Origin of the sequence: Brevibacillus brevis (assembly GCF_022026395.1) — a bacterium.
Classification (GTDB): Bacteria; Bacillota; Bacilli; order Brevibacillales; family Brevibacillaceae; genus Brevibacillus.
The window spans coordinates 3,814,385-3,929,727 of sequence record NZ_CP041767.1; the positions used below are offsets into that span (position 1 = coordinate 3,814,385).

Below are 115,343 nucleotides of genomic sequence, written 5' to 3' on the forward strand. Positions count from 1 at the left end.
CATGCTTTTCAGTATTTCTATCTTCGTCATCTGCTTCATCCTCTGCGATCGTTCTGCTTCAAGCGATCGTTTAGTATCACGGACATATCCATTATAATGCATACGTCTCGCAAGAAGAATACGAAAAGTAGGAAAAGATGGAAGAAGGGCTGTGACTATCATTCGAAAAAGACGCCTCCTGCTACACAGCATCGGGCGTCCAAGATCCAGTCTCTATCCTCTCGACGGAAAAGCTCCACCTTCCACACAAATGATAAACGAGAGTCCGAGATAAGGTTGCATATTATTATGAGGCTGAGTCCCGCCTGTGATTCCAATTGCTTGCTGACTAAGCTGTGTCCCATCACTCGTGTTGGAGTAAGGAATGATACCTCCCCGGCCACCAGTGGATGACCATTTTGACCCTGTTGGCGTATCCCCTGTAGGAGCTGTGCACACATTCGGAACGTGAGTATGAACCGGAATTTGGTTTTGCAGAAGTGTTATATTGGCAGCGCCATCTGTCTGACCTGCCGTACGCGGTGTCAAGCCAGGTCCTGCCCCCTGATTCATCGGGGCTGCGCCTCTTAAATTGGGAAGCGCAAATGTGGTCTTGCCATCTCCGCCATACTTTGAACCCAATATCGAATACAAAACAGGATTGGAAGAGATCGTAAGCAATTGTCCATCACAAAAAGCCCAGTCCCTTGGCGGGAAGCTGCCAGCGAAAATACGAATTTCTCCAATATACGGATCCATATGATAGTGCCTCCTTTAGTTTCTTGACGGGTAAATCCCTTGAATCGCGATGCAAAAATTCCCGACCAAATACGGCTGCATATTGGTATGAGGTGCACTGTTTCCTACCGTTTGCAACGCACTCTCACTCATCGTCGTATCAGGGGTTGTCCCATAGGTTGTAGTGGATGCTTGTGCCCAGTAGTTCCCAGCGCTAATTTTTTCAGAGGCTGCTGCATTCGAGCCGGTTGCCATATGGGTATGGGCGGGTATCTCGCTTGTCGAAAGTACATGACTTTCTTCGCCGGCTGACAGACCGCGCGTAACGATGGGGCGATCCTGTTGATTGTTTACATGAACAGGGACACGCCCTCTTAAATCCGGTAAAGCAAACGTGTTTTTCCCGTCCCCCCCATAAGCAACTCCTAACAAGGAATACAGTGCCTGGTTTGTATTGATAGGCAACAGCGCTCCATTACAAAAAGCCCAACCCTTTGGCGCAAATGGAAAGGGAAAAAATCGAATTTCTCCAAGAAATGGTTCCATGTAAAATCCTCCTGTTCGATTGGAATGTTAATTTTGTTGAGGATAAATCCCATACAGGGCAATGATGAAATTAATAACCGTAGACGGCATCAGGTTACTGTGTGGTTGATTTCCACCTACAGCACTCAAGCTGGACGCGTTCATCAATCCATCAGGTGCATTTGTTGAATATAGCTGCGTATTCTTTGCCCATACAGCATTGGCAGGGCTGTTCTGCGTTCCTGGCTGCGATGATGCATGGACCGTATGTGTATGCGCGGGCAATTGTGGGATGGTTAAGGTGACGGATTCTACACCATTTTTTTCACCTATCACGAAGTTAGTTCCTGTACGCGGATTTTTCCCTTGATGGAGCGGGATACGTCCTCGTAAATCAGGCAACGCAAAAGTCGTTTGTCCATCCCCGCCATATGTGGTTCCAATCAAACTAAATAACGTGTCGTATTCAGAAATAGATAAGATCTGTCCTTCGCATAATGCCCATCCTTGTGGTGCATAATCTCCTCCAAACATCCTGATTTCTCCAAGAAATGGCTCTGCCATGTTGCTTCCTCCTTATGTAATGTGGTTATTCCCTTTGTCAAGCGACCAGCCTGGTCATTTTTGCAAAAGTGGCTGCCATTCCATTTGGATATACAGCCCCGTTGAGTCTGTCACGATGAAATGAAGTCGTTCATATAATCGAAAGGCAGGATTCCCTTGTAAAACATGTAAACGGATCGGTAATGGGACAGCTTCAGCCTCTTTTTGCAGTTCGCCCATAATGCCAGAACCAACACCCTGTCCCCGATAAGCAGGCAGCAAAGAAATATCGACAAGATGCAGTGCATCTCCGCTCGCATCCGTGATCAAACGACCAATAGGCTGCCCGGATCGGAGAATGATTTGATGATTTTGAGCGGGAAACTGCATGTGGTAAGATTTCTGCTGCATGATAAACTGCGACTGTAAAAAAGCAAGCTTGTCCGACTCACTCCAACCCCAAAGAGCTATTTCTTCGGTTCGAGTAGAGCAGTACAATTCCCAAATAAACGCTTCGTCTTGCTCATATTCAAAAGGCCTGGTATGTACCATAATCCTCCTTGTAGCAATCGTTGTACTTTTCTGTCATTTGATCAGTTACCTGCTTGCATTCTTTCAGGCCTGGATACACCGACTTCACTTTCCTCTGTGTATCGCTCTTCCTCCTTCGAACTTTTTCTGATATCCTGCCTGATTTAATAGCAATCATCAATCATGATATCATTAGCCGAATTCCTTCTAACACTAACTAAAGTTAGCTCTTTTATATGAAAAACGCTTCGTCCCCCAAAATGAGAAGAAGCGTTTTTATCGCTTGCAAAAATAAGGAAGACCCCATATTACATCTACGAGGCTAAAGCCTTTCCTTCTGGACATCTCCAAATCTGATTCTCTCGCCTATGCTCCCGGTGATTTGACCTTGATTATCAGTGCGGTAAATGATCCAAATGACAAACTGCTGCTTGCTTCGGTTCGTCGACAGATCCCTTTGATTGACGTCACGCGTTGGACAGAACGATTTACAAGGTCCATCGACCGATTAAAGAAGGAGAACATAGGCTCTCCAGTCATACTCGCCTCAGGGTGGATGGGGGGGAACTGTATCCCTTCTTGCAAGCATACATACCTCTTCCTTGCAAGATGTCCAGATTCATCTTCACGCTCTTTATTCCCTTCAAGACAAAGCGGGTCCAGATTCCACCGACTATATGGATCGTATGAATATTCCTTTTACTGTCACCACACCTACTTTTGCCCTTGTTTCATTTGTAAAAAGCCGGATATGGAACCTGCTCGGCAAGAGCACACGTCAAAAAATACTGTACAATCCAGGCGCAGGATCTCCTCACCATGTTGTCATCCAAATAAACGGGTGCAATCAGCATGGCATGAACGTGAAACGCCAAGTCGAGATTACTGATCCGAAAGGGCAGACTCACCTGACCGCTTTGGGAGCTGCCATTTTTGCGCAACAAATTATTCGACAAAGCGAAAACTCAACGGTTACGCCCGGTATTCTGTTTCCAGAGGATTTTGGCCATTTCGAAATGACTGCCGTCGATATCCTCCAGTTCTATCGATCCGAAGGCGTCCAGATTACGATCCACGACGAAACAAAAAAGAGTAGGACGGTCTGAGTGCCGCCCTACTCTTCATCCTGTATCCCTTTTTATTCAAAAAAAGTACGCGGGGACTTCCGCCATTCGCCCAATACTTTTTCCTGTTCGCTCGTAATAACCCCTTGCTCTGAAGCTACTTCCAAAAGTGCTGTGTAATTCGATATGGTCGAGCAAGGAATGCCAGCTTCCTCAAACAAGGCTTGGGCATCCGGGAATTGGTAGCTGAAAATGGCTACGACTCCCAGTACCTCTCCGCCCTCAGCCTGTACCGCTTGCGCTGCTTTCAAGGAGCTACCTCCTGTGGAAATCAGGTCTTCAATCACGACGACCTTTTGACCAGCCGCCAATGCACCCTCAATCTGGTTTTGGCGACCGTGGCCTTTTGCCTTGTCCCGTACGTAGATCATAGGCAGATCAAGCAGCTCTGCAACCCATGCAGCATGTGGAATACCAGCAGTTGCTGTTCCCGCCACGACTTGCGCATCTGGGTACTGCTCCTTGATCAGATCAGCAAAAGCTCTTGCAACGGCACGGCGCACATGCGGATAAGACATCGTGATCCGGTTGTCGCAGTAGATCGGGGATTTGATCCCGGACGTCCATGTAAAAGGTTGCTCCGGTCGCAGATGAACTGCCCCGATTTCGAGAAGATTCGCTGCAATTTGTTTAGCGGTTGTCATTGTCGTCATTTCACTTATTCCCTCCAGCTGGCTACTTTACGAACGATCTTTTTCCACTGCTGCGACGATACTTTGCCAAACCCCTACCGGATCTTTTGCACCCGTAATGGCGCGTCCGATCACAAGGTAATCACTGCCCAAGCGGAATGCCTGTTCTGGTGTCGTGATACGTGTCTGATCGCCTTGATCTGCTCCCAGTGGACGAATTCCTGGGGTTACGGTTACAAATGCGTCTCCAGCAGCTTTTTTGATCATCGGTACTTCTAACGGAGAAGCAACGACCCCATCCAAACCAGCTTGCTTGGTCATCAGCGCATAGTGCACGACAACATCCTCTACCGCACCTGGAATCGCCAATTCTTGATTCATCGTTTGCAAACCAGTAGATGTCAGCATTGTAACACCGATCAGGAGGGGACGAGCAGCACCTGCCGCTGTCCCTTGCTCCAAGCCTTCTCTCGCTGCCGCCATCATGGCTACGCCGCCTGCCGCATGAACGTTTACCATGTCTGCTCCCAGACGCGCCAGGCTTCTCATTGCGCCTTTAGCTGTATTGGGAATATCATGAACCTTCAAGTCGAGGAACACGTTGAATCCTTTATCCTTTAAAAAGGAAACGATCGCTGGCCCTTCTGCGTAAGCGAGCTCCATCCCCACTTTTACATAGCGGATATGCCCCTGAAGCGGCTCGATGCACTTTTTGACTTCATCCAGTGTGGAAAAGTCGAGCGCAACAATCATGCGTTCGCGAATATCGGTTAGTTGTTGTTGCACGCTGCTCTCCCCTTTTTATACAGTTACTGCTACTTTGGCACCAGCACGCTGGGCAGGCATTGCTTCTGTAGAGAATGTGATCGTCTCCAGTACGTGCAGGAGAGCGGAAGCTGTATCCAGCGAAGTCAAGCATACCGCGCCGTTTTCTACTGCTTCCCGACGAATGCGGAAACCGTCGCGTTGTGGCGTTTTGCCTTTTGTCAGTGTATTGAGTACGATGTTCGCTTCGCCTGTATGGATGACATCCAGCAGGTTTGGCGTGCCTTCGGACAATTTGCTCACGCGTGTGACTTGCAGTCCCGCTTGCTCCAAATAATCGGCAGTGCCTGCGGTTGCCATCAGCTTGAAGCCGAGGTGGCGGAAGCGTTTCACAATGTCTAGGGCTTCTTCCTTGTCTTTATCGGCAACTGTCACGAGCAAGGTGCCTTGTGTCGGGATATTCATCCCCGCTGCGACCAAGCCTTTGTACAACGCTTTTGCCAGTGTGCTCTCGCGTCCCATGACTTCTCCGGTCGATTTCATTTCAGGGTCGAGCGTAATATCAACGCGGCGCAGCTTTGCAAAGGAGAAGACGGGTACTTTGACAGAAACCATCGACTCCTCTGGATGGTAGCCCGGTGTAAAGCCTTGTTCGATGATAGAGTGACCAAGGATCGCTTTCGTCGCGATGTTCGCCATTGGAATCCCCGTTACTTTGGAGAGGAATGGCACCGTACGGGACGAGCGCGGATTGACCTCGATGACGTATGGGCGGTCTTTATAGATGACGAACTGGATGTTGAGCAAGCCTTTGATTTGCAGGGCACGCGCCAGCTTCGTTGTCATGTCGATCAGTTCATCCTTGATCGCTTGGGACAAGGATTGCGGAGGATATACAGCGATGGAGTCACCGGAGTGCACCCCTGCGCGTTCGATATGCTCCATGATGCCTGGAATCAGGACGTTTTCGCCATCGCAGATCGCGTCGACTTCCGCTTCTACCCCGACCATGTAACGGTCTACCAGTACAGGGTGATCAGGATTTACCTTCACCGCTTTTTCCATGTACTCCAACAGTTCGGACTGATTGTAGACGATTTCCATCGCACGTCCGCCAAGTACGTAGGATGGGCGAACCAGGACCGGGAAGCCAAGACCTTCTGCTGCCACTACTGCCTGCTCGACAGAAGTTACCGTTTTGCCTGGTGGTTGGGCGATTTCCAGCTCGCGCAGCAGCGCTTCGAACTTCTCGCGGTTTTCTGCTGCGTCGATGTTTTCCAGACTCGTACCCAAGATTTTGATTCCGCGTGCAGCCAGCTTGTCAGCCAAGTTGATCGCGGTTTGCCCGCCGAATTGTACGATGACACCCTCTGGTTTTTCCACATCGAGAATGTTCATGACGTCTTCGATGTACAGCGGCTCGAAGTATAGGCGATCAGATGTGTTGAAGTCTGTGGAAACAGTCTCCGGGTTGTTGTTGATGATCACTGCCTCATAGCCCGCTTCTCTCAGTGCCCAGACAGCGTGGACAGTCGCATAGTCAAACTCGATTCCTTGACCGATGCGGATTGGTCCGGAGCCCAGTACGACCACGCGCTTCTTGCCAGTCTCAATGCGCTCGTCTTCCACTTCATAAGCGGAGTAGTAGTACGGTGTTTGCGCTTCGAATTCTGCCGCGCACGTATCTACCATTTTATATACAGGTACAAAGCCTTTCTCTTTGCGCATTGCGTGTACCGCTTCTTCTGTCTCACCGCACAGCTCGGCAATTTTGCGGTCCGTGAAGCCCATGCGCTTTGCTTCGTACAACTTCTCACTCGTCAAGCCTTTTGCCAGTTCCGCTTCAAAGGCAATCATTTTATGGAACTTGTGCAGGAAGAACAGATCGATCTTGGTCAGGTTGTGCAGTTCTTCGATCGTCCAGCCACGGCGCAGTGCTTCTGCCAGCAGGAAGAGGCGTTCGTCATCCGCGTGCACCAGTCGTGCTTTCAAATCTTCCTCGCTGATTTCGTCTGCTCCTTTGATCTCGATGTGATAACTGCCGATTTCCAAGGAACGGATGGCTTTCATGATCGATTCTTCAAAAGTCCGACCGATTGCCATCACTTCTCCGGTCGCTTTCATTTGCGTACCGAGCTTGCGGTTGGCAGATTGGAACTTGTCGAACGGCCAGCGTGGAATTTTGCTGACGATGTAGTCCAGCGTTGGCTCGAAGCATGCGTAAGTTTGGCCTGTCACCGGGTTTTTCAGCTCATCCAACGTGTAGCCGATTGCGATTTTGGCTGCCATCTTTGCGATTGGGTAGCCTGTTGCCTTGGAAGCCAGTGCAGAAGAGCGGCTCACACGCGGGTTCACTTCGATCACATAGTACTGGAAGCTGTGCGGGTCGAGTGCGTATTGTACGTTGCAGCCACCCTCGATACCGAGCGCCCGGATGATGTTCAGTGCGGATGTGCGCAGCATTTGATACTCGCGGTCAGCCAGTGTTTGGCTAGGCGCTACTACGATGGAATCACCAGTATGCACGCCGACTGGGTCGATGTTTTCCATGTTGCAGACGACGATGCAGTTGTCGTTGGCATCGCGCATTACTTCGTACTCGATTTCTTTCATGCCGGCGATGCTTTTCTCGATCAAGCATTGCGTAATCGGGGAGTACTTCAATCCGCTTGCGACGATCTCGCGGAGGGTTTCTTCATCTTCACAAATTCCGCCGCCTGTACCACCCAAGGTGTAGGCAGGACGAACGATGATGGGATAACCGATTTCGTTTGCGAAATCGACAGCTTCTTCTACTGTGCTTACGATGACGGATTCAGGTACCGGCTCACCCAGTTCATTCATGAGGGAGCGAAACAGGTCGCGGTCTTCTGCTTGCTTGATCGATTCCAGCTTGGTTCCGAGCAGCTTTACATTTTCTTGCTCGAGAACGCCTGCTTCTGAGAGGGCAACAGCCATGTTCAAGCCTGTTTGACCGCCAAGTGTAGGCAGTAGTCCATCCGGCTTCTCTTGACGAATGACGCGCGCTACGAATTCAGGTGTGATTGGCTCGATATATACTTTGTCCGCCATGTTTGTATCCGTCATGATGGTCGCCGGGTTGGAGTTGATCAGAACTACCTCCATGCCCTCTTCTTTTAACGCTTCGCATGCTTGCGTGCCTGCATAGTCAAATTCTGCTGCCTGCCCGATAACGATAGGTCCAGAGCCGATTACGAGGATTTTTTTCAGATTATCTTGTTTTGGCATGAGTTTTTTCCTCCTTAGCGGTTTCCATCATCGCAAGAAACTGGTCGAACAGGTAGCCGGAATCATACGGTCCTGGAGCTGCTTCTGGATGGTACTGTACTGAGAATGCATTCTTAGCGGCATGACGTACGCCTTCGATGGTGCCATCATTCAGTGCGATATGTGTAACTTCCAGTTCCGTGCTTGCGAGCGAGTCTTCTTTGACTGCATAGCTGTGGTTCTGGGATGTGATATAGGTGCGTCCGGTTGGCAGCTCTTTTACCGGATGGTTGCCGCCACGGTGTCCGAATTTCATTTTCGTCGTGTCAGCGCCAGATGCAAGCGCGAACAGTTGGTGACCGAGGCAAATTCCGAACAGCGGATATTCACCCAAGATTTCGCGAATCATCTCTACGGCTTGTGGTACGTCCTTCGGGTCCCCAGGGCCATTGGACAAAAGTATTCCGTCCGGTTGAATGCGGCGAATCTCTTCTGCTGTCACATTGTAAGGCACAACGACAACGTCGCAGTTGCGCTTGGTCAACTCGCGCAAAATCCCGTGCTTGGCTCCGAAGTCTACCAGTACTACCCGATGACCTGTACCCGGGCAGCTGAAGACGCTTTTCGTAGAAACGCGTGATACTTGGTCTGTCATCAATGTCGTGCCGTTTAAGGCAGCAACCAATTCAGCCAACGGGGCTTCACTGGTTGTAATCATGCCCTTCATCGTGCCGTGGTAACGAATTTTTCTCGTAAGCATCCGGGTGTCGATTCCAGCAATGCCCGGGATGTCGTATGTTTTCAGCAGTTCGTCGAGTGTGTTGGTATTGCGCCAGTTGCTCGGTGCCTCGCAATGCTCGCGAACAACGAAGCCGTGAATGTATGGACGAACAGCTTCAAAGTCGTCCCGATTGATCCCGTAATTTCCGATTAGCGGGTATGTCATGGTGACGATCTGTCCGCAGTAGGATGGGTCGGACAAAACCTCCTGATAGCCAGTCAGCCCTGTATTGAAAACCACTTCCCCGTAGGACTCCTTTGTCGCTCCAAATGCCGTCCCGATAAATTCTGTTCCGTCTTCCAAGATCAATCTTGCACGCATCTATGCTCCTCCTCCATTGTCGTGTAAAAACTTTTGTCTTGTCTGTCAGTCGTTTTTACACGTTTTGATATACGATCTTCCCATCTACCAGTGTCAGGGTCGGCCAGCCTTTGCATGCCCAACCGGCAAATGGTGTGTTGATTCCTTTACTTGCGAATGTGCTTGGGTCAATTGTTTTTTCCGTTTCCAGATCAATCACAGTCAGGTCTGCTGGCGCGCCTACTTCCAGACGTCCGTATGGCAGATTGAATGCTTCTGCTGGCTTCACGGTCAACAGCTCAACCAACTTCTTCAAGGTCAGCTCTCCGCTTTGCACGAGATTTGTGTACAGGAGCGGGAATGCTGTCTCCAGTCCGACGATTCCGAATGGCGCACGGTTTATCCCGTTTGCTTTTTCCTCTTGGGTGTGTGGTGCATGGTCGGTTGCGATCATATCAATGGTGCCGTCTTTTAATCCCGCAATCAGTGCAGCACGATCTTCACGAGAGCGCAGCGGCGGGTTCATTTTCCAATTCGTATCCAGATTGTCCGGGATATCCTCGTCGCACAGCAAGAGGTGATGCGGACTGACTTCACATGTTACATTCACGCCAGCGCGTTTCCCGTCACGTACCAGACGCACCGACTCTTTCGCGCTGATGTGACATACGTGGTAGTGGACACCTGTCTGTTCTGCCAGCAAAATATCGCGGCCAACGTGGATGGACTCTGATTCAGAAGGAATTCCCGGGAGTCCATGTCGAGCTGCAACCACCCCGTCATGCAAAGCTGCTCCCGGGATCAACAGGTCTTCGTCCTCACAGTGAGCGACGATTGCGATCCCGAGCTCTGCTGCTTTTTGCATGGCCTTTTTCATCATCGCAGTTGATTGCACACCCACACCGTCATCTGTCAGCGCGAAGATCCCCGCTTCTTTTAACCCAGCGAAATCCGTCAGCTCTTTTCCCAATTGGCGAACGGTAATCGCACCATATGGGATCACGCGCGCCATACCTGCCTCGCTCGCTTTGTCCAAAATGTAGGTCACGGTCTCGACACTATCAATGGACGGTCGTGTGTTCGGCATGCATGCTACTGTTGTAAATCCGCCTTGTACCGCTGCTTTTGCCCCTGTTTCGATCGTTTCTTTATGTTCAAAGCCTGGCTCGCGCAGATGTACGTGGACATCGATGAGACCCGCGCTAATCATGCCGCCATGACAATCGATCCATTCATGTCCCTCGCGATCGAGTGTTTCCCCCATCGCTGTGATTCTTCCCTTTTCTACCAATATTTCCATCGGGGTGAGTTCCCCCGCCTGATTTAGTACGTTGCCGTTGCCAAGGATGATTCCCATGTCATTTCGCTCCCTTTCAAAAGAGTTTCTAAAACTGCCATTCTTGCTGCGACTCCGTTGGTCACTTGGGTTTGAATCAAGGACGTTTCGCATTCTACCAAATCGGTATGAATCTCAACCCCGCGATTGACGGGTGCCGGATGCATGATGACTGCGCCGGACTTCATCATTTTGGCTCTTTCCAGTGTGAGCCCATGTGCCTTGTGATACTCTTCCTTCGATAGATAGAGGGATTCCGCATGGCGCTCCAGCTGAACGCGCAGCATCATGACCACATCTGCGGTTTGAACGGCTTCTTCCATTTCCACGATTTTGACACCTTGCGGGATATGGGCTGGCATCATGGTAGTAGGACCTGAGAGCAGCAGATTCACACCGAGCTTCGGCAGCGCATGCAGATGAGAACCGAGCACGCGGCTGTGGCGCAGATCTCCAATGATCGCTACCGTGAGACCAGAGAGCTTGCCAAACTTTCTTTTCATGGTCAAAAGATCTAGCAGGCATTGCGTCGGGTGCTCATTCGTTCCATCTCCCGCGTTGATCAGCTTCAGGTCAACGCTTTCTGCCAACTCTTGCAGCAGGCCTTCCTTTTTGGTGCGGATCACGGCTGCTTCCACGCCCATTGCTTCCAAGGTGCGAATCGTGTCATAGACCGTCTCGCCTTTTACGGTAGAGGAGGTTTCCGGAATGAAGTTCAAAACATGTGCGCCCAGTCGCTTTTGAGCTACTTCAAAAGAGAAGCGTGTTCTGGTGCTGGCCTCGAAGAACAGATTCGCGACAAACCGTCCGCGCAGGATATCCGCTTGCTCAGTTGGTCTGGCAGCCCAATGCTCTGCTCGCTCGAGGAGCTGGATGATTTGTTCTTTCGATAAGTCTTTGAGGCCAATCAAATGCGCTACATTTTTCATCATGAATCCCTCCGGTTCTTTATTTTTCAAAAGAAAAAGCTTCTTGGCATCGCTTTGCATCTGGAGGCAAGCGAGACAAGAAGCTGGTTGAGTGCCTTTTTTGGGCAGCCAAAACAGCGTTCTTTGCCTTGCCAGCCTCTCTGGACTGGATTTAAAGGATTGGGAACGTTAGGCTATTTATTTTTGTTCTTCAAGGTGCGCTTCTCCCATCGCAGTCTCTTTTCCTGGAAGGATCAGGTGCAGAATAATTCCCAGGAAGGTAGAGAGTGCGATATTATCGATGGTCAGATCACTCAGGAAAGCGATACCTGTACTTGCAAAACTGATTTTGTATCCGCCGATTCCCGTGACGAGGATGACCGCTGCGAGAATCATGTTGCGCTTGTCTGCAAAATTCACTTTGTGCTCGACGTACATCCGCAAGCCTTGTGCTGCGATGATACCGAACAGGATGATGGAAACACCGCCAAGTACCGGCGTTGGAATCGTCATTAAAATGGCGCTAATCTTACCAGCGAAGGCGAACATGATTGCCAGTACAGCAGCCAGACCGATGACTACTCGGCTGTATACCTTCGTCATTGCAAGGACACCGATGTTTTCTCCATATGTCGTTGCTGGCGGACCTCCGATGATGGCTGCCAGTGAGGTCGCTACCCCGTCTCCGAGCAAGCTGCGGTGCAGACCCGGATTTTTCATCAGATCGCGATCCATGACCTTGCTCGTTACCAGCAAGTGACCCAAATGCTCTGCCAGCGTGACGAAAGCGACTGGCGCGATGACCAGTGCTGCGATCCATGCAGAGCCGTCACCGATCACACTCATGACTTCGGTAAATTTGAAGTGCTCCGCAAACATTTTTTGTGGCGTGATGAACCAGTCTGCTTCTACTACTTTTTGAAAGTTAATCAGTTCAGGGTGACGCAGCAGCGTGTAGACATAACCTGTAACCATACCGATCAAGATGGGGATAAGACCAAGGAATCCGCGCAGCATGACCGCTGCAAGCACTGTTATGACCACAGTTACGAGCGAGATTTCAATCGAAGTCAGCGACATTTGCGATTGACCGTCTACAGTGACTTTCGTTGCCATGTCTACTGCTACGCCAGCCAGGCTCAGACCGATCACGACGATGACAGAAGCGATGACAACAGGTGGCAGTACCCGATCGAGCCATTTGACTCCTGCTTTTTTCACGATACCGGCGACGATGATGTACACAATCCCGGAGAGGAAGCAACCCAAGAGTGCCGTCCCTACTCCATGTGATTGACTCACGACGATAATCGGACCGATGAAAGCGAAGGAAGAACCGAGGTAGTTTGGCAGTTTTCCTTTGGTGATCCACAGGAACAAAAGGGTTCCAATCCCGCTTGCCATGAGCGCCGTTGCTACATCCAGCCCCGTTAAGATTGGCACCAATACAGTCGAGCCGAACATCGCGAACAAGTGTTGGATACTAAGTGGCAGCAATCGCGAAATATGTGGTGTTTCGTCTACATCGATGTAATTTTTCTGGCTCATGCCTGTATGCCCCCTGTTTTGTTTCTTTCATTCAAAAAAGTGTCTTTTATACAAAAAACCTCTTTGTGCGGACACAAAGAGGCTAGCTTCACCATAATCATGGGAAGTATCTTGCCTCTTGCCGACCTCACGGGATCGTTTTTAAAGAGGAATCCTATTCTTTTTACAGTAGCTGTCGGATGGAGACAATATCCATAACGTCCACTTCTGCCAATTGTACATCGACAATTTCCGTTCGGGCAGTAGGGAGGTTTTTTCCGACGAAATCAGGGCGAATTGGCAACTCGCGATGACCACGATCAACCAGAACAGCCAGTTGAATCATCCGTGGGCGACCGTTGTCAATCAGTGCATCCAACGCGGCACGCACGGTTCTTCCCGTGTAGAGAACATCATCTACCAGAATCACGGTCTTGCCTGTGATTTGATCCGGGAGCTTGGAGCCTTGCAAAATGGCATCTTCGGACTTGTGTTGCAAATCGTCACGATAGAACGTAATGTCCAGCTCACCGACTGGGACTTTCACATTTTCAATCATTTCGATTCTTTCCACAAGGCGTTGCGCGAGGTAGATCCCTCTGGTCTTGATGCCCACGATAATGAGATCCTCGACGCCTTTATTTCGCTCGATAATTTCATGCGCGATTCGCGTGAGTGCGCGGCGGATCGCCGCTTCATCCATAATAACGCTTTTGTTGATCATCTCAATATCCCCCTTTTCGACGGGAACAGTGGACCTTACGAAAAAAGGCTCCTTGTCAGGAGACAAGAAGCCCTCGGACAAACTGACCGGACTTTTAAACGTCCCGTCTGTTTGTCATTCCGTGCCCTTGCCAGCCTCACTGGACTGGATTTAAAGGTTCCATTCGTCATGTAGAATTATGTCACGATTCAGGACGGGTGTCAATGCAGCCCGAAAAAGTCTAACTATTCCCAATAGACACTGACCCACGGTGGCAAGTAGTTCGCATAATAACCAATGTCCCCTGTCATATCTTTGATCAGCTCGATTTGTTTGTCCGCATTCTCGCCAATTCCTTGGATAAACAGGGAGCCATGCTCCGCTCGATCCAACCGCAAGAAAAGAAGCTGTTTCCCATCTGGAGACGGCGCTGGATAGTAGTCCGCTGTATTCGCTTCCCCTTTTGTCACCTGCTGCTCCGCTCCATCTGCGGATCGCCGCCAGATGCCTTGTTCCGGTACCATGACCTTCTTTGGGTCGTAGGAATACTCTGTAGCCAAGCCTCTGGTGAAAAGCAGCGTGTACGGAGCTTTCGGAATCCATACCGGGTAAGTGTCAACCACCACTGGACCAGGGCTGACTGTTTTGACCTTTCCTGCTCGATCCATCAGCTTCAACTGCTTGTTAGTTGTGGCGATCCGGTCAGTTCCATCGACAAAAGCGAGCTGTTCGCCATTTGGTGTCCAGGCAAGCCAATCAGGATAAGCCAATCCTGTTCCGATCTCTAATGGCTTTTTGGCAGGCTGTGTCAAATTAAAGCATTGAATCGGTACGCCATCAGCAGACAAGGAGCCTGAGTTATACCTGACAAAGTAGGCCACAGCCTTCCCATCCGGAGATACTTTTAAGCCTGTCGCTGCCCATAGGTATATGCCTTCCCCCACTTTTGGCGGTTCTGCTATCGGATAGGCAGCCAACGGTTTACCTGCAAGTGTGCGCAAGGCCAGTGTCATCGGCTTATTTTTTTCGGCAGGTAGCGAGACAAGCATGTTTTCCCCATCCGGCATCCAGGCAAAATCTGCGAAATCAGCCTTCGTTGTACTTTGCAAAGCTAATTCTCCATGCTCTTGGACGTCTTTTACGATCAGCAATAGTCTCGGTGCTTCATTACTGCCAACATTCACGGTGTACGCGAGCTTGTTCGCTTTCGGAGACCATTTTGGCGTTTCAAAAACCGCTCGCTCGTCTACCTGCACAGCTTTGCTGCCGTCAGCGCTGACGATCCACACATAGCCTGGTGTCGAGTAATTGTCGTTGCCTTTGTATTTCACAAACAGGAGCCACTTGCCGTCTGGCGACCAGCCCACGATCTGTGCATAGCCGTCCTTGGTGATTTGCCTTACCTTTCCTGTCGCATCCCGTCCATCTACCAAAAACAAATGCTGGTTGCTCGTAAATGCAATTTTTGCCGGAACGCTTATTTCCTTGTTCACTCGCTCTGGCCACTGGCTTTGGGCTGCCACCTTTGCTTCACCGTTTGCTGTGACAAGTACAGCCAAAAGGACAAAAAGGCTGATCAGCTTCCCCCATTTTCCGATCACAGGCATTCACTCCTTACACGCTCTATTGAATGATGAAAAAAACGCCAGAAGAAAGTAATAAGCTCTCTACTAGCGTTTTCCAATCCAACTGCCATTATGTAAGTGTCATAGGAAGACTGGCTGCAACAACAAAAAACGATTGCCATACAGATCCTCGAAAACAACCTCAATGCCATACATCACTTCGTTTGGTTCACTCACAAACTTTACACCGCGTTGACGCAGTGTTTCGTATGTGGACCAAAAATCATCCGTCTCCCAAACCCACATTGGATTTTTGCCGACTTGACGAAGCATTTCCTGCGCAACGTCTTCCCGATGCCAATGAGTTGGGTCATGCAGTACAATCTCTATCTCCTGCCCAGGCAGGCTGACGGTGAGCCAACGAGAGCCATCATCCATACGCGAATCCATGCGTTTTTCGAAACCGAGTTTTTCCGTGTAAAACCGCAATGCCTCTTCACAGTCGTGAACGTACAGCGTTACATGCGCTAATCTTTTTAGCACGGCTATTCCTCCTGTTCTCTTTACGCTTGTCGGAGAACTTCGATGACCTCAAGCATTTCCTTCGGCATTGGCGCTTCGAACTCGAGCTGCTCTCCTGTACGTGGATGGATGAAGCCCAATGTTTTCGCATGCAGAGCTTGTCCATCGAGCTCCAATGTATTTTTCGGACCGTATTTCGGGTCACCTGCCAGTGGATAGCCAATGTACTTCATGTGTACGCGAATTTGATGGGTACGTCCTGTTTCGAGTTTCAATTCTACCAACGTGTACTCCTTAAAGCGCTCCAACACGATAAAATGCGTAACAGCTGGCTTGCTGTTTTCAAAAACGACCGCCATTTGCTGGCGATTTTTCGGATCGCGCCCGATTGGTGCTTCAATCGTTCCCATTTCATGCGGGATGACACCGTGAACAATCGCGACATACTTCCGATTGACTGTATGTGCTTTCAATTGTTCAGCCAAACCCATATGTGCCTTATCGTTTTTAGCTACCATCAAAAGGCCGGAAGTATCCTTGTCAATCCGGTGGACAATTCCCGGACGCAAAACGCCATTGATTCCGGACAAATCCTTGCAATGTGCCAAAAGCCCATTGACGAGTGTCCCACTGTAATGACCAGGAGCAGGATGCACGACGAGTCCACGTGGTTTATTCACGACCACGACATCGCTATCCTCATATACAATATCAAGCGACATCTCTTCTGGCTGGATCGCCATTTCTTTTGGCGGCGGAACACGGAGGGTCACTTCGTCCTCTGCCTGTAGCTTGTAGTTGTTTTTGATCGGTTCACCATTTACAGTGACACGACCTTCCTTTACCCAAGCCTGCACCTGTGAACGGGACCAATCTTCATTTTGCAGCGTGATAAATTTGTCGATGCGCTCACTCGTATCCGCTGGGTCTACCGTCCAATCGTAACGTTCAAATAATTGCGTGTCATTCATGTATGTTCTCCACCTATCCGAGCTTTCCCACTATTATTCTCATGACTATCGGTTTTTCTTCCCATCCAGAAAAACATCGAGAAGCAAAATCCCCACACCAATCGTGATGGCCATATCAGCCACGTTAAAGATCGGGAAGTGAATCAACGTAAAATCGAGAAAATCTACGACTTGACCGGACGTCGCACGATCAATGAAATTCCCGACGGCTCCACCCAAGACAAATGACAGCGCCAACGATGCACGAGGTTGTTTTTTTCCCAAGCGAATCAAGGAAATGACAATCCCAATCACAACGACAGTGGTAATGGCAATAAAAAACCAACGTCGATTTTGCAGGATGCCAAACGCCGCTCCCATGTTTCGATGGGAAGTTAGATGAAATACGTCCGCGATCAAAGGAATGGATTCTCCCAGTTCCATATACTTCACGACTAAATACTTTGTAAACTGATCAAGCGCAATAATTACTGCCGCAATGAGATAGTACAACAATGGAATGTCCTCCTTATTCTGCTTCGACCAGCAACTGTACAAACACAATGTCAAATGATCATTTTACCAGAGACAGCCTACGTGAACAAGCGCTTTCCTTTTTTGTACAGTCGATAGCCTTTGCGTACGACTTCCAGCATCCACAATGGAATTTTCCATCCACGATCCTTGATAAACGGCAGATACACCTTGTAATACGCCTTACGTAAATCACGCCATTTCGTGTCTGTATCATTGACATAGTAATCCGATACATCAATCAGATACCCTCGTCCCTGATCCATTAATACGTTTTTCCCATGGACATCATGTGGAAACAAGCCCTTCCTGCGGGCTTCTTCTAGCGCCTCCTCCACGTCTTCAATCACCTGCGGAGGAATCGGGATACCAAAGCGCACACAGTCAAACAGGGGTATGCCGTTCATCCGCGTAATGACCAGGTATCCTTCTCCATAATCATAACAGATGGGGAAGGAACGAGTCTCGCCAAGCTTGCGATAGACTTCGATTTCCTGTTCGGCTCCTGGTCTTCCAGGTGCGTACAGCTTGATCACTACCTTCGGATAGTCCGGATGGGCAAATACGGCAGCATAATTGCCAGTACCGACCAGCTCCCAGGGATATGGCGTGTGGTGTACGACGACTGGATCATCTGGCGACAGACTCTCCACTTGAACTTCCTGTAAAAAAGCTTTCAATATATGCTGATCGATCCGCATCGTTTCTCATCATCTCTCATCAGTTACCGACTTCGAACTACGTTAAAACAAAATTACTACTACGATCATTCAGACACTTCCTATAAGGGGCAAAAAATCCTTTGCACTGGTAGGGCCAGGAGGTCCTGTCCGATTCCAATGAAAGGATTGCATATGGACAAGAATACCTCATTTTTTTGATTTGGTAAATGGGTAGCGAATGTCCACCAATCGTACCTGTTTTTATGTAGTGTATAACGAATGATTCTAACTGATTCATTTGGAAAATAAGGCTCTTGTATGGTGCTGTCGTGGTGGGGAGGAAACAGGAGAAAACGCTCAGATTCTAGGGCCACCCGCTGGGAGATTGACTGCCCGGCTCCATGATAAAAAGCGAAACCCGCGTCCAAAGTCGTCCCTTCAGGAGGTATCTCAGAGGTGGACGCTAAGAGCTTGTTTCTCTTTTTTTCATTGCGCCTCGGTCGGTGTCCCTAAGATCTTCGCTTTTTTCTCCTGTTTCCCCTACGAGCTTCCTGTGTTTACCACACATTTTAAAGCTTTAAAAGAATGAAGAATGTAATCGTTTCGCCAGAGAAGAATATTTCCAGACGTAGCGACTTGTGGAGTCCTACCCAGCGCAGAAGGGATTCGCGGGCAAAAGAAACGCAACGTGCTCGCGCTAGGAAGCGGCTACCATTTTTGCGTTTCCCCGCGAATCCCTTCGGAGCGGACAGTCTCTGCCCTCAGCGGGACGAAGCCTGGAGCCTAGACTGGAAATATTCTTCTCTTCTCCGCAGCCGCATAGAAGGATCTTCAAGTAACTGTCGCGGTGGGGAGGAAACAGGAGAAAACGCTCAGATTCTAGGGCCACCCGCTGGGAGATTGACTGCCCGGCTCCATGATAAAAAGCGAAACCCGCGTCCAAAGTCGTCCCTTCAGGAGGTATCTCAGAGGTGGACGCTAAGAGCTTGTTTCTCTTTTTTTCATTGCGCCTCGGTCGGTGTCCCTAAGATCTTCGCTTTTTTCTCCTGTTTCCTCTACGAGCTTCCTGTGTTTACCACACATTTTAAAGCTTTAAAAGAATGAAGAATGTAATCGTTTCGCCAGAGAAGAATATTTCCAGACGTAGCGACTTGTGGAGTCCTACCCAGCGCAGAAGGGATTCGCGGGCAAAAGAAACGCAACGTGCTCGCGCTACGAAGCGGCTACCACTTTTGCGTTTCCCCGCGAATCCCTTCGGAGCGGACAGTCTCTGCTCTCAGCGGGACGAAGCCTGGAGCCTAGACTGGAAATATTCTTCTCTTCTCCGCAGCCACATAACAGGTTCCTCAGCAAAAAAAGAAGAACCTGACACATCATGCAGGCTCTCCCTTTCATAATTTACACATTAATCTCCAAAAACCATTCGCGAATCGAATCTTGCAGCTTCTGCAAGGCTGCCGCATTCGTTGCTTCACAATAAATACGCACCAACGGCTCTGTGCCAGACGGACGGATCAAGACCCAATGTCCTTCCTCGAGCAACAGCTTGACCCCATCCACTCTTTGAATCTCCAAAACCTGATAAGGACCGATGAGTGCAGGTGGCTTGGCGATCATTTGCTGTACCCATTGATCTTTTTCCGGCAATTTCATATCAAGCCGCGTGTGGAACAGCTCGCCGAACTGCTCGTAGACGTCTCGCAGTATTTGATCGATTCCTTTGTTTTCATACGCGCACATTTCGGCAAGCAACAAATTGATGAGTACGCCGTCCTTCTCCGGGATGTGACCGAGAATACTCGCCCCGCCACTTTCCTCTCCGCCGATAAGCACATCGCCTTTGCGCATTTCCTCACCAATGTACTTGAAACCGACTGGCGTCTCTACCAACTCAAGACCATAATGCGTAGCCATCTGATCCAGCAGATGCGTGGTTGCTACCGTTCTCACAATGCGTCCAGTCAAGCCACGATTTTTTCGCAAATGATAGGTTAGCAGCACGAGTGCTTCATTGGGCGTGATATACTGTCCAAAGCGGTCGACGACTCCGAAGCGATCCGCATCGCCGTCATTGGCAAGACCAAGAGATGCTTGGCGTTCTACGACTTCTTTTTTTAACAAATGTAAATGCTTATCGTTTGGCTCAGGCAAATCTCCGCCAAAAGCTGCATCCGGTACCTCTCGGATACCGACGTTTTTCACCCCCGCCTCTGACAAAAAACCGCTCACATAGCCCATACCGGCACCATGCATGGCATCGACAACAACGGACAAGGAAGAGTTTTTCAAAACATCCATATTTACCATCCGTCTCAGATGCGCCTCGTAATGAGGACGCAGCACAATGACTTGCAGCAGCTTGCGGGTCTTTGCTTCCGCGAGGGAAATCGTACGCACCGATTTGGTCTGGCAGGTTTCGCTGATCCACTCTTCCAATCTTTGCGTGATCGCAGGCGTTGCGGGTCCAGCGTACTCCGGAATGTATTTGATGCCGTTATATTCGGGTGGATTGTGACTGGCCGTGATCATGATTGCGCCACTCGCTGCAAAATGCTTCACTCCAAAGGCTACGGCAGGCGTTGGCGCTGCTTCGTTCACCAAATAGGTACGAATGTCATTGGCGGTCAGGACAGCTGCAACCTCCTGTGCAAAGCGTCTCCCGAGAAACCGCGTGTCGTGTCCAACCAAAACAGGCTGCTCCTGCTGTCCGATTTCTTTGGTATAGCTGGCGATGGCTTGTGCGACAATACGGACATTCTCGACAGTAAAGCCATCTGCGATTATGTCGCGCCAACCGTCCGTACCGAAACGGATCGTTGTCATCTACTCATCTCTCCCCTCGTTACCGCAACTCATTCACCTTCTCCAAATAACGCAAAACAGTGGCAACATAAGTAGCATGCGACCATGTCAGGGGTGCAACGGACACAGGAGCACCTGTATACGGATCGAGCTGTTCGGAGAGCACGCCGCTTTGTAGGGCATGTCGTACGACCCAAGCCAGTCTGCTCTTTGGCTCTTGGAGTTCATCGAGCGATTTTGCCTTGGCAATTTCCCAATCAGCCACCCATAAAGTGCAAATGATCCATGGATTTCCCGGCACCTTCACCGTGTCATGTGATTTTTTGAAATAGTAATCCCCTTGATAGCGGGCAATTCCACCGATCGCCGTGTCTACCCGCAAACTTTTTTTGACAGCTTCCATTGTCCGCTCAACCCTCGGATCATCTACGGAAAACACATCAAGCGCAAACAAGGCGAACAAGCTGCTCTCCACCGTGAAATCTTTTTCGACACTCCCATCTGCTCTTACATAAATCCCGCGCAGAAAACGCCCGCTTTCAGGGTCGTACAGATGTTTTTCCATCGCCCCACGAATGCGCTCTGCCCCTTCTGCGTAGCGTTTGTAGCGCCGATCATCCCCGAACAACTGGGCGAAACGAGCTGCAGCCATTAAGCCTGCAAAAACCGTAGCACTGCTAAACGTAAAAATTCCCCGTCGCTCTTCCCATAAGTCGTAGCTTGGTTTTGGGAGTTGCAGCTCTGAATGGACATACTCCAGCAAAAAGCGAGCTGCCGGACGAACCAGCGTGGGATAGAGAGCCTGGCAATCTTCAATTTGCTTGCCGCTCTTGTATTGCTCCCAGAGGGCATACAGCACGAGCGCCGTCTCATCCTCCTGAATCGGGAGCTGAATTTCTCCGTCAACAATATACGGATGCCAACTGGAGCCGACAGACCCATCTGGATTGTACTTGTGCAGCAAATATCCTTCCTTATTCAAGGCGTCTGCACAAAACCGAAAAAATGGTGCGACGACTCCCGTGTAGCCCGCTTTCGCCATCGCACTCGCAATCAACGCCCCGTCTCTTGGCCACATGTAGCTGTAATGGTCGCGATTGAATTGAAGAATATCCGAGTCATTCGCTGCGAGAATCGCTCCGTTCTGATCGATTTGCGTACGCACGAGTAGCAAGCTGGTCTTGTACAGATTGACAACCTCTGCCGGAAGATCAGCAAAGTCACGCCCTTCCTTATTGACCCAACGCTGCCAATACACCGCTACCCGATTGAGCAAATGTTCCGGATCACTTTCGAGTACATACTGGTTCAATCCTTTGACAGCCTCATACGATTCACCAATGCACATCCAGTAGAAGAGCGCCTTCTCTTCTTGGGGTTGCAGGGTGAGAGAAAAAGAGATTGTACTATCTACGGAGCCTTGCGCAATCGGATTGCCAGACAAAAGACCATCCTCTGCGTCCCTCCAGGTCCCCTCCGCATAGTTGAACCGCTTGATTCCGACGCTATATTGATCGATCCCACCCGTATCCGTTTTTCCATTCGCCATGATGTACACATTGCGCTTGTAGTGATAAATGGTGCGCAGGATGGGATCAAAAACAGCGGTATCCCCTACCTCCGTCTCATTCAAGCTGAAATCGTGATGAAAAAACAGCCTGACCTCCCGCATCTCGCTCGTCAAATTTCGAACGCACACCTTTTTCAAATAAATCGGGTCACGCTGATGCACCCCATCTGCGATTTGCAAGGAGATGCCCAGATGTTCATGATGCGCATGAACATCTGTCACCAAAGACTCCTGTCCGTATCCGAGCTGCCGCGTCCAGCCGTCTTCATCCAGCCAGGAAAAGCGACCTTGTACCCATATCCCCAGCTTGCTAAAGTGTCCCCCGACATGATTCAACTGACCGACATACGGAAAATAGAGATCTCGCATGTGCAGTTTGTCATCAAAATTAATCAGCAGTTTTCCATTCCCGACGACGAGCGGTCTCGGCATGCCTTCACGTCCTTTTCGTTATAGGCTGTCGATCTCTCTCTTTTCGTGAAACTGATATTCGGCAATTCGCCTCGCATAGGAAGAAGCAAGCGTAGCCGCGGTCTCTGCCGTCGCCCCTTGCGAAATCACTTTTACGTGCGAATCCTCTGAATCGGGTAAAATCAGCACCCAGCCATTCGAATCGTACACCTTGATTCCATCGACGAGCTCCAGCAGCTTGCCTTTGTTTTCTTCCATCACTCTGCGCATGACCTTCCCTTTTGCTGCCCATGGGCAAAAGACAGTCTTTTTCTCCATATGGCACGCTGGCAACAACTCCAGCAAAACGCTGAGCGATTTTTCTTCAGAAGCGAGATACGAAAGAATTCGCATGAGACTGTAAACGGCGTCAAACATCGGATGAAAACGTTGTTCACTCGATACCTCCATCATGGACCGCGGAGAGACCTTGGTGCGTACAACCTCCATTTGCAACAGCTGGGCCATATGCTCCAATTCAATCGGGGCACTCACTGGCAGGCCGATACGCCGATGTTGACCACTGCATGCCAGCAGTTGCAGCGCCGTGATCTGTTCATTCGAGAGCTTCTCTCCATGCTCGGTAAACAAGGTAAATTGCTCGCCATTTTTATCGAGACGAACGCCTAAATCTGCTCCCTTTTTTCGAATACCTTCTTGTATGGAGCTGTAATCGGCGGTAACTCCAAGTGCATGCAAGAGTGGCGCAAGAAAAGTAGGAAAAAAACGCTGTTCACTATCGATCAGCAGTCGAAAGCGCTGACGCTGGATGGACGATACGTTCAACTGTTGAACCAAAGCGTGAAGATATGCCTCTTGTACTTGATGCTCGACTTGCAGTGCTCCCAACCGATGCAGGTTGCGAACATAAGTCTCTTGCCAGTAGGCATTCTCAACTTTGCGCTCCATCTCACGGGAAATCGGCAAGCCCGCATGATCGATGAATTGGATGACAATCTCTTTATCATCGACTGGCTCTGCCATATAAACATGAATGCCGCCTTTGCAATCCAGAGAGCGCACGCCGTACCGGATCAAAGGTGAATTGCCAATCCCGAGATCGACTGTATCAATTCCGGAAGAGCACAAACTGGTCATGATGCTATGCTTCAATAGCTGAGCAAATGGGTGTGCGCATGCCGAAAGCGCAATCTTATCCCCCGCTTGTAGTAAGTACGCGTAGGCAGCAGCAAGTCTAGTGACGAATTCGGGCGTGATGTCAACATTGCCAATGCCCTTGATTCCTTGCGTCCCAAACAAATTTTTGGTTTGCTTGGCACCGTAAATGAGCGAGGTGGTGACAGTCGCATTTTCCCCGACTTCCTTATCCGGCCAAATTTTGATTCCGGCCTTTACCACTGACTTCGCCCCAATGAGGCACTGGTCTCCAATAACCGCCCCTTCCCCGAGTTGTACGCAATCTGCAATTCGGGTGTTGCGGCAGAGGGTCGTTCCTGTGATCTCTGCTTTTTTCCCAATGACACTGTTTTCCCAAATAATCGTCCTGGACAGCTTCGTACCGGAAGAAATCACCGTATTTTTTCCCAGAATGGAATAAGCACCGACGGCAACTCCAGCCTGCAAGTGTACATTTTCACCAATATAGACAGGGCCTTCCAACCGGACTGATGAATCGATGCGAACATCATTTTCCAAGAAAATGCGCGGCGCGATTTCCTGTGCTTTTATTTCGAGATGTACGTGTCCATCCAGCAAATCAAACTGGGCTTGCTGATAAACCTCCATAGAGCCAATATCGGACCAATAGCCACTTGCTTCATATCCGTATAAAGGCTTTGCTGCCTGCAAAAAGGACGGGAAAATGTCCTTGCTGAAATCCACTTCCCGCTCTTCTTCTATAGAAGACAAGACCTCCGGCTCGCAGACGTATATCCCCGTATTCACCGTATCGCTAAAAACCTCCGCCCAGCTCGGCTTCTCTAAAAAACGGGTAATGCGTCCGGCCTCATCTGTCATGACAACTCCGAATTCCAGCGGTGTTTCTACGCGCGTCAAAATCAACGTAGCCAGTGCGTTATTTTGCTCATGAAAACGGATGGCTGCCGACAAATCGATGTCTGTCAACGTATCTCCACTGATCACAACAAAACGCTCATCGAGAAAATCGGCGCAGTTCTTCACGCTGCCTGCCGTGCCCAACGGAATTGTTTCTTCAAAATAGACAAGCGAAACACCGTAGCGAGACCCATCACCAAACGTATCTCGGATGACATCAGGCAGATACTGGAGTGTCACTGCTATCTCAGTAATCCCATGCTTTTTCAATAGATCAATCGTGTACTCCATGCAAGGCCGGTTTAAGAGTGGCACCATTGGTTTTGGCGTGTGGCATGTTAACGGACGTAGTCGTGTACCTTTTCCCCCAGCCATGATTACTGCCTTCATCTTTTTTTCTTCCTCCTTCATCGTTGCAATCTATGTTGTCATGCCGATTTCCGCAGGATCGCCAAGCGAACGGTATAGATCGATGGTTTGGCTAGCCAGAAGTGTCCAGTTGTAAAACTGTTTAACATCTTGCATTGCCGTCTGGGCCAGTTTATGCCGCTGATCAGGGTCGCGCAGTAGCCAACGGAGTTGATTCGTCAGCGATTCGGGGTCACCTGTGTACATCATGGCGCCGTTTTCGCCGTGGCGAACGATCTCTCGCAGCCCTCCCGTATCCGCAACCAGAATAGGCGTACCTAAAGCCATCGCTTCTAGTGCAACAATTCCAAAAGGCTCATACAAGCTCGGGAATACCGCCACATCAGCCAAGGCGAACAGCTCATTTCTCCTTCGATCATCTACGAAGCCCAAGAAGCGTACTTGCTCAAAAAGTCCCATCTGATGGACCAACTGCTCCCATTCGTCTTGCATCGGTCCTCTGCCAGCTACAAGCAACCTCGCATGCGGAAACTCATCGCGCAGCCTTGCCATGGACTCCAACAATAGGTGAACACCTTTTTCCCGGACCAAGCGGCCTACAAAAAAGAGAACAGGACCGTCCCCTATCGCCAACTCCTGCCGAAGCTGTTCACGATTTACATCCGGCAGGGGAATGAGATCGACACCGTTGTGAATGACACGTAATTGGGACGATGGCGTTCCGAACAGGCGCATCACTTCCGACTCCATATACTTGCTGCATACGATCATCGAGTCAGAGCTTTGTGTTAGCGTACGTTCACACTCATGAATCCTTTGCTGCAACGGTGTATGAATACCTTGATGCCGACCATGTTCCAGTGCATGAATCGTGCTGACGAGCGGAAGGGAGTACCTCTGTTTCAGTTCGATCGCAGCCCAGCTCACCAGCCAATCGTGTGCGTGGATAAGATCTGGCCGCACCCCGAGTGACCATAGTTGGGAGACAGCATCGACCATCGCCAAATTCAGTTGAAACACCCATGCCAGAAAGTCAGCTTGTTCAGAAGGAATGTACGTAGGCAAACGGTGTACGTGAACCCCTTCCATCGTCTCATCTATGGAGCATGAATCTGTCGCACGTGTCAGCACATGCACCGCTACTCCTTGCTGGACAAGATGCCTGGCGAGATCGTAGACAGCCCGGCCAAGCCCCCCTACCACATGAGGGGGAAATTCCCATGTAAGCATCAAAACAGTTTTTGTCGAAGCCTGATCTTGCGCAGCCGCTACCAATTGACGCGATACGTTCACTCTATGCGTTTGTTTAGGCAAATAGAACGTGATATCCAAGTCAGGAAAGATCGGAAAATCAGCTTCTGCTTGTGTAATAGCCTCTTCATCCAGTTGATGCTCCCGATACATCGCCAAGAGAGCGCGCATGCGAACCAAATGGTCATGAATGCGTTGTACCGCATACCGAGTGACCGTTTGACCGTCTAAAATAAACGCCCAATCACTGCTTTGGGCGAGCATCAATTCGCGTGCGGCCTGCCTGAGGCACCGTAAGGCAAGCTGATCTCCTTTCATTTCAGAATAGGTAGTAATCGCTCCGATCAGTTCCCCCTCTGCCTGATGCAGATGCCTGTATATCCAGCCATTGTTCTCGTTCAGCCAGACTTCTCCGTAGCCATTTCTTCCCCATGTAGACATCGGCAAGTGACCGCGATCCTGTTCTGGATACTCCTCCAAATATTCAGATGGTGTCATTAATTTCACTTTTTTTGAATCACAAACCGTTTTGCGTATGAGAAAATCCAAAAACTGCGGACCCTCGAACCACCAATGGCCAAACAGCTCCGCATCATAAGTGGCGACGACCAGCGGCTTGCGATCCATCCATTGACTGGCTTCCTCTACTTGACGCTCTCGGTGATACAGGAAGTGGCCCGCATGTGACGCTGCTTTTTCGCGCGCCCAGCTTGGCTCATACCAGTCTTTATCCCCTTCTTTTCCGGTAATCCGATAGTATTTCAAACCGGTATGCACGCGAATGCCGTCAGGATGGATGTACGGTTCAATGTAGCTCATCTCCCTGTCAAATCCGATATCCCTGTAGTATTCCCGATAGTCATAGTCCCCCGGATAACCATCGATCGAGCTCCATACCTGGCGGGAAGCCACTTCATCTCGGGCAAAGGCAGCCACATCATGGGGCGTAAACAAGGGAGCCAGCACACCTCTGCGAGGTAAAGGCGTCGCATGCTCTATCGTGTGACTGTCTACAAAGAAATACCGAAGTCCGGCTTCTTTCAGCAAACGATCCAGTCCAGGTGTATACCCGCACTCTGGCAGCCAAATTCCCTTCGGACGTCTTCCCAAAATCCGCTCATGTGTATCAATACCTACCAGAAGCTGTGCCCGAATCGCCTCTTCTGTTTCTACATAGGGCAAAAAGGAGTGTGTGGCAGCGCAAGTGATGAGTTCGAGGCATCCACTGTCCGCGATTTTCCGAAAGGCCTTGATCAGTTGAAAATCCCACTTGCGGCAATAGGCAATGATGGTTCGAAATCGTTCCACATACATTTTGGCGATACGGTTTTCTCGGGGTTGACTTGCGGTTCGTTTGACTTCCTTCCCAGCCAATTCAACGGTCTTCGCTAGATGTGTGCGAAAACGTGTCACGATCAGATCATCATCCAGCATGGAAAGTAATGTCGGAGAAATAGCAAGGGTCATGCGAAAAGCGATGCCGTCTGAGAGGAGTTTGTCGAAAACCATGAGCAAAGGAAGATAGCATTCCAGCATGGCTTCATACACCCAGCGCTCTTCCAGGCGATCGTCCCGATCCCCGTGTCGGACATAAGGCAAATGGGCATGCAACACGAGGGAGAAATAACCTTTGTGCACAAATGACACCTCACTTATTTGATGTTTTGGTATACAACGAATAGGAGGAAAAGTTCTCAAACCAGGAAGGTGTAGCTGGATCGTGGACGGGCTCAACTAGCGGTTCCCCCCAGCTAGCTTTTGAATGGCGTGGAGTAACTACCGTTTCCGAGCGTAATATCGGACAAAACCGATTGTGTTCATATAAACCAAAATCAACAATGTATGTACGTCCTGGCTCTACATCTTTCACATACCAGGAATGAGCCTCTTCATGTACGAACACATCTCGGACGGAATGCGCATTTTTTCCATCAAATAAGCGTTCGGTCACATCATACAGACGCAAGCCCTTCTGGATGTGACGATAATCGGCTTGCAGGTACGATGCGACCATTCTCATGCGCGGCCAAGTGATTTCCCAATAGATGAATAACACCGTCGGTCCTTGTACCATCACTTTGACAATGTCCCGACCATAAAACCCAGGCAATTGCCATTCCAATTCTCTTCTAGCGGGAGATGATGCCTCTGGCTTGGCACGGTCTTTTTGCAGACGATACTTTACTTGACCGATCGTTAAGCCGCACTCTTTGGCAATTTGTGCAATGGACATGGATCGTGAACGCAGTTCGAGAATTTTTTCCAGCATCTTCTAGCACTCCCCTCCGCCAACTTCGCCTATCTGTGATTTCCCAATGTCAATCATAGCCAATGCGGCTAACAAAGACTGTCGAATGCTGGATGCACATCCCTCCTTCTTTTGTCGATCAACAATCATGTTTTCGTCATAGGCAAACAAAAGTCGCTCTCTTTCCATACTTACAAAGCTACTTCACTAGACATTCTTTTCTTTTTGCCAAATAGGAAAAAAGAGCTATATTCCGTCATCTTTTGTTTTATTTGTAAGTATTTTCATGTTGGATACCGATACTATAAAATATTCACTTATACTTCCAAAATGAATGAAAAAGGAGTCAACGAAAGAAATGAATCGTTCATGGATTAGCATGGTAACAGCAGGATCAATTGCAATTTCAACGGTAGCGGCTGGCTTGCCACTAGCAGCTCAAGCCAAAAGCACACCGCAAATCCTATCCCAAGAGCCCATTGATTCGCAGATTGGTCATACACCTGTTCAGGAAAACATGTCGAAAACACAATTACGCCAAGCAGCCAAACAGGAGAAGTACAGCATCTCGCATCTGAATACATTGGACAATTCAGAGCTTGTTGAATTGTTGAAGGAAATCAGTTGGACGCAAATCCCCGAGCTGTTTACTTACAACGACGACACTCAGGAATTTTATGAGGATCGGGAGCGGGTTCAGGCCATCATCGATGCCCTGCAAGAGAGTGGCAAAAACTTCACCAAGGATGATGAGCAGGGCATCCATACCTATGTAGAGGTTTTGCGTTCGGGGTATTACTTGGGGTACTACCATAATGAATTAAAGTATTTGATGGAGCCAAAGTATAAGCAAAAGATTATTCCAGCCCTTCAAGCAATTACTACCAATGAAAATTTCGTCTTAGGTACAAAGACTCAAAATGAAATCATCAGTTCAACGGGAAAATTAATTAGCAACACCACTGTTGATTCAGAGACAATTGGTCTTCTGACAAAAATAATGGAGGACTTTAACGACAATCGGGATAAATGGTCAGATGATCGCGAAGCAAGCGAGGCCTTTTACAGCGTCCTTCAAGGTGTCGGCTACGTTCTGATTTGGGGAGTAGATGATTCAGAAAGAGACGAGTTGAAAGGCAGCATCGACGCATTTCTCGACCCCATTTTTGACATGGCCGAAAATGGGGAAACCTCCGCTGATCACGTATGGTTGACGAACAATGCCCTGTATTACACAGGGAAATTAGGAAGCTACTACAGTGATCCTGACAAAGCCAATGACATATTGACCAAAGCGATGAAAACGTATAAAAAGTGGAGCGAGCCCTACTTCACTGCGGCCCAACAAATCGTGGAAGCATATGGTGAGGATGCCAATGGCAAAAAAATCGACCTCGAGGAAATGAAAAAAGAAGGCAAAAAGCATTATCTTCCGCAGCAATTCACTTTTGATGACGGAGCGGTTGTGTTCAAAACAGGAGATAACCTAACAGAAGAACAGGTTGAGCGCTTGTATTGGGCATCCAAGGAAGTGAAGGCACAATTTCATCGTGTCATAGGCAATGACAAGGAGCTTGAGAGCGGCAATCCGGATGATGTACTGACTATTGTCATCTACAATACGCCTGATGAATATAAAATGAATCGCTTCTTGTACGGATACGACACAGATAATGGTGGTATCTACATCGAGGGTACCGGCACTTTCTTCACCTACGATCGGACAAAAGAACAAAGCATCTACAGTCTGGAAGAGCTGTTCCGTCATGAATTCGTCCACTATTTGCAAGGCAGATATGAAGTGCCGGGCATGTGGGGACAGGGAAAGATTTATGAAAACAGTCGCTTGCCTTGGTATGAAGAAGGTGGAGCCGAGTTTTTCGCAGGTGCTACCCGAACAGAAGGAATCAAGCCTCGCCAGTCAGTTGTAGGCAATATTCGAAATGCAGCGCCTTATCTCGATTACACTGCGGCCGATATGATGCGTGCCAAATACGGAACCCTGGCATTCTACGACTACTCATTCGCGCTTCAGTACCATCTGTTCAAGAATGATTTTGCTCGTCTGGATAAAATCAATGATACGATCCGTTCCAATGATGTATCTGCTTATGATGACTTGATCGAAGAATTCAGCCATGATCGCGCACTTGAACGTGGCTATCAAGAAACGTTAGAAGATTTGATCGACCAGTATGAAGAGTTGGATGTTCCTCTCGTTTCAGATGATTACCTACAAAAAGTAGACGTGACGAACAAAGAAGAGGTTTATCGTCAAATCGCAAAGGTTGCCTCTCTGACCGATGTAAAAACAGATGAAAAAGACTCTGGGGATTTCCGCAGCTTCACGTTGCGCGGGGTCTATACGGGCGGAACTTCTCAAGGAGAATATCAGGATTGGCAAGAAATGAACCGCCTCACCAATGGATTCCTCAAGGAGTTATCGGATCTCTCCTGGAATGGCTATGACACGGTTACGAGCTATTTTACCAATTATCGTACAACAAAAGATGGACGCTTTGCCTATGATGTCGTGTTCCACGGGAAGCTGGCTCAAGAAGATGGCTCCGAAACGGAACAGCCAAATCCAAATCCAAATCCAAACCCAAATCCTGAAGAATCGTCAATTTCATTAGGTAAGCCGATCACGGGTATCATCCATCCACAAAAACCGAGTCAGGAGTTCCGGCTCGATGTGAAATCAGCCCAACAGCTTCAAGTAGAGATGGAAACAAAGAATGGAGATAGTGTGGCGTGGCTTGTATTCCACGAGTCTGATAGAGAGAACTACATCTCCTATCCCACCAAGCGTGAAGGCAACAAGCTGATCGGATCATTCGATGCGAAACCGGGGACTTACTATGTGACTGCTTATACGTATCGTACAGGACAAGAGGACCAACCGTTTCGCTTATTGGTTACGGGGGAAGATCGCCCACAAGAGCAGCTCTATCAAGAAAACGAGAGCAATGATTCTACCGAACAAGCAAATGGTCCATTAAAGATTGGCACGACTGTTTCAGGGGACATGAAAGGAAACGATTGGCAAGATATCTTTGCCTTCCAAGTAGATAAACCAGAAGAAATACGTATTTCTTTAAACCCTCAAGAGGGACAAGGTGTGACTTGGATGCTATTCCATGAAGGAAATCTGGATCAGCCTGTAACGTACCCGCAAGAGCGGGAGGGAAATCTGCAAAGTGCCCATTATCAAGTAAAGCCAGGCCGTTACTTCTTGTATGTGTACAAATATCAAAATGAAGACGTTGTGTATACGGTAGAAACCAAGCAGCGTTAATCAGCAAAACAAAAAACACCCCCAAACGAGCTATCAAAATCGTTTGGGGGTCTTCGTTTCTCTCTTGTTTTTACAGTTATCGGCGCTTGGTGATCCGCCCAGAACCCCCAACCTTCGTTCGTGGGGGCGATTTACTTTTCGGCGGGGAAAAGCTCGAACGTTTGGATGAAAAAGAGTCACTTGAATTCGACGATTGACTGCTGGAAGAACGAATAATCTTGCCTGAACTACCGCTAGAAGATGAATCCGCCTTCTTCTTGAAAAGGTTGCCGTCAGAACCTACCATACCATCCGCGTTCTTCGCATTACCCCGTTTGAAAATACTTCCCGTACCCTCTTTGGTAATTGGCGGCGCTACTTTTTTGTCCTCGATTGTAGGCACGCGATACGTACCGGAAGGCTTGTATATGTCCTTGCTAGAGTAGCCACGATAGCTACCCTTTGTACTTTTCTTAAGTCCGTCGAACAAATCATCCAGTACGCTGGCTACAATATATCCCTGCAAAAACGAAGAATCGTAGTTTTGCCGGACGTACTCTTTGCTGTCGACCTCGATCAACGTATCCGTCGGCTTGGCAGCGTCTTGCTGCAAATGGTAGATCTCGTCCGGATAAATGAGGAACATATGCTGCGAATCTTCTTTGGAGATTTCATCTGGCGAATTCTGCTCCGCCAGCTCCGAGGCTACTTCCGGTACAGTCTTGTTTTCCGCACGGTAGATGCGTGACGACTGTCCATTGTCCTTCGTAGAGACAGATTCAAGCGGATATGTCTCGCCAACTCCAGGGCTGCCACAACCCGCTAGCGTAAGGAGGAACAACGCCGGAATCAGTAGGAGCTTGATTGATTTCATCCATGGATTTGGCATGTACTTGTCCCTCCTCTCTATGTGCCGCGCAATACCTGCACGTCCGCTGGCAGAACACTTTCTCCCTCATAGAGCATGAAACGGCCATCCTGCCACTCGATCCGCAGCAATTGGCGTTGATCCGATTGGAATTGCCAAATGAACTGCTCCCCTGATGTGTGAAACGGCGCTTTTCCCACAGTCTGGATGGCGCCATTATATTGCTCCTCCAAATGGTAGGTGACATCGTCCATCTCGATTGTGGTCGGTACCTCGTCTATTGAATCCAGTCGTCCATCAATGACGCTATACAGATGATAAACGATCTTCTCCCGTTCCTCGATATACAGGTAGCGAATGGTCGTTCCATCCTGCAAGGTAAGCATCGTGGCTTTGCGACTCGCATTGCTCGCCTTCCCGATTACTTGATAGGTAACGAGCGATACATCGACCACATCACCCGGTCCCACCGTCAGGATACTCTTCTCCGGTGCAGGAGGCTCATGCTTGGCAAAAATGTTTTGGATTCGCTTCATCAAACTCATGCTGTACTCCCTTCCCTTTCACGTCTTACAGACATGCAGCCAAAATCAAGGCACCCACGAGATGGAATGAACCAGCCATCATGGCATGAGCCACCTTTCCTTCCTGCGTCCCTTTTTCCAGATCCAGTCCAGCTACTTGCTTTAACAGCCATTCCACGATTCTTTCCAAAAGGAATAAAATAATAAAGGAAACCACAGAAAAGAGCAGTGCTGTCCACAATGAGTTGGAGGTAATGATAGATTGCGATAAGATGTATCCTTGCGCAAACAGCTTCATGACAAAACGCGTCGTGACCGCGATGTTTCCATTTTTGATTTCCGTGATGTCCTTGTATTTCGTAAACAACGAATCGATCCACATTAAAACAAAAAGTAAAATGCCGCCGGCTCCTGTCCAAACCAGCATCCCTAGTATTTCTGTCCACGTCAAAGCGAATCACTCCACTTCCGTCAAGGTGTTTAAGGTCTGAAAAAAAGGGAAACCGCCTGAAGCGGTTTACCCCTCATATTTTTTCAGCAGAGCAGCCAATTCGTCCTCAACGGCTTGATCCTTATTCAGCTTCGCAATTTCATCATCCAAAGAGCTCTGTTTTTTGTAAATCTCGCCGCTCGCTTCTGCTTCTGCTTCCATTTGCAGTGCTTTTTCTTCCATGCGTTTCAAGCCTGACATAGCCGAGTTCGTGTCGAAGCTACCCATCGCTTGGTTGATCGTCTTTTGCGCTTTTGCTGCATTTACGCGAGCAACTAATGTTTCGCGCTTGTTTTTCAGCTCGGTTATCTGTTTTTTCATCTCAGCCAGCTTCTCGCGCAATCCGTCGGCTGCCAACTTGTTTTTCTCGTAGCTTTCCTTGTATTCGTTCATTTTTTGCTCGGCAGCTTTCTTTTCTTCCAGAGCCCGTCGAGCCAGATCAATGTTCTGTGCTTGTGCTGCAATGTGAGCTTGCTCATCACGCTTTTTCACCAAGGCTTCCTGTTCTTCATACAGCACCTTGAATTTCTTTTCCAAAGCAATTTGAGCGGCAACCGCTTTCTCTGCTTCACTCAAGTCTTCTTGCATATCACGCAAATACTGGTCTGTCATTTTGATTGGATCTTCTGCTTTCTCAATCAAAGCATACAAATTAGACATGGTCAAATCACGCAGTCTTTTAAAAATGGACATGGATTATTCCTCCTTAAAGTACGTGCTAGGTAGTTCGGCCTGAATTAGCCGTCCCCGTTATACATGTATTTACGATAGTTACGCAAGTAAGTTTCAACAATTTATTTTTTATTTGGCTCACCTTTACTTTTCGTAGAGCGCAACCTGTATTTCATTTCAAAAACGCATCTAGTGTTCCATCCTGACGCTCAAGCTTCATTCTACCTGTTTTGCCTTTTTCAATGTACTCGTCCGATAGTGCGATGTGTTGCTATATTGACCTACATACCCTTGACTACCACTAATTGTAAATGTTATTTTTAAATAATACCCATTTTATGGGTCACTTTATAAGGAGTGCTTCGCATGAAGTTACCTTTACATGATCGATTCATTCAGCAAGCGATTAAGTATGTAAGTCAAGATCAACGACTTATAGGTCTCCTCGCAGGCGGATCTATGATGTACGGAGAAATGGATGAGTATAGTGATCTGGATTTAATAATCGTCTACAATTATGCTTTTCGAAATGAGATCATGGAACAACGCTTCCTAATTGCCGAAAGACTCGGTCATTTACTTTCTGCATTCACAGGCGAGCATGTCGGGGAACCGAGATTGCTTATTTGTTTATATGGCCCAGCCCCTCTTCATGTCGACCTCAAATTTGTTCAACTGGAAGAGCTCGAATCCCGAGTCGAGAACCCACTGATTCTTTGGGAGAGCGGTTCTGGTATTGCAACGATACTCAGTAAAACAAGTCCCTCTCTCCCTTTCCCTCATCCTCAATGGATCGAAGATCGCTTCTGGGTATGGGTGCATTACTGCGCCACAAAATTAGGGAGAGGCGAATTATTCGAATTAATCGATACGCTAACTTTTATGCGCAATGCAGTATTAGGGCCGTTGGTACTCATTCGCAACGGTCATTCCCCGAGAGGGGTTCGAAAGCTCGAGAAATACGCTCTCAAGGAACTGGAGGAACTAAAAGGAACGATTCCCATCCACAGCTTTGAAAGTTGCTACCACGCGCTAAAAAATACGATCAAGATGTACCAACAACTACGACAAGGTTCTGAAATTGAACCTAGGAAGGACGCAGAACGCGTCTCAATCGAGTTTCTTGACGGTATATTTTCAGGAAAATCCCACTAGTAACTTGTTCAACGAACTGGTTCGAAATATGGATTAACCCCTCCCTAACCTAGTGAAGCTAATAGTAACTAGCCTTGGGAGGGGTTTATTTTTATGAAAATGACTGATCTCTGGCTTCCATTCACCTGTTCAACGACAGCACGGATGTGGAGAAATTTATTGAACTACTCCCGGATCGTCCATCTCAGATGTAGAAGAAAATGGCTATCCATGCTAGCTCAGTTTTTTTACCAGCCGCGGCATCGGATAGCCATTTTTTGTGGGGCTCTTCAAAGGTATGCTCAGATCATAGCGTAGCCGTATCCTTTTCTTTGCGTAAGAAAACCAAAGGTAGAACGATTAGAACGACAGAGATCAGTGTACATAGAATAGGGTAGCCAACATCTTCTGCGAGCTTTCCGAAAAAAGGAACCAGAACCGCCAAGATGATCGTCTTAATCATGGATGAATAAGAAAGTAGCGTACTGCGTGAATTCCCCGAGATTCGCTGATTCGTCATATTGATTAAGACAGGCTCGATGATGGAGTAAAAGAAGCTGATGAGAATCATACAGATGATCCCGGATAGTTCAGGCAACAACGGAAGCATGAAAATACTCAAAGCCATCATGACGGTGAACAAGATAACCGTTGCTGTCTCTCCCAATCGTTTCTCCATGTGATAGGAGACGACTGAACCAAGAATACTTGTGCTTTGTATGAAAATAAATACAATGCCAAGCCATTCGATAGTCATTCCTTTCTCATGTAGGAAAGGTGAAACAAATAAAAACGTAAAGCAAAAAGCGGGAACAGCCAGAATAGCAGAATAGAGCAGTACATTGCGCAAGCTCTTTCTCTTCCATACCTTTCTTGAGGTACTGAAAACGAAGTGGATGAGAGGTTCGTGTTCTTTGTTTGTTCCCACCCCCGATTGTTTCGGTTCTTTGATGAAAGAGGCAACACACCCGGCAACAAAGGAGAGAATCCCACAAATAATAAACGGTAAACCAAGCGAGTAGGTAGCTAACCACCCGCCAATGATTCCGGCAGACGCAGTGGCAATACGCATTATTGCCAATTGATAGCTCACCGCTTTGGAAAATAGATTTTCTTTACCTTTCTCGTGTAGATAATCATAGAGGAGTGCCTGGTCAGCTCCAGAAATAAAGCTCCCTCCCACGCTCCATACGATTTGCAGCAAGCAAAGAATCGGGAACCAGCCTGTGTATGCGTAGAGGATCATGGCAGGAGCCATTAATAAGACTCCTATCACAAGAGAACGGGTGCGACCGAAACGATCTGCAAGGATTCCAGCCGGTACCTCAGCCAAAGCGGCAGCTACCCAACCAAATCCCTCTACCATTCCGATTGTGGCCAGACTTAGGCCTCGTACCTGCTGTAAATACAGCACATAGATGGGAAGCCACAAATGAAATTTCGTAAAAAAGGAATAGATGAAAATCATAAGCATATTGGAATCTAGCAAAGCATGATTTTTCATTCAATCAAGCCTCACCCGACATAATAGTCGTAGACTGAGACGACTTCAAATCCTGTAGATTGATAGAGTGACAAGGCGTTTTGATTATCGACAGCCACTTCTAGGCTAATTCCTCCTATGTGTTCTCTTTGATTCAAGATTTCCACTGTCTGAGAGAGGATTTTTCTACCCAGCCCTTTTCCTTGGAGCCCTTTTTTTACGCAAAATCCTGAGATGAAAAACTCGTTATCCTCTTCGCTTACGGTAATCATCCCGACTGGTTCAGACTCATAATGAGCCAGATACGTTTGGAAGGATGGCTCTGACAAATTGCGTGTAACTAGCGCAGTCATGAGATCAGTTGTATCCTCAAAACCGCTTACGCCAATCTCTACCAGTGTCTGAAAATCATTCGTGGTGGCTGGGAAAAGCTGTAGACAGTTATCTGATTCCACAGCAGTTACGTGCGCTGTAGCGGAGTAATCCAGCTTGTATTCAGAGAATTGATAAGTGGCCGCTACGCCTTCTGCAAAAGAACTGGCTTCCTTGGACTTGCGATTGCTGACGAGTAAAATTTGCGTTACCTCACGCTTTTCACATTCAGCTTTTGCTTGTTCATACAGAGCGCGGAAGATTCCTTTGCGTCGATAGTCTGGATGAACCATTCCGCTGATCTCCACTTCTTTCGGACTGACGATCGCATACATACCGAGGAATCCAACCAGTTGCCCATCTTGGACGTACAGAAAATCATTCGTTTGTTCAGGTTGGCGGTTTTGGAGCATCGATACGTTCAGGTTGACGGATAAATCAAATTCATCGTATGCTTCGCATATTTTTGCCAAATGGACAATCTGTTTCAACCACTCTTCCGAAAGCCCTTTTGCTATTACAAGTCCTGCACCGTTGTTAATTGTACTCATCGTCTCAACCTCCAATTAGTATGTGAGTAGAAAAAAGCCGTGGAGCTTTCAATCCCCACGGCAGTAGATAGCAAAAAAAACGTGGGGATATTCGATCCCCACGGCGTCAAACATAAACAAACTTGGCTACACCAAGCCTTTGACGCGTACATCGTTGCCATACAAAAAAACACGGGTAATCCCCGTGTTTTAGGCACAGCTAAGAGAACCTGCTAGATAAACTAGGAGGATTTCACGTACGCCAGATGGGGAAATGGAATATGATTGCATACTGAAATAGAACTCATGTATGTCATTGTCATGTTCCCCACCTCCATTATTTTTACAAAATCAATAACTACCTTCAACTATACGTGAAGTACCGAAGTCTTACAATTGTTTTTTTCAACGTGTAAGAAAGTTTAAGTCCTTCACCATGTTAAGGCAATCTTGCTTGAACTTTTTGGATCGCACAAACCTTCTGCTAAAACGCGGTCGTCCTCGTTGAAAAGTCCTCGATAAAGTTTTTTACCCTTGCTTTCAAGATCCCTAGTTCCCGCATTCTTCGCCGTTAGCCATTGATCTGCCCACAGACCTGATCAATTGTGTTTCTATTAATGGATATCCAGTCGGTGAAGGCCATCACTCCAAAGAATTATTGCCGGCACCCCCTAATGACTGCTTGCAGTCCACAGCATCGCTAGTGATGCGAGATCTTCTTTTGTCCCAACCAGCCTAAACATGGTTTCCACAGGTAGGGGGTGAACAGTTTTAGCGACGGGATGAGATCTATTTTGAATGAACAAATTGTTGATTTACGTGTCACAAAAAATTACTGTTCGAAAGTAAGTTCGCCCGATTCTACGCTTTTCAAAATCAGTTTTGCTTGAAATGGTGTTCCATCCTGACGTTCAAGCTTCATTTTACCCGTTTTGCCTTTTTCAATGAGTGATTTAATCTGTGTATCCGTCAGCATACGCCCGTAATTCTCTTTCCATATGACGAATTTACAGCCCACGTTGTAATTCGAACAACCGTAACCTTTGCGTCCCATGAAAATGGAGCCTCCACACCCCGGTCGTGGACATTTGGTGATGATACTGGAAGTAGTACTAGCGGTCTTAGCTGCTGTTCGAGTTGCAGTCTTTGTGGCATTCCTGCTACCTGAACTGCCTGTACTTCGCCCGCCAGCTCGTCCTCTTGTTTTCGAAGACCCTTTCTGCGTGGTACTCTCACTCTCAAATAAGGTCTTCTCAGCACGAGATTGCACGCGAACCTTTTCTACGATCATCGTAGCGAATTTCTTCACATTCTCCATAAATTGCCCGTCGGAAGCGGTCCCTCGGGAGATCTCATTTAAGCGGCGCTCCCAATGCCCCGTCATTTCAGGAGAGGTTAATAGTTCGATCCCTGCTCCCCTAATCAATTCGATAACGGTACGGCCTTTTAGCGTAAGTTGAATCCTTTTCCCCTGCATCTCAACGTATCCGACCTTTTTCAGCCGTTCGATAGTTGCGGCACGAGTTGCCGGGGTTCCCAGACCAGATTCTTTCATCGCATCACGCAGTTCTTCGTCCTCGATTTGCTTGCCTGCGCTTTCCATGGCTTTTAGAAGCGTTCCTTCCGTATAATGCTTGGGCGGCTGTGTTTCTTTCTCCTTTGCTATGGCGTCCGAGCATAATACGCTGGCATCAGGTTGAATGATAAAAGGCTCGTTAACTTCAATCTCTTCCTTATCCTCTTCTTCTTTGGCCGCACCTTTTACATTCTTGGGCTTTTCCTTCTGCTGGTCAGCATAAATAATCTTCCAACCGAGACTTTTCCGTTCTTTCACCGATGTTTTGAAAAATTCATTTTCGACATCGGTTACGACTGTATGCATCTTATATTCCGCTGGCGGATAAAACTGTGACAGAAAGCGACGAACGATCAAATCGTATAATTTCTGCTCATCTGGCGTTAACCCTGAAGCCTTGCGATTTGTCGGCAGGATAGCGTGGTGGTCGTCTACTTTTGCTGGATTGCATATAAATTTGTTGCCTTTATGAACCAAACTACGGTTTGCACCCTTTACCAGATCGTCATACCCAGTGCCTTGCAGGGACGACAAGGTGTTGTGCATTTCGGGAATATTTTGCTCCGTCACATAGTTGGAATTCGTCCGCGGATAAGAAATCACCTTGTGTTTTTCATAGAGTGCCTGTGCTACATCCAAGGTTTTCTTGGCGGAAAAACCGTACTTGCCATTGGCCTCACGTTGCAGCAATGTCAGGTCGTACAGCTTGAATGGGTACTCCTTGGTATCCTTTACTTCGTAGGACGCGATCCGCCCTTGTTTTCCTTTCACTTTACGAGCCAACATTTCTGCTTTAGATGGATCGGTTAAGCGATCACCTTGCCAAATCCCCTTGTACGTCCTCTCCCCCTGCGAAAAATGCCCTTCTACTTGAAAAAACGTAACCGATGAGAAAGCTTCAATCTGTTTCTGTCGATCATAAATGAGAGCAAGGACAGGGGTCTGTACTCGTCCGACAGAAAGGAGCACGTTATGTTTGGTCGTAAATGCACGTGAGCCATTCATCCCGATTAGCCAATCGGCTTCACTACGAGCTTTTGCTGCCCTCGTTAAGTTTTCATAGGCTGCGGCATCCTTCATCTCCGCAAATCCTTTCCTGATCGTTTCAGGGGTCAAGTCCGAGATCCACAGTCTTTTAACGGGTTGACGCAATTTTAGATGTCGCTGAATGAGTGAAAAGATATGTTGACCTTCCCGCCCGGCATCGCATGCATTAATCAGCAGATTGCTTCGTTTGGCCAACTGCCCGATTATTTTTAGCTGATCGATTGTTTTCCGATTGGGCACTAATTTAAATGGCTCGGGAATGATAGGAAGATCATTGATATTCCACTTTTTATATTTTTGGTCGTACGCCTCCGGTTCCGCCAGTTCAATTAGGTGCCCGATTGCCCACGTAATAATGTATTTTTCACCTTCTAAATAGGTACGGTGATTTTTCGCTTTAGGATCTATTGCGGCAGCAATATTTCGTCCCATGTCAGGTTTCTCCGCAATAATTAATATCTTCAAATGGTTATCGCTCCTTCTAAAACTCTCTAAGCCTGTCGAGGTTCAGTCTAACGTTTTGGATTCCTCTCTATTTTACTACAAGTTAGCCAAGTATTCTCGCTCTGGCTGCGACAGCCCACTCGATTTTTGCCAACGCCTGGCAATACGCTTCACTCATCTCTGTTGCATCGGCTGTCTCCTCCGTTCGAGTCAACACACGCCATACATCGCCTTTGTTTTTGTACCAATCTAACTCCTTTGGCTGCTCATGGTTGACTGGTCTCCAAACTTGGCGCAGCGTTGGGGAAAATAGCCGCTTTGCCCCTGATCGCAGCTGACAGTTCATTAGTTTTACCTGATAAGGCTTGCCAGGAACTGTCTCATTCACATCGTGAAAAAGATGGGGCCAATAATCTTTTCGCGAACCTGTGTGTGGCTGATCCAATGCCCAAGCGTACGCTGCCTCCTGCCTATTTATTGCCCCAAACAGCAGACTGTACAGCCTTTTTCCCAAGCTGATTCTCTCTGGTAAGGAGGAAAAATGAAACACGCGCTCACCCGCGAGCTGCAAGGAGCTTCCCTGCTCATCAACCCTTTTTTGCTGAGGAAGCAAGATCATATTCAGTTGCAAAAGCTCCTGCAGGGCAAACGGGATTGTGCGGACAACAGAATTTTGATAGGCCGGGTCTTTCATAACCTGCTCTTCCAAGTAGTTTTGTTCATTGATGATCAAACCAATGGCGAGTATATATTTATCCGTTGTCTTCCAAAAATGATTCCAGATCGCCTGCATGAAAGTAGAGACGCCCAGATGAGGCAGTAAATAAAAAAGGTTGGTCTGTCGCCTGACACACTCTTCATACAGTAACAATTGAGGGTATGCATCGTGAAAAATCAGCCAGTTTCCCCGCTCCAAGAACGAAAAATAATCCTGCTGCTCTTTTGCTCGGAGCAAGCGAGGCAATAATTCTCCCCGCAAATCGGTCATACTCCATCCCGCATTACGTGATACGAGATGTGCCAATAGCGCCCAGTGAACTTGTGGATGTTTTTGATAAAACGACAAATAGGCGCGCGTTCTGTCTATGTTGTCGCGGTTGTGGGCGAGTGTCTCCTGTCTAATCCGCTCTACAGTCTTTTGATCTTGTTCTGGCAATAATGCTGTCGCCGTACGGACCTTCCCCAGATTTATGGCAAGCGGCAGACGTGATGCGTATTGGTACCACAACAACCCCATCGATGCTCTTCCCCCTCTCTTCCTCAGACGCCGTATTTTATCGGGAGGTGAATGAGTTGCGTGAAGTCCAGCAAGAAATCAACCGCATTCAAGCCTATTTGTTACAGCGCCAACAAGAGGATGGCACTTGGCGCTTTTGTCTGGAAAGCTCACCGATGACAGATTCTCACATGATCATCCTATTGCGCACACTGGGTATTCATGATGAGCGTTTGATGGAGAAGCTCACTGCTCACATCATATCTCTCCAACACGAGAATGGGGCATGGAAGCTGTATCCTGACGAGCATGATGGCCATCTGTCTACGACCATTGATTCGTATTACGCTCTGCTGTTATCAGGCAAATACACGAAGAACGAACCAAGAATGGCTCTGGCTCGCTCGTTTATTTTGGAAAAGGGTGGGCTGACACAAGCGAACATGCTCACCAAATTTGCTACAGCCTTGACAGGCCAATACCAGTGGCCCTCGCATTTTCTCGTTCCCGTCGAGATTGCTCTCTTGCACTCGAGCTTCCCTGTCAGCTTTTACGATTTTGTCGGGTACGCTCGTGTCCATCTTGCACCCATGATGATTGTGGCTGATCGCAAATATGTAAAAAAGCCTGACAATGCACCAGACTTGTCCGATCTATACGCAGATACGCCTATCTCACGCGGTCTATATCCGCATCGATTCCTGGAGAATTTCCTCAAGGAGGGCCAATCGTTCCTCGCCACCATCCACGATTCCTTGCAGCGGCTCCCCTTTTTACCCGGACAACTGCACAAGCTCGCCCTGCGGCGCCTGGAACAATACATCCTGGCGCGAATCGAGCCAGATGGTACTCTGTACAATTACTCGACCTCTACCTTTTTCATGATATTTGCGCTGCTCGCTCGGGGGTTTTCTCCGAAAGATCCGCTTATTCGAAAGGCGATGCAAGGGCTTACGAACAGTGTCTGCGATTACGAAAACGGCGCACACTTGCAGCTAGCTACATCAGCCGTCTGGGACACGGCGCTCTTGACTACTTCTCTGCAAAAAAGCGGACTCTCTACCACCCATCCCGCGATTCAAAAAGCAAACCGTTACCTTCTCCAGAAACAGCAGCATACGTACGGTGACTGGAAAATCCGCAATCCAAAAGGAAAGCCAGGCGGTTGGGGCTTTTCTGACTACAACACGATGAACCCGGATATTGATGATACGACGGCTGCTCTGCGCTCTCTACGCCTGCTCGCCCGTACGGATATGACAGCCGCTGCTGCTTGGAAACGCGGTCTCGAATGGCTATTATCCATGCAAAACGACGATGGAGGCTGGCCTGCTTTTGAACGAAATACAGATGCTGATTTCATTCGCCACCTGCCGATTGAAGGAGCTGATACCGTCAGTACAGATCCGTCCTCTGCCGATTTGACAGGGAGGACTTTGGAATTCCTCGGAAACGATGCCGGACGAACATTGACTGACCCACATGTAGAAAAAGGAGTCCGCTGGCTTCTCAAACATCAAGAGTCAGACGGCTCCTGGTATGGACGTTGGGGAATTGCTTACCTATACGGCACTTGGGCTGCCATTACCGGGCTAATGGCGGTTGGCTTTTCCCCTACTGATCCCGCCATCCAAAAAGCGGTTGCATGGCTGGTTGCCAACCAAAATCCCGACGGCGGCTGGGGAGAATCTTGCCAGAGTGACCAGAAAAAAACGTACATCCCCCTCGGAGTAAGCACTCCCTCGCAGACAGCATGGGCAATCGATGCACTGATAGCCGTATCATCCAAGCCGACGACAGAGCTGCAACGAGGGATTCACTATTTGCTCACTCACAATCAAGCAAATGACTGGACGACTCGCTACCCGACTGGCGGGGGACGCCCTGGCGGCACATACTTTGCCTATCACAGCTATCGTTGGATTTGGCCGTTGCTGGCTCTCAGCCACTATCAGACCAAATACACAAACACGTAAAAACCACCGCTACCCTCTTCGCAAACCAAGGTCTAACGCCTGGATAGGAACCTGGGGTGAATAAATCACGGCATGTAGCGGCGTATCAAATATAGAGTAGCAGGAAAGGACATCGGTGTCCCCAATCAGCACAATCGACGACTTAGTTACTCCACCAAAACTGAAATCACCGACGTCTATTTTTTTATTCGTCACCTTCATATTCATGGAACTTTTTCTCCTTTTCCTAAAACTCGCGCCCATCCATACATCGTATGCAACTCGCACTGGTTCGGTCGCAAAAACAGGTATGAACACCCAATGGCCTACGACATACAATACAGAGAGGATCTCTCCCAAAAGGATGTGCCGAACATGCCAGCATTCGTTGGAGTCATCAATGTAAACAACGTGGGCGGCGTTTTCAATGTCGGAGACGTCCGTAAAATCGCTCCTACCAGCTATGCCAAGACCTTCGCAGGTGGAGGATCATTCAATTCTGGTACAAATTTGTCATTTAAAATTCCACGTAGCGTCGTCTACGTCAATGAACAATCCGATAATGATATCCCGCTTTTTGTAGAAGAAACGAATGATTACCGGGCAAAGGGACGAGATTTCGCATGAACTTTTTTGTCACGCAGCATATCGTAATCAACTCACTTAAGATCGATGGCATTACCAACTCCTCTGTGTGCCAGATCGGAAGTGCTGGTATCATCAAGCCATTATCCAAGCTTTACAACACAGGGGAATTCACAGAACCAGCACCACCAGCGGGTCCACTTCCTCAAGCTGTTTCTGAGGAGTTCGTTCCACTTGTCCCGTTGGTAGAGCCGTCACGCATTACCCCGCGCATGCCCTAGCGGCGTCGCTAATTACGCTTTATGCTAGCTGAAGAAGGATGGTCGTCATGTACATGGGACACGAAATGATGCAATATATTCAACAGTTACATGACTATATACAATCGCAAAACAAAAAGATCGAAAATATGAGGCAGATGCTTGAACAACTGCAACAAGATGTCAATGACCTCAAAGAAAGGCAGATTCCTTCGGTCATTAGAAATGAATACAAATTCGACTTGCTCAAAGTTGAACGCCTCGAAGGGACTCTCAATATCGGATTAAATCCAAAAGGCAATGATTCTGGAATCGGTGATTTCTCCATTAATCAGTCGATGGACATCCCTGATCCTCCCCAAACCAGCGCTCCTCTTTTTGACCGTGTACAAAATGAGATTTATCAATATTTGGAGGGCGATGCCTACCTCGTTCTCGAAAAAATTGAAACAGAGTGCAATTACCCACTTGACCAAAATTATCGAGCATTTATTTTAGATGACATTAAAAAGCAGATTGACCAACGCATCAAGCATTACTTAAACGAGCTTCCTGCTGATGAACTAGAACCGGAGCATCTCGACATTTTCGTGCAAACAATCGTCCAAAAAGTCAAACGCGATATTGATAAAACATGCGAAACATTTGTAAAAAATTTGCCTCGTGAGGTGAACGAACCATGATGAGGTATCAGGTGATAAACGAAGTCATTTGTGTGAAGCGCGTCTCCATCGAAGCTCTCTCCTCTGCCGCTTCTTTATTTATCGGAGACACCAAGACGGTAAACCTCCGATCGATTTATGAAACACCGCCTGAAAAAATGATTGTAGGTGCCACTATTCCCGTTGATACGGCAATTCCTGCTTCGTAAGGAAGTGGGACACCATGTATCGGAGAACCAGCCATGTCCACAAAGTAGATGTCCTCTCAGTAGATGGCTCATCGGTTCTGCAAATAGGTGATTCCCAGTGCCTAGATGCTGTTTCCAATATTTTGGCGGTCCAGCGTGAAAAGGCCATCTTTTACGAAAACGAATTTATGTTCGAGAATTACTCTGCCTACTCCATTCCTTTAATCGCACCTAGCCTGACTGAACCGATCTGCATCGATACGTTCCATGACTGTCCTTATATTTTTGTTCGAAATGTGAGCGTCCCTTTCATAGCTGCTGCCTCTGTTGTCCACATCGGTTCAAACGAGTCCATTTCATTAGAAACACGTGTGGTAAACATTCGCCACCTGTTCCGCGAAGAACCACATACTGGGGAGAGGAGATAGCCTGTGCCTTCTGTCATTGGAGCTGTCAATATCAATAACAATTCAGGTACTGTTAACTTCGGAGACACCCTCAACATATCGCCAAAAACCGCCGCCAAGACATTCTCCGGTTCAGGAGGCGGCAACACAGGTAACGTCGTAAATACGCTCAATGGTGTCAACGCAACCAATACTTTGGACCCCAATGTCGTCGATCAACCGATGTTTGGGAACATCTAATCCTTGCAGTGTTAATGTTATTTCATTGACACTGTTTTTATTTTGGCTGAAAAACGAAACAAAAAGGAGGCACGAGGCCCCCTGACTACAATATTTCAATATACCCTTCTGTCCCATGCACGCGAATTCGTTGTCCGTCTTTTATCAGTGTTGTTGCATTTTCCACGCCGACAACTGCTGGTAAGCCATATTCACGCGCGATAACTGCTCCATGGGTCATCAGTCCACCAACTTCGGTGACTAGGCCTTTTATGGATACAAACAATGGTGTCCATCCTGGGTCAGTAAAGGCGGTGACTAATATATCTCCATCTTCTAGGTCAGCATCTTCCATGTTTAAGATGACGCGTGCTCGCCCCTCTATGACACCGGTTGAAACAGGTAGACCTACAAGCGCATTGGCTGGCAGATTTTCTCGCTTGTACTCACCAACAATAATTTCACCATCAGACGTAATGACACGTGGGGGAGTCAGTTTTTCAAAAAACTTGTACTCGTCTTTTCGTTTGCTGATGATCTGATCATCCAATTTGTTTGTGCGTACGACCTCATGAAGTTCTTCAAAAGTGAGATAGTATATATCGTCTTTTTCATGAATGACCTTTGTTTGTACGAGTCGTTCGGCTTCTTTCAGTAAAGCCTGCTTATAAACGAAGTAGCGATTCATCATGCTGTATTTTGGATATTCTCGATAGCCGATGAAATTCCGGATGAGGTCGATCATTTGTTTGGTTTCTTTCGCTTTTTGTTCACCATCAGGTAATTGCTTCAATCGCTCTACTAACTCTTGCTCTTTTTCCAAAGCTTCCTGTCGTCCTTGCTCGAATTTCCGCTTGCCAGCATTCGGCTCAAAGTTTTTGATGTTCCCTAGAATCATGGGGACAAGCATGATTGGTTTTTCACTCCAACGGGTTTTCGTTATATCGATTTCTCCGGAACATCGCATCCCGTATTTCGTGAGATACGCATAGATTGCGTCTCGCGTCTCCTGTCCACCTTCAAAGTGAACCAGTTCATTTAAAAAGTTATCATCTTTTACATGCTGTAAAAAATCAATGACTTCTGGATAAGGACGAACGACATCCGCAACATCCATGAGCGCCAGACCCATTTCCGAAGTAATATTATTTGACACAGATTGAGAAAGCGTGTCTGCTACGTTTTTTTCCCCTAACCACATGTTCATGTTTTCATTGATCCATTTTGAAGCATTCATAGCAGCCGTAATCACACCTATGTTTTGTGGATCAAATATAATCTTCTTTAATTGCTGGATGTCTTCTCGAATAAAATCAAATAAATCCGGTCCTGATTTCGTTTGGATGTTATGCTTTACCTCTTCGATCGATCTTTGACTGCGCTTAATCAAATCAGAAACAATTGCCGGATCATTTTCGAATTGTTCTTGAAAACCAAAAGCCGACATGCCTTTATTGCATTTACCGGGATTCTGTTCATTTTTATCATTAGGAGAAGATTGTATAAAACCGCCTCGCTCTAGGACGGTCATCAGTGCGTCTTTGATAAGCGGATCGGATTGTCCCAGGGTATCTAATATGGTTTGTCTGCTGTCAGGTGAAGCCAACATTTTTGTAACATCAACAAATAACCTTCCCCCCGCTTTGCTCATGGGTGCGGGAGTCATTAACAGGAAAAAAGACAGTCCCAATGGTTTCATAGGGTCGGTCATCATTTGTTGATGGCCAACAGATACATAAACGTGATTTTCTTGATCATTCGCTTCAGGGATGGGATATAAAGTCGTGATTGGCCGGCTCTGGACAATATAAAAGGTGTCCTCAACCAAGCACCATTCGATATCTTGTGGGGAATCAAAATAAGCTTCGATCTGTCTTCCAATGCGTGCCAGTTGTAAAATTTGTTCATCTGCAAGTGTTTGCGTCTTTTGCTGATCGGGATCGATCTGCTGCGTCTCTGTTCCGCCTTCTTTTCGTCCATGGATAGCCAAATGTTTGGTTGCTATCCTCTTCTCGACGATTTCTTCTTCCAGCACTTTATAACAATCAGCAGATACCAGGCCAGAGACCAGTGCCTCTCCAAGCCCAAAACTGGCATCGATGGATAGCAACTTCCGGTTGGATGTAATGGGATCAGCGGTAAATAAAATCCCGGAAGCCTGTGGGAAAACCATCCTTTGAACGATAACGGATAAATAAACGTGACTATGGTCAAATCCATTTTGCATACGGTAGATGACCGCTCGATCTGTAAAGAGGGAAGCCCAGCATTTGCTGATGTGCTGCAAGATTGCTTCTTTTCCGATGATATTTAAATAGGTGTCTTGTTGACCTGCAAAAGAGGCATGTGGTAAATCTTCAGCAGTCGCACTTGAACGCACTGCATAAGCATGCTCCTCTCCAAACCGAGAGAGATAGTGAGTAACGGCTTTCACAACATCGGAAGGAATCTCTGCATCCATAATGATTTGTCGAATCTTCCTGCTGATTTCTCCAATTTGTTCTCGGTCTTGTACTTTTAGCATGGTGAGTCGATCCAACAAAGCATGATACACTTCGTTTTGTTCGACGGCCTTTTGATATCCCACTGTCGTCACACAAAACCCTTCTGGCACGTGTATTCCTTGTATTTTTGACAGTTCCCCTAAATGTAATCCTTTTCCGCCAACGAGATAAAGCTGCGTTTTTTCCATTTCCTGAAAACCGAGAACCAAAGAACTCATTTCAATATCTCCCCTATCCATTAAATTGAGAAAAAACATTTGACAAGAGTTCACCAGCATGGTACGATTAAAGTGTAGGATGCAATAACTTTGACTATATTGACAAAATCAGTCGTGATCTGATTATATCATCGCGTCTGTTACTGTGCAATAAAAAGAACCTGGTAGGAAGATCCAGGTTCTTTTTTCATTTTCCACTGCTACCTGCTTTTACAAGCTCGCCTTAAATGTGGTTTTTCGTTCGTTCGCAGCCCTGCCACGCATCAAATAAATTTCTAACACCCCGTCCTGATACTGAGCCCTCATCCCTTTTGAACTGACGGAAACCGGAAGAGCCAGCTTTCGATAAAAGGGGCCGTAGCTTCTCTCCCCTTGTGTACGAAGCCCCTTGTGCTCGCTTTCCTTGATAATCCCCTTAACCTCCAACCAACGTTGGTCGAAGAGGGTAATCTCCAGACTATCGCGATCGAAGCCCGGCAGTTCACAGGAAACAATGACCATTTCCTCTGATTGGAAGATATCCGAGACTGGGGAAAAATGCGAATCGTCTACCTGCACGAAACGCATCGGTTTTTCCTTCGTCTTTTTTTTCCCCTTTTTCACGGGTGGTACAGTTGGCGTGGCTGCGGCAGCCGTCTTTTGTGCTGCTTGCTTATTGAGCGTCGCGATATTCTCCCAAAAATTTGTATCCAGCACCTGTCCCATCTGGCTCAATGCTTTCCATGGATGATCTGGGTCAAAACCGAGCTTGGACAAACTTTCGGATGCTTTTTGCAACTGCTTCATGGTCTCTTGCAGATTTTTCATAACATACGCACTCCCCTTCCCAGCAGAGGCAAGACTGTCTATGTACGATAGAATATGTGCTTTTGCCTGGGGGGTGTGCTCAAGATCATCCAGTTTGCCCGATGTCAGCACTATCTGTCGCCGGTGCAGGCGGGGCCAAAATATCTGGTGGCGGCATATTACTATCCGTCGGCGCAGGATTGGTTTCGCCCCCATTGCCATCTGGTATAGTCGGCGGTGTCACAGGCTCCTGGGTTGGTTCTGGAGCAGGTTTTGATGGTGTCGTTGGTTTTTGTGTTTTTGACTGCTCTTTTGTACTTGTTGTGGGCTTGGGCTTCGGAGCCTGCGTTCTCTTCTCCGCTTTCATTTCGACCTTGGCTACTTCTGCTACCGCTGCATCACTGAGCTGTTCGCTCGGTCCAGTTGCACCCACCTCTGTTTGCAGGGCAGTTCGAACCGCTTGCATGTTCTCCCTCGGCCACAAGGAATAAGGAGAGCTCCAGATCGCCCCATTATCCAAAGTAACCATGTTGCTTGACGAAAAGCTGGCAAAATCGAGTGCCAATCCTTTTATTTGGTCTGTCGACAGATCGGTTTTGATATGTTTGCCAACGGTATCCAGCACAGCTGTCAAACTCGTTAATCCATCCATAGACATGCTCTTTTCTGCTACAGCACGAATCACCTGTTGCTGTCTGCGGTTGCGATCGAAGTCGCTCGAGTTGTAAGAGTCTCCACGCCGGTCGATGCGATGACGGACGAAGCCGAGTGCCTGCTCTCCGTTCAATACTTGTTTCCCTTTTTTCAAATTGCGGTATACCCCTTGCTTGGGCAATTCGTATACGAGATCGCGATCTACGTCAACCGTAATTCCGCCCAGCTTGTCAATAACCGCTGTGAAACCTTCAAAGTCAAGCTGCACATAATGCTCGACCGAGATCCCCAGCATGTGATTCAACGTTTTTTTGAGCATCGTCATGCCATTTTCTGTGACAGGCTTCCCTTTGATTTCCGCATCTTTCCTGATATTTTCCCCTAAGGCAAATACTTCATTGACCTTGTGATAGCCTGGATATCCTGGGATTTGAACGCGGGTGTCACGGGGCAACGACACCATGCTCAGCTTTTGTATAACGGGATTGGCGACTGCGACAATCAGAACATCCGTGTTTAACATACCGATGTTTTTGCGCGTATCCACTCCAACGATGACAAAGGCGATTGATTTCTTTTGTTCATACGGCTTTTCTACTACAGGTTGATCCGGCAGCTTGTAAGGGTCAGCTGTTACGATCTCCAGCGTCTTGTCTACCTGGTTGAGGGCGAAGCCTGCTCCTACGGCCAACAAACAGAGGAATAAGCAACCCGCCAAGAGCAGATACATCCGCTTGCTTCGCTGGCCACGCTTGATCCGTTTACGCGGCTGTTTAGCAGGAGCTTGAGGCTTGTCATTCTTGGCTTGCACGTTCGGTTCACTCCTTTTTACTATCACTGGGTCCATAGTGCTTTGGGCTATTCATTTTTCAATATATTCTGGAAAACATTCGTCTCATTTTACCACAATCTTCCGGTAAATTGTAGAATCATGCCGATCCAACTCGATCGGTTTTCCCTCTGAGTTCTTGCACTTGCGAATCGAAACAGGTAGTCTAAAAATGAGGAAAATCAGATAGATGAATAAGGGAATCGGAGGGACTTGAGAGTGGAACACATACAGGTGCTGATCGCAGGTGGCGGCATCGCAGGGTTGTCCGCAGCAATATGGTGCCAACGATTAGGTCTTTCTTGTCTTCTTATCGAAAAAACGGATAGACTCGGCGGCCAACTGCATCACATTTACAGCGAGATTACCGACTTTCCGCCCCTTGTATATGACCAGGGAGCTGCCCTTGTAAAGGAACTGATCGCACATCCTTTCATCCAGCAGCAAAACATACGATTGAACGAAACCATTCTTTCCATTGATCAGGAAACGAAACAGGTGACCACTTCGAAATCCGTTTATCGTGCCGACTATTTACTCATCGCCACAGGAGTTGGCTGGAATGAAATACCGGCCTTAGCTGATTGTCCGAGCGTCCTGTCGCCTTGGTTTTCTACAACTGCCCAAGCGCATACCATCGCCGGGCAAGATATCGCCGTTATTGGCGGAGGAGATCGCGCATTAGAAAGTGCAGCAAATTTGAGTTCGCATGCCCGACAAGTCTATCTGTTGGTTCGGAGCAATCGTTGGCGTGCTCGTCCCGAATGGCAAAAGAAAATCACAGGCCTCCCCAACATCCAAGTCCTGTGGGAAACACAAGTCAGCGACTATAAGGAAGAAGAGGCACGGACTGTTCTGACACTCACCACTACGCGCGAAAACAACCCGCAGGCAATCATAGTGGATTGGATTCTGCCGCGAATTGGTGTTCATGGAAACACAGATGGTCTCGAAGGGTTGGACACGTTTGGCGATAAGTACTTGCAAACGGACTTGTATCAACGAGTCCACTCTCCATGGATATACGCAGTCGGAGACGTGAGCAACGGGGCTGCTTATGCGAGTTTGTCTCTGGCAGTTGGGCAAGCAATGAAGGCAGTCAAACATATTTCCTTGCAAATTCAAACTAACAGATCAATGAGCCTGTAGAAGGAGCGCTTTGCATGTACGCTTTTTACGACGATTTCGGCTTACCTGTCAAGCTAACCTTTTCCCCAGAAGAGTATCGTAACCACCAAGCAGGTCACGTGCTGATCTTCGCTTTTTATCAAGGAAAGCTGTTATTTACTCGCCATCGTACACGCGGTGTGGAGCTACCAGGGGGAAAGGTAGAAGCAGGAGAAAACAGCCTGTCTGCAGCAGTTCGTGAGGTCTTTGAAGAAACCGGGGCCATACTGGAAGGGATTGAGCGCATCGGACAGTACACCATCGACGACTCGATGCGAAAAGATATTTATATCGCCAAGGTAGCGCATTATACAAGCCAACCAAGCGGCTCAGACGTGCTTGCCACCATTGTGTTTGCGGATATCCCGCGAGATGTAAAAGGCAATCCGGAGTTTAGCCGCATTCTGCAAGATGATGTGTATCCGCTCGCACTCGAACGAGCTTTACGCCATCGCTTCGCTGAGTCCTAGCCATCATAAACAGGCTCGTCCCTGTCGCTCTCCGACATTGTATTCGGTGAGAATAACCGACAGAGACAGCCTGTTTATTGTTTTTCCTTTTCTTTTTTTCCCGACAATACACGCTTGACGAGCTCATTTGGATCAAAACCATACTTTTTAATGGCTCTCTCACGTTGTTCCTCATGTACCGTTTCTGGTTCAATTCCCAGTACCTCTGATATTTGCCGCCATGCTTTCGTTTCGCTATTTTTTGTACCCTGTCCTTGCTGCTCGACCTGCTTGGGCTTCAAGAAAAAGATCGCAACTACAGCGAAAACGAGCGATAACCCTGCAATTGATAAAAACATGACCGTCCGAGAAATTCCCAGCAACCAGGTAAAAATAGGTGGGCCGATCGCAACACCGATAAAACGGACTCCGCTATACAAAGAAGTAATCATGCCCCGCTCTGTTTTCTGTACGGCCCCAACGATCATGGAGTTCAAGCACGGTAAAATCATCCCCGTCCCCACGCTGCCGATGACCAAAATGCCTATTAGAACATAAGCCCCTTGGACAAAGCTGGCCAGAATATAAGACGTAGCCAGCAAAAACATGCCAATAATCACAAACAGACGCATCAGCTTCAGCTTCTTTTTAATGATAATCCCTGTCACATATGCCGCTATACTCATCACGAGCAAAGGAATCGCCAAAAAGAAGCCTTTGATGACACCATCAATCTTGTATTTTTCCTCCAATAAATCAGACAGGTAAAACAGTACACCAAACAACGTGAACAAGCAGATGCTCCCTATAAAAAACGCGGGGACAAGCCATTTTCCATGCTGCTTGAACACTTGCGCGATTGAATGCATGTACTGCTTGACGGGGAGCGGCTTCTTCTCCTGTTTCTTTTCCTTGGTCAGAAATAAAAACATCAGGAGGACGACACCGCAAATAATCGGAAACGCTAGGAAGACCATGTACCAAGAGATGAGAGCAAGCAAGGAGCCAAAAATCGGACTTAATACTTTTCCCATCCCATTTGATGTCTCCAAGAGCCCCAATGCCCTACTCTCCGAGGCGCCATCGAACAAATCCCCTACCAACGCCATCGCGATAGGGGCTGTCCCAGCGGCTCCGATCCCCTGCAACACACGCCCTCCCATGATAGCCATGTAAGGTTGATCCAGCCACAGCGCGGCAAGCCCTGCGAGTAAACCACCCAGACCATACAGGGCAAGCGAGATGATGATGACAATTTTTCTCCCGAATCGATCCGACAAATAGCCGGCAAAAGGGATAACAATACCTGCTGCAATCGAAAAAGCGGTGATCAATAAGCTCGACTGTAAGGAGGTGAGCTTCATTTCCGTTTTCATGGTAGGCAGTACAGGGATCAGCATCGAGTTGCCCAGCACCATAACTAATGGAACCCCGACAAGCCCAATCAGGTTTTTCGCATTTTGTGCCATACGAAACTCCTTATCCTACGCATAAGCGCTTCCGTCCCAGCGCAACGCGTTCATAATCTCCCAGTCAGGTTCAACGCCTATTCCCACGCCAGCAGGAAGAGTCACTTCGCCGTTTCTGGGTCGCAGCGGAAATAATTGTGTAAACGGGTTCTCCATGACGTCCCATTCGACTGGCTCAATGGGATGGCTATCCATCTTGGTCCATGCCAGCAAGCAAGCTTGTGCAAATAACGTATACAATCTTGCCAGCGAGCCATCAAAGGAATGCGGAGACACGCGATAACCAAACTGACGGGCCATTTGCAAATGCGTTCGATAATCGTCAATGCCCCCCGTATGCATCAGGTCAGGCTGTGCAATATCAATGGCTCCCCCCTCATACAAGGGCAAAAACTGTGCGCAACGGATCAAGTTTTCTCCGCCAGCAAGCGGGATGGATAATGATGAACGAAGCTTGATATATTCTTTTGCACGATCCATAGGCATCGGCTCCTCCAGCCAAAGCCAATTGCCATGTCGGGAGAAAAGCCGCTCCCACTTCCTTGCAGTCGCACAGTCGTAGCTCTGATTGGCATCTACTGCTACTAGAATTTCTTCGGGAAGCAAATTCATCAGTTTTTCGATGTGCGTCTGATCCTCAAGAACAGAGCGTCCGCCAATCTTTACCTTCACCATCTTGAAGCCATCGTCGACTTGCTGGCTGACTTGCTTCCATGACTGTTGCATCCAGTCTTCCGTTTCCCGGTAGGATTGGAGGGAGGCATATACCGGGATGCCAGAATGAATCTGGCCTCCCCACAGTTGGCACACAGATAGCCCCGCCACTTTCGCCAAAATTTCCGTAAGTGCCATACTGACACCTGAAGCCGATCGCTGATGCCACTTTCCTATGACATCGACAATCGCTACTCTGTTATCCACCTGCTTACCCAGCAAGTACGGAATAATGCGCTCACAAAAGCCCTTGTGCAGCGTTGGCAGCCAATCGATAATTTCTCCCCAGCCATCTACTCCAGACCGTGTGATAATCCGAATGAGATAACTAGTACGATAACGCTTGTACCCATTCGCATCACCGTAAGCTTGCGATAGACGATGAAGCAGCGGATACGTTTCCACGCGCTCAATTTGCAGGTCTGAAATCTCTACCTGGTCATGAGTAGTCATCTATGCCCTCTCGTTCGGCTTGCTCTCCCTCATAATCGTCATAGGAGAGGAAGTTGCCCTTCCCTTCTCCCTTTCTCATGTACTCCTCATACGTCCCGCTTCTCATAAAATGCACACTGTCCGGTCCGTGATAGCCTTCAATATCGGTGTAACCGATCTCCTCTACGGCTTCAACAAAGCCATCCGGCTCATTGCTCTCGATATACATTTCTTCGTAATCTGTCTTGTCAGGTTCCTGGTACGAAAAAGGAGTGCTGGATGTCCCCCATGCCTCGACAATTTGCCAAGCATCCTCACCGTCGAATCCGTTCTGTCCTTCTTTTTCATCCAAAGACGTTCGTCCGAAGGGTGGCTGCAAAAACTCCTCTTCAATCGGACGCGACTCATTGATTATCGGCGCTGGTGCGTGCTCCTTGCACGTTTGTGCCTGAGGCAATGCTTCCAGTCGCTCCACAGGTATTTGCTCTCCACAGACCGTACAGAGGCCGTAGGTGCCTTCCTCCATACGCAGTAGCGCCTGATCAATCTCTTTTAATGTCTCACGATCGAGACTATCAAGAGCCAAATCTTTTTCCCGTTCAAACATCTCACTGCCGATATCTGCCGGATGATTATCGTACATGGCAAACTCCTGCAAAGAGGTTGTCATCGGTTCTCTCATGCCATAATGGTCCTGTACGCGGTCTTCCAGTTCTTTCTTCTGTTCCAGCAGCTTTTCCCGGAAGCTGGCCACCATCTTTTGGTCCACGCTGTACACCACCTTTGTTTGGTTTCCTCAACAGGTAGTATGTCTTGGTCCCGAAGGAAATATGACCAGCAAAAAACCTGCCACCCCCAAAGGGAATGACAGGTTGATCAACGTGTTTATTCTGTTACATGTGCGTAGTGTTGTTCTACGATATCAGCACAACGTACGCAGAGTGAAGCGTGCGACTCGCGAGTGCCAACATCTGGTTTTACTACGCGGCAACGCTCGCATTTTCCACCGTCTGCGGCAGAGACCACAGCAGCAATTCCTTCGAGTTGTACTGCCTCTGCCGGAGCAGAAGCGCTGTATACATCCACGTGAGCGACGATGAACAGGTCAGCCAGATCGTCCATTGCTGCCAATGTTTTCGCAACTTCTTCCGTTTGTGGGTACAGAGCCAGCTTCGCATCAACAGAGTTACCGAACACCTTGTTACGGCGCGCTTCTTCCATGGCTTTGAGAACCTCGTCTCGGATCGCCAGGAAAGCATCCCATTTGCTCTCTGCTTCTGCTGCAAAGCTGAGATGTTGCTCGTCGCCTTCTGGCATATCCGTCAACTGCACACTCTTCTCTTCCACTCCTGGAATGAACGCCCACACCTCATCAGCTGTATGCGGCAACAGTGGAGCAACCAGCTTCACCAGACTGAGCAAGCAATCGTACATTACTGTCTGTGCAGCGCGGCGCTTCAGACTGTCAGGTGCTTCTACATACAGGCGATCCTTGCAAATGTCCAGATAGAACGCGGACAAATCAATAACGCAGAAGTTGTGAACGGCATGGAATACAGTATGGAACTGATATTCATCATACGCTTTGCGTGCGCGCTTCGCGACTTTTGCCGCTTTCGCCAGAACATAACGGTCCAGCTCACCCAGCTCTTCGTACGCTACGCGGTCTGTTGCTGGATTAAATCCATCCAAATTACCCAACAGGAAGCGGAACGTATTGCGGATTTTGCGGTACACCTCAGCGATCTGATTGAGAATCGCATCGGAAATGCGCACATCAGCCTGATAATCAACAGAAGCTACCCACAGACGCAAGATATCTGCGCCCATCTTGTCAATAACTTGTTGTGGCACGATGACGTTACCAAGGGATTTGGACATTTTGCGTCCTTCCCCATCCAATGCAAAACCGTGGCTCAGGACAGATTTGTAAGGAGCTGTGCCATATACGGCAACCCCCGTCGAGAGAGAAGAGTTGAACCAGCCACGATACTGGTCAGAGCCTTCCAGATACATATCCGCTGGCCAAGCAATCCCTCTTTCGCGCAAAACAGCCTGATGGCTGGAGCCGGAGTCGAACCAAACGTCCATAATATCCGTTTCTTTGCGGAAATCCTTGCAATCGCATTTGGTGCAAGAAAGCCCTTCTGGAACCAGCTCATTCGCTTCACGGGAGAACCATACTTTCGATCCTTCTTTGCGGAACAGATCAGCAACATGGTTGATCGTCGTATCGTTAATGATCGGTTCGTTACACGATTTGCAATAGAAGATTGGGATCGGTACACCCCATACACGCTGACGGGAAATGCACCAGTCTCCACGATCCGCAATCATGTTAGCCAGACGAGTTTCTCCCCAATGAGGAATCCATTTTACATTTTTAATCGCTTCGAGCATTTGCTCACGGAATCCGTCAATAGATGCGAACCATTGCTCTGTCGCGCGATAAATAACCGGTTTTTTCGTACGCCAGTCATGTGGGTAGGAGTGCGTGAAGAAATTGAGCTTCAAGAGTGCTCCATTTTCTTTCAGCTTTTCCGTAATCACTTTGTTGGCATCTTCATAGAACAGACCTTCAAAGCCTGGTGCTTCATTGGTCATTTTACCTTCGTGATCTACCGGGCAAAGGACACCCAAATTGTATTTTTGACCAACGTTAAAGTCATCTTCGCCGTGTCCCGGAGCAGTATGAACGCAACCAGTACCTGCATCCAAGGTGACATGCTCGCCAAGGATGAGCGGAGACTTGCGATCGTAGAACGGATGCTGAGTCTCTACGCCTTCCAGATCTTGACCTTTAAAGCTCGAGAGAATCTCTACGCCTTCCCAGCCAATTTCTTTGCTCGCAGCTTCAATCAGACCGTTGGCTACCAGGAACTTGCGGTCATCCACCTTCACGACGTTGTACTCGAGCTCAGGGTGCAGGCTGATCGCGAGGTTTGCTGGCAATGTCCAAGGAGTCGTTGTCCAGATAACAACGCCTGTTTCTGTGTCCAGCTTGCCTTTTCCATCTGCTACCTGGAAGCTGACGTAAATAGAAGGAGAGCGCTTGTCTTTGTATTCGATTTCTGCATCAGCCAGAGCCGTCTCAGAAGACGGAGACCAGTACACGCAGCGCAGACCTTTGTAAATATAGCCCTTTTTCGCCATTTCGCCGAATACGCGAATTTGGTTGGCTTCATACTCAGGCAGGAGTGTTACATAAGGGTTTTCCCAATCTCCACGAACGCCCAGACGCTTGAATTGGTCACGTTGCTTGTCGATATAGGACCAAGCATACTCTTCACAGCGTTGGCGGAAATCGTTCACTTCGATGCTGCGACGATCCAGCCCTTGTGCATTGATAATCGCTTGCTCAATCGGCAAACCATGTGTATCCCAGCCTGGGATGTACGGCGCGTAAAAGCCTGCCATGGATTTGTAGCGTACGATGAAGTCCTTGAGGATTTTGTTCAGTGCGTGACCGATATGGATGTCTCCATTCGCATATGGAGGGCCATCATGCAAGACAAAAGACGGGCGGTCTTTTGTACGATCCAACACTTGTTGGTAAATATTTTGCTCTTCCCATACCGCTTGCATCTGTGGCTCGCGGCTTGGCAAATTTCCGCGCATGGGGAAATCTGTTTTTGGTAGCGCTAAGGTTTTGCTGTAATCCATGGCCTGATTCACTCCTTAAATAAATAAAAGCCTTCACTCATCCCATAAAGGGACGAGAGAAAGCTCCCGTGGTACCACCCTGATTGAACAAACCCGTACGACAAAAAAGCCTGCATCGGATTCGTTCCACTTCACTCATTCGTAACGGGAATGACGCGCTCACTTACTCACCTGTGCAACCATCAAGGTTCTCGGTTTTCGGATATTGAACTCCCGGGTGATTTTCTGCGAAAGCAACTGGCCGGGTTTTCACCTTTTCCCGACTCTCTAGGCAGTGCTGGCTCACGTACTCTTCCCGTTCATCGTCTATGATTTGTTTAAGTGTGTTCAACTTCTATAAGTGCTTTATTTCGAAAAAGTTGTCTTTCATTATAATACCATCATTGCTCGAACGTCAATGATTTATTCAACTGTTACAGGGGAATCAACTTGTGGCTGTTCAATGCTGTCCCAGTCGCCATTTTCCAGCATTTCCAACTGCGCTTCCAAAAGCGTCCGAAAGCGCATACGGTAAACCGAAGCACGTTTTTTTAATTCTTCGATTTCGATTGCGATTTTGCGCGACTTCGCCAATGCTTCGTTGACGATTCGGTCTGCATTTTTCTCGGCTTCTTTTAAGATGAGCTGCGCTTCCTTGCGGGCATTCGACTTCACGTCCTCCGCTGTCTCCTGCGCCACCAAAATCGACTTGCTCAAATTTTCTTCCAAACTCTTATAGTAATCTACGCGCTCATTCAGAATAGCTACGCGCTCTTCCTGTTCTTTTTTCTCTTTTATCAAGAGCTCAAAATCTTTGATCACCTGATCGAGAAATTCGTTCACTTCGTCAATATTATACCCACGAAAGCCTGTGCTGAATTCCTTATTGTGTATATCTAACGGCGTTAATGGCACATGAATCCCCCACTTTTCCCGATAATTCGTCTTCAATTATTTCGACAGGAATAGCAGTGTTTCCTGCCGTATTTTACATTTTTTTGCGCCTTGGTCCATCTTATGTAACCAGTCCGACAATCATGCGGAGTCTTCCGCTGCGTGTTGGACCTGCTACCTCAAGAATTTTGAACCGACCATATCCTGCAAGTGATACCATATCCCCCATCTGGAGTTGATACGATGGGTCCTCGATTACTTTCCAGTTGATTTTTACTTTTCCCGCTCGAATGGGCACAAGTGCTTTTGCGCGAGACATATTGTGTACTTCTCCGATGACCGCGTCAATTCGCGGTGATGGTACGGTGATCGTTTTTTCAACAAACTTGGGAGCTGGAGGTGTAAAGTCCTCCCATTCTACCCGTTCAAACTGAACAGAAGTCCGGTGAATTTGCGTCACCTGCGCACAGACAAAATCAGCAACTTCTTCTGCTACAATTGCATAGCTACCAGCTGAATCTGTCAGCATATCACCGAATTTCTCCCGCTTCATCCCAACACCCAGCATGGCCCCCATCACATCTCGATGCTCCAGCACATGAAAGCGTTGATCAGCCTTGATTGCCAATAAGGTAATGCGATAGTCATCAGGCTCTACAGGGAGGTACTCCGGATGGATGATAATACGAACTCGCTCGGCACCCTCGTAGCCTCCATAAGGAGAAACCTTCACATCCCTTACTTGTGAGGATAGACTCTGAAAAATCATCAACTGCCTAGGGTCTACAAAATCAGTAAGGCGCATGGCCTGCTTCCGCTCTACTTGCGTCAGCATTTCCAGCGCCCGTTCAACAAAGGGACGTTCTTCTTTTGAAAAATGGTCAAATATGCTCATCGTTTCACTCGCCTAGAACATGATTTGTTGCAAAATGGCGTACAGGCCAGATTGGGCAAAACGCAGTGCAATCAATGCGACAATCGGGGAGATGTCGATGAAGCCGAGCGGTGGGATAAACCGGCGGAATGGCGCCAAATAAGGCTCAACCAGTCTTTCCAGTAACTGACCGATGCCTGTACCCCTCATTTGAGGAACCCATGACATCAAAATGTAAGCAATAATCATGTATTGATATACCGTAAAGGCAAAATTTAAAATCGAAATGACAGCAGTCATTGGCTCACCCTTTTACATTCGTCTTAATTGGCTACTCTTCCAACACACTGGAGATCGTACCCTGAATATCTACATGATCGGGCGTGCACACGAAGATCGTGTCTCCGACCTTTTGGATATCGCCGTTTAATGCGTAGACCGTCCCGCTCAAAAAGTCGATAATTCTCTTGGCTTGGTCTTTTTCCACGCGATGGAGGTTGACCACAACCGGTCTACGATGACGCAGGTTATCGGCGATATCCTGTGCGTCACTGTAATGACGGGGTTCACAGAGAATCAAACGGATTCCCTCCTTTTCCCGTGCTTGAAACGGTACCACGTTGTTAGTTCGGCCGATTGCTGGCTGGCGTTTGTGCGAGGACTCTTGCTCTTCTCTTTCCTCTTCCACTGTTGTTGTCTCTTCGATGTATTCCTCGTTTTCTAACCCCAGAAACCCCATCAATTTATTCATAACACCCATACTCTTCCTCCTCTCTTACTCCGTGGTTTGGTCTGCTTTCCTTTACTCCGGCTTGACCAATACCGATCCTAAACGAATATATGTAGCTCCCTCTTCAATGGCCACTTCAAAATCACTAGACATGCCCATAGACAGCTCTTCCACCTGTGCGTGCGGGAATGCCATCTCGTTAATCCGTTGCTTCCACTCATAGAGGCCACGGAACACCTGTCTGGCTTCCTCTTGATTTTCGACAACAGGCGCCATCGTCATTAATCCAACGATACTTATATGTTTCATATTACTGGTTTCGCGCAAAAAAGCCAATACGTCATTGGGACTAAGCCCAAATTTTGTCTCTTCACCGGATATATTGATCTGTAAAAAGCATTTTACGACATGATCCAGCGCTTCACCGCGTCGATTTAGCTCCTGTGCCAAAGAAAGTCTGTCCAGAGAATGGATGTACGGGAATCTTCCTACGACTTCTTTTGCCTTATTCGTCTGGAGGTGCCCGATAAAATGCCAGATCCCTTTATCGCCGTGTAGCTCGTGCTTCGGCAGGGCATCCTGCACGCGATTTTCCCCGATATTCTCAACGCCTACAGCGAGCAAGTCCCCAATGGCATCTGCGTCGACATACTTGGTCACGGCAATAATTTTTACTTCCTCACGTTTGCGGTTCGCCCGATCGCAAGCAGCCTGAATTCTTGCCTCGATGGATTGCAGTCGTTCTTTTAACAATTCTTGTTCCTTGGTCATAACGAACCCTTCCCTTTCTTCTATAGGTTTTCCTTCCAGCCGATATAAGAAGCCATGCGCCCGGTAGTTCCTTGTATTCCGGCTTCCTTGCGATGAGAGAAAAACAAGTCTGTTCTGCAGCTTGTACACCAATTCGTGGCTAAAATATTCCAAGAAGAAATTCCTGCTTCGAGCAATATCGCTGTGTTCAGTTGACGAAGGTCCAGCATATACCGATCCCCTGTGGTAGAGATCACTGCTTTTTCCCAATTGCCTGCACAAGTGCGTACCTGCGTCATGATTCGCTCATCAACTTCATAGCAACAGCCGCCAATGGATGGACCAATTGCGACGAGAATGTCCTCTGGCTTTGCTTGATAGTGCTTCGTCATTGCCTTCACCATTTCCTCGGCAATACGGCCCACTGTCCCCTTCCAGCCTGCGTGTGCAAGTCCGATTGCACCTGATTGGGGGGCTAAAAAATAGAGGGGAACACAATCCGCGTAAAACGAGGTCAGCATGACTCCTTTTTCAAGAGTAAACAAACCATCTGTTGCAGATATGACGTCCTCCAGACTTTCTTTTCCCGCACCGCCTGCTGTAACCTGGCATACCTGATTACCATGCACTTGATCGGCGCATGTCCACGCCGAAAATGACATCCCGACTTGTTCTGCCAGCTTGCGTCTATTGGCTACCACGTTCGCAGATTCATCACCCACATGCAGCCCCATATTAAAAGACCCGTACGGTTGTTCACTTTCCCCGCCTGAGCGAATAGTAAACCCCGCCACTAATCCAGGAAATTGATGCTCCCACTCTGTTAACGATAAGATTGACTTATCCTCTACCCTGACAAATGGTTCTCTCATGTTGTCACCTTCCTCATATGGCTAATCATACCATAGCCGAAAAGAAAAGAAAGGCTATCCGTGCCTTTCTCCCTTTACTCCGTTAGTATTCATCTCCACCTGAAGTTTTTACTTCAACTTTAAGTGCTTCTTCCATCCGAACAAGCACCACATCTTTCCCGATCTTCACAATATTGCGCCAAGGAATGACGTAATCGTTCCCGGCAGAAAAGAAGCCGAGAAACTTGCCTGGTCCCGGTACGACGATAGCCTCTACGCGCCCGTGACGCAGATCGATCTCCAAATCTGAAATTTGCCCAAGCCGTTTCCCATCAAGAATATTCACCACTTCTTTGGTCTGGAAGTCAGAGATTTTTACCATTCTTCCTCACCTTCTTTTCTCCGTTACTTACAGTATATGAGTCCAAAGAGGAATATGTCCGCTTCTTTGCCAAAAAGTAAGTCGATTGAAAACGAATGCTTCCGCTCGTACAAAAAACCCGAACGGTACAAGACCGCCGGGTCACCTATGTGGTTTCTCATTACGATTGAACGTGCTTTTGCATATGGGCAATTGCCGCTTTTTCTAATCGGGAGACCTGTGCCTGTGAAATACCGATTTCCTCTGCTACTTCCATCTGCGTTTTTCCTTCGTAAAAGCGCATGGATAATATCATTTTTTCTCGGTCACCTAGCCGCTGCATTCCCTCACGAAGCGCAATTTCCTCGACCCACGTGACATCTTTGTTCTTCTCGTCACTAATCTGATCCATGACATAAATCGGATCGCCACCATCCTGATAAATCGGTTCAAACAATGAAACCGGATCCTGGATCGCATCGAGTGCAAACACGACATCTTCTTTGGCTACGTTCAATTCCTGAGAAATCTCGATAATGGTAGGCTCTCGCGAATGTTTGTTGGTCAGATTGTCACGCACCTGCAAGGCCTTGTACGCGATATCTCGCAAAGAACGGGAAACGCGAATCGGATTGTTGTCCCGTAAATAGCGTCGAATTTCTCCGATGATCATTGGTACGGCATACGTGGAAAACTTCACATTTTGCCCGAGATCAAAGTTGTCGATCGCTTTCATCAACCCGATGCAGCCCACTTGAAACAAGTCATCCACGAACTCCCCGCGATTGTTGAACCGTTGGATTACGCTCAGCACCAGTCGCAAGTTGCCGTTGACCAGCTTTTCGCGGGCTGCCAACTCCCCACTTTGCAGGCGCTCAAACAATTCCCGCATCTCTTTGTTTGTCAACACCGGAAGCTTGGAGGTATCTACCCCGCATATCTCTACCTTATTGCGCGTCACGTCTTTCCCTCCTCGAAGCAAGAAAAAAGTCCCTAACCCGGTTGTCTTGAAAGGCCGCGTAACTGACGCGTAGCCGACCAAGAAGGTGGCAAAAACCACCATCTGTTTCGGTTTAGGAACAGTATCCCCCCAAGCTGGGAAAATATGCGTTAGACCATCTTGTTGAATTCTTTTCGCAACCGTTTTATAATTCGCTTTTCCAAACGGGAAATATACGACTGTGAGATACCCAACAAATCCGCAACATCCTTTTGTGTCTTTTCCTCTTCTCCTGCTAAGCCGAAGCGCAGCTCCATGATAATTCTCTCGCGGTCAGACAGTTTATCCAGTGCTTTTTTCAGCAGCTTTCGATCCACTTGGTCCTCGATGTTTTTATAGATCGTGTCATTCTCCGTACCCAAAACATCTGAGAGCAACAGTTCATTGCCGTCCCAGTCAATGTTAAGCGGTTCATCAAAAGATACCTCTGAGCGAATTTTATTATTGCGGCGAAGATACATGAGGATTTCGTTTTCAATACAACGAGAAGCATATGTTGCCAGCTTGATGTTCTTGTCTGGATCAAAGGTATTCACTGCCTTGATCAAGCCGATGGTGCCAATGCTGACCAAGTCCTCAATGTTAATTCCCGTATTCTCAAACTTGCGGGCGATGTAAACGACCAGACGAAGATTGCGTTCAATCAACATACCGCGGACAGCCGGATCACCGGACGGAAGTCGTCCGAGCAGCAGCTCCTCTTCTTCTCTGGTCAACGGTGGAGGCAATGCTTCACTCCCGCCAATATAATAGACTTCTTCGGCGCGTACACCAAGCCAGAGCAAGATTCGGTACCAGGTCAACTGGAGTTGTAGGCGAAGTTTTACATACATGATTAGCCCTCCTGTTTGAGAATAAAGGTTGATTCTTCCGCTTCATAAGTTTCCATCATGGCTGGGTGCACGATGGCCTGATACTTACCGTCAGCGGCCAATGGGATGGGGTTAAGCCCGATCAGCACCCGTTCTGTTTCAAAACGAATCCCATCTTGCACGACCATGACATGGTCTGGTTTGATTGCGAGTAAAAAATCCATCCCTCTTGACACGCTGCGATACGGGATCAAGCGTACCCGCGACTGCCATTCCAGCGGCAGATGGTCCCAAGATCCGTCCAGCTTCTCCCACACTCCACCGTTTTCATCGGCTTGTCGGAGAAGCGACGGCGGAAGCAAATGTGCGAACATGCGATTTTCCATTATCATGACGGGTATGCGTGTAATCGGTTCGTGGAGCTGGTTTCCTGTATCCACAAGTCCACGGCAAATGACTTTTTCCCCAGCTAACGTAACGACGACATCAACGAGAAAGGTTTCGATTCTTCGCGGCTCCTGAATCGCGCGGTAGCTCCTTTTCCCGAGGAAAAAGATCAGGATAAACCCAATCAAAACAATCGCCAAAGTAGGCTTGAACCCAACGCCAAATCCATCATTATGCGTGACAACCAGTCCATTTACAATTTCACTCTGCGGTGCCAAAAAATACTGTAGCCCAAGCACTCCTCCTCCGAACACAAATGCGACAAAGTAAAAAATGATCAAGTTTTGCGCAAAAGACAACAACCTCCTATTCCCAAAAGCAATCCACAGCATGATGACAGAAAAGAGCAGTTTGACCCACCATTGATACATCGGAGAAAACACAGGAAAAAAGAAAAAGACCAGATACGCGGAGCCAAACAGGGAGGCAAGTATCATTCTCCACCACACCATGCGCTCTTTACGAAAATAAGCAGTAAACCAGAGTAACAAGGTATCAATAGCTACATTCAGGAGTAGAATGATATCAAGATACACAACCACTTGCTTTCCCCCTCATCTTCTGACCGACTTGGCAGCAAGCATATGTCCTAGCAAAAATGGTAAATAGTAGGACGACTTCTATCAGTAAAAGCAGTATATATCAATGTGTATGTAAAGTCTGTCAATTCTTGACGGTGTTTTTTTGGTTTTTTTGTCTAACATTTTTCAGCTAATCAACGAAAAAAAGCCTTGTCCCCACTGACGGGAACAAGGCTTTTGACAGTCGTTTTTCACTTTAGTTTTTGTTGCGGCGGCGATTGCGCAGGAATGCTGGAATATCCAGATTATCCAGGTTGCCCATGGAGAAGAAGGATTTGTCTTCCTCTTCTTCCTTCGCTCGGCTGTTATTCGTATTGGAAACTGGTGTCGGACGATTGCCAGGCGTATTGACCGCCTGTTGTTGACGGCGAGGGGCTTCCGGAGCCCGTTGAGCATGCTCAAAGCCTGTGGCAATAACTGTCACGACCAATTCATTCTTTAATTCCTCGTTAATCACAGCACCGAAAATCATATTCACATCTGGGTCCGATGCGGAAGCCACGATGTCTGCTGCTTCGTTTACTTCGTACAAGCTCAGGTTGGTACCGCCTGTAATGTTCATGAGAACACCGCGTGCACCATCAATGGAAGTCTCGAGAAGTGGGCTGGAAATAGCACGGCGAGCAGCTTCAGCCGCACGATTCTCTCCGCTGCTTACACCGATTCCCATGAGAGCGGAACCACGCTCAGTCATGATCGTCTTCACGTCAGCGAAGTCCAGGTTGATCAAGCCAGGTGTTGCAATCAAATCGGAAATACCTTGAACCCCTTGACGAAGAACGTTGTCTACTTCGCGGAATGCTTCGAGCATTGGCGTATTCTTATCAACGATTTCCAAAAGACGATCGTTAGGAATCACGATCAGTGTATCTACTTTTTCTTTCAAAGCAGAAATACCGATTTCACCGTGCTGGGAACGTCTGCGACCTTCAAAGGAGAACGGACGGGTTACTACACCAACTGTAAGAGCACCCATCTCCTTGGCGATCTCTGCAACAACAGGTGCTGCCCCTGTACCCGTACCACCGCCCATACCAGCCGTTACGAATACCATATCAGCTCCACGCAGAGCGTTCTCAATCAAATCACGACTTTCTTCCGCTGCTTTTTTACCGATCTCAGGATTCGCACCTGCTCCCAATCCACGTGTCAGCTTTTCACCAATTTGCAGCTTCATATCGGCATTAGAGAGTTGGAGTGCTTGCGCGTCAGTGTTCAAGGTGATGAACTCTACACCTTTCAACCCTCCTGCGATCATGCGGTTTACTGCGTTACTACCGCCGCCGCCGCAACCAATAACTTTAATTCGTGCAAAGGATTCCATATCCATATCAAATTCCAGCATATTGCTAGTCCTCCCCAATTCAACATAAGAAAACTTCGTGGCTACAGAAGCCTGTCAACTAAACACAATGGAACGAATCGAAACCCGTCTTCGTCATTGTAGTTAAGCTCGATAAAGCGAACTCCATTAAATAAATTCGCTAAACCAGTTTTTTACTTTTTCCATCAAACCGCCGCCTTCTGCTTTTGGCTTAGACGAAACAGTTTGCTTCTGAGTGCCCTTGAATGAGGGGGTGACGCGAATGCTGCGGCGCTCCATCAACTGCAAGGCATATTGAATCAAACCTACCCCGGTGGTGTAGGCAGGATCTCGCACTCCGATGTAATCAGGAATCGCAATTCGAACAGGTGCGTCCAATTCTTCTTTTGCCAATTCCAACATGCCCGGCATAGCTACGGTACCACCCGTAAGAACATAGCCACCTGCAATTTCGTCGCGATAGCCCAATTTGTATACAGCATCCTCGACTAATTGGAATATTTCCGCAGCGCGCGGCTCGATAATATTGGCCAAATCCACTTGCGTAAATTGTTTTTCGACTTCACTGCCAATCCGGTTCACCTTGAACTTCACATCTTCGGATGCTTCGTCAATAAGGGCACAGCCGTTTTTGGTTTTCACACGATCTGCCACATCTGTATGCGTTCGCAGTCCGAGTGAAATATCGCTCGTAATGTGGTCGCCACCGATGCCGATCACGGTGGTCGCTGCCAGTTTCCCCTGCTCGAATACACCGATCGTGGTAGAACCCGCACCGATGTCGACAAGAACGACACCCATATTTTTGTCATCTTTGGATAGAGCAACAGTGCTAGCCGCAAGCGGTTGCAAGAATATTCCAGCTACACGCAGATTGGTTCGTTGAGCACAGCGAACGATGTTATGTACGACCGTTTTCAACCCGGTCACAATGGTCCCTTCCATTTCCAGTCGGACACCAATCATCCCACGCGGGTCCTTAATACTCCCTTGTCCATCAACGATGTACTCCTTTGGGACTACCTCGATGATTTCACGGTCTGGAGGAATAGCCACGACCTTCGCTGCCTGAATTACGCGTTGAATATCTTCTTCTCGTATCTCACGGTCTTCGCTGGATACAGCGACAACCCCTTGGGTTTCATGCAGATCGATATGGTTTCCAGTGATCCCTACATACACTTCTTCGATTGAAACGCCAACCATGCGCTCTGCATGATCAACCGCTTCCCGGATGGCATGCACGGTTTGGTCGATGTCTACAATCACGCCCTTCTTGATGCCTTCTGAGTGTGATTGTCCGACGCCGATGATGTTGATGGAACCATTGTTGATCTCGCCAATCATGACGCGTACTTTGGATGTTCCAATGTCTAGGCTGACTATGAATTCATTGCTTACCAAACCTGTGACACCTCCCCTGCTACGTCTTTTTTCTTGCTAAAGTGAGAACACCTGCATAAATTATTCCACACAGGACTACCATTCCCTTTTTTTCTTATTGATTTTTTGTAAAAAAATGACCATCTTCCCATTTTTCTTCGCGCTATTCTTGCTGATTGATCCATTTGGATAGAACAATTCTCCTAATGACAGCGAGATTGTTGAACAACCGGACCCCGAAAGCCACGATCGCAGCCAAATACAGATCAATCCCCAAGAACCCTCCAATGAAGGCCAAGCCTGCTGCAAAAAGTGTGTTGAAAAAGAATCCAGACATGAAAATACGAACGTTAAAAGTACGCTCTAAAAACGAACGAATCCCCCCAAAGATCGTATCCAATCCAGCCAAGAGGGCTATTGATAGATAGCTGCTATACTCCTGGGGCACACGCCAATCCAGCAGGAAGCCGACAACAAGACCGACAATCAGTCCGATAAGCGGGAGCCACATGGTTACGAATCTCCTTTTTGTTTCACAGGTTTCATAAATTGAATGACACGTGTTTCGTTATTCGCTGAAATCATCAGCTTGTCCCGTTTTTCTGCCAGCACCTTTTTATTCGCCAGCTGGAAGTTCTCCTCTACACCCTCCAGCTTCAATGCGGACAACAATACTTCAGGCTCCCCCAATGCTTTTATCTCATACGGAGCCCTGATCGTCCTGGTATCGATTTGGATGACGTCTCCCACATTGCGGATTGCAGTGGTAGCAATCAGTCGATGGCCATTAATGGAAACAGCTTGTGCTCCGTTTGCAAACAGGATATTTACCAACCAGCGCAAATCTTCATCGTCAATCGTATAGTCTCCTACAACAGGCACAGGCATATGTTCATCCAAAACTGGTTCTTCAGGCGTAGGGGCATCGACAACATCAATAACAATGCCTTCTCCCTCCATCCCTACCATACCAGCCATCCGGCGAGTCCGTGCCAACTCCTCTTTCATAACGGAGATACTTTCATCTTCACTGAGGGAGGTTTCGTATTGGTAGTACAGCTGATTATACTTTGAAATGTCTGCAAGCAGGTTTTTGTGTTTCTCCAGTTCTTTTTGCAACGTGGTCCGAAGTTCCGCGATGCTGCGAGACTCTTTATGCACAGGATGAAGACTGCTTCGTAATTGCACAGTCAACATCACACCTATGATAGCACTAATGATGGCAAGAATAAATGTGATTTTACGGCTTTTTTGTAACATAGGTAAACGCATCCTTTTATTTAGGAGTGTTTCGTTTTCGCGTCACCAACAAAGGCAGGCAGTTCAACCTTCTCTTTTTTGGCTACGCTTATTTGGACAAAGTCTTGCAAGGAGTGCAAAACACCTCCCGGCAAGTTCAAAGCACTGTCTAGTGTGTCGGGATTCCCTATCGCTGTTACTACGAATGGAGCGGCCGACTTGATGCCGTTTACGATGATCGTAGGTCCAATGCAACGAATTTCGGAATTGCTCACCACACGCTGCCCATTAATGCTGATGGCCTCTGCTCCTGCTGCACGCAGTTCATTGACGACCAGACGTACATCCTGCTCATGCACGATGTAGTTCGCGATGTCTGCGCTGTTCGCTGCATTCTGGCTATCCTGCATCGTTATGACGATACCCGGTCCTTCGACAGCGACTACCCCTGCCAACATCCGCGCTGCATCCAGTTGACTGAGTGTATCAGCAGCCTCCGATTTGCGCTCCGCCATCGCCTCTTCCACTTTTCCCACCTGACGCTGCAAATCGAGCAGTTGACTTTCCAGATGCCGATTTTGCTCCTTCTCAGCCAAAATCCGATCATTCAATTGCGTTTCCTGTTGGAACAGCTGATCATTCATCCGTTCTTTGCGCGTAAGCTTGTTCGTTTCGAAGGAAGTGGCCACTAGAAAGCCGGTAGAAAACGTCACGATGGTTAAATACAAATGAAATTTGCGACGACGACTCATTGTCTACTTTCCCCTTTTTCATTTACTGCTGTGGCTGTTCTTGCCCTTCCTGTATCGGAATAGCCCCTTGAGCCCCGTAAGGAATAAACCACGGCTGCTCAAACAAGGAGAGCACCCCTTTTGTATCTGGCGGCAATTCTTTCACGATTGCCGGGTACCAGTTCATCATCTTGTCCAGCTTGTAGATGACGCTTCTTACTTCATTCCCATCGCGCATGTACAGTGTTACGCGTTGTTTGTCGTAAACCGTTGGCGTCAGTGTAATATCCGAAATCTCCGCGAGTACATCTGGTGATAATTTCGATAACGACTTGGCAAGATGGGGAAGGAGCTCAGGTGAGGCCCAGGAGCTAATCAATGGCCTGTCCACTACACGCTTGGCGAAATTAACCTGTTTGAGCACATAGCCATTGTCCAGTAAGGCATAGCGGCTTCCGTCCTGCCCACTCCAAAAAGCGACGCGCTTTTGTTCGGTGATATGTAGCGTGATCAATCCGGGAAAAGAGCGGCTCACCGTCACATCTTTAATGGCCTCTAATGGTTTCAAGTTATTTCGTACACTGTTCTCCCATACGTTTAGAAACTGCATGTCCTTCACTAAGCCGGATTGAGCAACGATTTGCTCCGTCGTATAAATATCATTGCCAGTCACTCGAATCTCTTGCACCTTACTGTAAGGAGAACGGATAAAAACGATGATGAGAATGGTAAGAAAAAACAATACCAGCAAAAAGACCAGCTTGCGGTTGCCCCTTCTTCTGGGGCGTTGTTGCTTGACTTGCGGAATGCGTTCCTCATATACCGCCATGGCCGTACCCTTCCTCTTGTTTTTTAGGCTCATTGCCCAGAGCAAAGTAAATTACTGGATGTCTTTCGAATAAATGTCATTGAACAAAACAGGGAAAGCGGCATAACATTATGCCGCCCACTCTCCCTCGGTTACATCGATACTCGTGATATATCGGCTCCTAATTGACGCAACTGCTCTTCCAGCCGATCGTATCCACGATCGATATGATGGATCTGGTTCACCGTGGTAATACCTTCTGCAGCAAGCCCTGCGAGGACTAAGGCAGCACCTGCTCGAAGATCAGTAGCTTCGACATTCGTAGCGGTCAATTTGTTGACACCCCGAATAATTGCGGAGCCAAGATCTACGTATATAGAGGCGCCCATTCGCGCCAATTCATTCACATGTTTGAATCTTCCTTCAAAAATGGTCTCTTTGATGACACTTGTTCCCCTTGCCTGTGACAGAAACACCATCAGCTGCGCCTGCAAATCAGTCGGAAACCCAGGATACGGCGAGGTAATGATCCGGTCGTAGGCACGTGGACGGGACGTGCTTTTGATTTCCATTATATCATGGCGGGTCTTGATTTCAACACCGCAGCTACGGGCGACCTCAATCAATGCCATCAATTGCTCAGGCAATGTATTGGTCAATTCGATATGTCCCTGTGAAATACCGACAGCCAACAGATAGGTTCCTGTCACAATCCTGTCCGGTATGATCCGGTAACTGACGGAACGCAAACGAGGTACACCACTGATCTCAATCGTATCGGTGCCTGCCCCTCTAATTCGCGCTCCCATTGCATTCAGGAAATTCTGGAGGTCGATGATTTCCGGTTCTCGTGCTGCATTACAAATTCGAGTTGTGCCTTTTGCCAGCACAGCCGCCATCATGATATTTTCCGTCGCGCCCACACTGGGAAAGGAAAGAAAGATATTGGACCCACGCAATTGTTTGGCCCGAAATGTAATGTAGCCTTCCGATTCTTCGATTTTGGCTCCCAGCGCAGTCAATCCAGCCAAATGCAAGTCAATCCTGCGCTCTCCAATGTCACATCCACCTGGTCTGGAAATCGTGACCTCACCCAGCCGTGCGAGGAGTGGTCCCGCCAAAAAAATCGAAGATCGCATTTGGCTCATTAAATCATCCGGCACCTGCGGGACACAGACAGACGTTGTATCCAGATCGACACATCCGTCCTCATGCTTCGTATTCGCCCCAAGCAACGTCAAGATTTCGAGCATGACTTTAATGTCTTTTAGATGGGGGACGTCATAGATATAGAATTGCCCTTCCGCGAGCACTGCAGCGGCAAGAATGGGAAGAGCAGCGTTCTTAGCACCTTGGATCCGAAGCGAACCGGACAGAGGTCTTCCGCCTTCGATCGCAAAAGTCTCCAAACTTTCACCTCCGTGTTACCCCTCGCCCACCACCAGGACTTCCGGATGCAGGTCTATCCCATTTTTCTCGAGAATGGTGCTCCGAACATGATTAATCAAGGTGAGGACGTCGGCAGCCGTTGCTCCTCCGCAATTCACGATGAAGTTGGAGTGTTTTTCTGAAACCTGAGCTCCTCCGATCTGATAGCCCTTCAGCCCAGCTGCTTCAATCAGGCGACCTGCGTGGTCATTCGGCGGATTTCGGAACACACTGCCAGCACACGGCATCTGCAGCGGCTGCGTATTGCGCCGTCGTTCCTTATTGGCAGCGAGTGTGGCGGCAATCTCCTTGCGGTCGCCCGTCCTCAATTGAAAACGGGCCTCTAGCACGATCCCTTTTTGCTTTTGCAAAAGAGAAGTCCGATAGCTAAAGCTCAGTTCTTCGTTACTCAACACTTTACTTTCGCCGTTTTCGAAAAGGATCTCGGCATCAATAAGAATACGTGAAAGATCAGATCCGTGTGCCCCCGCATTCATATAGACGGCGCCGCCTACCGTACCAGGAATCCCTCCTGCAAACTCCATACCTGTTAATCCCATCTTGCCTGTCTCCACCGCCAGGCGGATCATGGAATATCCGGCACCCACACACACCTCTTCGCCCCTGAACTCACAGTGGCTCAAGCCCTCGGCCACCTTAAGCACGGCTCCACGTATCCCTCTGTCCCTCACCAGAAGGTTTGAACCGCGCCCGATTACACTCCAAGGAATTTCATGACGATGGATGATCTGCAAGGCTTTTTGCAAGGATGCTTTATCCTTGGGTTGGATTAACAAATCAGCAGGACCCCCGATCCGCCACGTTGTATGATTAGCAAGGGGTTCATCGGTCCACACTTTGTCAATTCCTGCTTGCATGAGTTCATCTGCGATTTTTTTCATTTGTGAACCTCCTGATACGTTTGCTAGGTCGGACCTAGTCTTCTCACGTGTTTGCTCCATACTATGCGTTCGCCCAGATCGGCGTGACAATCGCCTATCTGATCATTTTTTTCGTGTAATCGCCTCTAATTGACGGACAATCTCCGTAGCTGCTTGCGGCATCCCCAAGGAAAGAGAACTATTTTTCATCTCTTCCCATTTTGCTGGATTGGCAAGAATATTTTCCAAGGAAAGTAGCAAGCTCTCTCCGGTAAGTTCCCGCTCTACGATAACATGAGCTGCCCCTGCCCGCTCCAATCCCCTTGCATTTTTCTCTTGATGATTGTTCGTGACATACGGGGACGGAATCAAGATCGAAGGCACACCTAGTGCCGTAATTTCTGCCAAGGTAGATGCCCCTGCGCGACCAACCAATACATAGGTCGCTGCCAAAACATCCGGCATATTATGGACGAACGGAAGCACAGAAATGTTACTTGGAAGTGTTGCCAATTCTCTAAGCTGTGCCGAAATTGTTTCATAATGAACGTCGCCCGTCACATATACAAAATGAGAATCGGCATATTTGCCCAACTGCGTAACAACCGAAAGCACCGCCTCATTGATTGCGCGGGCTCCCCTGCTGCCACCAAAGATCAGCACGATTTTTTTGCTATTGTCCACACCCAAAAAGCTACGCCCCGCCTCTGCATTACCATGCATGACTTCCGTTGCACGCGGATTTCCGGTCAGTACCGTTTTAGACGGGGGAAAATGGGCAAGCGATTCTTTGAACGAAACAGCCACCCGTGTAGCTGAGCGAGAAAGAAACTTGTTGGTCAAGCCTGGCACTACGTTTTGCTCATGGATCAGCGTTGGAATCCCCAAGCGAGAAGCTGCATATACGACTGGGCCACACACGTAGCCACCTGTACCAATTACGACATCCGGTTTGAATTCGCGCAGCATTTTCTTGGCATCACCAACAGCCCGGACGAATTTCCACAAGGTCTTCAGGTTGTCCAACGAAAGCTTGCGTTTCAATCCGCTAATTTCTACGGATTGGAAAGGAATATTTGATCTCGGAACCAAACCTGCTTCCAAGCCTTTTTTACTGCCAATATACAAAAAGGCAGCCTGCGGATTTTGGCGGGAAACTTCCCTCGCCACCGCAAGCGCCGGATAAATATGTCCACCTGTGCCACCGCCTGTTAAGACGACACGCATACGTTCACACCCTTTTTTAGAAGGAGTAGCAATGAGCTGATGTACATTCCTATTGCGTACTCCTGTTGAGGTTTCTGTTATCGAGAAAAACGAGAGATGTTCAACAAGACACCTACACCTGTGAGCATCAGTGTCAATGATGAACCGCCGTAGCTTAAGAATGGCAACGTGATTCCTGTCACCGGAAACATCCCTGTTACAACACCAATATTGATGACAACCTGGATGGCAATCATTCCAATGATTCCTAGCGCAAGCAGGCTTCCGAACAAATCCGGAGCCGTAATCGCCGTCCGCATTCCCCTCCACAACAAGAGGAGGAAAAGCAGGAGAATGAGCGTGCCTCCGATAAAGCCCAGCTCCTCCGCGACAATCGAGAAAATAAAATCATTGTAAGGCTCCGGCAAGTACAGATGCTTCTGTCTGCTTTGTCCAAGACCAAGACCCAACAAACCACCGGGACCTATTGCGTAAAGGGATTGGATGATTTGATAGCCGGTATTGAGCGGGTCAGACCACGGATCGAGGAAGGACGTAATCCTTTTGATTCGATAAGGAGCTGACAAAACCAATCCGATGAAGCCAACCACTCCGATCATTCCCAATCCGACAAAATGACTGACCCGCGCACCTGACGCAAAAATCATGACAACCGCTGTTCCCATCAAAACCGTCCCGGTGCCCAGGTCCGGTTGCAACATGATCAATCCAAAGCACAGAACCGGGATTCCCAAGGCAGGCATAAGACCTTTTCGGAACAAGACAATTTGCTTCTGATTATCTGAGAGCCACTTCGCGAGAAATGCAACAACGCCCAGTTTCGCAAATTCTCCTGGTTGAATTCCAAAAGCGCCAAATCCAAGCCAGCTTTTCGAGCCATTTACCTCGATCCCGATGATCAAAACAAGAATCAACAGACCGATGCTCGCCAAATATCCTGCCTTGGCCCATTGCTTCCACACCCAGTAATCAATATTCATCGTAATGTACATGGATGTAATCCCTAACAGAGCGAAGATCAGTTGCCGCTTGGCAAAGAAATACGGATCGGAAAACGGCGGCTTTTGCGCCACGATCGCGCTGGCGCTGTACACCATCACGATGCCAATTCCCAATAAAAAAAGTGTTGCAAAAATAATTACGAAGTCGGGGGCAGAGCGTACCTTGCTCATTGTGCCAGGTCATCCTTTCTCATGCCGTCCCGCTTTTGTCATATTCGTGATGGTACCAGTGGGACGTTATGCTAGGCTTGTTTTAAGTCTATGCACGCCGTCCTTAAACATGCTCCCCCTTGTCTCAAACGAAGGAAACATGTCCCAACTCGCACAAGCTGGGCTCAGTAAGACCACATCACCTGATTCAGCTAACCGGGAAGCAGCAAGAACGGCTTTTTCCACAGTATCGACATGGATACGCTCATTAATCCCTGCTTCCTGAGCACGTTCCAGTAAAATCGGAGCCGTTTGCCCAAGGGCGATGACTGCTTTTACCCGACCTTGGATCACAGGCAGCAGCTCCCGAAAATCAACGCCACGATCCAGCCCACCGCAAATCCATACGACCGGCTCCTTGCATGCTTGCAAGGCGCGTGATGCAGCTTCCGGGTTGGTCGCTTTTGAATCGTTGAAGTATTTGACACCGCGAATCGAATCTACGAACTCCATCCGGTGCTCTACCCCCGGGAAGGTAGTAAGAACTTTTATAATCGATTGCTTGTCCGCACCTGCGAGCTTCGCAACAAGAATCGCTGCCAGTGCGTTGTCCAGATGAGGAACGGTAATATCCGCTATTGCAACAATTGGCTCTGTATTCCCATTCCCATCCGCAAACAGGATCAAACCATCCTTGACAAAAGCTCCCTTTGGCACCTCTTGACTCTTGCTAAAGTAGTAAATGGCTGCAGGGAGGTCTTTGCATTTTTCTACAATCTCTGGTTGGTCATATGGCAAAATAGCTGCGTCATCTGCCGTTTGGTTGGCAAACATTTTCAGTTTGGCTACCAAATACTCTTCCATGGTGTGATGGTAATCCAGATGAGCAGGATACAGATTGAGTAAAACACCGATATGTGGGCGAAATTCCCTTGTCCCCATCAGTTGGAAGCTACTCAATTCGGCAACGAGCCATTCGTCGGGACCAGCTTCCTCTGCCAGACCGCACAACACGGTACCGATGTTGCCTCCTACCTTCGCATCCAGACCCGCTTCTTTGAGAATCAGTCCGACGAGCGTCGTAGTCGTCGTCTTGCCATTGGAGCCTGTTATGCCGATAATCGGTGCCTTGGCAATCTGGAAGGCTAGCTCCACCTCCGTCACAACAGGAATGCCTAGTGACTGAGCCTGTTTGACGGGTGCTGCTTCATACGGAATCCCCGGGTTTTTGACCACTAGGGATACACCTTCATGAATCAGATCATCAGGGTGATAACCGCAAATGACCGGGATTCCCAACGCTTCCAGCTCTTCTATCCCCACGGCTTCTTCACGTGGCTTTTTATCATTTACGACGACATGAGCACCAAAGCGGTGTAGCAGTTTAGCCACTGCGACACCGCTCTTTGCCATACCAATAACGACGACATGTTTATTATGAAAACGCATCATCTGATTGTCACCACCTCAAGGTATACACCCAATCCAGCAAAGAACATACCGACGAGCCAGAACGTGACAACCACGCGCCACTCTGACCAGCCTGTTAATTCAAAATGATGATGCAGGGGACTCATTCGGAAAATACGCTTTCCACGCGTCTTAAAGGAGACTACCTGCATAATGACAGAGAGTGTCTCAACAACGAATACCCCACCGATAATAGCCAAGAGCAATTCCGTCTTGGTCATGATTGCAATTCCCGCGAGCGCTCCACCAAGTCCAAGTGAACCGGTATCACCCATGAACACGCGTGCCGGATGTGCATTAAAGACGAGGAAGCCAAGTAGCGCACCTACAACAGCTGCACTAAAAATAGCAGTGTCATAATCTTGGCCAAACCATGCGATGATCGCATAAGCACCAAAAGCAATGGCTCCCGTCCCTGCCAATAGTCCATCTACCCCATCTGTGATGTTAACAGCATTCGTTGTACCTACCAAGAGGAACAACAGGAACGGGAAGTAGAAATAGCCAAGCTCCAGCTTCCACGGTGTACCTGGCAGATGAATGGACGTGTCATGCCCCATCATGAGCAGCAAAATATAAGCGCCGATTGCCAAGACAATCTGACCAGCAAACTTCTGTTTGGCGGTCAACCCGAGGTTACGTTTTTTCTTGATTTTGATGAAATCATCCAGAAACCCGATTAAACCGTATCCGAGAGTCACCAATAACAGGAAGTAAATTTCCATTTTCGCATTGGCAAACTTCAACACGGTAAATATGAGTGCCAAAAGAATGATGGTGCCTCCCATAGTGGGAGTTCCAGCCTTCTTATAATGGGATTGCGGTCCTTCCTCACGAATTGCCTGCCCAAATTTCAGGCGGCGAAGGAAGGGAATAAACAATGGGCCAATGAGTACGGCGATGAGAAACGCAGCGACGATCGTGACGATTAGGACGTTGTCAACGAACATGCCCGAGCCTCCTTTCTTTCGATGCAGTGTGTGGCATCTGTTTTATTCTTGGTTGTACCGGGCAATCGCTTCGCGCGCTACTTCACGGTCATCGAAGGGCAACACCTGGTCTTTAATAATTTGATACGTTTCGTGTCCTTTTCCGGCGATCAAGATCACATCGTCCGGCTTTGCGAGCGAAACAGCATGGGCAATGGCTTCGCGTCGGTCTGTTAGTGCCGTATAACGATCAGGTGCCACTTCCGACAAGCCTGCCAGCATGTCATCGAGAATCGCCTGCGGCTCCTCCGAGCGTGGATTATCTGATGTTAAGACGGTCAGATCAGCATATTTCGTTGCAATTTGCGCCATGATTGGGCGTTTGGATCGATCCCTGTCGCCTCCGCAGCCAACAATGCAAAATACGTTGCCACGGGCAAATTCCTTGACAGTCATCAATGCATTTTCCAAGCTGTCTGGCGTGTGTGAGTAGTCGACGAGCACCGCAAACGGCTGACCAGCATCTACTGCTTCAAATCGCCCATTTACCCCTGCTACCGCTTCCAGGCTCGCTTTAATCTCTTCTAGTGGAATACCTTCTGCGAGTGTAACCGCGATGGCTGCCAAAGCGTTATACACATTGAACTTTCCCATCAGCTTCAAGTTCAGACGCGCACTGCCAGCAAAGCTTTCGACTGTAAAAGAAGTTCCTTTACTGGTGATTTCGATTTGTTTTGCCCTTACATCTGCAGGTTGATCAATGCCGTATGTAATGACTCGCGCCGGTGTAACGGTAGCATATAATTCGGACGCCTCATCATCCGCATTCAGTACAGCGGTCTTTAGACGGTCTGTGTCATAGCTGTTGCCGAGCTGGGAAAACAACAATGATTTGGCGTAGCGATAGTTTTCCATTGTTTTATGGTAGTCGAGGTGATCCTGGGTCAGGTTGGTGAAAACCGCTGTATGGATTTCGCAACCGCGGACTCTTCCCAGCTCCAGTGCATGAGAGGACACCTCAATAATCGCATAGTCTGTGTTTACATCGCACATGCGGCGAAAGCTTCTTTGCAAATCTATGGCATCTGGAGTCGTATTTTTGACTTCCTCCGTTACGTCTCCAATTCTCATATGGATCGTTCCGATTAAGCCTGTTTGCTTGCTTTGATCGCGCAAAATTTTGTCGATCAGATGCGTAGTGGTCGTCTTGCCATTTGTCCCCGTTACGCCAATGACTTTTACTTCTTTCGTAGGAGATCCGAAAATACGATCAGCCAGCATAGCCATTGCCCGCCGGGTATCCGGTACTTTGACAATAGTCGCTGGCACGTCCAGATCTTGTTCGGATAACACGGCGACGGCACCATTCTTCACCGCCTGGGCCGCGAACGTATGTCCATCCACGGTATATCCAGTCAGACAGACAAACAAGTAGCCGGGCTTTACCTGGCGCGAGTCTGCTGTCAAACCCGTAATCTCCATGCTGTCATCCCCCGAAACCGTTACTGGCAACAAAGGCATGAGCAGATCCCGTAGAAACATGAAACAGGCACCCCATTCTCCAACTAGTATAGACAGAAATTTGAACATTTGTACTAGGCTACACCGATCATTTAGGCGCAGTCTGGACGAACAAAGGCAGAGCGAACGTAGACAAGCCTACTCCCCTCCGCCTTCGAAATCTCATTTTATAGCTAATTGGTCGATTTGTCACCAAGGTATATGCGAATTTTTCCGCCCTCATCAATTTTTACTCCGGGTGCAGGGGACTGCTGAATGACATACTGACCTTTCCCTGAAACGACTAGCGGCAGAGTATCATACGTTGTCACTACGTCTCTCATGGATTGTCCGACCATGTTTGGCACTTCGATTGGCGCCCTTTCTCCAAGTGCTTTGTTAATTTCCTTGGGGATGCCATCTTTACGTTTCGGTACATTCAAATGCTGAACGGAGGATTCCATGATGCTTTTTACACTCGGAGCGGCAATCAATCCCCCAAACGCCAGTGCTTTCGGATTGTCTACGGCGAAATATACGACGAGCTGTGGATCATCAGCCGGCGCAAAGCCGATAAACGACACGATGTATTCCCCATCGACGTAACGGCCATTTTTTACTTTTTGCGCTGTCCCCGTCTTTCCTCCTACCCGATACCCTTCAATAAATGCCTTGTTACCCGTTCCTTGCGCGACCACACTTTCCAGTGCATGCCGAACTTTGGCGGAGGTCTCCTCTGTAATCACCTGTCGCACTTCTGTCGGCAAAGTCCTCGCTACGACATCGTGTGTCACACTATCCCGCCATTCCTTGGCGACAAACGGTTTCATAAGTTTGCCCCCATTGATGGCAGCTGAGACCGCAGCCATTTGTTGAATTGGCGTTACCGATACCCCTTGACCGAAAGAAGTCGTCCCCAGCTCTACGGGTCCTACTTTATTCAAATTGAATAACAGCCCGTTTTCTTCGCCAATCAAATCGATCCCTGTCTTTTGTCCGAAGCCAAATTTTTTGATGTAGTCAAATAGTCGTTCTTTTTGCAGTCGCTGGCCCATCGTCACGAAGCCAGGGTTACAAGAATTCTCTACCACTTCCAGCATCGTTTCCTGTCCATGCCCCTGGCGTTTCCAGCAACGCAATCGCTTCCCTGCCACATTTATGAATCCCGGATCGTAAAAGCCCTCGTTCAGATTGATGACCCCTTCGTTTAAAGCAGCTGCCAGTGTCACAATCTTGAATGTGGAACCGGGCTCGTATGTTTTCCAGATAGGGAGATTTCTATTGTACACCTCGGAAGGATAGTCCCTGTACGCATCCGGTTGAAAAGTCGGGCGACTTCCCATCCCCAATATTTCCCCTGTCTTTGGATTCATGGCGATCGCCAGAACATCATCGGGCTGATAAGCGACCACCGCTTGATCCAGCTCGCGTTCGATAAACGATTGGATGGTACTGTCGAGGGTTAAATACATGTCCATCCCATTCACGGGTGCTACGTAGTCTTCAGTTCCACCTGGCAGTACGCGCCCTTTGGCATCTGAAGGAAATGAGATATGTCCCTCGGTCCCCATCAAGAAGGGATCATAAATTTTTTCTAGCCCTGTCAGCCCTTGATTGTCAATGCCTGTGAAACCAAGAATATGGGCTGCCATATTTCCGTTCGGGTAAAAACGCTTCGTATCCCCTGCCAAGTATATCCCTGGCAGATTCAGTTCTTGTATTTTTCTCGCCTTTTCAACTGACAGTTTTCTTCCACCAGGAATCTGGTTGTTGCTCATTTCTTTTTTCGTAATGGCACGAAATACATCTTCTTCTTTTTGCTCCAAAATGACGGCGAGCTGTCTCGCTGTTTCTTTAGGGTCTTTGATTTGTGCCCCTACCGATACCAGTGTGGGGACGGTCATATTCGTCACGAGCTCGTTGCCGCTTCTGTCCAGAATGCGACCGCGATTGGGTTGAAATTTAATTTCCCGCTTGAGCAGTTCATCTGACATTTGTGAGAGTTTCGGTCCTTCTATCAATTGAACATAACCCAATCGGGTGACAAGCGCTGAATACAAAACAACGCCTACAATCAAGATGATAAAAATACGACGGCGTACAGTAGCATTGGATACCCGCAAAGCGAGTCCCCCCTCAAATAGGTTGTCTCTTCTTAACCTTATTCGCAGGGGGGACTAGTTAGAACTATGGAGTTGTCAGCGTTTGCGTCGATTGGTCTTCTGGTTTGTCAGGAGGAGGTGCCTGTCCAGATGCTGGCGGCTGTGCTGCCCCACCTTGCCCGGTTTGCTGACCGGAAGATGGTGGAGCCGGATTGTTTCCTCCTGTTGAGTTTGTAGCAGGATTCGACCCCGAATTGTTTGGTGTGGTTGTAACGGGCACTGTGCTGCCCTCCTGACCAGGAGGAGGGGGTGTCGGTACAGGTGGTTCCGACACGGATTGCAGCGTCACCTGTAGCAGCTCTGTACCCTGGAGAACCGTTCCCGGAGGAATGCTTTGTTGGGTGACGAAACCAGTTCCAGTTGATTTCATTTCGAGATTGATCAAAGAGCTGAACTCCATGACATCCCGCAATGATTTTCCTTTGAAATCAGGCATCTTCGTTCCTTTTACCCTGTCCGTTACTAGGATGATCTGTTCACCAGGAATGACCTGATCATAGGCTTCCGGATATTGTTTGACGATTTTCGTACCTGTTCCGGCTACCGTGACGGTCAAATTGTCCTGCTTCGCCCGCAATTGTGCGGCTGTCGTGGACATCCCTTCAAACTTAGGCAATGTCTTCGGTGCAGCAGGTGAGGATGCCAGTGCTGCCTGCGCTTCTTTTTTCGGCGTCGCCTTTTCACTCTGTTTATTCTTGACTAAGGACAGATCAGGCTGCTGCTGCAAATATTGCAGGCTGCGTTCCATAATGGATGTAAACATCGGAGCTAGCATCATTTGTCCCCACAATGCATACCATGCATCTGTTTGCGGATCGTCAATGACGACATAAACCAACAGCTTCGGATTGTCTTTTGGCGCAAAACCAATGAAAGAACCAACGTAACGGCCATCCATAATTTTCCCTGTGTTAGGATTATATTTTTGTGCCGTTCCCGTCTTTCCTGCGACTTGATACCCTGGGATTTGATATAGTGTACCAGTCCCGGGCTTCTCTGAGACAACCTTACCCAAAATGTCGCGTGTCTGTTTTGCAGTCGCTTCACTTACAACCCTGTCCACAACCTCACGTTGCGTGCGATTGACGACTGCTCCCGTGTGAGGATCGCGCATTTCTTTTACTATATGAGGTTTTAGAAGCTCTCCTCCATTCGCGATTGCCCCTACAGCAGCAACCTGTTGGATCGCCGTAACCGTCGCTGCTTGACCATACGTTGTTGCAGCCCAGTCGCGTGGTGACCGAGGTTTTTCCAGGTTGATCAAGTTTCCTTCTTTTTCGTAAGGAAGCTCTATTCCGGTTTTTTGACCCATCCCGAATTTTTTGAAGTATTTCTTCAGACCCTCCAGTTTCAACCGTTCATAACCCAACTTAGCGAACAACACGTTACTGGATCGCTGAACCCCTTCCAAAAAGCTGATGGTTCCCCAACCGGCACCATTGTTGTGGTCACGGATCGGAATCTGCCCCTTGATGGTGTAAGCGCCTGATTGATAGGTTTCATTCTGATTAAACATTTTTTCTTCGATTGCTGCCGCCAGCGTAATAATCTTAAAAGTTGAGCCCGGCTCAAACATCGTGGTGACTGCATGGTTGTTGTAGTTCTCAATCCCGTTGTAGTACGTATTCGGATTAAACTGCGAACGGTTGCCCATCGCCAATACCTCGCCCGTTTGCGGGTCGGCTACAACGACCGTCATGCCCTGCGGCTTGTACTGCTGTTCCACCTTGTCAAGGGCTTGTTCTACATAATCCTGTATCTGGCGATCAATGGTGAGATATACATCTAAGCCGTCTATTGCCGGAATGTAATCTCCTTCTCCGTCTGGCAGTTGATAGCCTGCACGATCCTTTTGGTAGGCAATATGTCCCTTTTTGCCAGCCAATTGTTCGTTCAATTGCAGTTCGATCCCCATTTTCGGTTCATCATACAAATCAAGATAACCGATCACGTGGGAAGCGAAGGCGTTATTCGGATAAACCCGGCGAGTCGTTTCAGTCAAATAGATTCCTGGGAGCTGATTCTTTTTGACCTTCTCACCACTTGGCAGTGTCGGATATTGCAAACTTAGAATGCGGTTCCTTTGCTCTTCACTGATCTTTTTCCCGTAGCGTCCCAATTCCACCACTTTGTTCGGCTTGGTCAAATTCTTCACCAATTCTTGAACAGGCGCATTCAAAATAGGAGCCAGCATATTCGCTGTGTAGTAGGGGTCTTTCACCACATCTTCGTCTCTCGCATCAAGTGGCTTCAGCCTTGCATTTACTGTGTATGCCTTACCATCATATGCCAAGATCTCTCCGTTTCGATCATAGATTGCTCCACGCTTCGGCTTCAAAACACTCTCTCTGTCCCACTGCTTTTGAGCCGTTTCCATAATTCTGGCAGCCTCTGCCGTTTGGATCCAATAAATCCGAAAGCTCAACGTCGAAAAGGTCAAGATCAGGCATAAAGCTACCACGAGAATTCGCCAATTTACTTTTCTCTTCCATTCCATCTCCATTCAACTCCGTCACATCAAAGATCGCCCGCCTCCCAAGTAAGGCTGATGGGGGAGACGAACGCAACCTAGCCGAGTCAGGAGCAGACTCTGGCCCAGCTAAGAAAAAATGTTACCGCACATAAGGAGCAGTAACATTTAAGGTTTTTTGTGTTGTGTTTGTGGCAGAGAACTCGCCTGTACTTCTGGTTTGCCGATCGTATGTACAGCTGCCGGATTGTATACCATCCCCTGCTTCTCTGCTTCTTTTTGCAGGCGATCCCGGTTGGTCATTTGTTCAATTTGCAATTTCAGCGTTGCATTTTTTTCTGCCGTTACACGGTTTTCATGTTTGGTGCTCTGGATATCGTAATTCAACTGGGAAATTTGCGAGTAGCGGACACCCACTAGACCCATGCCGACGACGGTTAACGAGATAAATAAGAGATACAGCAATTTTTCTCCGGTCGGAATCGTTGGCTTGATTCGAACCGTGCGTTTTGTTGTTTTCGTTACAGAGCGGGATTTTTGTTCCAACTCCATAGCTAAATTTCCTCGGTAGTAATAACTCATCGCTTCTCCCTCCCCTTTCTCGTCGATCCCGGTCTACAGCTTCTCCGCTACCCGTAGTTTAGCTGATCGTGCACGATTGTTTGCTTCCAATTCAACTTCTGATGGCAAAATCGGCTTCTTTGTAATGACTTTTACTACCGCTTTATTTCCGCATGTACAAATCGGAAAAGCTGGCGGGCACGTGCACCCTTTGGAAAAGTCTTGATAAATTTGCTTGCAGATTCTGTCCTCTAAAGAATGAAACGTGATGACACTGACCCGACCTTCTGGATTCAAAACCTCAATTGCATCGACGACGGCTTCTTTGAATGCATCCAGTTCATCATTGACTGCGATCCGAATTGCCTGAAAGGTACGCTTCGCCGGATGGGGTCCGGTACGGCGCGCAGCGGCAGGAATTCCTTCCTTGATCAACTCAACGAGTTCCCCTGTTGTTTGGATCGGCTGCTTCTTCCGTTGTTGAACGATTTGCCGGGCAATTCTCCGGGAAAATTTCTCTTCTCCATACAGCCAAATGATCTTGGCAATCTCTTCTTCGTCCCACTCATTGATAATGTCATAGGCGGACAATGGCGCTTGCTGGTCCATTCTCATATCCAAGGGTGCATCGGCATTGTAACTGAAGCCGCGCTCTCCCTCATCCAATTGCGGAGAGGATACCCCGAGGTCAAATAACACCCCGTCTACACCCTCCAAGCCTAAATCTTTCACAATGTCTTTGATATGGCGGAAGTTGCTCTTTACCAGCGTGACTCTGTCCATATAGGTAGCGAGTCTTTCGCGGGCATTATCCAGTGCCCAGTCGTCCTGATCGATGGCAATAAGTCGACCGCCCTCCGTCAACTTCGAAGCAATCAAACTGCTGTGCCCAGCTCCGCCGAGTGTACAGTCTACATAAATGCCTCCAGGACGAATGTTTAGCCCTTCGACAGCCTCATCCATCAAAACGGTTACGTGATGAAACGACAATGTCGTCACTCCTGTTCTTCTCGCTGCTACAAATTAAAATCAACCAGTTTTTCGGCAATTTCTCCAAAAGAGCCTTCTGACTGGGCAAAATAATCTTCCCAGCGTTCCTTGCTCCATACCTCTACACGGTTTGACACCCCGATGATCACACATTCTTTTTGCATGCCTGCATGCTCACGTAAATTGGGTGGTATGTTTACCCTTCCCTGCTTGTCCCACTCGCATTCGGTGGCACCTGAAAAGAAAAATCGTGTAAATGCGCGAGCATCTGCTTTTGTAAAGGGGAGAGACTTGAGTCTTTCCTCTAGTTGTTTCCACTCATCTTGCGGATAAGCAAACAAACATTGGTCCAGCCCGCGGGTAATAACAAAGGAAGTGCCTAGCCCTTCACGGAATTTGGCTGGGATCGTCAGGCGGCCTTTTTCGTCGATGCTGTGCTGATATTCCCCCATGAACACGCCCTGGTCCCCCACTTTCCTGTCGGTTGGCTCCACTTTCCCCCACTTTTCCCCACCTAGTACCTATTTGTTATTATAAAAAAAAATCCTGCGTTTGTAAGCAGGATTTTTTCGCATATTTTTTTGCCGGGAAAAGACGGGATTCGAGGAACTATTCGACCCAGCTTTCCAGGTAGGATTTTTGCTCATCTGTCAATTTGTCGATTCCGATGTTCAGAGCTTCCAACTTGTACTGAGCAACCATTTGATCCAACTCGAATGGTACGTTCAGCACTTTTTTGCCAATGTTTTTGTACTGTTCATTGACATAAGCCAAGGATACCGCTTGCAGAGCAAAGGTCATATCCATGATTTCAGCCGGATGTCCGTCGCCAGCAGCCAAGTTCACGAGGCGGCCTTCTGCGAGCAGATACACTTTTCGACCATCAGCCAGGACAAATTCTTCAATATCTTTACGCACAATACGGGAAGAAGTCGACATTGCATTCAGATCGACCTTGTTTACTTCGACATCGAAGTGACCCGCGTTGGACAAGATTGCGCCATCTTTCATCACAGCAAAATGCTCTTTGCTGATGATATCGCGGTTACCTGTCACTGTTACGAAGTAGTCACCATGCTTCGCAGCTTCGAGCATTGGCATTACTTCAAATCCATCCATGTAAGCTTCTACCGCTTTGATTGGGTCGATTTCGGTTACGATGACTTTTGCGCCCAAACCTTTTGCACGCATCGCTACACCTTTACCGCACCAGCCGTAGCCAGCTACCACCACCGTTTTACCAGCTACTACAAGGTTTGTAGTACGGTTGATACCATCCCATACGGATTGACCCGTGCCATAGCGGTTGTCGAACAAGTATTTGCAGAATGCATCGTTTACAGCAACCATCGGGAACTCCAGCTTGCCTTCTTTCTCCAACGCTTTCAGACGCAGAATACCTGTTGTTGTTTCTTCTGCACCACCGCGTACTTGAGACAACAGATCACGGCGCTCGCTGTGCAAAATAGTGATCAGGTCGCCACCGTCGTCAATGATCAGGTCAGGGCGAGTTTCCAGTGTTTTGATAAGATGCTCTTTGTATTCTGCAGGATCTGGATTGTATTTCGCAAATACGCGGATACCGTCTTCCACCAATGCTGCGCAGATGTCATCTTGCGTGGACAGCGGGTTGGAACCGGTAATGGTTACTTCAGCGCCACCAGCTTGAACTACTTTTGCCAGATAAGCCGTTTTCGCTTCCAAGTGCAAGGAGATCGCAACTTTCAGGCCTGCAAACGGCTGCTCTTTTTCAAAGCGCTCACGAATGCGGTTTAGGACAGGCATGTGTTCTTTTACCCAATCAATTTTCAGATGGCCGTTGTGCGCCAACGACATATCTTTTACGATGCTTTCAGACACTGTGTTCATGTATGGATGGACCTCCTTTTATCTCATAAAGCAACCTTCTCTATCATATCATACGCAAGTTCAACCATCACCTGTTTTTCCTATTATCGGCAGTTTACGGTTCTGCGGTTTCTACCGTAAGCAACTCCAAAAAGCGCAGCAAAGCCTGTGGCATCCATTTCTTTTTATGGTAGACCAACTGCCGGAATACACGGATATCCGGATGGGAAAAGGGGAGTATAACGAGTGTACCATTTTTCACTTCTTCTTGTACGACAATTTTCGGAAGCAACGCAATTCCTAAATCATAGGCAACGCATTGTTTTATCGCTTCCAGACTGCCAAATTCAAAAGAAGATTCCACCGTTGCTCCTGCTTCACGCAACACCGCTTCCATCATCCCTCGGTAGCTGCATCCCTTTTCTGTAAAAATCCAGGTTTCCCCGGTAAAATCGTGGGTTTCTACCTTCTCTTTTTTCACCAGCGGATGGGTAGGGGCAGTAACAACGACTAGTTTTTCCTCACCTAAAACGACATTTGTCAGTTCAGATTGATCTTGGAGCCAATCGAGCACAAAGGCGAAATCGAACTTCCCTTCCTTTACCCCTTGCCTCAAATCTTGGCAAATGCCCGGTGCTAGCATGATCCGCATACGCGGCTGCTCCAAGCGAAATTTTTGCAAATAAGGGGGTAAATAAAAGGCCGCCAATGACTCCACTGTTCCTATACTCAACGTTCCCGCCAGTTGCGCTTGCTCGGACAGATTCGCTTTTGCCTCATCTAATACGGCTTGCAGCTGTTCGCTGTAGCCGAGAAGCACTTCGCCTGCATGGGTAAGCCTGATTTTTTTGCCCCAACGCTCGAATAGGCTGACACCGAACTCCGATTCCAGGTTTTGAATTTGGGTCGTCACACTCGACTGCGCGTAGCCCAAAATTTCTGCTGCACGAGTAAAGCTTTGGCATTTTGCTACTTCACGGAAGGTTTGCAAATAACGAGTATCCAGATTTCCCCCTCATTTCATCGAAAAAATCGATTCGAATCATCTAATATTATAGATAACTCCGATTATTAAGTCTATGCTACACTTCAGTTACCAACGACAAGGTAAGTAAAAAAGCGAGGGATCTACCTATGGGGAAATTATCTACGCAAGCCCCCGGTCTAGCCAAAACACTGCGACTTCCGCAAATCGTCGCCTTATATATCGGGGCGGTGATCGGTTCCGGCGTATTGCTCATCCCCGGACTCGCAGCCGAGAAGGCTGGTCCTGCTTCCATTTTAGCTTGGCTCGTCATGTCTATTCTCGTCCTGCCCATGGCCATTACAATGGGGCTGTTATCTGCTCGTTACCCGAGCTCAGGTGGAGTCTCTACTTTTGTAAGGACAGCGTACGGAGATCGATTCGGAAACATGGTTGGCTGGTTCTTTCTCTTGTCTGTCCCGATTGGCGCACCGATTCTTAGTGTTACAGGGGCCAACTACATTGCGATCCTGCTGAACTGGAATGAGTCGCAAGTTTATGCAGCGGCGGCTCTGCTTCTTCTCGCTGTCGTAATAATGAATGTTGTAGGTTTGCATGTAGCTGCACGTGTCCAAACGATTGTTGTCTCGCTGATTATCACGATTTTGATTTTGGCCGTTGTCGCCAGCATTCCGCATGCATCTGTGACTCACTTTACCCCATTTATGCCAAACGGTTGGTTGAGTGTCGTGCAAGCCGCAGGTCTGATGTTCTGGTGCTTCATTGGGTGGGAAGCCGTGACGCATCTTTCAGAGGAATTCGTCGATCCTGCGAAAAATGCGATTCGCGGTGTCTTGTGGAGTGCAGGAATCGTTGCTGTCTTATACTTTGCCGTAGCCTTTATGACTGTGGCTACGCATAGCTATGGGGTCGGCATCTCCGCTGCATCGCTCAGTGTCATGGTTCAACTATCCTTGGGTCCGATCGGCGGATGGATTGTAGCCGTAACCGCCTTGTTCATTTGTATCGCGACAGCCAACGCGTACATTGGAGCTGCGTCACGCATCGCCTATTCGTTGGCTCAAGAAAAGATCGCTCCGCGTTGGTTTGGCACCCTCCACGTCAAGTACCGGACACCAATCGGCGGACTTCTGTTTCTCTCTCTTTGTTTTGTCGTCGTTCTTGGCGTACTCTATTTCGACGTGATCGACTTGTCCAGACTCATCGAGCTTCCCAATGCTACCTTTTTTGCGACTTACATCGGCGGGTGTCTGGCCGGGGTACGGCTGTTGCACAATAGTCGCGTAGGCCGAATCGCTTCTTGGACTTCTCTCGTATGTACCGTAGGGCTGTATCCTTTTTTGGGGTGGTCCGCTCTCTATCCGCTCGCGATTGCACTCGTCCTTTTTATTTGGCAAAAACGTCATGCCTGACACGAAAAAAGGCTGGGGTCATGTCCCAGCCTTCTTTTTCTTATTCATCTTTTCCAATCAGTCGAAACGTTTTGCCATCGCTCGAGGAAAGGTAAAACGTGCGATCGACGCTTCCGCCCAAATCCCCTGCGTAATATTGAACCGTCATTCTGTATTTATTCATTCCGATTTTTGCAAAGTACATCAGCTCATTGAACTGCGGAAACCGGATATAATCATACACTTCATATTGCATAAACGAAAAATGCTCGCGTAAAAACGATTCGCTCACAGGCAGATTGTTTTTCTTTACATACGCGACCAAGTCATCATAGCGTCGAATTTTTTGCTTATCCATCACATCACTTACGAATGACGAGACAGCTTGTGTCATTGCCTTTTTCTCGCTCTCCGGTACATTGCCAGGGTACAGCTCGTCTATTTTCGTTTCCAAACGATTTAATAGGACGACTGCCTGTGCTCTGTTGATTTTGTCATCAGGACGAAAGCTTCCATCTGGAAAGCCAGCCAGAATCCCCATTTTGTAGGCAGGGTAGACCGTCATCACCTGTGTTTCATTTTCGACCGAAAGATCCGTAAAAAATTTCGCTGTCGTTCCCCGATATTTTTCCCCTTCGGATTGATGCCCGATAGCTGCCAGCAAGGTTCTTGCCGCTTCTAACCGCGTCATGCTATCCATCGGTTTCCCCGATGGCATGATACCCGCAGAAGCCAAATGGTGATAGGTTTTTTCCGACCAACGTCCCGCAGCAGCCTGCAAGTAGGTCTCTTTGATATAGCCTTCAGGCTCATGACCTGTGAAGGAAGGTATGACGCGTTCAATCAGGGATAAAAACTGTTCTTGCGTCACCGTTTGCTCTGGCTTAAAGGTCCCGTCGGGAAATCCTTTGATCAATCCTTTTTTGGTAGCAATCCCTATTTCCTTTGCTGCCCAATGTCCATTCGTGTCGATAAATGCAGGGGAATTGACCACATATTCTTCCCGTGCGTCGGCCTTCTTCATTCCTGCGGTTGCGATGCCCGTCAATAAAACCGACAAGCTAACAACTAGTAGAGTGGCTTTTTTCCCGATTTGTTGTAATGTAATCTGCATCCCGAGTACCACCTTTCCCCAAAAACAATCCATTACTACTAAGACGCAAAATTTGTCGGAAAAGTTTCGGCATAATTTGATGAAAAGTTTTCCATCTGCTTAAACAACAAAAAAATAGCCGGGTCCACTTCTAGGACGATCCGACTATTTTGCGCTGCATTTTACAGGTAATAAAGTTGATGAGTACCATCATGCGCGAATGGCGCATCTACTAATCGGTCAATCAAACCAAGACCATACTTATTTGCAAACGGGAAAAACGAATGCTTTCTTTCTTGCAGTCCACCTTCGGGCAACAAAGCGGTCTCAATTCGTTGGACGCGGACGTGTTCCACGTCATCTTTTTGCTGTAGCGAACGAATTAGACGTTCTTCCAAAAAGGAGACCTGCTCTAGCAGCAGCTTACTATTTTTCTCCGCCAGACCACGCAATCCGCCATCCAGAGAAACGACTTCCTCTACCAGCGGACGATAGATCGACATAATCGACTCCCGTGCCGAAGCGAATTGCTGCTCCAACGGATGTGGCCCCTGATTTTTGGACCACTCCGTTTTCCAAGCGGTGAAATCAGTCAAGACTTGTTCAACAGACAACCCCAAGCTATCCAGCAGTCTCAGTTGAGCACCTTCCACAAGGGTAATGGACATCCGAGGCAATACGATCGGCATCTGCATCCCGAATAGCTCGAATACCTCCCGATAAAACGCCCAATACGCAATCTCACCCGGACCTCCAATGAAGGCAAGCGTAGGAAAGAGATGCTCCTGCATCAACCCACGAGTAACGACGTTTGTGCTAAAACGCTCCGGGGTATCTGCAACCTGCTTGAGCAATTCATCGCGACTGTAAGAACGTCTCCGATTGATAAAGCGCTCCCCGTGACGTTCTAGCAGCAATCGATCATCGCCCTCATAGACGAACAGATTGGCTTGATGCTCTTCCACTTGCAATTGGAGTGGATAGCCAGCCGTTGAAATTCGATCCGCTGCCCGCAGCATCACCTTCGTCAATTGCTCATTGTTTTCGATGATCTGTGAAAAAATGGGTTGCTGCAGTTCACGAACAAACGGCAACGAGGATTCAACCAGAACAAGACCGTGCTTGCCAAACAGTTTTGCCATCAAGCGGGCAAACCACTCTGCGACTGTGCGCGAGTCTGATGCAGTCTGCGTCAGCAACTCACGAATCTGTTTGGTTTCGGTAGTCTCTGTCTGTCCCTGGAAAAACTTTTCCAGGAACTGCGTACACAGCTCAGGGTCCAAGGGTAGCGTACTTGCCGATTGACGGCCCTTTTTGTTCAGAGCCAGTCGCTCTTTGTGCAGGCGCTTTCCATCGTCCGCTCCCCAGTACACGTGATCGATCTCATCGATGTCATGATCTTCGCCAGCAATCCAAAACACCGGAATGACGTTCGCCTGAAGCTCAGCAGACAGCCTCTTCGCTGCCTGGATCAGATGAACAGCCTTGTTGACCGTATAGAGTGGCCCACCCAGAACTCCTGCTTGCTGACCGCCGATGACCACATAGGTGTCTGGCTGTTTGAGCAACTCGATATTTTTCAGTGTTTCAGGGTGAGTACCCATCTCTTTATTAAATCGATATAAACCTTCCACGAGCTGGTTCCGGTGAGGATAGGATTGACTTCGAAGCCATTCCACGCGTTCTCGATAGGACTGTTCACGGTAGGGATTATGCTCAAAAAACTGTAATGCAGAGGCATTTTGCTGCTGGTACTCCTGTGCCAGCGGATTCGCCAATGGAAGCGCGAGACATTCAACATTCATGCTAGCTCACCTTTCTTCGGGCCATGGTCAACCAAAATTATAACATGCTCCACAGCCACAAAAAACAAGACAACCCACTTTAATGGGTTGTCAAAGTGTAATACAGGCTCGTTTGCGCTTGCATTAAAATTGCGGAGGGGTGACGGACCAGATTAACAAAGCTTCCGTTTCTCCTGTATTTTCGATTGAGTGTGTTTTGCTGCTATCAAATGAAATACTGTCTCCTGCTTCCAATACATGCTCTTCATCGTTAAAGCGTGCTGTCACACTGCCAGTAATGACCGTGAAGCACTCTTCTCCCTCTGACTGCACGAACTTGTCGACAGCCATTTCTCCAGGCATCAGTCGCACTTCCAGCATCCCCAGCTTGGCACTACCTCCCATCGAGAGCAGCGAATACGTGCCCGTCGATTCAGGAAAGACCAGTTGTCTGCGTTTTTGCAAGCGAGTCACATGCACCTGCTTTTGATCAATATCTTCGAAAAAATGAATGATGGGTGACTCCAGAGCTTTGGTGATTTTCCACAGCGAATCCAGCGACGGCTGTGAAATTCCACGCTCTACTTGGCTCAGCAAACCTTTGCTTAACCCTGTCTTGCCTGCCATAATTTCCAAGGTAAAGCCGCGTTCTTTCCGAATCATTCGAATCTTATGACCGATGGTCTCGATGGGAAGTCGCATAGTTCCAACCTTCTTTCTTATCGGAATAAATACGATATGTATCAACAGTGCTTTACACGACACCCATCGTTTTGATAATTCCGGTCGTAAACAGCACTATGTAGACGATTCCAAACCAGAGAAACGACAATCGCCAGGCTGAAAATCCTACCTTTTTGAGGGAGAGCCGCCCCTTCAACTTCATCTGTACCCACCCAAGGAGTATGGTTACCACCAGGTAAAAACAGAATACCCACCACCAAGCGGAGAATGCCTCGGGCCAGATCAGTTCGTAAGCGGAAACGGCAGAGCGAATCACCAAAAGATTCGTGATATTTATCGCGAAGCGGCCTGCCAATTTCTTGTTCCGCGTCATTCCATACAAGATGAAATAAACGATCGGAAATCCGAGAAACGGCACAACCGTCAGCGTCCCCCACAAATAGGCCCAGACATTCGCCAAAAAGGTCATCTACTGTCGCCTCCCTCCTTCCGTATTCCCATGTCTGACTTTAGAAGGATAACGCGAAGCAAGGTTTCGTGCAGCGGAGTCGGAATCCCGGCTTTTTGCCCTAGTTGGACGAGATAGCCGTTGATAGACTGCACTTCCGTCGGTCTGCGCTTCTTAATATCCTGCAGCATGGAGGAAAGATTACGGGAAGTATTTCGGCAAATGGAGACAATTTCCTGCAAGTCTGCATCCTCGATTTTTTGTCCAGCATACGCGGCTACTGCAGCTGCTTCCACAAATAAAGCACGCATGAGCTGTTGCGTATGTGAATTTTCGAGGAGGGCACCATTTGGGATTTCAAAAAGCGCGGTTAACGGATTGATCAGCGCATTTGCGATGAGCTTGCGCCAAGCGAAGGGCTGTATTGCCTTTTCATAGATAGCCTCCATGCCTGTTGCTATTGCCCATTCGACAAATATGCGAATCAGTGGATCATTGCAATCAGAAGTCTCCCAAGAGCCTACACGCAAAGTACCTGTACCGGTGTGCACGACTTCTGTAGGCGACAATCTCCTTGCTCCTTCCGTATTAATCGCAAAGAAGCACTGTGTCTCCGTTAAAACGGTTCGAAGCAATTCGTAATGACCCATGCCATTTTGCAAAGCGATTACTCTTGCCTTGAGGTCCAACCTTTGTAGAGCTGGGAGCAAGCTGTGCAAATCTGGCTGCTTTACAGTTAACAGATACAGATTCCCTTCAGGCAATCCTTCTTCAATGGAGCGAGCGGCTACGGGAACAGTGACTGAATCCCCATTCAGCTTTTGAAAGCTGAGCCCGCGTTCATTTAGCTGATTCGCCTGGAGTGAACTGCGTGTAACAATCGTAACAGGTTGTCCAGCGTGTGCGAGCCTTGCTGCATACAGCAGCCCGACAGACCCTCCACCTATGACTACTACCTGAAACGTCATTGGTTCTAGCAGCATTTGTTCACCCACATTAATCAATGCTTATTTTTCAAGAATAACAGAGTTTTCGGGATTGTTCAATTGATTGCCACAAAAAAAGATCGAAATTATCGAAATATTCCTTGGCTCCCACACCTTTTTTGTAAAAAAATAGGCTGTCGCCCATTGACGACAGCCTGACCCCTCAATTATACGGGATAAACAGCATGCTTTCTGTCCGAAAAAACGTGACGCTTTTCCTTGTAAACCTCGTAGCGCTGGATTAATTCGCGTCTCAGTTCGCTTGGAGGCACAACAGCATCCACAATCAAGTTCGAAGCCAGTAAGTACAGATCGATGTCTTCCTGATACTCTCTGCGTTTTTCCTGAATAAACGCTTGACGCTCCGCCGGGTCCTCAATCGCCTGTATTTTGTTACTGTAGACGGCATTAACGGCTGCTTCTGGTCCCATCACGGCGATTTGGGCTCCGGGCAGTGCGAGGCAAGCATCTGGTTCAAAGGCAGAGCTAGCCATTGCATACAAGCCAGCACCATACGCTTTACGTACAATGACAGATATTTTCGGTACTGTGGCTTCCGCCATGGCGGAGATCATTTTTGCCCCGTGTCTGATAATACCTGCCCGCTCTACGGCTGTCCCAATCATAAATCCCGGAACATCCGCCAAGAACAACAGTGGAATGGAAAACGCATCGCACAGCGTGATGAATCTAGCCGCCTTGTCAGCCGAATCGACAAACAAGACTCCTCCTTTTACACGCGGCTGGTTGGCAATGATACCGACAGGTTTGCCATCCAGACGTGCCAATCCGGTAATCAGTTCTTGGGCAAATAATTTTTTGATTTCAAAGAACGAATCCTCGTCGACCAATGCTGTAATGACATCATGCATATTGAAAGCTGCATTTTGGTTCTCCGGCACGATGCTCGTGATTTCTTTCGCTGTAGACACAGGAGCTTTTGCCAGTGCAGTCGGCGGCGTCAATGTATAGTTCGCCGGGAAGAAGCGCAGATAGCTGCGCGCTGCTTGAATCGCTTCTTCTTCATTGGCAGCCAGTACGTCGCCGCATCCGCTGACGGAGCAATGCATGCGTGCGCCGCCCAACTCCTCCAAGCTCACTTTTTCTCCAATCACCATTTCCGCCATGCGCGGAGAGCCCAAGTACATGCTCGCGTTTTTGTCGACCATGATGACAATGTCACAAAAAGCAGGGATATAAGCGCCACCAGCCGCAGAAGGTCCAAACAAAATGCACACTTGTGGAATTTTGCCCGAAAGCTTCACTTGGTTGTAAAAGATTCGGCCAGCCCCCCGTCGGCCTGGGAACATCTCCAATTGATCAGTGATACGCGCTCCTGCTGAATCGACGAGATAGAGAAGAGGAACACGCATTTTTTCGGCTGTCTCTTGAATGCGAATGATTTTTTCGACGGTCCGCGATCCCCAAGACCCGGCTTTCACAGTCGAATCATTTGCCATCACGCAGACGGTTTGACCATTAACCTTGCCAATTGCGGTCACAACTCCATCCGCCGGCAGATCGCCTGCCATAACATTCGCGAACAGCCCATCCTCGACCATGAACTCGTCATCGAACAATAGCTTGAGGCGATCGCGGACGAACAGCTTGTTTTGCTCCTTGAGCTTGTCATGATACTTGGCATCGCCCCCTTGCACTACTTGGGCAATTTTTTCGTGCAATGTGTCTTCCAAATGTTTGGTCATCAGCGTAATCCCCCTCGTCACTCTCCGCGGTATATCGGTTTTCGTTTTTCTTGGAAGGCTGCGAGTCCTTCTAGGCGGTCTTTCGTCGGGACGAGCAGCTTGTACGCGTTGCTTTCAATCTGAAGTCCGCTACCTAGCTCGACTTCCACTCCACAATCGATGGCAAACTTGGCTTGGGCTAAGGCAAGTGGAGCATTCGCTGAAATTTGCTCGGCCAAAGAAATGGCTGTCGCCATGAGTTGATCAGTGGGAACAATCCGATTGACTAACCCGATGGACATTGCCTCCTCTGGAAAAACACGCCTTGCCGTAAAAATCAGTTCCTTGGCGACGCCTTTTCCAACCAGCCGAGGTAGGCGCTGTGTTCCGCCGGCGCCAGGGATGATCCCGAGCGATGTCTCCGTTAACCCCATCTGGGCCTGATCACTCATGATCCGCAGATCGCACGCCAATGCCAATTCGGTACCGCCACCCAGTGCCAGCCCGTTAATCGCCGCGATGACAGGTTTCGGTAGCTTTTCCAGCTCTGTGAACGTATCTCGAATCGTTTGGATATAGACATCAACCTGCTGTGGTGACATGGAGCGTCGCTCTCTCAAATCTGCACCAGAGCAAAACGCCTTGTCACCAGCCCCTGTCACAATGACCGCCCGGATGTCGCGATTATGGTTGATTTCACTGATCAAGCCGCGCAGTGTCACAAGCGTATCCAGATTGAGGCAGTTAAAAACTTCTGGCCGTTGCAGCGTCAGTACGCCGATTGCGCCCTCTCTTTGCAGGGAAACCGTCATCTTCTATCCCCTCTTTGCGAATGTGTGGAAATACAGATCATCCAGCTGGTTTACTTGCGAGCGATGCCCGTAGCACTTTTGAGGGGAGCTCTTTGCCCAACTGCTGCCCAATATACGCACCAGCCTCAATCAACTTCTCGAGATCGACTCCCGTTTCATAGTCCATTCCGTGCAACATGTAGACCAAATCTTCAGTCGAAATGTTGCCGGCAGCTCCTGGGGCATACGGGCATCCACCAAGCCCGCCGATTGAGCTGTCAAAGATTCGGATTCCTTCATCAAGCGCCGCTGCTACGTTCGCCAATCCGGTTCCTCTCGTATCATGGAAATGGGCGGCTAAGCGCTCGTTCGTAACATCTTTCACAAGTTCTCCAAAAACCTCATGAACCTGCTTCGGTGTTGCAACCCCTATCGTATCCCCGAGAGAAATCTCGTACACTCCCATTTCCAACAGATCCTCTGTCACCCTGCGGCTATTGTCCAGCGGAACGTTTCCTTCATACGGACAGCCGAACACCGTTGAGATATATCCACGAACTTTCATCCCGAGAGCCAGCGCTTCCTGGGCAACCTCCCGCAGGATCGGATACGTGTCTGCTATCGGTTTATTGATGTTTTTTTGATTATGGGTTTCAGAGGCAGACATGAACAGGGCAATCTCTGTCAGTCCGCACTGGCGCGCCCGCTCCAGACCGCGAATATTTGGAACCAATGCGCTAAGCGCTACCTCTTGGCTGCGATTGATTCCCTGCAAGACCTCATCTGCATCCGCCAATTGCGGTATCCATTTCGGATTCACAAATGAACTTGCTTCTATCCGCTTCAAGCCTGCTGCCATCAGCTTATGAATCAAGGCAATTTTTGCTGCTGCCGGAACGATCGCGCTCTCATTTTGCAACCCGTCACGAGGACCGACCTCCACGATTTGCACACGCACAACAAGTCACCCCCCTCGCCTAGCGGTCGCTCAGTTTAGAAGTATTCTAATCCTATTCCAAAACGACAATGATATCGCCATCATTGACAAAATCGCCAATATTCGCTTTAACTTCCACAACCTTGCCTGATGCTTGAGCCTGTACAGGAACTTCCATTTTCATCGATTCCAGTACAAGGACATCTTGTCCTTCATTGATCTCGTCACCTGGCTGCACCAGAACATTAATAACGGTTCCTGCCATATTGGCTGCTACTTGTTTCATGGATGGATCTCTCCTTTACATATCATGGATATTAGCGTTTTTCCGTGCTTGACGCAGTTCCGCGCTCAGTAACAAACCATGTTGTATAGTTACCTGCTCGGAATTGTTCATTCTGTAATACTTCTTGCAAAAACGGAATGTTCGTTTTAATGCCAGTAATCAGAAAATGATCCATAGCCTTCTGCGCCTGCTGTACAGCCTCTTCTCTTGTCGCTCCAGAGACAATGACCTTTGCAATCATCGGGTCGTAAAAAGGAGTCACCTGTGTACCTGTCTCTACCCCATCATCAATTCTTACATCTTCAAATGCAGGTGGCTGGTACAACGTAATCGTCCCTGGCGATGGCAGGAAGGTGACAGGGTCTTCCGCATAGACACGCAGCTCAATCGCGTGGCGCAGAGCCTTGACGTCCTCTTGCTTGATCGACAGCGGGTGACCATCGGCAATGTCCAGTTGGAGCGACACGAGGTCAATGCCCGTCATTTCTTCCGTCACGGGATGCTCCACTTGCAAGCGTGTATTCATTTCCAAGAAGTAAAAGTTTTTCTGTTCATCTACGATAAATTCAACCGTTCCTACACCTGAGTAGCCCACTGCTTTCGCTGCGGTAACCGCTGCATTGCACAAAAGCTCTCTTGTTGCTGTGTCCAAAAAGGGCGACGGGCTTTCCTCGAGCACCTTTTGATGTCTGCGCTGTATGGAGCATTCCCGTTCTAATAAGTGGATGACGTTTCCATGTTGATCAGCAACGACCTGCACTTCGATGTGGTGCGGACGTTCCACGTATTTCTCCATGTACATCGCATCGTTTCCAAAATACGCTTTTGCCCGACCTTTCGCCGATTGGTAGGCTTGACGCAGTTCGGCCTCTTCTCGGCAAATGTGCATCCCGATTCCTCCGCCGCCAGCACTTGCCTTGAGCATCACGGGATATCCAATGGACATCGCGATGACAGCTGCTTCATCTGGAGAATCGATAGCCTGTTCACACCCCGGAACTACCGGCACTCCCGCAGCCTCCATCATACGGCGGGCAGTCAGCTTGTCACCCATTTGCCCGATGACCTCGGGGGTTGGCCCAATGAATAGAAGACCCTCCTCCAGAACACGGCGGGCAAAAGCTTCGTTTTCTGACAAAAGACCGTAGCCTGGGTGAATGGCATCGGCACCGGTGCTTTTCGCTGCTGCAAGAATAGCCTCTACGTTCAGGTAGCTGTGCGGAACGGGCGGTGGACCAATATGGACTGACTCATCTGCTTCACGTACAAACGGCAGATCCTTGTCTGCATCCGAATAGACAGCAACCGTAGCCACTCCTCTTGCCTTGCATGTACGGATAATTCGTCTGGCAATTTCACCACGGTTTGCGATTAATACCTTTTTCATGGCAACGCTCCCCTCTTTGACAAACCGACTACAACCGTAAGCGCTTCCAAATTGTTTGCCTGGTTTGTATCATGTGATGCTACTTTCTATTTTGCCACGAGAATGATCATAGTTCTAGGATGAAATTTTAAATTTTTCCAAGGAAGCGAAATCATTTCCTGACAATCCCTCTATATAAAAAAAGAAAAACACTTCGGAAAAGCCTAACATCGTGTATAATAAAGGGGCGGGGCCAAAAGGTGGCCAAGGCAAAGAGCTGTGAGAGGAGTGGCTAACCATGTTTGAAGTAAGACGTTTGCAAATCAACTATAAGACACTGGAGGAATTCCAGAAGTTTCGCGAATTTGGCCTGGAGGAGCTTTCTATGAAGGAAGACCTGGAGGCGAACATCGTGGAAAATGATTCGGAATCTCCATTTTACGGTATTTATGACAACGATCTTCTGGTAGCACGTATGAGCCTCTACAAAATTGACGGGAAATACGACCGTTACTTCCAACCTGCGCAAGACTATTACGAGCTGTGGAAGCTTGAGGTCCTGCCTGACTACCGCGGCAAAGATTACGGAACAGCTTTGGTTAACCACGCGAAGAGCTTTGGAGCTCCTATTAAAACCAACTCCCGCTGCCGCGCAGACGATTTTTGGTTGAAAATGGGCTTCACGCCTGTGAAGTACAACCTCATGCGTGATCGTGGTGAAAACCCGTACGTATGGTTGCCAGAGAGCGTAGAGCTGCAAGACTAGCTCCCTCTTTACTAACATGAATGACAGATGAATGCGCAAACAAAAAGAAGCGGATCAATCACCGCTTCTTTTTTCATACCTAGCGCTTATTTTTCCACGCGCTCTAAATTTCCGTTTTCATCCATTTTGAAGATCGCTTTGTTGGAATCTTCTTCCTGTAAAAAAGCAAGCTTGCGTGCACGTTCCATAATCTGTACCAACGCACGGTAATCATCATTGACACCCTGAACCTGATCCAGCTCTTTTCTAGCGCGTTCGTGGGCTTCTTTCAATTCTTTTAACTCCAACTCTTTTCCTTCCAACTCTTGTTCCAATTGTCGCAAGCGACGAGTCATTTCCTTTTGATTGACGAGCATGCGAATGACTGCTTCAATCTGCTGCTCCTCTACATCCGCGTACTTTTGCACCTCTGCTATTGGTGTCTCAGAACGTTTTGTATGCAACGTGACGACCTCGACCTCTGCCACCACAGGGGGCGGTGCTTGAATCCTCCCGAGCTTTTTCAATTGCTGCCTCTGGCTTTTCGCAATCGAAATGGCCGCATCGTACCGTTTACGTACGCAACTGTTCCAGCGGAAGCCGCACGCAGCTGCTGTCCTTCCCAACCTTTGACCCACTTCTTCAAATGCAGCAAGCTGTGTGCCGCCTTCGCGTATGTGGCGCAAGGTGACTTCCGCCAACACTAGATCGTCATCTTCGGTCCATGCGTCTTGTCTGGAAGCTACCATATGAGTCCCTCCCGTTACCTTTAAAAAGGATGATGTAATTCATCCTATGCTTTTCCCTACTCTTGTAGAATCGCTTTCTACTAGAAAAAGTATGTCCAAGCAAATAAATGTTTAAACGGAAAGGTCTACATCGATCAGGACATTGGGCGCTTTGTCAGGAAGCTTTCCACTACGGAGACGTGCTCAGGGCTACCCCATAGATGCGCACATTGACTCACTTCACGCCGGATTCGTTCTTCTTGCGGAATACCCATACGCTTCCACCGCAGGATCTGCATGTACGCTTCAATGCCAGCTAGTGGCTGGGCAGCGATTTTTCGAGCGAAACGATATACTTCCTCCTGGAGCTTCTCTTCCGTGTATACCTCGTCAACAAAACCGTAGGACTTGGCTTCCTCTGCACGCAATCTGTCACCAGTCAACAGGAGAGCGAGTGCTTTTGACTCTGGCAGCAAGTCCAACAGCCGACTTCCCCCACCCCAGCCTGTCGTAATATGCATACTGATTTGTACAAAACCGAACGTCGCCCGGTCACTGGCAAAACGAAAATGACACGCGCCCGCAAACTCACAGCCACCTCCGACCGCGGCACCGTTAATCATGGCAATCACCGGTTTGGAATACTGATCAATGGCGGACAAAAGCCCCGTCACTTTGCTGAGCAAAGGATGCGCCTGTTCAAAGCCACGAGCTGCAATAAACTGATTCAAATCGCCTCCGGAAACAAAGCTTCTGCCCGTCCCCGTCACAATCAGAACCTTCACCCGAGGATCGGCTTGGCAGTCTTGCAGGACCTGATGCAGTTCGTCAACCAGCTCCACGCTGATGGCATTATGTACATGCGGTCGATTTAATGTGATCGTGGCAATACCGTCCTGTTTTTGCAAAAGCAAGGTCTCCATAAGAACTCCCACCTCTTTATCAGCTTGTGGCTTTATTTTACCTTTCGATGGACAAACAAAAAAGAGGAGGTCTTTCCCCCCTCTTCATTAGGACAACAGATTTTTCATGGCGGAAGAATTGAATCCGACAATCAGGTTTTCACCGTCAGTCAGGATCGGACGCTTCAAAAGCTGAGGCTCTTCGCTAAGCATTTCGAGCAGTTCCTTCACCGACATATCATTAATATCGACATCCAGGTTTTTAAAACGCTGACTTCTCGTCGACAAGATTTCATCCAAGCCATTTGAAGTCATTTTGATAATATCCAGCAGTTCTTCTGCTGTCGGTGGATTTTTGAACAAGTGACGCTCTTCGTAATTCACTCCGTTTTCTGCCAGCCATGCCTTCGCTTTGCGACAGGATGTGCAGCTAGGATAAGTGAAAAACGTTAATTTTTGTGTTTGTGTACGTTCAGCAACGGCCATTGGTTACCCCTCCATCTCATCTATTACGCATGATTTCATCTATAAAAGTCTTACGATTTGCAGTTCTTGATGTTTGGTTCAGGCTCTTACAAAAAGTTAGCCAATAAAATTTCTTTCCTTACTTTGGATTTTAATGCTTCATTAACACTATGTCAATAGTAGTTAATTTAAAAACTAGATGAAAATTCGTGTGATATCCTGTTGTAGCACACTGCTACCTTAACAAGTAACACAAAATGGGATACACTTATGAAGATTGTTCAAAAAGTTGTCTTTTGATCACGAAGGAGTCCTGAAAGTTGGGTAACATCGAAAGAGGCGTTCACCTTCAAAGTCCGGTGCTCATGTAGGTCCCCTACACTCACCACTTTCTCGGTGCTGAAAAGACGACTTTTAGAATTTGATCTTATGGAAATTGTTTTGAGAAAGGGGTATCGGCATGGACCACGATGCGCAAAAGTTAACCAGTGCTTTAGCTGACCCCACCCGTTTTTCCATTTACCAATTTGTCGCCTACAGTAAAGATCCCATCACGGTTCAGGATATAGCTGATCACTTCTCTATCCATCCAAATGTGGCACGCTTGCATTTGACCAAGCTGGAAGACGTGAATTTACTCACTGCTGTTACAGACAAAAGCGGTAAGGGAGGACGTCCCAGTCGGTTGTACTCACTTTCTGAACAGGTTGTGAGTCTGCAATTCCCACCTCGTGACTATCAGTTGTTGGCCGATATCGCGATTGAAAGCCTCCTATCGCTCGGCGAGGCTGGCGAAGCCGCTCTCATTAAAATGGGACATCGCATTGGAACAGAGATGGCAAAACGGGCGGTTGTCCAAAGCGGAATCAATTTAGAAACAGCCTCTATGGAAGAAAAATTGGACCTGGTCCATCGGATTGTCGTGGCCCAGGGATTGAAACCAGACATCGAAGCAATGGATGAAGGAAAGCTGCGTTTTCGCGTGAATAATTGCACCTTCTCTGACAGCGCAAAAAAATATCCGAATGCCGTATGCCAGATGCACAACGCTCTCTTGATGGGAATATTCGAAACGTACTTGGGGAACATTGAGTTACGTGAGGATGATTCCAAAATTCGCGGTTGCCAATCCTGCAACTATACGGTGATTCAGTATTAGCACCGCAAGTCCAGTCTCTCCCCCTCGGGTGACAATAATCCGACATACCTTTATCGTTTACACGTGTTCACCTGTCCTATATAATGGGGGAGGAATCTTGTAAATCTTACCGTTCGAGGCAAAAAGGGGGGACAAAAATGGATCGTATGTATCGCGTTCTTGGTTTCTGGACCATTGTGATCGCGTTGATGGCGTTTTGGGGAGAATTGTACCCGATGGCGCTCATCTTCTTCAGTTTGACTGCTTTCTTCGTAGCATTGAGCTACATGAATCTGACTGAACGAGTATACTTAAACATTTTCTTCGGCTTCATGTTCCTGTCTTTTGTTGGATTCACGTATTACACGTTCTTCGTGATGCCTGTTGGCCCACAAGAGCACGCTTTGCTACAATTGATTATGTAAAAAAAGATGCTCGCCATGAGCATCTTTTTTTGTGTTCCCTTCTTCTTTTACTCCCGGATGCCTTTTCCTTGGACCATAACCCAAAAACGCCCACCCAAGCCAGCAGGATCGATCAACTGCTGAATAGCCCGATTCCGTTTCATCGCAACGCTCGTGAAAGGGTCTGTATCCATATGCGCGACCGCTTTATGAAGCAAGCCATTGCGCATCAAAAACCGATCCTGCCTCATATAGTCCATTTCCCGTAAACCAGCCTTTTCTCCATACTCTTGCCACGCAGAAAAATTCACATGTGTCGTCAAGTCTTGTTCGCCAATGTTGATATACGGATTCGTATGCGCCCGATGACGATGATAGCACATCAGTGTTCCGTTTTTTCTACTGGGATGGTAAAGCTCCTCTTGCAGATCACCGTAATCAATCGTAATGACGAACCCTTTTTTCAAGAGGGAGGAAACTTCTTGTGCCGCTTGCTCCATCGCCAAGTTTATCTCGATCCGCATGCCGATCGGCAGCTTCAAGTTCAGCCCTAGCACATATTCTCCTAGCGCTGGTGTCATCTCTCCCAGACACTCTTCCAACCCGTCCTCGGCAGCACGCACCCACACTTCCTGCCAGCCGAATTTGGTTTTTTCTACAATATGTACCGGAAATGCGTCCAGCCATTCATTCGAAAAAATAACCCCTTCTATTTTTTCATGCTTGGCAGCTTCCTTCACGGAAGAATACCAACGCTTCGGACCCTCGTGCCACTCGAGTGCCTCCTGCTGCACTTTCCGGTGATACGGACTCGCTTCTATCAAAATGACCGTCAACTCTTTGTATACCGCTGGCTTGCATTCGCGGATACGCTCCAGCATGTGACGGCAGACAGCCCCGGTTCCACCACCAATCTCCACGAGAACAGGCGAAGTAATATCCGCCTCCTCCCATAATGCCAAAACAGCATCCGCGATTGTTTCCGCAAAGACGGGATGCACCGATGCGCTCGTATAAAAATCTCCCGTTTTGCCTACTTTGGGTTGTTCAACCATATAATATCCATGAGTATCGTGGTATAGGGCCAACTCCATAAAGCGCGCGAACGTAATCGCTTTTCCTGGTTGGTTTTCTATTTCCTCGCGAATCAGTTCGATCATCGTCATAAGCTCTTCTCCTGCTATCCAAATTCAACTAGATAAGGCTATAATACGAAAAGAAGCATACAATATGGAAAGGCAAAAGCAAAAGGTGAAATCATGCGCAAATTTCTTCTCGTCTTGTTCCTGTTTGTATGTCCACTAACGGTATTCGCACAGGAAGAGCCCGCTACCCCTTTGGAGCAGCTTATCCTGCAGCAGCATTTTACACAAAAAGAGCTGGAGCGAACCCTCACCTTACTAAAGGAAGAAGAGACGCGGACATACGGGGAAATCGCTCAAATGGATCTCGACTTGCAACGGCAAAAGCTAGTGATGGAAGCCACACAACGTCGTGCCGGCGAAGTAGCGCGTGCCTATTACATGGGCGAGCGTACTAATCTTCTGACGTTACTATTAAATGCGGAAAATTTCAATCAGTTCTTATTGATGTACGACTTCTACGAGATCTTGTACGAGCGTGACATGTCTCGACTAGAGTCCTATCATACTGAGCGCACCAAGCTCACCGCGATGCAAACCGACAAAAAGAATCGATTGGAACAACTTCAGACGCTACGAAAAAAATACGAGCTTCAATTGTCAGAGATGCTCGCCGTTGCCGCTGAAAAAGAAAAGAATGTACAAAAGCTGGATGACCCGACCGTTGTGGAATCCATGATGAATCACTTGATTTTAGACTGGGAAAAACGTGGTTTGCCCGCATTCCAGACCTTCTTCGGAATGCTCGCGCAGGTCATGGTTCAGGTTCCCGAGTTGGCGACGCCCGATCGAATTCAGTCAGAAGGTCTTCTTAAGCATACGCTAACCATTAACCAGACTGACTTCAACAATTTTTTGATAGAGAAAGATGCGTTGTTTAAACAATCGCATTTCTCCTTTGAGGATAACAAGCTGACCGTAGAAGGCACGTATGATCAGATGGAGCTCAAGCTCGTTGGTAACTATGAGCTCGTCTCTCCTACCCATCTCAAATTCCACATTACCGAGCTGTACTTTGACGGCTTTGCCTTGCCTCAATCGACCGTAGAGGAAATGGAGGAAGCGTACGATCTAGGATTTTATCCGGAGCTGATCTCCCCCAATATCCAAGTGCAGGGCATCACGCTGATGGACGAAGAATTAAAACTCCAGCTACAATTCAATCTTCCCTTTGGATTCGGAAAGAAGTAAAGCCAGCTATTCATTAGCTGGCTTTTTTCTTGGAAACAACCTTATTGACATGAGCCGGCATTTCCTTCTGCAATTGTGTCATGTACTGGATCGCTTCTTTCGTCAGCGTCGGGTATTTCTGCCCCTGCTTCAGCTTCTCCAATGTTTCTGACACCGGGTAAATGACGTAGTTGCGCTTGTTATTTTTCCGATAAAAATGAACGTAGGTCGGAATCATTTCAGCACTTTCGATGCTTGCCTCTCCTGACTCATTCTTGTACAGCACAAGCTTCAGGATTGCCCCAACATCCTTGTAGTCCCATCGCTGCGCAGAGATGAAATTGCCTAAAGAATAGGTGATCAGTCCTTTGTGTTGACTTCCATCTTCGAGGGTAACCGTCTTCCATTCGTAAGGTTGTACCACATGTGGATGCGCGCCCAGTATGATATCCGCTCCAAATGTCAGAGCTTGCTCGGCGGTCTTGATTTGTTCAGGACTGGGCATTCGCTGATACTCATTTCCGAAATGAAGCGCCACTGCAACCAGATCGGCTCCTTTTTCTCTTGCCCGTGCGATGTCTTTCTTCATCAGCCCAGGCGAAATGAGATTGATCAGATACGGCTTGCCCTCTGGAATCGCGATTCCATTCGTTCCGTACGTATACGATAGCAAGGCTAGCGTGAATCCGTCCTTGGTCAACAGCAAGGGCTCATCTCGATCCTCAGGATTTGCAAACGTTCCCGTGTGCGGTAGACCGGCTTCATCGAGATATTTGATGGTTTGCAGAACTCCTTGTTCTTTGCGGTCCATCGAATGGTTATTCGCTGTTGTTACCGCAGTAAATCCAATTTCCTTCAACGCATGTGCAAGGGACTCAGGAGAATTAAACATCGGATATCCTGAGTATTTGGCCTCGCTACCACTCATCGTTGTCTCAAGATTGCCGATGACCCAGTCTGCCTCGCGGAACATCGGGATGACATTCGGGAAAAAACGTTTAAAATCATAGCTTTTCGTCGCTGGGTCCCAAACGGCATCCAACTGCTCCTGATGCATCATGATATCCCCAACGGCGAGAAGGGAGATACGCTGTTCCGGAAATCTTGACGGCAAAGTCGTAGGTTGTGTCTCCTGATGATTGGGCGCTGTCTGCTGTGGTGTTTCGGGATCGGGCACTTTCACGTCGGGAGCTTGGTTTGTCTTATCTGCTTGGGCGATGGGTGCCGCACACCCAACCAGACTCGTGCAGGCAATAACGAGAAGGAGTGCCCATTTCCATGTTCGCTTCATAATAAATAGCTCCTTTGGTAAATGGTGACCCCTTCCTTTTCTCCACCACCTGACAAAATCCTCTCCCAACCTTTATAAAGAATGATGAAGTGACTAACGCAGCATGCCTGTGACAAACGGATTGTACGTTTTCTCGTAGTCGATCGTCGTCTTCGGACCATGTCCAGGATATACAATTGTCTCATCATCGAGCTCAAACAGTTTGTCCTGAATGCTGATCATCAGTGTCTCATAATCTCCTCCGAACAGATCCGTACGCCCGATGCTCTGGTTAAACAGAACGTCGCCACCGAAGCAGTGCTGGCCAATTACGAATGAACAACTGCCTGGTGAATGCCCTGGCGTATGCAACACCTGAATATGAAAACCTGCCAGTTCCAGAGTTTGACCATCTGCCAATTCGTTCTCAGCCCGCTCACAAACGATGAGTTCGGGCAGATTCCAGCGTCGAGATCCGTTGAGATCAGGATTGGTGAGCCATTCCTGCTCCAATGGATGAATGTAAACCGGTGCTTTTGTCAATTCTCTTACTTGGTTGAGACCACCAATATGATCCAAGTGGGCATGCGTCAAAAGAATAGCAACGACGTTTTTATTAGCAAGAGCGCGGAGCAACTGATCTGGCTCCATGCCCGGGTCAATCACAATGGTCTGGTTGGTAACGGTGTTTGTCACCACATAGGCATTGGTTTGAAATGCTCCCAACGCATAAGATTCAATGGCAAGATTTTGATTTGTCATAGGAAACCTCCTTGATTTTTTGATACGATAGAAAAAACACGATTGCAAACATGGGGGTATGACATGCGCCATATGTACGGAATTGAACTGAATGTACCAGCCGGGAAGCTCCCTGGCTTCTATGCTCAAGTCATACATAAAATCGGAGATCATGTCAATGTCTTTGATCGGGACAAACTGCTTTTTATTGTAGAGAACCAAGCCGAACAGGAGAAGCTAGAGACCATTTTGGAGAAATCCAACATGTTAGGCGATGCCTTTTCTCTATTGCTGCTCCCGTCAACAACCACCATCGATCAACTCGATGATATCGGTTTTGTCTCCCAAAATGAACATTTGTATGTATATGCAGATCAAGTTGCCATCGTAACGCCCGAGGCCCCATCCCAAACTGAAGATCAGTGGGCTGCCATGGAGCAACTCCGTGAGCATGTTCTAGGCGTGATACCTGAAAGTACACAACAACCCGAAGCCTACCTGATTGATCAAAGCTTGATTCCACTCGCAGAGGGAATCGCAAAGGCTTATCAAGTGAAGCTCGTTTGGCTCCATCCGACCAAATGAATCCTTTCCATGAAAAAAGGGAGTCCCTGATAGCGAACTCCCTTCTCCTTATTACGATGATTTACGATCAAATCGGAACCACGCCACCTGATTGTCCACAAGACCAAAATTGGCGGTGTATTTGCTGCCTTCATACACCACTTCTTGTTCGCCTTTTCCTTTGCCGTACAGCTTCTCTAGCTGCCCAGCACTGTCAAACATCGTGAGTCCTCGATATGTTTTGAATTTTTGCGCGTCCTCACGGGGAACTCCACCCAGCATAATCGATGTCAATTCACCTTTGTGGACTTTGATCATCATCTGGCTTTGATCAACCAGCAGCATTCCCATTACTGCATCTCCCGCACCCTGCGCCATTTGCTCTACCGTATAGCTTTGTCTTGTCACCATATCCATAAAATCAGCTTTTGTTGGCTTCAACATATCCATTGCTTCTTTTATGTTCTGCCCGATAAAAATGCCGTTTACTCCGTATTCCTTTGGATTTTCGGGGTCAAATGCAGCAGTTGGTTCCGACTGGGCCGAACATGCCACCAAGACAACTACTGTCAACACCCAAAACGCAGTCATTCGCAAGCATTTCCACATCATTCACTTGTGCCCACCTTTGCTACCGCTCTTTTGGTTATCTTAGCGTATCCGGCAAGCATCGGGCAACTATAGGAAGACGAGCTTTATTCTCGTGTTCCGCTGACTTTGCGGCGCGGTCGATTAGGAGGCAAATTGCTGTCCACTGATTGTTTGAAGCTCTCTAATATTTTGAGGAGTGATGCGAAAAAAGGCGAGCCAAACACCGCAACAATTCCCCACATCCATGTTCCTAACTGCCACGAATCTTTTACATAAGCGGATTCAGCACCCGTTAAAATAAGTGCCGGGTCCAGACCAAGCATGCCAAAAATGACACCAGCAGCCAATACGGAAATAAGCAGATTGAAAAAGCGCTTGTAGTGCATCAATCGAGCAGCATGATACTGATCCTCCCAGCAATTTTCTTTCGCCTCATAGTCTGTCGCCAAAAAGGGAATGACTGATTTAAAAGCTTCCGTAACTCCTGCTGCCGCGCTGGATACCGCTGTGATGTAAATCAAAAAAGAAATAGATGAATCCAACGTAACCATCATGCTTCCCTCCTTTGTACATATGTATGGAGTTGGAGGGACAACTTGCAAATTTTTTTGCAGTTTGTATATTTCCCCTTTGTTGTTTATGCGGTAAGATGTGAAGTGCATGTAAATATGAGGAAGGGCAGGGATTGCTATGCAGGACTTTTCTTTTGTATGGAATCAGTACGACTTGATTCGCGGAATGTTTTTGGCGAGATTGACGGAAATAACCGAGGAAGAAGCAGATGTGGTTCCAGTTGGCTTTAAAAACAACATTCGCTGGAATATTGGCCATATTCTTCTGACACAAGATTACTTGCTCTTCGGACCAGAAGGAATGAAATGTCCTCCGCATTACGCAGCCATGTTCGCTCCAGGAACCAAACCTGCTGATTGGCAAAAAGAAGCACCTTCCCTCGAAACCTTAGCTGCCGAGCTAAAAGAACAGCATGTGCGTATCAAAGAAGAATTTCACTCCCGCTTGAATGATCCATTGCCAAAACCGTTTGAGCTAGGAGACAAAGGCACTATGCATACTTATGGGGAAATGATGGTCTTCACTCTTTTCCATGAAGGAATGCACATCGGATGTATTTCGTCATTGCGAAAAGCAATCGCGGCTGCTAAATAAGGAAAATCAGACAAAAACGCGGGATCGTTTATCCGCGTTTTTCTTTTGCCTGCCAAATCTTCAAAAATGAAAACCGCTCCAATGAGGAGCGGTCCTTGTCGAGCCCGAATTGCTTATGGGGTTCTACCGGTTATTCTCTTTGGCTCTTCAACCTCCGTCGTAGAGAAAAGTAGCTAAAGGAATCGGTGTATCTCCATACGACTTTCGTCGATTGCTTGATCATGATTATCCACGGATCTTCGCCTCCTGCAAGGCCTTTCGCCGTTTACTCACATGAATCAACGGGCTCGACAAAAATAGTATGACCTCTTCGCAGTTTTTCATACATCCTCTTTACAATAAATCTGCGGCCAGCTGTGCGAGCACACTCCGTTCGCCTTTTTCCAACTGAATATGTCCAGCCAGCTTTTGGTCTTTAAATACTTCGACCACGTAGGTTAAACCGTTGTTGCTCTCATCCAGATACGGATGATCAATCTGCTCAGGATCACCCATTAACACAATTTTCGAGCCGTCCCCCACCCTCGTCAGGATCGTCTTCACTTCATGCTTTGTCAAGTTCTGGGCTTCGTCAATGATAATAAATTGTTCAGGGATGGAGCGCCCGCGAATATACGTCAAAGCTTCCACCTGCAAACTTCCCATGCCTGCCAAAATTTTATCCAAATCACCTGGGCGTTTTGTGTTGAATAAATATTCCAAATTATCATAAATCGGTTGCATCCACGGCCGAAGCTTTTCTTCTTTTTCGCCGGGCAAATAACCGATGTCTTTTCCAAGCGGAACGATAGGTCTTGCTACTAACAGTTTTTTGTATTTTTGCTGGTCCTCAATTTGCAGCAGGCCCGCTGCTAATGCCAGCAAGGTTTTTCCTGTACCGGCCTTACCGGTCATGGTTACTAAAGGGATATCATCTCGTAGCAGCAATTCGGTTGCCATCCGTTGCTGCACGTTGCGGGCTCGGATGCCCCAAATCGGATCATCATCTGAGATAAGCATTTCTAACATTTTTCCGTCCGGGTCGACTTTTCCAATCGCTGAAATAGATGGGTTACATTCGTCCTTCAGCACTAAAAATTGATGAGGATAAAAGCGATAGCGCGGAAAACAGGAGGCCAGCTGCAGTTTTCTTGTCGCATAGTAAGTCTTGATGATGTCGGATGCTACCATCATCTTCTGATACCCCGGGTATATACTGGAGAACTCTCCCACAACTCGATCCGAAAGAAAATCTTCTGCGGAAATATTCAATGCATCAGCCTTGACTCTCATGAGAGCATCCTTACTTACCAAAATGACTGGTCTTGGCTGTGGTTTTCCATTTTCCTCCTCTTGTAAGTTTAGTGCAACCGCCAAAATGCGGTTGTCATTACTCATTTCCGTGAATTGTTTTTGAAGGCGGTGGAAAGAGGAATGATTCAGTTCCACCCGAAACAACCCACCCGTTTCAAGGGTAATGCCAGTGTGCAATTGCCCCAGCTCACGAAAACTGTCAAAGAGCCGAGATACGTACCGAGCATTGCGGCCAATTTCATCCATGTACCGCTTTTTGGAATCGATTTCTTCCAATACGACAGCTGGTATGACGATTTCGTTGTCAGCGAAGGAAAACATCGCCCTTGGATCTTGCAGGAGTACGTTGGTGTCCAGTACGTAGATTTTCTTCAAAATCTCGCCTCCTATTACCCTTCTTATATACCCTATGCAATTTTTGGAGGGATGCTCAAGTGCGGCGACGTGATGTACTACAGTCTATGTTCAGGTAGACAGAGATAGACGACCCAGTGGCAGAATGAAAATGGGCAGCCCAGAACAAAATACTTGTAACCCTGCCCTCCTCATGAAAGGAAGGCAATACTGGGAAAGGGAGAATGCCTGTGAAACGGATCATGATCTACTGCCTCGGTTTTAGCTTGTTGCTTACAGCATGTATGTCAGGCAATAAACCCCCGGCGAATCAGGCTGCACAACAGCCGAAGCATGCCAATCATACTCAGCGCGTTCAGCAAACTGCTCCTGAGCCTGCTTATAATCAATCTTCCCAAGCCACCGCTGATCGCCTCGCCCAACTGGCAACACGTGTGAAAAGGGTACACAGTGCCACTGCTGTGGTATTGGGCAAATATGCGGTAGTCGGTATTACAGTGGACCCGAATCTGGATCGCCCAGAAGTTGGCGTCATAAAGTATACGGTTGCGGAAGCTCTGAAAGAAGACCCCCAAGGAGCGAATGCTGTCGTAACTGCAGACCCTGCTATCGTACAGCGGTTACGGGAAATGAGAGATGATATTCGTCGCGGCCATCCTGTTGCCGGAATTACGGAAGAGTTGGCGGACATCGTAGGTCGGATCATTCCCCAGTTGCCGCGCAGTGTGCAGCCTCGCGAAGAAACCCCTTCTCAAGTAAAAGAAAAACGCATGCACAAAGAACCGCAGGGACAAAACAAAATCAACGCAAATCGTACAGGATCACCATAAAAGAAAAGAGGTATCCCCGGATTTAAGCCCGGGAGAATACCTCTTTTTCTTTATGGACTGGTGTTTCAGACGGCAAATGATCCAGTGCTTGCTTCAAATCTGCCACCAAGTCATTGAAATCCTCTAAACCAGCTGACAATCTGATCAAACCATCTGTGATTCCCCTTGCAGCTCTTTCTTCAGCAGGCATCGCTGCATGTGACATCGTAGCTGGATAGGAAAGAATTGTTTCCACTGCCCCGAGACTGACAGCCACAATCGGCAATTTTACGCGATCAAACAACGCTTTTGCTCGCTCGCGGCTCCCTACATCAAAGGAAAGAACAGCCCCATGCCCAGTCGCTTGTTGTGTTTGAATCAGGTGCCCGGGGTGATCCGTCAGTCCCGTATAGTAGACTCGGCTTACTTGTGGATGCGTAGACAACCAGTCAGCCAAGCTCGCGGCTGTCTTCGCGCTCACATCCAGTCGGGCTTTCAATGTTTTCAGCCCACGCATCACGAGCCAGCAGTCCTGCACACCCAAAATCGCTCCCATGCCATTCTGGATAAAGTAGAGCTGCTCCCCTAACGAAGCGTCTCTGGTCACGGCCAGACCTGCCACCACATCGCTATGCCCACCGATAAACTTCGTTGCACTATGAATGACCACATCTGCGCCAAGTTCTAATG

109 protein-coding genes and 1 other annotated feature (2 of these 110 running past the window's edge) are annotated in these 115,343 nt (G+C 48.1%); of the genes, 20 read left to right on the forward strand and 89 right to left on the reverse strand.

What is annotated here, in order from left to right; translation table 11 throughout:
• The 5 genes from FO446_RS18245 to FO446_RS18265 form a co-directional block, all read right to left on the reverse strand.
• Window positions 1-30 carry the beginning of an ATP-binding protein gene (locus tag FO446_RS18245; protein WP_173608157.1) on the reverse strand. It extends 1,149 nt beyond the left edge of the window, so 30 of the gene's 1,179 nt are visible here — the first part of the coding sequence; its start codon is at window positions 28-30; its stop codon lies off the left edge, out of view.
• A 183-nt stretch (window positions 31-213) separates the two neighbouring features.
• Window positions 214-738 (reverse strand): phage tail protein, encoded by a 525-nt coding sequence (locus FO446_RS18250; protein ID WP_173608158.1) that lies wholly within the window; start codon window positions 736-738, stop codon window positions 214-216.
• A gap of 15 nt (window positions 739-753) precedes the next feature.
• Entirely contained in the window at window positions 754-1,263 is a 510-nt protein-coding gene (locus FO446_RS18255; RefSeq protein ID WP_237898692.1) for a phage tail protein, read from the reverse strand.
• Between the two features lie 27 nt (window positions 1,264-1,290).
• Window positions 1,291-1,806, reverse strand: a complete 516-nt coding sequence (locus tag FO446_RS18260) for a phage tail protein (protein ID WP_173608160.1) — start codon at window positions 1,804-1,806, stop codon at window positions 1,291-1,293.
• A gap of 54 nt (window positions 1,807-1,860) precedes the next feature.
• A complete protein-coding gene (locus FO446_RS18265) occupies window positions 1,861-2,337 on the reverse strand; it encodes a GNAT family N-acetyltransferase (protein ID WP_173608161.1) in 477 nt (158 codons plus the stop codon).
• Between the two features lie 581 nt (window positions 2,338-2,918).
• Here FO446_RS18265 and FO446_RS18270 point away from each other — a divergent pair.
• Window positions 2,919-3,422 carry a hypothetical protein gene (locus FO446_RS18270; RefSeq protein WP_237898694.1) on the forward strand — a complete coding sequence of 168 codons (504 nt, stop codon included), beginning with the start codon at window positions 2,919-2,921 and terminating at the stop codon, window positions 3,420-3,422.
• Window positions 3,423-3,454: 32 nt separating this feature from the next.
• Here the strand turns inward: FO446_RS18270 and pyrE are convergent, their stop codons facing one another.
• The 18 genes from pyrE to FO446_RS18360 all read right to left on the reverse strand — a co-directional run bounded on the left by pyrE (window position 3,455) and on the right by FO446_RS18360 (window position 28,580).
• A complete protein-coding gene (gene pyrE, locus FO446_RS18275) occupies window positions 3,455-4,093 on the reverse strand; it encodes an orotate phosphoribosyltransferase (RefSeq protein WP_087349934.1) in 639 nt (212 codons plus the stop codon).
• Window positions 4,094-4,120: 27 nt separating this feature from the next.
• Entirely contained in the window at window positions 4,121-4,858 is a 738-nt protein-coding gene (pyrF, locus tag FO446_RS18280; RefSeq protein WP_330873220.1) for an orotidine-5'-phosphate decarboxylase, read from the reverse strand.
• Between the two features lie 15 nt (window positions 4,859-4,873).
• Entirely contained in the window at window positions 4,874-8,086 is a 3,213-nt protein-coding gene (carB, locus tag FO446_RS18285; RefSeq protein ID WP_237898696.1) for a carbamoyl-phosphate synthase large subunit, read from the reverse strand.
• The gene (locus tag FO446_RS18290; RefSeq protein ID WP_173608163.1) at window positions 8,070-9,167 is read right to left on the reverse strand and encodes a carbamoyl phosphate synthase small subunit; all 1,098 of its coding nucleotides are present in this window, start codon (window positions 9,165-9,167) and stop codon (window positions 8,070-8,072) included. The genes carB and FO446_RS18290 overlap by 17 nt, the downstream gene beginning before the upstream one ends.
• Before the next feature lie 55 nt (window positions 9,168-9,222).
• On the reverse strand, window positions 9,223-10,503 hold the full coding sequence (locus FO446_RS18295) for a dihydroorotase (protein ID WP_237898698.1): 1,281 nt from the start codon (window positions 10,501-10,503) through the stop codon (window positions 9,223-9,225).
• On the reverse strand, window positions 10,470-11,411 hold the full coding sequence (locus FO446_RS18300; protein WP_237901074.1) for an aspartate carbamoyltransferase catalytic subunit: 942 nt from the start codon (window positions 11,409-11,411) through the stop codon (window positions 10,470-10,472). The genes FO446_RS18295 and FO446_RS18300 overlap by 34 nt, the downstream gene beginning before the upstream one ends.
• Window positions 11,412-11,588: 177 nt before the next feature.
• Window positions 11,589-12,938 (reverse strand): solute carrier family 23 protein, encoded by a 1,350-nt coding sequence (locus FO446_RS18305; RefSeq protein ID WP_237898700.1) that lies wholly within the window; start codon window positions 12,936-12,938, stop codon window positions 11,589-11,591.
• Between the two features lie 163 nt (window positions 12,939-13,101).
• Window positions 13,102-13,641 (reverse strand): bifunctional pyr operon transcriptional regulator/uracil phosphoribosyltransferase PyrR, encoded by a 540-nt coding sequence (pyrR, locus tag FO446_RS18310; RefSeq protein ID WP_007728461.1) that lies wholly within the window; start codon window positions 13,639-13,641, stop codon window positions 13,102-13,104.
• A gap of 224 nt (window positions 13,642-13,865) precedes the next feature.
• Window positions 13,866-15,227: a TolB-like translocation protein gene (locus tag FO446_RS18315; RefSeq protein WP_237898702.1), complete on the reverse strand. Its 1,362-nt coding sequence runs from the start codon at window positions 15,225-15,227 to the stop codon at window positions 13,866-13,868.
• Between the two features lie 99 nt (window positions 15,228-15,326).
• Window positions 15,327-15,728, reverse strand: coding sequence for a VOC family protein (locus tag FO446_RS18320; RefSeq protein WP_173608167.1), 402 nt, complete (start codon window positions 15,726-15,728; stop codon window positions 15,327-15,329).
• A 20-nt stretch (window positions 15,729-15,748) separates the two neighbouring features.
• Entirely contained in the window at window positions 15,749-16,678 is a 930-nt protein-coding gene (locus FO446_RS18325; RefSeq protein ID WP_173608168.1) for an RluA family pseudouridine synthase, read from the reverse strand.
• Between the two features lie 45 nt (window positions 16,679-16,723).
• Window positions 16,724-17,173, reverse strand: coding sequence for a signal peptidase II (lspA, locus tag FO446_RS18330; RefSeq protein ID WP_173608169.1), 450 nt, complete (start codon window positions 17,171-17,173; stop codon window positions 16,724-16,726).
• Between the two features lie 77 nt (window positions 17,174-17,250).
• On the reverse strand, window positions 17,251-17,892 hold the full coding sequence (locus tag FO446_RS18335; protein ID WP_173608170.1) for a serine/threonine-protein kinase: 642 nt from the start codon (window positions 17,890-17,892) through the stop codon (window positions 17,251-17,253).
• A gap of 1,359 nt (window positions 17,893-19,251) precedes the next feature.
• Window positions 19,252-20,676 carry a phosphoglucomutase/phosphomannomutase family protein gene (locus FO446_RS18340; protein WP_237898704.1) on the reverse strand — a complete coding sequence of 475 codons (1,425 nt, stop codon included), beginning with the start codon at window positions 20,674-20,676 and terminating at the stop codon, window positions 19,252-19,254.
• Window positions 20,677-20,695: 19 nt separating this feature from the next.
• Window positions 20,696-22,657 carry a glycoside hydrolase family 15 protein gene (locus tag FO446_RS18345; RefSeq protein ID WP_221869122.1) on the reverse strand — a complete coding sequence of 654 codons (1,962 nt, stop codon included), beginning with the start codon at window positions 22,655-22,657 and terminating at the stop codon, window positions 20,696-20,698.
• An 18-nt stretch (window positions 22,658-22,675) separates the two neighbouring features.
• Window positions 22,676-25,081, reverse strand: coding sequence for a sugar phosphate nucleotidyltransferase (locus tag FO446_RS18350; protein ID WP_232773319.1), 2,406 nt, complete (start codon window positions 25,079-25,081; stop codon window positions 22,676-22,678).
• Between the two features lie 30 nt (window positions 25,082-25,111).
• Window positions 25,112-27,949, reverse strand: a complete 2,838-nt coding sequence (locus FO446_RS18355) for a 1,4-alpha-glucan branching protein domain-containing protein (RefSeq protein WP_237898706.1) — start codon at window positions 27,947-27,949, stop codon at window positions 25,112-25,114.
• A 10-nt stretch (window positions 27,950-27,959) separates the two neighbouring features.
• Window positions 27,960-28,580 (reverse strand): DUF4912 domain-containing protein, encoded by a 621-nt coding sequence (locus FO446_RS18360; RefSeq protein ID WP_173608175.1) that lies wholly within the window; start codon window positions 28,578-28,580, stop codon window positions 27,960-27,962.
• A 337-nt stretch (window positions 28,581-28,917) separates the two neighbouring features.
• On the opposite strand from FO446_RS18360, the gene FO446_RS18365 reads away from it, so the two are divergent.
• Window positions 28,918-31,857 (forward strand): collagenase, encoded by a 2,940-nt coding sequence (locus FO446_RS18365; protein ID WP_237898714.1) that lies wholly within the window; start codon window positions 28,918-28,920, stop codon window positions 31,855-31,857.
• A gap of 76 nt (window positions 31,858-31,933) precedes the next feature.
• Here FO446_RS18365 and FO446_RS18370 read toward each other — a convergent pair whose 3' ends face one another.
• The 4 genes from FO446_RS18370 to FO446_RS18385 form a co-directional block, all read right to left on the reverse strand.
• Window positions 31,934-32,725, reverse strand: a complete 792-nt coding sequence (locus tag FO446_RS18370) for a DUF4247 domain-containing protein (protein WP_173608176.1) — start codon at window positions 32,723-32,725, stop codon at window positions 31,934-31,936.
• Between the two features lie 17 nt (window positions 32,726-32,742).
• Window positions 32,743-33,249 carry a DUF4178 domain-containing protein gene (locus FO446_RS18375; RefSeq protein WP_173608177.1) on the reverse strand — a complete coding sequence of 169 codons (507 nt, stop codon included), beginning with the start codon at window positions 33,247-33,249 and terminating at the stop codon, window positions 32,743-32,745.
• A gap of 25 nt (window positions 33,250-33,274) precedes the next feature.
• Window positions 33,275-33,679: a DUF350 domain-containing protein gene (locus FO446_RS18380; protein WP_016740756.1), complete on the reverse strand. Its 405-nt coding sequence runs from the start codon at window positions 33,677-33,679 to the stop codon at window positions 33,275-33,277.
• Between the two features lie 66 nt (window positions 33,680-33,745).
• Window positions 33,746-34,411, reverse strand: coding sequence for a PspA/IM30 family protein (locus tag FO446_RS18385; RefSeq protein WP_173608178.1), 666 nt, complete (start codon window positions 34,409-34,411; stop codon window positions 33,746-33,748).
• Window positions 34,412-34,756: 345 nt separating this feature from the next.
• Here FO446_RS18385 and FO446_RS18390 point away from each other — a divergent pair, with 345 nt between their 5' ends.
• Window positions 34,757-35,545, forward strand: a complete 789-nt coding sequence (locus FO446_RS18390) for a nucleotidyltransferase domain-containing protein (protein WP_173608179.1) — start codon at window positions 34,757-34,759, stop codon at window positions 35,543-35,545.
• A 286-nt stretch (window positions 35,546-35,831) separates the two neighbouring features.
• Here FO446_RS18390 and FO446_RS18395 read toward each other — a convergent pair whose 3' ends face one another.
• From FO446_RS18395 to FO446_RS18410, 4 genes are all read right to left on the reverse strand, one after another.
• Window positions 35,832-37,028 carry an MFS transporter gene (locus FO446_RS18395; protein ID WP_237898721.1) on the reverse strand — a complete coding sequence of 399 codons (1,197 nt, stop codon included), beginning with the start codon at window positions 37,026-37,028 and terminating at the stop codon, window positions 35,832-35,834.
• A gap of 11 nt (window positions 37,029-37,039) precedes the next feature.
• On the reverse strand, window positions 37,040-37,930 hold the full coding sequence (locus tag FO446_RS18400; protein ID WP_237898723.1) for a GNAT family N-acetyltransferase: 891 nt from the start codon (window positions 37,928-37,930) through the stop codon (window positions 37,040-37,042).
• 811 nt (window positions 37,931-38,741) lie between these two features.
• The gene (locus tag FO446_RS18405; protein ID WP_173608182.1) at window positions 38,742-40,997 is read right to left on the reverse strand and encodes a type IA DNA topoisomerase; all 2,256 of its coding nucleotides are present in this window, start codon (window positions 40,995-40,997) and stop codon (window positions 38,742-38,744) included.
• A gap of 82 nt (window positions 40,998-41,079) precedes the next feature.
• The gene (locus tag FO446_RS18410; RefSeq protein WP_237898725.1) at window positions 41,080-42,213 is read right to left on the reverse strand and encodes a DUF2515 domain-containing protein; all 1,134 of its coding nucleotides are present in this window, start codon (window positions 42,211-42,213) and stop codon (window positions 41,080-41,082) included.
• On the opposite strand from FO446_RS18410, the gene shc reads away from it, so the two are divergent.
• Entirely contained in the window at window positions 42,186-44,168 is a 1,983-nt protein-coding gene (shc, locus tag FO446_RS18415) for a squalene--hopene cyclase (RefSeq protein WP_237898728.1), read from the forward strand. The genes FO446_RS18410 and shc overlap by 28 nt on opposite strands.
• 9 nt (window positions 44,169-44,177) lie before the next feature.
• Here shc and FO446_RS18420 read toward each other — a convergent pair whose 3' ends face one another.
• Window positions 44,178-44,375: a hypothetical protein gene (locus FO446_RS18420; protein ID WP_173608185.1), complete on the reverse strand. Its 198-nt coding sequence runs from the start codon at window positions 44,373-44,375 to the stop codon at window positions 44,178-44,180.
• A 147-nt stretch (window positions 44,376-44,522) separates the two neighbouring features.
• Here FO446_RS18420 and FO446_RS18425 point away from each other — a divergent pair, with 147 nt between their 5' ends.
• The 6 genes from FO446_RS18425 to FO446_RS18450 are packed head-to-tail and all read left to right on the forward strand — an operon-like array spanning window position 44,523 to window position 46,489.
• Window positions 44,523-44,774 (forward strand): spore germination protein, encoded by a 252-nt coding sequence (locus FO446_RS18425; RefSeq protein ID WP_173608186.1) that lies wholly within the window; start codon window positions 44,523-44,525, stop codon window positions 44,772-44,774.
• Window positions 44,771-45,013 carry a spore germination protein GerPB gene (locus FO446_RS18430; RefSeq protein ID WP_173608187.1) on the forward strand — a complete coding sequence of 81 codons (243 nt, stop codon included), beginning with the start codon at window positions 44,771-44,773 and terminating at the stop codon, window positions 45,011-45,013. The genes FO446_RS18425 and FO446_RS18430 overlap by 4 nt, the downstream gene beginning before the upstream one ends.
• A gap of 47 nt (window positions 45,014-45,060) precedes the next feature.
• Complete coding sequence (locus FO446_RS18435) at window positions 45,061-45,675, forward strand: spore germination protein GerPC (protein ID WP_173608188.1); 615 nt, start codon at window positions 45,061-45,063, stop codon at window positions 45,673-45,675.
• Entirely contained in the window at window positions 45,672-45,863 is a 192-nt protein-coding gene (locus FO446_RS18440) for a spore gernimation protein (protein ID WP_237898730.1), read from the forward strand. The genes FO446_RS18435 and FO446_RS18440 overlap by 4 nt, the downstream gene beginning before the upstream one ends.
• 14 nt (window positions 45,864-45,877) lie before the next feature.
• The gene (locus FO446_RS18445) at window positions 45,878-46,270 is read left to right on the forward strand and encodes a spore germination protein GerPE (protein ID WP_173608190.1); all 393 of its coding nucleotides are present in this window, start codon (window positions 45,878-45,880) and stop codon (window positions 46,268-46,270) included.
• 3 nt (window positions 46,271-46,273) lie between these two features.
• Window positions 46,274-46,489, forward strand: a complete 216-nt coding sequence (locus tag FO446_RS18450; RefSeq protein WP_007717765.1) for a spore germination protein — start codon at window positions 46,274-46,276, stop codon at window positions 46,487-46,489.
• An 85-nt stretch (window positions 46,490-46,574) separates the two neighbouring features.
• On the opposite strand, the gene ppsA is transcribed toward FO446_RS18450, so the two are convergent.
• The 3 genes from ppsA to FO446_RS18465 all read right to left on the reverse strand — a co-directional run bounded on the left by ppsA (window position 46,575) and on the right by FO446_RS18465 (window position 51,441).
• Complete coding sequence (gene ppsA, locus FO446_RS18455; protein ID WP_237898733.1) at window positions 46,575-49,190, reverse strand: phosphoenolpyruvate synthase; 2,616 nt, start codon at window positions 49,188-49,190, stop codon at window positions 46,575-46,577.
• Window positions 49,191-49,400: 210 nt separating this feature from the next.
• On the reverse strand, window positions 49,401-49,997 hold the full coding sequence (locus tag FO446_RS18460) for an Hsp20/alpha crystallin family protein (RefSeq protein WP_173608192.1): 597 nt from the start codon (window positions 49,995-49,997) through the stop codon (window positions 49,401-49,403).
• Between the two features lie 85 nt (window positions 49,998-50,082).
• Window positions 50,083-51,441, reverse strand: coding sequence for an LCP family protein (locus FO446_RS18465; RefSeq protein ID WP_237898738.1), 1,359 nt, complete (start codon window positions 51,439-51,441; stop codon window positions 50,083-50,085).
• Between the two features lie 237 nt (window positions 51,442-51,678).
• Here FO446_RS18465 and FO446_RS18470 point away from each other — a divergent pair, with 237 nt between their 5' ends.
• Together FO446_RS18470 and FO446_RS18475 are read left to right on the forward strand one after the other, a co-directional pair.
• Complete coding sequence (locus FO446_RS18470) at window positions 51,679-52,608, forward strand: NAD(P)/FAD-dependent oxidoreductase (protein WP_237898739.1); 930 nt, start codon at window positions 51,679-51,681, stop codon at window positions 52,606-52,608.
• Window positions 52,609-52,622: 14 nt separating this feature from the next.
• Complete coding sequence (locus tag FO446_RS18475) at window positions 52,623-53,096, forward strand: NUDIX domain-containing protein (protein ID WP_232773329.1); 474 nt, start codon at window positions 52,623-52,625, stop codon at window positions 53,094-53,096.
• Between the two features lie 74 nt (window positions 53,097-53,170).
• On the opposite strand, the gene FO446_RS18480 is transcribed toward FO446_RS18475, so the two are convergent.
• The 34 genes from FO446_RS18480 to FO446_RS18645 all read right to left on the reverse strand — a co-directional run bounded on the left by FO446_RS18480 (window position 53,171) and on the right by FO446_RS18645 (window position 89,740).
• A complete protein-coding gene (locus tag FO446_RS18480) occupies window positions 53,171-54,544 on the reverse strand; it encodes an MFS transporter (protein ID WP_232773330.1) in 1,374 nt (457 codons plus the stop codon).
• A 15-nt stretch (window positions 54,545-54,559) separates the two neighbouring features.
• Window positions 54,560-55,711: a mandelate racemase/muconate lactonizing enzyme family protein gene (locus tag FO446_RS18485; RefSeq protein ID WP_173608197.1), complete on the reverse strand. Its 1,152-nt coding sequence runs from the start codon at window positions 55,709-55,711 to the stop codon at window positions 54,560-54,562.
• Complete coding sequence (locus FO446_RS18490; protein ID WP_173608198.1) at window positions 55,698-56,471, reverse strand: TraR/DksA C4-type zinc finger protein; 774 nt, start codon at window positions 56,469-56,471, stop codon at window positions 55,698-55,700. The genes FO446_RS18485 and FO446_RS18490 overlap by 14 nt, the downstream gene beginning before the upstream one ends.
• 104 nt (window positions 56,472-56,575) lie before the next feature.
• Entirely contained in the window at window positions 56,576-59,353 is a 2,778-nt protein-coding gene (ileS, locus tag FO446_RS18495; protein ID WP_221869107.1) for an isoleucine--tRNA ligase, read from the reverse strand.
• A 45-nt stretch (window positions 59,354-59,398) separates the two neighbouring features.
• Window positions 59,399-59,665: a binding site (T-box leader), on the reverse strand.
• A gap of 90 nt (window positions 59,666-59,755) precedes the next feature.
• A complete protein-coding gene (locus FO446_RS18500; RefSeq protein WP_007717747.1) occupies window positions 59,756-60,247 on the reverse strand; it encodes a DivIVA domain-containing protein in 492 nt (163 codons plus the stop codon).
• A 100-nt stretch (window positions 60,248-60,347) separates the two neighbouring features.
• Complete coding sequence (locus FO446_RS18505; RefSeq protein ID WP_221869106.1) at window positions 60,348-61,121, reverse strand: YlmH family RNA-binding protein; 774 nt, start codon at window positions 61,119-61,121, stop codon at window positions 60,348-60,350.
• 12 nt (window positions 61,122-61,133) lie between these two features.
• Window positions 61,134-61,400, reverse strand: coding sequence for a YggT family protein (locus FO446_RS18510; RefSeq protein WP_173608201.1), 267 nt, complete (start codon window positions 61,398-61,400; stop codon window positions 61,134-61,136).
• Between the two features lie 31 nt (window positions 61,401-61,431).
• The gene (locus FO446_RS18515) at window positions 61,432-61,860 is read right to left on the reverse strand and encodes a cell division protein SepF (RefSeq protein ID WP_173605318.1); all 429 of its coding nucleotides are present in this window, start codon (window positions 61,858-61,860) and stop codon (window positions 61,432-61,434) included.
• Between the two features lie 42 nt (window positions 61,861-61,902).
• Complete coding sequence (locus FO446_RS18520) at window positions 61,903-62,601, reverse strand: YggS family pyridoxal phosphate-dependent enzyme (RefSeq protein WP_087348010.1); 699 nt, start codon at window positions 62,599-62,601, stop codon at window positions 61,903-61,905.
• A 20-nt stretch (window positions 62,602-62,621) separates the two neighbouring features.
• Window positions 62,622-63,452 (reverse strand): peptidoglycan editing factor PgeF, encoded by an 831-nt coding sequence (pgeF, locus tag FO446_RS18525; RefSeq protein WP_173608202.1) that lies wholly within the window; start codon window positions 63,450-63,452, stop codon window positions 62,622-62,624.
• An 82-nt stretch (window positions 63,453-63,534) separates the two neighbouring features.
• Entirely contained in the window at window positions 63,535-63,813 is a 279-nt protein-coding gene (locus tag FO446_RS18530) for a YlmC/YmxH family sporulation protein (RefSeq protein WP_015892085.1), read from the reverse strand.
• A 160-nt stretch (window positions 63,814-63,973) separates the two neighbouring features.
• The gene (gene sigG, locus FO446_RS18535) at window positions 63,974-64,753 is read right to left on the reverse strand and encodes an RNA polymerase sporulation sigma factor SigG (RefSeq protein ID WP_007717728.1); all 780 of its coding nucleotides are present in this window, start codon (window positions 64,751-64,753) and stop codon (window positions 63,974-63,976) included.
• Between the two features lie 149 nt (window positions 64,754-64,902).
• Entirely contained in the window at window positions 64,903-65,625 is a 723-nt protein-coding gene (gene sigE, locus FO446_RS18540) for an RNA polymerase sporulation sigma factor SigE (RefSeq protein ID WP_007717727.1), read from the reverse strand.
• Between the two features lie 2 nt (window positions 65,626-65,627).
• Window positions 65,628-66,593, reverse strand: a complete 966-nt coding sequence (spoIIGA, locus tag FO446_RS18545) for a sigma-E processing peptidase SpoIIGA (protein WP_173608203.1) — start codon at window positions 66,591-66,593, stop codon at window positions 65,628-65,630.
• A gap of 235 nt (window positions 66,594-66,828) precedes the next feature.
• Window positions 66,829-67,977, reverse strand: a complete 1,149-nt coding sequence (gene ftsZ / locus FO446_RS18550; protein ID WP_106783052.1) for a cell division protein FtsZ — start codon at window positions 67,975-67,977, stop codon at window positions 66,829-66,831.
• A gap of 126 nt (window positions 67,978-68,103) precedes the next feature.
• Entirely contained in the window at window positions 68,104-69,360 is a 1,257-nt protein-coding gene (gene ftsA, locus FO446_RS18555; RefSeq protein ID WP_173608204.1) for a cell division protein FtsA, read from the reverse strand.
• A gap of 142 nt (window positions 69,361-69,502) precedes the next feature.
• The gene (locus FO446_RS18560; RefSeq protein WP_007717721.1) at window positions 69,503-69,850 is read right to left on the reverse strand and encodes a small basic family protein; all 348 of its coding nucleotides are present in this window, start codon (window positions 69,848-69,850) and stop codon (window positions 69,503-69,505) included.
• 2 nt (window positions 69,851-69,852) lie between these two features.
• Entirely contained in the window at window positions 69,853-70,599 is a 747-nt protein-coding gene (locus FO446_RS18565) for a DUF881 domain-containing protein (protein WP_173608205.1), read from the reverse strand.
• Window positions 70,600-70,619: 20 nt separating this feature from the next.
• Window positions 70,620-71,330, reverse strand: a complete 711-nt coding sequence (locus tag FO446_RS18570; RefSeq protein ID WP_173608206.1) for a DUF881 domain-containing protein — start codon at window positions 71,328-71,330, stop codon at window positions 70,620-70,622.
• Window positions 71,331-71,352: 22 nt separating this feature from the next.
• A complete protein-coding gene (locus FO446_RS18575) occupies window positions 71,353-72,138 on the reverse strand; it encodes a cell division protein FtsQ/DivIB (RefSeq protein ID WP_173608207.1) in 786 nt (261 codons plus the stop codon).
• Between the two features lie 131 nt (window positions 72,139-72,269).
• Window positions 72,270-73,526 (reverse strand): UDP-N-acetylglucosamine 1-carboxyvinyltransferase, encoded by a 1,257-nt coding sequence (gene murA, locus FO446_RS18580; protein ID WP_015892094.1) that lies wholly within the window; start codon window positions 73,524-73,526, stop codon window positions 72,270-72,272.
• 15 nt (window positions 73,527-73,541) lie between these two features.
• Window positions 73,542-74,447: a UDP-N-acetylmuramate dehydrogenase gene (gene murB / locus FO446_RS18585; protein ID WP_173608208.1), complete on the reverse strand. Its 906-nt coding sequence runs from the start codon at window positions 74,445-74,447 to the stop codon at window positions 73,542-73,544.
• 102 nt (window positions 74,448-74,549) lie between these two features.
• On the reverse strand, window positions 74,550-75,653 hold the full coding sequence (gene murG / locus FO446_RS18590; RefSeq protein WP_232773335.1) for an undecaprenyldiphospho-muramoylpentapeptide beta-N-acetylglucosaminyltransferase: 1,104 nt from the start codon (window positions 75,651-75,653) through the stop codon (window positions 74,550-74,552).
• Window positions 75,654-75,730: 77 nt separating this feature from the next.
• The gene (gene spoVE / locus FO446_RS18595; protein ID WP_173608210.1) at window positions 75,731-76,825 is read right to left on the reverse strand and encodes a stage V sporulation protein E; all 1,095 of its coding nucleotides are present in this window, start codon (window positions 76,823-76,825) and stop codon (window positions 75,731-75,733) included.
• A gap of 66 nt (window positions 76,826-76,891) precedes the next feature.
• On the reverse strand, window positions 76,892-78,256 hold the full coding sequence (gene murD, locus FO446_RS18600) for a UDP-N-acetylmuramoyl-L-alanine--D-glutamate ligase (protein WP_232773336.1): 1,365 nt from the start codon (window positions 78,254-78,256) through the stop codon (window positions 76,892-76,894).
• Window positions 78,253-79,224: a phospho-N-acetylmuramoyl-pentapeptide-transferase gene (gene mraY / locus FO446_RS18605; protein WP_007717699.1), complete on the reverse strand. Its 972-nt coding sequence runs from the start codon at window positions 79,222-79,224 to the stop codon at window positions 78,253-78,255. The genes murD and mraY overlap by 4 nt, the downstream gene beginning before the upstream one ends.
• Window positions 79,225-79,266: 42 nt before the next feature.
• On the reverse strand, window positions 79,267-80,745 hold the full coding sequence (locus FO446_RS18610) for a UDP-N-acetylmuramoyl-L-alanyl-D-glutamate--2,6-diaminopimelate ligase (protein ID WP_232773337.1): 1,479 nt from the start codon (window positions 80,743-80,745) through the stop codon (window positions 79,267-79,269).
• A gap of 152 nt (window positions 80,746-80,897) precedes the next feature.
• Window positions 80,898-82,826 carry a stage V sporulation protein D gene (locus FO446_RS18615; RefSeq protein ID WP_237898741.1) on the reverse strand — a complete coding sequence of 643 codons (1,929 nt, stop codon included), beginning with the start codon at window positions 82,824-82,826 and terminating at the stop codon, window positions 80,898-80,900.
• 64 nt (window positions 82,827-82,890) lie between these two features.
• Window positions 82,891-85,362 carry a penicillin-binding protein gene (locus FO446_RS18620; RefSeq protein WP_237898744.1) on the reverse strand — a complete coding sequence of 824 codons (2,472 nt, stop codon included), beginning with the start codon at window positions 85,360-85,362 and terminating at the stop codon, window positions 82,891-82,893.
• Between the two features lie 141 nt (window positions 85,363-85,503).
• Window positions 85,504-85,917: a cell division protein FtsL gene (gene ftsL2, locus FO446_RS18625; protein ID WP_173608215.1), complete on the reverse strand. Its 414-nt coding sequence runs from the start codon at window positions 85,915-85,917 to the stop codon at window positions 85,504-85,506.
• A 33-nt stretch (window positions 85,918-85,950) separates the two neighbouring features.
• Window positions 85,951-86,895 (reverse strand): 16S rRNA (cytosine(1402)-N(4))-methyltransferase RsmH, encoded by a 945-nt coding sequence (rsmH, locus tag FO446_RS18630; RefSeq protein ID WP_173608216.1) that lies wholly within the window; start codon window positions 86,893-86,895, stop codon window positions 85,951-85,953.
• 17 nt (window positions 86,896-86,912) lie between these two features.
• A complete protein-coding gene (mraZ, locus tag FO446_RS18635; protein WP_007717680.1) occupies window positions 86,913-87,344 on the reverse strand; it encodes a division/cell wall cluster transcriptional repressor MraZ in 432 nt (143 codons plus the stop codon).
• A gap of 151 nt (window positions 87,345-87,495) precedes the next feature.
• Entirely contained in the window at window positions 87,496-88,755 is a 1,260-nt protein-coding gene (locus FO446_RS18640) for an adenosylhomocysteinase (protein WP_047068374.1), read from the reverse strand.
• A 94-nt stretch (window positions 88,756-88,849) separates the two neighbouring features.
• Entirely contained in the window at window positions 88,850-89,740 is an 891-nt protein-coding gene (locus tag FO446_RS18645) for a LysR family transcriptional regulator (RefSeq protein WP_173608385.1), read from the reverse strand.
• A 128-nt stretch (window positions 89,741-89,868) separates the two neighbouring features.
• Here FO446_RS18645 and FO446_RS18650 point away from each other — a divergent pair, with 128 nt between their 5' ends.
• A complete protein-coding gene (locus tag FO446_RS18650) occupies window positions 89,869-91,131 on the forward strand; it encodes an APC family permease (RefSeq protein WP_232773341.1) in 1,263 nt (420 codons plus the stop codon).
• A gap of 40 nt (window positions 91,132-91,171) precedes the next feature.
• Here FO446_RS18650 and FO446_RS18655 read toward each other — a convergent pair whose 3' ends face one another.
• The 10 genes from FO446_RS18655 to FO446_RS18700 all read right to left on the reverse strand — a co-directional run bounded on the left by FO446_RS18655 (window position 91,172) and on the right by FO446_RS18700 (window position 101,191).
• Entirely contained in the window at window positions 91,172-92,224 is a 1,053-nt protein-coding gene (locus FO446_RS18655; RefSeq protein WP_221869101.1) for an S-layer homology domain-containing protein, read from the reverse strand.
• Between the two features lie 161 nt (window positions 92,225-92,385).
• On the reverse strand, window positions 92,386-94,008 hold the full coding sequence (gene bshC / locus FO446_RS18660; RefSeq protein ID WP_237898747.1) for a bacillithiol biosynthesis cysteine-adding enzyme BshC: 1,623 nt from the start codon (window positions 94,006-94,008) through the stop codon (window positions 92,386-92,388).
• A gap of 123 nt (window positions 94,009-94,131) precedes the next feature.
• The gene (locus tag FO446_RS18665; protein ID WP_007717657.1) at window positions 94,132-94,689 is read right to left on the reverse strand and encodes a helix-turn-helix domain-containing protein; all 558 of its coding nucleotides are present in this window, start codon (window positions 94,687-94,689) and stop codon (window positions 94,132-94,134) included.
• A 52-nt stretch (window positions 94,690-94,741) separates the two neighbouring features.
• Complete coding sequence (locus tag FO446_RS18670) at window positions 94,742-95,140, reverse strand: DUF3397 domain-containing protein (RefSeq protein WP_016740712.1); 399 nt, start codon at window positions 95,138-95,140, stop codon at window positions 94,742-94,744.
• Window positions 95,137-96,102, reverse strand: coding sequence for a ketopantoate reductase family protein (locus FO446_RS18675; RefSeq protein ID WP_237898750.1), 966 nt, complete (start codon window positions 96,100-96,102; stop codon window positions 95,137-95,139). Before FO446_RS18675 ends, FO446_RS18670 begins: the two co-directional genes overlap by 4 nt.
• A 170-nt stretch (window positions 96,103-96,272) precedes the next feature.
• A complete protein-coding gene (locus FO446_RS18680; RefSeq protein WP_106783012.1) occupies window positions 96,273-97,811 on the reverse strand; it encodes an acyl-CoA carboxylase subunit beta in 1,539 nt (512 codons plus the stop codon).
• 17 nt (window positions 97,812-97,828) lie between these two features.
• On the reverse strand, window positions 97,829-98,602 hold the full coding sequence (locus FO446_RS18685; RefSeq protein ID WP_173608222.1) for an enoyl-CoA hydratase-related protein: 774 nt from the start codon (window positions 98,600-98,602) through the stop codon (window positions 97,829-97,831).
• A gap of 37 nt (window positions 98,603-98,639) precedes the next feature.
• Window positions 98,640-99,539, reverse strand: a complete 900-nt coding sequence (locus FO446_RS18690; RefSeq protein WP_237898754.1) for a hydroxymethylglutaryl-CoA lyase — start codon at window positions 99,537-99,539, stop codon at window positions 98,640-98,642.
• A 52-nt stretch (window positions 99,540-99,591) separates the two neighbouring features.
• On the reverse strand, window positions 99,592-99,804 hold the full coding sequence (locus FO446_RS18695; RefSeq protein ID WP_015892116.1) for a biotin/lipoyl-containing protein: 213 nt from the start codon (window positions 99,802-99,804) through the stop codon (window positions 99,592-99,594).
• A gap of 31 nt (window positions 99,805-99,835) precedes the next feature.
• A complete protein-coding gene (locus FO446_RS18700) occupies window positions 99,836-101,191 on the reverse strand; it encodes an acetyl-CoA carboxylase biotin carboxylase subunit (protein ID WP_237898756.1) in 1,356 nt (451 codons plus the stop codon).
• A gap of 277 nt (window positions 101,192-101,468) precedes the next feature.
• On the opposite strand from FO446_RS18700, the gene FO446_RS18705 reads away from it, so the two are divergent.
• Window positions 101,469-101,936 carry an N-acetyltransferase gene (locus FO446_RS18705; RefSeq protein WP_047068385.1) on the forward strand — a complete coding sequence of 156 codons (468 nt, stop codon included), beginning with the start codon at window positions 101,469-101,471 and terminating at the stop codon, window positions 101,934-101,936.
• Between the two features lie 86 nt (window positions 101,937-102,022).
• On the opposite strand, the gene FO446_RS18710 is transcribed toward FO446_RS18705, so the two are convergent.
• The 3 genes from FO446_RS18710 to FO446_RS18720 form a co-directional block, all read right to left on the reverse strand.
• Complete coding sequence (locus tag FO446_RS18710; RefSeq protein ID WP_173608225.1) at window positions 102,023-102,664, reverse strand: RsfA family transcriptional regulator; 642 nt, start codon at window positions 102,662-102,664, stop codon at window positions 102,023-102,025.
• Between the two features lie 134 nt (window positions 102,665-102,798).
• On the reverse strand, window positions 102,799-103,566 hold the full coding sequence (locus FO446_RS18715; protein WP_232773347.1) for an enoyl-CoA hydratase/isomerase family protein: 768 nt from the start codon (window positions 103,564-103,566) through the stop codon (window positions 102,799-102,801).
• 87 nt (window positions 103,567-103,653) lie between these two features.
• The gene (locus FO446_RS18720; RefSeq protein WP_016740704.1) at window positions 103,654-104,031 is read right to left on the reverse strand and encodes a Spx/MgsR family RNA polymerase-binding regulatory protein; all 378 of its coding nucleotides are present in this window, start codon (window positions 104,029-104,031) and stop codon (window positions 103,654-103,656) included.
• A gap of 439 nt (window positions 104,032-104,470) precedes the next feature.
• Here FO446_RS18720 and FO446_RS18725 point away from each other — a divergent pair, with 439 nt between their 5' ends.
• Window positions 104,471-105,169 carry a helix-turn-helix transcriptional regulator gene (locus FO446_RS18725; protein WP_047068388.1) on the forward strand — a complete coding sequence of 233 codons (699 nt, stop codon included), beginning with the start codon at window positions 104,471-104,473 and terminating at the stop codon, window positions 105,167-105,169.
• A 137-nt stretch (window positions 105,170-105,306) separates the two neighbouring features.
• Window positions 105,307-105,573, forward strand: coding sequence for a DUF2626 domain-containing protein (locus tag FO446_RS18730; RefSeq protein WP_015892123.1), 267 nt, complete (start codon window positions 105,307-105,309; stop codon window positions 105,571-105,573).
• A gap of 47 nt (window positions 105,574-105,620) precedes the next feature.
• Here the strand turns inward: FO446_RS18730 and FO446_RS18735 are convergent, their stop codons facing one another.
• A complete protein-coding gene (locus tag FO446_RS18735; protein ID WP_173608227.1) occupies window positions 105,621-106,718 on the reverse strand; it encodes a class I SAM-dependent methyltransferase in 1,098 nt (365 codons plus the stop codon).
• 93 nt (window positions 106,719-106,811) lie between these two features.
• On the opposite strand from FO446_RS18735, the gene FO446_RS18740 reads away from it, so the two are divergent.
• A complete protein-coding gene (locus FO446_RS18740; protein ID WP_173608228.1) occupies window positions 106,812-107,885 on the forward strand; it encodes a coiled-coil domain-containing protein in 1,074 nt (357 codons plus the stop codon).
• Between the two features lie 13 nt (window positions 107,886-107,898).
• Here FO446_RS18740 and FO446_RS18745 read toward each other — a convergent pair whose 3' ends face one another.
• The gene (locus tag FO446_RS18745; protein ID WP_173608229.1) at window positions 107,899-109,155 is read right to left on the reverse strand and encodes a CapA family protein; all 1,257 of its coding nucleotides are present in this window, start codon (window positions 109,153-109,155) and stop codon (window positions 107,899-107,901) included.
• A gap of 93 nt (window positions 109,156-109,248) precedes the next feature.
• A complete protein-coding gene (locus tag FO446_RS18750; protein WP_173608230.1) occupies window positions 109,249-109,896 on the reverse strand; it encodes an MBL fold metallo-hydrolase in 648 nt (215 codons plus the stop codon).
• Window positions 109,897-109,959: 63 nt separating this feature from the next.
• Between FO446_RS18750 and FO446_RS18755 the strand changes: the two genes are divergently transcribed.
• Entirely contained in the window at window positions 109,960-110,460 is a 501-nt protein-coding gene (locus FO446_RS18755) for a hypothetical protein (RefSeq protein WP_232773349.1), read from the forward strand.
• A 51-nt stretch (window positions 110,461-110,511) separates the two neighbouring features.
• On the opposite strand, the gene FO446_RS18760 is transcribed toward FO446_RS18755, so the two are convergent.
• Both FO446_RS18760 and FO446_RS18765 read right to left on the reverse strand, forming a co-directional pair.
• A complete protein-coding gene (locus FO446_RS18760) occupies window positions 110,512-111,051 on the reverse strand; it encodes a hypothetical protein (RefSeq protein WP_173608232.1) in 540 nt (179 codons plus the stop codon).
• An 83-nt stretch (window positions 111,052-111,134) separates the two neighbouring features.
• Window positions 111,135-111,581, reverse strand: a complete 447-nt coding sequence (locus FO446_RS18765) for a hypothetical protein (protein WP_173608386.1) — start codon at window positions 111,579-111,581, stop codon at window positions 111,135-111,137.
• Window positions 111,582-111,720: 139 nt separating this feature from the next.
• Between FO446_RS18765 and FO446_RS18770 the strand changes: the two genes are divergently transcribed.
• Window positions 111,721-112,197: a DinB family protein gene (locus tag FO446_RS18770; RefSeq protein ID WP_173608233.1), complete on the forward strand. Its 477-nt coding sequence runs from the start codon at window positions 111,721-111,723 to the stop codon at window positions 112,195-112,197.
• Between the two features lie 333 nt (window positions 112,198-112,530).
• Here the strand turns inward: FO446_RS18770 and FO446_RS18775 are convergent, their stop codons facing one another.
• The gene (locus tag FO446_RS18775) at window positions 112,531-113,865 is read right to left on the reverse strand and encodes a PhoH family protein (protein WP_173608234.1); all 1,335 of its coding nucleotides are present in this window, start codon (window positions 113,863-113,865) and stop codon (window positions 112,531-112,533) included.
• Between the two features lie 203 nt (window positions 113,866-114,068).
• Between FO446_RS18775 and FO446_RS18780 the strand changes: the two genes are divergently transcribed.
• Window positions 114,069-114,674: a YhcN/YlaJ family sporulation lipoprotein gene (locus tag FO446_RS18780; protein WP_173608235.1), complete on the forward strand. Its 606-nt coding sequence runs from the start codon at window positions 114,069-114,071 to the stop codon at window positions 114,672-114,674.
• A gap of 22 nt (window positions 114,675-114,696) precedes the next feature.
• On the opposite strand, the gene FO446_RS18785 is transcribed toward FO446_RS18780, so the two are convergent.
• Window positions 114,697-115,343, reverse strand: partial view of a trans-sulfuration enzyme family protein gene (locus FO446_RS18785; RefSeq protein WP_173608236.1) — the 3' portion only. It continues 541 nt past the right edge of the window; the window shows 647 of its 1,188 coding nt (coding positions 542-1,188); its start codon lies beyond the right edge, outside the window — the gene reads right to left on this strand; its stop codon occupies window positions 114,697-114,699.

What these genes read in the sequence shown, in the direction of transcription:
- FO446_RS18250 (WP_173608158.1), bottom strand. Translation starts at nt 738, where the DNA reads ATGGATCCGTATATTGGAGAAATTCGTATTTTCGCTGGCAGCTTCCCG.
- FO446_RS18255 (WP_237898692.1), bottom strand. Translation starts at nt 1,263, where the DNA reads ATGGAACCATTTCTTGGAGAAATTCGATTTTTTCCCTTTCCATTTGCG.
- FO446_RS18260 (WP_173608160.1), bottom strand. Translation starts at nt 1,806, where the DNA reads ATGGCAGAGCCATTTCTTGGAGAAATCAGGATGTTTGGAGGAGATTAT.
- FO446_RS18265 (WP_173608161.1), bottom strand. Translation starts at nt 2,337, where the DNA reads ATGGTACATACCAGGCCTTTTGAATATGAGCAAGACGAAGCGTTTATT.
- pyrE (WP_087349934.1), bottom strand. Translation starts at nt 4,093, where the DNA reads ATGACGACAATGACAACCGCTAAACAAATTGCAGCGAATCTTCTCGAA.
- carB (WP_237898696.1), bottom strand. Translation starts at nt 8,086, where the DNA reads ATGCCAAAACAAGATAATCTGAAAAAAATCCTCGTAATCGGCTCTGGA.
- FO446_RS18290 (WP_173608163.1), bottom strand. Translation starts at nt 9,167, where the DNA reads ATGCGTGCAAGATTGATCTTGGAAGACGGAACAGAATTTATCGGGACG.
- FO446_RS18295 (WP_237898698.1), bottom strand. Translation starts at nt 10,503, where the DNA reads ATGGGAATCATCCTTGGCAACGGCAACGTACTAAATCAGGCGGGGGAA.
- FO446_RS18300 (WP_237901074.1), bottom strand. Translation starts at nt 11,411, where the DNA reads ATGAAAAATGTAGCGCATTTGATTGGCCTCAAAGACTTATCGAAAGAA.
- FO446_RS18305 (WP_237898700.1), bottom strand. Translation starts at nt 12,938, where the DNA reads ATGAGCCAGAAAAATTACATCGATGTAGACGAAACACCACATATTTCG.
- pyrR (WP_007728461.1), bottom strand. Translation starts at nt 13,641, where the DNA reads ATGATCAACAAAAGCGTTATTATGGATGAAGCGGCGATCCGCCGCGCA.
- FO446_RS18315 (WP_237898702.1), bottom strand. Translation starts at nt 15,227, where the DNA reads ATGCCTGTGATCGGAAAATGGGGGAAGCTGATCAGCCTTTTTGTCCTT.
- FO446_RS18325 (WP_173608168.1), bottom strand. Translation starts at nt 16,678, where the DNA reads ATGAATGACACGCAATTATTTGAACGTTACGATTGGACGGTAGACCCA.
- FO446_RS18335 (WP_173608170.1), bottom strand. Translation starts at nt 17,892, where the DNA reads ATGCGGATCGATCAGCATATATTGAAAGCTTTTTTACAGGAAGTTCAA.
- FO446_RS18340 (WP_237898704.1), bottom strand. Translation starts at nt 20,676, where the DNA reads ATGACAACGATCCGTTTCGGTACGGACGGTTGGCGCGACATAATCGCA.
- FO446_RS18345 (WP_221869122.1), bottom strand. Translation starts at nt 22,657, where the DNA reads ATGCCGAGACCGCTCGTCGTCGGGAATGGAAAACTGCTGATTAATTTT.
- FO446_RS18350 (WP_232773319.1), bottom strand. Translation starts at nt 25,081, where the DNA reads ATGAAGGCAGTAATCATGGCTGGGGGAAAAGGTACACGACTACGTCCG.
- FO446_RS18360 (WP_173608175.1), bottom strand. Translation starts at nt 28,580, where the DNA reads ATGCTGGAAAAAATTCTCGAACTGCGTTCACGATCCATGTCCATTGCA.
- FO446_RS18365 (WP_237898714.1), top strand. Translation starts at nt 28,918, where the DNA reads ATGAATCGTTCATGGATTAGCATGGTAACAGCAGGATCAATTGCAATT.
- FO446_RS18370 (WP_173608176.1), bottom strand. Translation starts at nt 32,725, where the DNA reads ATGCCAAATCCATGGATGAAATCAATCAAGCTCCTACTGATTCCGGCG.
- FO446_RS18375 (WP_173608177.1), bottom strand. Translation starts at nt 33,249, where the DNA reads ATGAGTTTGATGAAGCGAATCCAAAACATTTTTGCCAAGCATGAGCCT.
- FO446_RS18385 (WP_173608178.1), bottom strand. Translation starts at nt 34,411, where the DNA reads ATGTCCATTTTTAAAAGACTGCGTGATTTGACCATGTCTAATTTGTAT.
- FO446_RS18390 (WP_173608179.1), top strand. Translation starts at nt 34,757, where the DNA reads ATGAAGTTACCTTTACATGATCGATTCATTCAGCAAGCGATTAAGTAT.
- FO446_RS18395 (WP_237898721.1), bottom strand. Translation starts at nt 37,028, where the DNA reads ATGAAAAATCATGCTTTGCTAGATTCCAATATGCTTATGATTTTCATC.
- FO446_RS18400 (WP_237898723.1), bottom strand. Translation starts at nt 37,930, where the DNA reads ATGAGTACAATTAACAACGGTGCAGGACTTGTAATAGCAAAAGGGCTT.
- shc (WP_237898728.1), top strand. Translation starts at nt 42,186, where the DNA reads ATGCGTATTGGTACCACAACAACCCCATCGATGCTCTTCCCCCTCTCT.
- FO446_RS18410 (WP_237898725.1), bottom strand. Translation starts at nt 42,213, where the DNA reads ATGGGGTTGTTGTGGTACCAATACGCATCACGTCTGCCGCTTGCCATA.
- FO446_RS18420 (WP_173608185.1), bottom strand. Translation starts at nt 44,375, where the DNA reads ATGAATATGAAGGTGACGAATAAAAAAATAGACGTCGGTGATTTCAGT.
- FO446_RS18425 (WP_173608186.1), top strand. Translation starts at nt 44,523, where the DNA reads ATGCCAGCATTCGTTGGAGTCATCAATGTAAACAACGTGGGCGGCGTT.
- FO446_RS18430 (WP_173608187.1), top strand. Translation starts at nt 44,771, where the DNA reads ATGAACTTTTTTGTCACGCAGCATATCGTAATCAACTCACTTAAGATC.
- FO446_RS18435 (WP_173608188.1), top strand. Translation starts at nt 45,061, where the DNA reads ATGTACATGGGACACGAAATGATGCAATATATTCAACAGTTACATGAC.
- FO446_RS18440 (WP_237898730.1), top strand. Translation starts at nt 45,672, where the DNA reads ATGATGAGGTATCAGGTGATAAACGAAGTCATTTGTGTGAAGCGCGTC.
- FO446_RS18445 (WP_173608190.1), top strand. Translation starts at nt 45,878, where the DNA reads ATGTATCGGAGAACCAGCCATGTCCACAAAGTAGATGTCCTCTCAGTA.
- ppsA (WP_237898733.1), bottom strand. Translation starts at nt 49,190, where the DNA reads ATGAGTTCTTTGGTTCTCGGTTTTCAGGAAATGGAAAAAACGCAGCTT.
- FO446_RS18460 (WP_173608192.1), bottom strand. Translation starts at nt 49,997, where the DNA reads ATGAAAAATCTGCAAGAGACCATGAAGCAGTTGCAAAAAGCATCCGAA.
- FO446_RS18475 (WP_232773329.1), top strand. Translation starts at nt 52,623, where the DNA reads ATGTACGCTTTTTACGACGATTTCGGCTTACCTGTCAAGCTAACCTTT.
- FO446_RS18480 (WP_232773330.1), bottom strand. Translation starts at nt 54,544, where the DNA reads ATGGCACAAAATGCGAAAAACCTGATTGGGCTTGTCGGGGTTCCATTA.
- FO446_RS18485 (WP_173608197.1), bottom strand. Translation starts at nt 55,711, where the DNA reads ATGACTACTCATGACCAGGTAGAGATTTCAGACCTGCAAATTGAGCGC.
- ileS (WP_221869107.1), bottom strand. Translation starts at nt 59,353, where the DNA reads ATGGATTACAGCAAAACCTTAGCGCTACCAAAAACAGATTTCCCCATG.
- FO446_RS18505 (WP_221869106.1), bottom strand. Translation starts at nt 61,121, where the DNA reads ATGAGCATATTTGACCATTTTTCAAAAGAAGAACGTCCCTTTGTTGAA.
- FO446_RS18510 (WP_173608201.1), bottom strand. Translation starts at nt 61,400, where the DNA reads ATGACTGCTGTCATTTCGATTTTAAATTTTGCCTTTACGGTATATCAA.
- FO446_RS18515 (WP_173605318.1), bottom strand. Translation starts at nt 61,860, where the DNA reads ATGGGTGTTATGAATAAATTGATGGGGTTTCTGGGGTTAGAAAACGAG.
- FO446_RS18520 (WP_087348010.1), bottom strand. Translation starts at nt 62,601, where the DNA reads ATGACCAAGGAACAAGAATTGTTAAAAGAACGACTGCAATCCATCGAG.
- pgeF (WP_173608202.1), bottom strand. Translation starts at nt 63,452, where the DNA reads ATGAGAGAACCATTTGTCAGGGTAGAGGATAAGTCAATCTTATCGTTA.
- FO446_RS18530 (WP_015892085.1), bottom strand. Translation starts at nt 63,813, where the DNA reads ATGGTAAAAATCTCTGACTTCCAGACCAAAGAAGTGGTGAATATTCTT.
- sigE (WP_007717727.1), bottom strand. Translation starts at nt 65,625, where the DNA reads ATGTATGTAAAACTTCGCCTACAACTCCAGTTGACCTGGTACCGAATC.
- ftsZ (WP_106783052.1), bottom strand. Translation starts at nt 67,977, where the DNA reads ATGCTGGAATTTGATATGGATATGGAATCCTTTGCACGAATTAAAGTT.
- FO446_RS18560 (WP_007717721.1), bottom strand. Translation starts at nt 69,850, where the DNA reads ATGTGGCTCCCGCTTATCGGACTGATTGTCGGTCTTGTTGTCGGCTTC.
- FO446_RS18565 (WP_173608205.1), bottom strand. Translation starts at nt 70,599, where the DNA reads ATGTTACAAAAAAGCCGTAAAATCACATTTATTCTTGCCATCATTAGT.
- FO446_RS18570 (WP_173608206.1), bottom strand. Translation starts at nt 71,330, where the DNA reads ATGAGTCGTCGTCGCAAATTTCATTTGTATTTAACCATCGTGACGTTT.
- FO446_RS18575 (WP_173608207.1), bottom strand. Translation starts at nt 72,138, where the DNA reads ATGGCGGTATATGAGGAACGCATTCCGCAAGTCAAGCAACAACGCCCC.
- murB (WP_173608208.1), bottom strand. Translation starts at nt 74,447, where the DNA reads ATGAAAAAAATCGCAGATGAACTCATGCAAGCAGGAATTGACAAAGTG.
- murG (WP_232773335.1), bottom strand. Translation starts at nt 75,653, where the DNA reads ATGCGTGTCGTCTTAACAGGCGGTGGCACAGGTGGACATATTTATCCG.
- spoVE (WP_173608210.1), bottom strand. Translation starts at nt 76,825, where the DNA reads ATGAGCAAGGTACGCTCTGCCCCCGACTTCGTAATTATTTTTGCAACA.
- murD (WP_232773336.1), bottom strand. Translation starts at nt 78,256, where the DNA reads ATGATGCGTTTTCATAATAAACATGTCGTCGTTATTGGTATGGCAAAG.
- mraY (WP_007717699.1), bottom strand. Translation starts at nt 79,224, where the DNA reads ATGTTCGTTGACAACGTCCTAATCGTCACGATCGTCGCTGCGTTTCTC.
- FO446_RS18610 (WP_232773337.1), bottom strand. Translation starts at nt 80,745, where the DNA reads ATGTTTCTACGGGATCTGCTCATGCCTTTGTTGCCAGTAACGGTTTCG.
- FO446_RS18620 (WP_237898744.1), bottom strand. Translation starts at nt 85,362, where the DNA reads ATGGAATGGAAGAGAAAAGTAAATTGGCGAATTCTCGTGGTAGCTTTA.
- ftsL2 (WP_173608215.1), bottom strand. Translation starts at nt 85,917, where the DNA reads ATGAGTTATTACTACCGAGGAAATTTAGCTATGGAGTTGGAACAAAAA.
- FO446_RS18640 (WP_047068374.1), bottom strand. Translation starts at nt 88,755, where the DNA reads ATGAACACAGTGTCTGAAAGCATCGTAAAAGATATGTCGTTGGCGCAC.
- FO446_RS18650 (WP_232773341.1), top strand. Translation starts at nt 89,869, where the DNA reads ATGGGGAAATTATCTACGCAAGCCCCCGGTCTAGCCAAAACACTGCGA.
- FO446_RS18655 (WP_221869101.1), bottom strand. Translation starts at nt 92,224, where the DNA reads ATGCAGATTACATTACAACAAATCGGGAAAAAAGCCACTCTACTAGTT.
- bshC (WP_237898747.1), bottom strand. Translation starts at nt 94,008, where the DNA reads ATGAATGTTGAATGTCTCGCGCTTCCATTGGCGAATCCGCTGGCACAG.
- FO446_RS18665 (WP_007717657.1), bottom strand. Translation starts at nt 94,689, where the DNA reads ATGCGACTTCCCATCGAGACCATCGGTCATAAGATTCGAATGATTCGG.
- FO446_RS18670 (WP_016740712.1), bottom strand. Translation starts at nt 95,140, where the DNA reads ATGACCTTTTTGGCGAATGTCTGGGCCTATTTGTGGGGGACGCTGACG.
- FO446_RS18675 (WP_237898750.1), bottom strand. Translation starts at nt 96,102, where the DNA reads ATGCTGCTAGAACCAATGACGTTTCAGGTAGTAGTCATAGGTGGAGGG.
- FO446_RS18680 (WP_106783012.1), bottom strand. Translation starts at nt 97,811, where the DNA reads ATGACCAAACATTTGGAAGACACATTGCACGAAAAAATTGCCCAAGTA.
- FO446_RS18685 (WP_173608222.1), bottom strand. Translation starts at nt 98,602, where the DNA reads ATGACGGTTTCCCTGCAAAGAGAGGGCGCAATCGGCGTACTGACGCTG.
- FO446_RS18695 (WP_015892116.1), bottom strand. Translation starts at nt 99,804, where the DNA reads ATGAAACAAGTAGCAGCCAATATGGCAGGAACCGTTATTAATGTTCTG.
- FO446_RS18700 (WP_237898756.1), bottom strand. Translation starts at nt 101,191, where the DNA reads ATGAAAAAGGTATTAATCGCAAACCGTGGTGAAATTGCCAGACGAATT.
- FO446_RS18705 (WP_047068385.1), top strand. Translation starts at nt 101,469, where the DNA reads ATGTTTGAAGTAAGACGTTTGCAAATCAACTATAAGACACTGGAGGAA.
- FO446_RS18710 (WP_173608225.1), bottom strand. Translation starts at nt 102,664, where the DNA reads ATGGTAGCTTCCAGACAAGACGCATGGACCGAAGATGACGATCTAGTG.
- FO446_RS18715 (WP_232773347.1), bottom strand. Translation starts at nt 103,566, where the DNA reads ATGGAGACCTTGCTTTTGCAAAAACAGGACGGTATTGCCACGATCACA.
- FO446_RS18720 (WP_016740704.1), bottom strand. Translation starts at nt 104,031, where the DNA reads ATGGCCGTTGCTGAACGTACACAAACACAAAAATTAACGTTTTTCACT.
- FO446_RS18725 (WP_047068388.1), top strand. Translation starts at nt 104,471, where the DNA reads ATGGACCACGATGCGCAAAAGTTAACCAGTGCTTTAGCTGACCCCACC.
- FO446_RS18730 (WP_015892123.1), top strand. Translation starts at nt 105,307, where the DNA reads ATGGATCGTATGTATCGCGTTCTTGGTTTCTGGACCATTGTGATCGCG.
- FO446_RS18735 (WP_173608227.1), bottom strand. Translation starts at nt 106,718, where the DNA reads ATGACGATGATCGAACTGATTCGCGAGGAAATAGAAAACCAACCAGGA.
- FO446_RS18740 (WP_173608228.1), top strand. Translation starts at nt 106,812, where the DNA reads ATGCGCAAATTTCTTCTCGTCTTGTTCCTGTTTGTATGTCCACTAACG.
- FO446_RS18745 (WP_173608229.1), bottom strand. Translation starts at nt 109,155, where the DNA reads ATGAAGCGAACATGGAAATGGGCACTCCTTCTCGTTATTGCCTGCACG.
- FO446_RS18750 (WP_173608230.1), bottom strand. Translation starts at nt 109,896, where the DNA reads ATGACAAATCAAAATCTTGCCATTGAATCTTATGCGTTGGGAGCATTT.
- FO446_RS18755 (WP_232773349.1), top strand. Translation starts at nt 109,960, where the DNA reads ATGCGCCATATGTACGGAATTGAACTGAATGTACCAGCCGGGAAGCTC.
- FO446_RS18760 (WP_173608232.1), bottom strand. Translation starts at nt 111,051, where the DNA reads ATGATGTGGAAATGCTTGCGAATGACTGCGTTTTGGGTGTTGACAGTA.
- FO446_RS18765 (WP_173608386.1), bottom strand. Translation starts at nt 111,581, where the DNA reads ATGGTTACGTTGGATTCATCTATTTCTTTTTTGATTTACATCACAGCG.
- FO446_RS18770 (WP_173608233.1), top strand. Translation starts at nt 111,721, where the DNA reads ATGCAGGACTTTTCTTTTGTATGGAATCAGTACGACTTGATTCGCGGA.
- FO446_RS18780 (WP_173608235.1), top strand. Translation starts at nt 114,069, where the DNA reads ATGCCTGTGAAACGGATCATGATCTACTGCCTCGGTTTTAGCTTGTTG.